General features: G+C 42.6%; 87 protein-coding genes, 1 tRNA gene, 1 pseudogene and 1 riboswitch. Of the genes and pseudogenes, 50 read left to right on the top strand and 39 right to left on the bottom strand.

Translation table 11 applies throughout. The features are described 5' to 3' along the window. Positions 1 to 132: 132 nt before the first annotated feature. Positions 133 to 456 carry a helix-turn-helix domain-containing protein gene (locus NE664_07690; protein ID MCQ4726537.1) on the bottom strand — a complete coding sequence of 108 codons (324 nt, stop codon included), beginning with the start codon at positions 454 to 456 and terminating at the stop codon, positions 133 to 135. 162 nt (positions 457 to 618) lie between these two features. Here NE664_07690 and NE664_07685 point away from each other — a divergent pair, with 162 nt between their 5' ends. Continuing rightward, on the top strand, positions 619 to 975 hold the full coding sequence (locus NE664_07685; GenBank protein ID MCQ4726536.1) for a helix-turn-helix domain-containing protein: 357 nt from the start codon (positions 619 to 621) through the stop codon (positions 973 to 975). Between the two features lie 771 nt (positions 976 to 1,746). Here the strand turns inward: NE664_07685 and NE664_07680 are convergent. Further along, a complete protein-coding gene (locus NE664_07680) occupies positions 1,747 to 2,988 on the bottom strand; it encodes an AAA family ATPase (protein MCQ4726535.1) in 1,242 nt (413 codons plus the stop codon). A gap of 173 nt (positions 2,989 to 3,161) precedes the next feature. On the opposite strand from NE664_07680, the gene NE664_07675 reads away from it, so the two are divergent. After that, positions 3,162 to 5,303: an RNA-binding transcriptional accessory protein gene (locus NE664_07675; GenBank protein MCQ4726534.1), complete on the top strand. Its 2,142-nt coding sequence runs from the start codon at positions 3,162 to 3,164 to the stop codon at positions 5,301 to 5,303. A 962-nt stretch (positions 5,304 to 6,265) separates the two neighbouring features. Here the strand turns inward: NE664_07675 and NE664_07670 are convergent. After that, positions 6,266 to 7,234, bottom strand: coding sequence for a phosphatidylglycerol lysyltransferase domain-containing protein (locus tag NE664_07670; protein MCQ4726533.1), 969 nt, complete (start codon positions 7,232 to 7,234; stop codon positions 6,266 to 6,268). Positions 7,235 to 7,607: 373 nt separating this feature from the next. After that, the gene (locus NE664_07665; protein MCQ4726532.1) at positions 7,608 to 8,717 is read right to left on the bottom strand and encodes a GNAT family N-acetyltransferase; all 1,110 of its coding nucleotides are present in this window, start codon (positions 8,715 to 8,717) and stop codon (positions 7,608 to 7,610) included. Positions 8,718 to 9,052: 335 nt separating this feature from the next. On the opposite strand from NE664_07665, the gene NE664_07660 reads away from it, so the two are divergent. From NE664_07660 to NE664_07630, 7 genes are all read left to right on the top strand, one after another. Continuing rightward, entirely contained in the window at positions 9,053 to 9,937 is an 885-nt protein-coding gene (locus NE664_07660; GenBank protein MCQ4726531.1) for a DMT family transporter, read from the top strand. A 66-nt stretch (positions 9,938 to 10,003) separates the two neighbouring features. Continuing rightward, positions 10,004 to 10,882 carry a MerR family transcriptional regulator gene (locus NE664_07655; GenBank protein MCQ4726530.1) on the top strand — a complete coding sequence of 293 codons (879 nt, stop codon included), beginning with the start codon at positions 10,004 to 10,006 and terminating at the stop codon, positions 10,880 to 10,882. A gap of 153 nt (positions 10,883 to 11,035) precedes the next feature. Then, positions 11,036 to 12,193 carry a signal peptide peptidase SppA gene (sppA, locus tag NE664_07650; protein MCQ4726529.1) on the top strand — a complete coding sequence of 386 codons (1,158 nt, stop codon included), beginning with the start codon at positions 11,036 to 11,038 and terminating at the stop codon, positions 12,191 to 12,193. 328 nt (positions 12,194 to 12,521) lie between these two features. After that, positions 12,522 to 12,953 carry a hypothetical protein gene (locus NE664_07645; GenBank protein ID MCQ4726528.1) on the top strand — a complete coding sequence of 144 codons (432 nt, stop codon included), beginning with the start codon at positions 12,522 to 12,524 and terminating at the stop codon, positions 12,951 to 12,953. A 427-nt stretch (positions 12,954 to 13,380) separates the two neighbouring features. Then, positions 13,381 to 13,611: a ferrous iron transport protein A gene (locus NE664_07640; GenBank protein ID MCQ4726527.1), complete on the top strand. Its 231-nt coding sequence runs from the start codon at positions 13,381 to 13,383 to the stop codon at positions 13,609 to 13,611. Beyond that, positions 13,608 to 15,608, top strand: coding sequence for a ferrous iron transport protein B (feoB, locus tag NE664_07635; GenBank protein ID MCQ4726526.1), 2,001 nt, complete (start codon positions 13,608 to 13,610; stop codon positions 15,606 to 15,608). The genes NE664_07640 and feoB overlap by 4 nt, the downstream gene beginning before the upstream one ends. A 189-nt stretch (positions 15,609 to 15,797) precedes the next feature. Next, complete coding sequence (locus tag NE664_07630) at positions 15,798 to 15,962, top strand: FeoB-associated Cys-rich membrane protein (protein ID MCQ4726525.1); 165 nt, start codon at positions 15,798 to 15,800, stop codon at positions 15,960 to 15,962. 410 nt (positions 15,963 to 16,372) lie between these two features. Here NE664_07630 and NE664_07625 read toward each other — a convergent pair whose 3' ends face one another. After that, the gene (locus NE664_07625) at positions 16,373 to 17,974 is read right to left on the bottom strand and encodes a hypothetical protein (protein ID MCQ4726524.1); all 1,602 of its coding nucleotides are present in this window, start codon (positions 17,972 to 17,974) and stop codon (positions 16,373 to 16,375) included. A gap of 1,204 nt (positions 17,975 to 19,178) precedes the next feature. On the opposite strand from NE664_07625, the gene NE664_07620 reads away from it, so the two are divergent. The 6 genes from NE664_07620 (at position 19,179) to NE664_07595 (ending at position 24,293) form a co-directional block, all read left to right on the top strand. Then, positions 19,179 to 19,952, top strand: a complete 774-nt coding sequence (locus NE664_07620; GenBank protein ID MCQ4726523.1) for an AAA family ATPase — start codon at positions 19,179 to 19,181, stop codon at positions 19,950 to 19,952. Position 19,953: 1 nt separating this feature from the next. Next, complete coding sequence (locus NE664_07615) at positions 19,954 to 20,841, top strand: ParB/RepB/Spo0J family partition protein (GenBank protein ID MCQ4726522.1); 888 nt, start codon at positions 19,954 to 19,956, stop codon at positions 20,839 to 20,841. Between the two features lie 27 nt (positions 20,842 to 20,868). Then, a complete protein-coding gene (locus NE664_07610) occupies positions 20,869 to 21,600 on the top strand; it encodes a DUF4446 family protein (protein ID MCQ4726521.1) in 732 nt (243 codons plus the stop codon). A gap of 223 nt (positions 21,601 to 21,823) precedes the next feature. Next, positions 21,824 to 23,098, top strand: a complete 1,275-nt coding sequence (gene serS, locus NE664_07605) for a serine--tRNA ligase (protein ID MCQ4726520.1) — start codon at positions 21,824 to 21,826, stop codon at positions 23,096 to 23,098. 329 nt (positions 23,099 to 23,427) lie between these two features. After that, positions 23,428 to 23,784, top strand: coding sequence for a NusG domain II-containing protein (locus tag NE664_07600; protein ID MCQ4726519.1), 357 nt, complete (start codon positions 23,428 to 23,430; stop codon positions 23,782 to 23,784). 20 nt (positions 23,785 to 23,804) lie between these two features. Continuing rightward, entirely contained in the window at positions 23,805 to 24,293 is a 489-nt protein-coding gene (locus NE664_07595) for a Gx transporter family protein (GenBank protein MCQ4726518.1), read from the top strand. Positions 24,294 to 25,044: 751 nt separating this feature from the next. Here NE664_07595 and hemL read toward each other — a convergent pair. The 5 genes from hemL to hemA form a co-directional block, all read right to left on the bottom strand. Then, the gene (gene hemL / locus NE664_07590) at positions 25,045 to 26,322 is read right to left on the bottom strand and encodes a glutamate-1-semialdehyde 2,1-aminomutase (GenBank protein ID MCQ4726517.1); all 1,278 of its coding nucleotides are present in this window, start codon (positions 26,320 to 26,322) and stop codon (positions 25,045 to 25,047) included. A 399-nt stretch (positions 26,323 to 26,721) separates the two neighbouring features. Next, positions 26,722 to 27,693, bottom strand: coding sequence for a porphobilinogen synthase (gene hemB / locus NE664_07585; GenBank protein MCQ4726516.1), 972 nt, complete (start codon positions 27,691 to 27,693; stop codon positions 26,722 to 26,724). Further along, positions 27,690 to 30,029, bottom strand: a complete 2,340-nt coding sequence (gene cobA, locus NE664_07580; GenBank protein MCQ4726515.1) for a uroporphyrinogen-III C-methyltransferase — start codon at positions 30,027 to 30,029, stop codon at positions 27,690 to 27,692. Before cobA ends, hemB begins: the two co-directional genes overlap by 4 nt. Continuing rightward, positions 30,026 to 30,640, bottom strand: a complete 615-nt coding sequence (locus NE664_07575) for a bifunctional precorrin-2 dehydrogenase/sirohydrochlorin ferrochelatase (GenBank protein ID MCQ4726514.1) — start codon at positions 30,638 to 30,640, stop codon at positions 30,026 to 30,028. Before NE664_07575 ends, cobA begins: the two co-directional genes overlap by 4 nt. Before the next feature lie 4 nt (positions 30,641 to 30,644). Next, positions 30,645 to 31,781, bottom strand: coding sequence for a glutamyl-tRNA reductase (hemA, locus tag NE664_07570; GenBank protein MCQ4726513.1), 1,137 nt, complete (start codon positions 31,779 to 31,781; stop codon positions 30,645 to 30,647). Between the two features lie 628 nt (positions 31,782 to 32,409). Here hemA and NE664_07565 point away from each other — a divergent pair. Further along, a complete protein-coding gene (locus tag NE664_07565; GenBank protein MCQ4726512.1) occupies positions 32,410 to 33,543 on the top strand; it encodes a glycerate kinase in 1,134 nt (377 codons plus the stop codon). A 494-nt stretch (positions 33,544 to 34,037) separates the two neighbouring features. Next, positions 34,038 to 34,796: a conjugal transfer protein TraX gene (locus tag NE664_07560; GenBank protein ID MCQ4726511.1), complete on the top strand. Its 759-nt coding sequence runs from the start codon at positions 34,038 to 34,040 to the stop codon at positions 34,794 to 34,796. Positions 34,797 to 34,854: 58 nt separating this feature from the next. On the opposite strand, the gene NE664_07555 is transcribed toward NE664_07560, so the two are convergent. From NE664_07555 to argS, 5 genes are all read right to left on the bottom strand, one after another. Next, positions 34,855 to 35,571, bottom strand: a complete 717-nt coding sequence (locus NE664_07555; GenBank protein MCQ4726510.1) for a hypothetical protein — start codon at positions 35,569 to 35,571, stop codon at positions 34,855 to 34,857. Between the two features lie 33 nt (positions 35,572 to 35,604). Next, positions 35,605 to 36,321, bottom strand: a complete 717-nt coding sequence (locus tag NE664_07550; GenBank protein MCQ4726509.1) for a hypothetical protein — start codon at positions 36,319 to 36,321, stop codon at positions 35,605 to 35,607. A 66-nt stretch (positions 36,322 to 36,387) separates the two neighbouring features. Continuing rightward, the gene (locus NE664_07545) at positions 36,388 to 36,942 is read right to left on the bottom strand and encodes a hypothetical protein (protein ID MCQ4726508.1); all 555 of its coding nucleotides are present in this window, start codon (positions 36,940 to 36,942) and stop codon (positions 36,388 to 36,390) included. Positions 36,943 to 37,100: 158 nt separating this feature from the next. After that, positions 37,101 to 38,636: a hypothetical protein gene (locus tag NE664_07540; GenBank protein MCQ4726507.1), complete on the bottom strand. Its 1,536-nt coding sequence runs from the start codon at positions 38,634 to 38,636 to the stop codon at positions 37,101 to 37,103. Between the two features lie 658 nt (positions 38,637 to 39,294). Further along, positions 39,295 to 40,992 (bottom strand): arginine--tRNA ligase, encoded by a 1,698-nt coding sequence (gene argS / locus NE664_07535; protein ID MCQ4726506.1) that lies wholly within the window; start codon positions 40,990 to 40,992, stop codon positions 39,295 to 39,297. Positions 40,993 to 41,488: 496 nt separating this feature from the next. Between argS and NE664_07530 the strand changes: the two genes are divergently transcribed. From NE664_07530 to NE664_07505, 6 genes are all read left to right on the top strand, one after another. Further along, positions 41,489 to 41,659, top strand: a complete 171-nt coding sequence (locus tag NE664_07530) for a hypothetical protein (GenBank protein ID MCQ4726505.1) — start codon at positions 41,489 to 41,491, stop codon at positions 41,657 to 41,659. A gap of 503 nt (positions 41,660 to 42,162) precedes the next feature. After that, on the top strand, positions 42,163 to 43,098 hold the full coding sequence (locus NE664_07525) for an alpha/beta fold hydrolase (GenBank protein MCQ4726504.1): 936 nt from the start codon (positions 42,163 to 42,165) through the stop codon (positions 43,096 to 43,098). A gap of 10 nt (positions 43,099 to 43,108) precedes the next feature. Further along, positions 43,109 to 43,588 (top strand): PaaI family thioesterase, encoded by a 480-nt coding sequence (locus NE664_07520; protein ID MCQ4726503.1) that lies wholly within the window; start codon positions 43,109 to 43,111, stop codon positions 43,586 to 43,588. A 61-nt stretch (positions 43,589 to 43,649) separates the two neighbouring features. After that, positions 43,650 to 43,913 carry a pro-sigmaK processing inhibitor BofA family protein gene (locus NE664_07515; protein ID MCQ4726502.1) on the top strand — a complete coding sequence of 88 codons (264 nt, stop codon included), beginning with the start codon at positions 43,650 to 43,652 and terminating at the stop codon, positions 43,911 to 43,913. A 239-nt stretch (positions 43,914 to 44,152) separates the two neighbouring features. Beyond that, positions 44,153 to 45,265: a rhomboid family intramembrane serine protease gene (locus NE664_07510; GenBank protein MCQ4726501.1), complete on the top strand. Its 1,113-nt coding sequence runs from the start codon at positions 44,153 to 44,155 to the stop codon at positions 45,263 to 45,265. 964 nt (positions 45,266 to 46,229) lie between these two features. Beyond that, complete coding sequence (locus NE664_07505; GenBank protein ID MCQ4726500.1) at positions 46,230 to 46,805, top strand: uracil-DNA glycosylase; 576 nt, start codon at positions 46,230 to 46,232, stop codon at positions 46,803 to 46,805. Positions 46,806 to 48,361: 1,556 nt separating this feature from the next. Here the strand turns inward: NE664_07505 and NE664_07500 are convergent. The 5 genes from NE664_07500 to NE664_07480 all read right to left on the bottom strand — a co-directional run bounded on the left by NE664_07500 (position 48,362) and on the right by NE664_07480 (position 56,708). After that, a complete protein-coding gene (locus NE664_07500; protein MCQ4726499.1) occupies positions 48,362 to 48,718 on the bottom strand; it encodes a VOC family protein in 357 nt (118 codons plus the stop codon). A 1,660-nt stretch (positions 48,719 to 50,378) separates the two neighbouring features. Continuing rightward, positions 50,379 to 51,419, bottom strand: coding sequence for a 4-hydroxythreonine-4-phosphate dehydrogenase PdxA (pdxA, locus tag NE664_07495; GenBank protein ID MCQ4726498.1), 1,041 nt, complete (start codon positions 51,417 to 51,419; stop codon positions 50,379 to 50,381). A gap of 16 nt (positions 51,420 to 51,435) precedes the next feature. After that, positions 51,436 to 52,662 (bottom strand): hypothetical protein, encoded by a 1,227-nt coding sequence (locus tag NE664_07490; GenBank protein ID MCQ4726497.1) that lies wholly within the window; start codon positions 52,660 to 52,662, stop codon positions 51,436 to 51,438. A gap of 487 nt (positions 52,663 to 53,149) precedes the next feature. Beyond that, positions 53,150 to 53,977, bottom strand: coding sequence for a glycosyltransferase family 8 protein (locus NE664_07485; GenBank protein ID MCQ4726496.1), 828 nt, complete (start codon positions 53,975 to 53,977; stop codon positions 53,150 to 53,152). A gap of 1,420 nt (positions 53,978 to 55,397) precedes the next feature. Beyond that, the gene (locus NE664_07480) at positions 55,398 to 56,708 is read right to left on the bottom strand and encodes a 4-hydroxybutyrate CoA-transferase (GenBank protein ID MCQ4726495.1); all 1,311 of its coding nucleotides are present in this window, start codon (positions 56,706 to 56,708) and stop codon (positions 55,398 to 55,400) included. Between the two features lie 870 nt (positions 56,709 to 57,578). Between NE664_07480 and NE664_07475 the strand changes: the two genes are divergently transcribed. Next, positions 57,579 to 57,929 carry a helix-turn-helix domain-containing protein gene (locus NE664_07475; protein MCQ4726494.1) on the top strand — a complete coding sequence of 117 codons (351 nt, stop codon included), beginning with the start codon at positions 57,579 to 57,581 and terminating at the stop codon, positions 57,927 to 57,929. Between the two features lie 1,956 nt (positions 57,930 to 59,885). Here NE664_07475 and recF read toward each other — a convergent pair. The 4 genes from recF to dnaA all read right to left on the bottom strand — a co-directional run bounded on the left by recF (position 59,886) and on the right by dnaA (position 64,187). Further along, complete coding sequence (gene recF / locus NE664_07470) at positions 59,886 to 60,992, bottom strand: DNA replication/repair protein RecF (protein MCQ4726493.1); 1,107 nt, start codon at positions 60,990 to 60,992, stop codon at positions 59,886 to 59,888. A 2-nt stretch (positions 60,993 to 60,994) separates the two neighbouring features. Continuing rightward, positions 60,995 to 61,216, bottom strand: a complete 222-nt coding sequence (locus NE664_07465) for an RNA-binding S4 domain-containing protein (protein ID MCQ4726492.1) — start codon at positions 61,214 to 61,216, stop codon at positions 60,995 to 60,997. A 10-nt stretch (positions 61,217 to 61,226) separates the two neighbouring features. Then, complete coding sequence (dnaN, locus tag NE664_07460) at positions 61,227 to 62,327, bottom strand: DNA polymerase III subunit beta (protein ID MCQ4726491.1); 1,101 nt, start codon at positions 62,325 to 62,327, stop codon at positions 61,227 to 61,229. Positions 62,328 to 62,858: 531 nt separating this feature from the next. Continuing rightward, complete coding sequence (gene dnaA, locus NE664_07455; protein MCQ4726490.1) at positions 62,859 to 64,187, bottom strand: chromosomal replication initiator protein DnaA; 1,329 nt, start codon at positions 64,185 to 64,187, stop codon at positions 62,859 to 62,861. A 1,055-nt stretch (positions 64,188 to 65,242) separates the two neighbouring features. Here dnaA and NE664_07450 point away from each other — a divergent pair. The 15 genes from NE664_07450 (at position 65,243) to ribE (ending at position 80,433) form a co-directional block, all read left to right on the top strand. After that, complete coding sequence (locus NE664_07450) at positions 65,243 to 66,205, top strand: DMT family transporter (GenBank protein MCQ4726489.1); 963 nt, start codon at positions 65,243 to 65,245, stop codon at positions 66,203 to 66,205. A gap of 202 nt (positions 66,206 to 66,407) precedes the next feature. Further along, entirely contained in the window at positions 66,408 to 66,542 is a 135-nt protein-coding gene (gene rpmH / locus NE664_07445; GenBank protein MCQ4726488.1) for a 50S ribosomal protein L34, read from the top strand. A gap of 275 nt (positions 66,543 to 66,817) precedes the next feature. Beyond that, entirely contained in the window at positions 66,818 to 67,207 is a 390-nt protein-coding gene (gene rnpA / locus NE664_07440) for a ribonuclease P protein component (GenBank protein ID MCQ4726487.1), read from the top strand. 15 nt (positions 67,208 to 67,222) lie between these two features. After that, entirely contained in the window at positions 67,223 to 67,435 is a 213-nt protein-coding gene (yidD, locus tag NE664_07435) for a membrane protein insertion efficiency factor YidD (GenBank protein ID MCQ4726486.1), read from the top strand. A 30-nt stretch (positions 67,436 to 67,465) separates the two neighbouring features. After that, entirely contained in the window at positions 67,466 to 68,485 is a 1,020-nt protein-coding gene (locus NE664_07430) for a YidC/Oxa1 family membrane protein insertase (GenBank protein ID MCQ4726485.1), read from the top strand. Then, positions 68,482 to 69,099 carry a protein jag gene (locus NE664_07425; GenBank protein MCQ4726484.1) on the top strand — a complete coding sequence of 206 codons (618 nt, stop codon included), beginning with the start codon at positions 68,482 to 68,484 and terminating at the stop codon, positions 69,097 to 69,099. Before NE664_07430 ends, NE664_07425 begins: the two co-directional genes overlap by 4 nt. A 169-nt stretch (positions 69,100 to 69,268) precedes the next feature. Further along, the gene (gene mnmE / locus NE664_07420; protein ID MCQ4726483.1) at positions 69,269 to 70,651 is read left to right on the top strand and encodes a tRNA uridine-5-carboxymethylaminomethyl(34) synthesis GTPase MnmE; all 1,383 of its coding nucleotides are present in this window, start codon (positions 69,269 to 69,271) and stop codon (positions 70,649 to 70,651) included. Between the two features lie 58 nt (positions 70,652 to 70,709). Then, the gene (mnmG, locus tag NE664_07415; protein MCQ4726482.1) at positions 70,710 to 72,605 is read left to right on the top strand and encodes a tRNA uridine-5-carboxymethylaminomethyl(34) synthesis enzyme MnmG; all 1,896 of its coding nucleotides are present in this window, start codon (positions 70,710 to 70,712) and stop codon (positions 72,603 to 72,605) included. Next, positions 72,598 to 72,804, top strand: a complete 207-nt coding sequence (locus NE664_07410; GenBank protein ID MCQ4726481.1) for a hypothetical protein — start codon at positions 72,598 to 72,600, stop codon at positions 72,802 to 72,804. Before mnmG ends, NE664_07410 begins: the two co-directional genes overlap by 8 nt. A gap of 722 nt (positions 72,805 to 73,526) precedes the next feature. Further along, positions 73,527 to 74,246, top strand: a complete 720-nt coding sequence (rsmG, locus tag NE664_07405) for a 16S rRNA (guanine(527)-N(7))-methyltransferase RsmG (protein ID MCQ4726480.1) — start codon at positions 73,527 to 73,529, stop codon at positions 74,244 to 74,246. A gap of 513 nt (positions 74,247 to 74,759) precedes the next feature. Next, entirely contained in the window at positions 74,760 to 75,677 is a 918-nt protein-coding gene (locus tag NE664_07400) for an AEC family transporter (GenBank protein MCQ4726479.1), read from the top strand. 702 nt (positions 75,678 to 76,379) lie between these two features. Next, positions 76,380 to 76,494: riboswitch (FMN riboswitch) on the top strand. 188 nt (positions 76,495 to 76,682) lie between these two features. Then, positions 76,683 to 77,783 carry a bifunctional diaminohydroxyphosphoribosylaminopyrimidine deaminase/5-amino-6-(5-phosphoribosylamino)uracil reductase RibD gene (ribD, locus tag NE664_07395; protein MCQ4726478.1) on the top strand — a complete coding sequence of 367 codons (1,101 nt, stop codon included), beginning with the start codon at positions 76,683 to 76,685 and terminating at the stop codon, positions 77,781 to 77,783. Next, complete coding sequence (locus NE664_07390) at positions 77,764 to 78,423, top strand: riboflavin synthase (GenBank protein MCQ4726477.1); 660 nt, start codon at positions 77,764 to 77,766, stop codon at positions 78,421 to 78,423. The genes ribD and NE664_07390 overlap by 20 nt, the downstream gene beginning before the upstream one ends. 335 nt (positions 78,424 to 78,758) lie before the next feature. Continuing rightward, positions 78,759 to 79,952 carry a bifunctional 3,4-dihydroxy-2-butanone-4-phosphate synthase/GTP cyclohydrolase II gene (locus NE664_07385; protein MCQ4726476.1) on the top strand — a complete coding sequence of 398 codons (1,194 nt, stop codon included), beginning with the start codon at positions 78,759 to 78,761 and terminating at the stop codon, positions 79,950 to 79,952. A 13-nt stretch (positions 79,953 to 79,965) separates the two neighbouring features. Beyond that, entirely contained in the window at positions 79,966 to 80,433 is a 468-nt protein-coding gene (ribE, locus tag NE664_07380) for a 6,7-dimethyl-8-ribityllumazine synthase (protein MCQ4726475.1), read from the top strand. Positions 80,434 to 81,152: 719 nt separating this feature from the next. Here the strand turns inward: ribE and NE664_07375 are convergent. Both NE664_07375 and NE664_07370 read right to left on the bottom strand, forming a co-directional pair. Beyond that, positions 81,153 to 82,103 (bottom strand): homocysteine S-methyltransferase family protein, encoded by a 951-nt coding sequence (locus tag NE664_07375; GenBank protein MCQ4726474.1) that lies wholly within the window; start codon positions 82,101 to 82,103, stop codon positions 81,153 to 81,155. 362 nt (positions 82,104 to 82,465) lie between these two features. Next, complete coding sequence (locus NE664_07370; protein ID MCQ4726473.1) at positions 82,466 to 83,953, bottom strand: aldehyde dehydrogenase family protein; 1,488 nt, start codon at positions 83,951 to 83,953, stop codon at positions 82,466 to 82,468. Positions 83,954 to 84,238: 285 nt separating this feature from the next. Between NE664_07370 and NE664_07365 the strand changes: the two genes are divergently transcribed. Next, the gene (locus NE664_07365) at positions 84,239 to 85,633 is read left to right on the top strand and encodes a copper amine oxidase N-terminal domain-containing protein (protein ID MCQ4726472.1); all 1,395 of its coding nucleotides are present in this window, start codon (positions 84,239 to 84,241) and stop codon (positions 85,631 to 85,633) included. A 905-nt stretch (positions 85,634 to 86,538) separates the two neighbouring features. Here the strand turns inward: NE664_07365 and NE664_07360 are convergent. The 6 genes from NE664_07360 to NE664_07335 all read right to left on the bottom strand — a co-directional run bounded on the left by NE664_07360 (position 86,539) and on the right by NE664_07335 (position 93,835). Then, positions 86,539 to 87,888, bottom strand: a complete 1,350-nt coding sequence (locus NE664_07360; protein ID MCQ4726471.1) for a CdaR family protein — start codon at positions 87,886 to 87,888, stop codon at positions 86,539 to 86,541. After that, on the bottom strand, positions 87,881 to 88,756 hold the full coding sequence (gene cdaA, locus NE664_07355) for a diadenylate cyclase CdaA (protein MCQ4726470.1): 876 nt from the start codon (positions 88,754 to 88,756) through the stop codon (positions 87,881 to 87,883). The genes NE664_07360 and cdaA overlap by 8 nt, the downstream gene beginning before the upstream one ends. 37 nt (positions 88,757 to 88,793) lie before the next feature. Further along, on the bottom strand, positions 88,794 to 89,732 hold the full coding sequence (locus NE664_07350) for a hypothetical protein (protein MCQ4726469.1): 939 nt from the start codon (positions 89,730 to 89,732) through the stop codon (positions 88,794 to 88,796). Positions 89,733 to 89,907: 175 nt separating this feature from the next. Then, positions 89,908 to 90,738 (bottom strand): hypothetical protein, encoded by an 831-nt coding sequence (locus tag NE664_07345; GenBank protein ID MCQ4726468.1) that lies wholly within the window; start codon positions 90,736 to 90,738, stop codon positions 89,908 to 89,910. A 247-nt stretch (positions 90,739 to 90,985) separates the two neighbouring features. Continuing rightward, a complete protein-coding gene (locus NE664_07340) occupies positions 90,986 to 91,618 on the bottom strand; it encodes an NAD(P)H-dependent oxidoreductase (GenBank protein ID MCQ4726467.1) in 633 nt (210 codons plus the stop codon). 264 nt (positions 91,619 to 91,882) lie between these two features. Further along, positions 91,883 to 93,835, bottom strand: coding sequence for a sigma 54-interacting transcriptional regulator (locus NE664_07335; GenBank protein ID MCQ4726466.1), 1,953 nt, complete (start codon positions 93,833 to 93,835; stop codon positions 91,883 to 91,885). A 281-nt stretch (positions 93,836 to 94,116) separates the two neighbouring features. Here NE664_07335 and NE664_07330 point away from each other — a divergent pair, with 281 nt between their 5' ends. Continuing rightward, positions 94,117 to 95,202 (top strand): iron-containing alcohol dehydrogenase family protein, encoded by a 1,086-nt coding sequence (locus NE664_07330; protein MCQ4726465.1) that lies wholly within the window; start codon positions 94,117 to 94,119, stop codon positions 95,200 to 95,202. 256 nt (positions 95,203 to 95,458) lie between these two features. Next, a complete protein-coding gene (locus NE664_07325) occupies positions 95,459 to 95,602 on the top strand; it encodes a hypothetical protein (GenBank protein MCQ4726464.1) in 144 nt (47 codons plus the stop codon). Between the two features lie 204 nt (positions 95,603 to 95,806). On the opposite strand, the gene NE664_07320 is transcribed toward NE664_07325, so the two are convergent. The 3 genes from NE664_07320 to ilvD all read right to left on the bottom strand — a co-directional run bounded on the left by NE664_07320 (position 95,807) and on the right by ilvD (position 100,749). Further along, a complete protein-coding gene (locus NE664_07320; protein MCQ4726463.1) occupies positions 95,807 to 96,688 on the bottom strand; it encodes a hypothetical protein in 882 nt (293 codons plus the stop codon). Between the two features lie 499 nt (positions 96,689 to 97,187). Further along, positions 97,188 to 98,417, bottom strand: a complete 1,230-nt coding sequence (locus NE664_07315) for a pyridoxal phosphate-dependent aminotransferase (protein ID MCQ4726462.1) — start codon at positions 98,415 to 98,417, stop codon at positions 97,188 to 97,190. A gap of 673 nt (positions 98,418 to 99,090) precedes the next feature. Then, a complete protein-coding gene (gene ilvD, locus NE664_07310; protein ID MCQ4726461.1) occupies positions 99,091 to 100,749 on the bottom strand; it encodes a dihydroxy-acid dehydratase in 1,659 nt (552 codons plus the stop codon). 282 nt (positions 100,750 to 101,031) lie between these two features. On the opposite strand from ilvD, the gene NE664_07305 reads away from it, so the two are divergent. The 3 genes from NE664_07305 to glpK all read left to right on the top strand — a co-directional run bounded on the left by NE664_07305 (position 101,032) and on the right by glpK (position 104,517). After that, on the top strand, positions 101,032 to 101,955 hold the full coding sequence (locus tag NE664_07305; GenBank protein MCQ4726460.1) for an AEC family transporter: 924 nt from the start codon (positions 101,032 to 101,034) through the stop codon (positions 101,953 to 101,955). A 90-nt stretch (positions 101,956 to 102,045) separates the two neighbouring features. After that, positions 102,046 to 102,822 (top strand): sugar phosphate isomerase/epimerase, encoded by a 777-nt coding sequence (locus tag NE664_07300; GenBank protein MCQ4726459.1) that lies wholly within the window; start codon positions 102,046 to 102,048, stop codon positions 102,820 to 102,822. Positions 102,823 to 103,029: 207 nt separating this feature from the next. Continuing rightward, positions 103,030 to 104,517: a glycerol kinase GlpK gene (gene glpK / locus NE664_07295; protein ID MCQ4726458.1), complete on the top strand. Its 1,488-nt coding sequence runs from the start codon at positions 103,030 to 103,032 to the stop codon at positions 104,515 to 104,517. 598 nt (positions 104,518 to 105,115) lie between these two features. On the opposite strand, the gene NE664_07290 is transcribed toward glpK, so the two are convergent. Further along, entirely contained in the window at positions 105,116 to 106,471 is a 1,356-nt protein-coding gene (locus tag NE664_07290; GenBank protein ID MCQ4726457.1) for an MATE family efflux transporter, read from the bottom strand. A 136-nt stretch (positions 106,472 to 106,607) separates the two neighbouring features. After that, positions 106,608 to 106,678, bottom strand: a tRNA-Gly gene (locus NE664_07285). Positions 106,679 to 107,005: 327 nt separating this feature from the next. Here NE664_07285 and NE664_07280 point away from each other — a divergent pair. Further along, positions 107,006 to 107,704 (top strand): MgtC/SapB family protein, encoded by a 699-nt coding sequence (locus NE664_07280; protein ID MCQ4726456.1) that lies wholly within the window; start codon positions 107,006 to 107,008, stop codon positions 107,702 to 107,704. Positions 107,705 to 108,574: 870 nt separating this feature from the next. Next, the gene (locus tag NE664_07275) at positions 108,575 to 109,660 is read left to right on the top strand and encodes a TRAP transporter substrate-binding protein (protein MCQ4726455.1); all 1,086 of its coding nucleotides are present in this window, start codon (positions 108,575 to 108,577) and stop codon (positions 109,658 to 109,660) included. Positions 109,661 to 109,908: 248 nt separating this feature from the next. Here the strand turns inward: NE664_07275 and NE664_07270 are convergent, their stop codons facing one another. Further along, the gene (locus NE664_07270) at positions 109,909 to 110,862 is read right to left on the bottom strand and encodes a phosphatase (protein ID MCQ4726454.1); all 954 of its coding nucleotides are present in this window, start codon (positions 110,860 to 110,862) and stop codon (positions 109,909 to 109,911) included. Between the two features lie 406 nt (positions 110,863 to 111,268). Next, positions 111,269 to 113,326: pseudogene (gene ppk1, locus NE664_07265) on the bottom strand (polyphosphate kinase 1). Between the two features lie 455 nt (positions 113,327 to 113,781). Between ppk1 and secG the strand changes: the two are divergent. The 3 genes from secG to NE664_07250 all read left to right on the top strand — a co-directional run bounded on the left by secG (position 113,782) and on the right by NE664_07250 (position 115,242). Beyond that, the gene (gene secG / locus NE664_07260) at positions 113,782 to 114,027 is read left to right on the top strand and encodes a preprotein translocase subunit SecG (GenBank protein ID MCQ4726453.1); all 246 of its coding nucleotides are present in this window, start codon (positions 113,782 to 113,784) and stop codon (positions 114,025 to 114,027) included. A gap of 180 nt (positions 114,028 to 114,207) precedes the next feature. Continuing rightward, positions 114,208 to 114,876: a copper amine oxidase N-terminal domain-containing protein gene (locus NE664_07255; GenBank protein MCQ4726452.1), complete on the top strand. Its 669-nt coding sequence runs from the start codon at positions 114,208 to 114,210 to the stop codon at positions 114,874 to 114,876. Between the two features lie 219 nt (positions 114,877 to 115,095). Continuing rightward, positions 115,096 to 115,242, top strand: a complete 147-nt coding sequence (locus NE664_07250) for a hypothetical protein (GenBank protein MCQ4726451.1) — start codon at positions 115,096 to 115,098, stop codon at positions 115,240 to 115,242. The last annotated feature ends 101 nt before the right edge of the window (positions 115,243 to 115,343 follow it).

Below are 115,343 nucleotides of genomic sequence, written 5' to 3'. Positions count from 1 at the left end.
GGCGCATATGCACAGGCAGAGCCTACGGCAAACGTGTGCAACGCCGAAATGCGGGATTTTGCCTTGTGGGGCGTGGGTTCCCTTGTAACCCGAAGCTGTAATACTTTAATATCTTACGATATTACGCTGTCTCTATTTTTCCAGCAAGTCCTCAATAACGGCGGCAATATGTTTTGTTTTTTCACCGTCGAGTTTTTTGATATTGGATATAAGCTTTGAAGTTTCAAAAGGATTTTCGATTGTATCGTCAAAAAACTCCTTTGGATGTATGCCAAAGTATTCGCAGATATAAAAAAATCCTGCCATAGACGGGAAGTTTTTCCTGTTTTCTATATTATTAATATAATTTTCGCTTTGGCCGAGGGATAGGCTCATATCTCTTGCCGATACGTTCTTTTGGTTCCTTAATTGGGTAAGCCTTTTATAAAATAAATCTTCTGAATCTTCTGATATCATATAACCACCCCTTTTTAGATGATTATAATTTGTATAATATATAATAATATTCGGTTTAAATATGTATTTAGATTGACATAGTATGTAAAACTGTGTACAATATGAAATAAACAGATAATAAATTAAAATAGCCGTAAATATCAGTAAGAGGTTTTATTTAATATGTCAATGTTTTTTGAAAGACTGAATTCATTAACAGAAGAAAAAGCTGTTTCCTCCGAACAACTTTCTTGTCTTACAGGAATCAGCCTTAATAGGATATGTAAATTAAAAAAAGGCACAGTATTACCAGATTTGGACGAGATTATTTTACTGTCGGATATTTTTGGAGTTACTGTTGATTATCTTGCCGGAAAAACGGAAATAAAAGGAAATAAACCGTCAAGCTATACTTTAGAATGTGAATTAACAGCATTAAGGAGCTTTTTGTTGTTGGCTGTGGAAATTATTGATAAATTTTTAGAACCTGAAAAAGAAAACGTCGGCGAATATAGGGGAAATTATTTCAGGTTAAAATAATTTATATAAGCTGATTAAATAATTTTTTAAAACAAATATATTATTGGAAAAAACAGATTGCAGGGGATCTTGTACAGTTAAATGTATAACCTGATTTCGCCCAACGCATTAATTAATCTCGTTCACACAATGCGGCGGAGACGAAACTGCTTCCAATATCTTGAAATAGATAAAAACGATAAAGAAATCTATATATCAAAAAGAGAGTAATTGTGCGGAAATTCCTATTTATCGAAAAGCCGCGAAACCGTTTGACGGCAGGATGAACGGCACATTTAATACGCCGCCGTTGACAGCCCATGCCGCCTTTGCCGGCAGATAATCAAGGCGGGAAAACCATAAAATAATTTGCCGCCGATTTTATTTTATGCGGCTGTCAGTTGGGGGCGTTTTGTCATGCGGTTTCGCATAGTATGAAGTATCGGTAACTTCATATACGCCTTATATAATAATATGCCGGGGTTTGCGCCTGCGGTTCCATGCCGTACAATGGCGGCCTGTTTTCACGACGCTTCAAAACCCTCGGCGGCAATGGCGTTTTGCAAAACAAATAACGCCGAAAGAGCGGATAACGCACTGCACTCCGCTTTGCAAGGTACAGGCCCCTTTGGAAATTCCAACGCAAAGCGGCGTTCGGCTATCGGAGGAGCCATAACGCCGCAATGCTGTCAACAGCCGGTTTCGACGGTCCTGCATCCTCGCAGCTCCGCTTAACAAACCGTCGGCATGCGGGACGCTTGCAGCCGGACATACGCCCTTGCAGGCTCAAATTCAGTATTTTTTACTTTTCCCGTATATTTCATTAACGGCGTTTTTAATATCTTCGCAGGACATAAGCGAAATACGGCGGCGTTTTTCACTTTCGCCGGCGTCGGGGCCGTATTCCCAGTCAATATATTTGTCGGCGCTGTATGTCATTGCGATCTCCAAAAGCCGCCGCGCTTCGCGGCCGTTTCCGAAATTGTCGGCCGGTATCCTTTCTTCGAAAAGCGGACGCAGTATATCCTGCCACCCTTTCTCAAGGCGGAAACTGTTCCTTTCCGCCAAAACTTCAAATATTGAGAGCATTTCGCTTATTGTGTAAGGCTCAAAATGCACTTTAAATGTTATCCTTGACGATATTCCGGGATTTTCTTCCATAAAGCGTTCCATTTTATTGTATTTTTCATTGGCGCTTGCGCCGTATCCGGCAAATATAATCATTTTGTCTTGGCTGTGTTCCTCAACTTCTATACACAGCTGTGCGAGAGCTTCCTGTGCAAAGCTGTCGGTCTTTTCCCCATAATTGTGGTTAACGAGGGAATATGCCTCGTCGATTATAATTATGTCGTTGTTTTCAAATATTTTGTGCACTTTATCGGCAGTTTGTCCGATATATCCCGCTTTAAGCTGGCTTCCAGTGACATAGGCCGTTTTTTCGCCGCAGAGTACGCCGCCTTCCTCCATCATTTTGGCAAAGTACCTTGCGGCCGTCGTTTTGCCTGTTCCAGGAGGGCCTATAAAGGCAAGAACTTTGTGTATCTGCTGGGTATACATTCCCAATTCATGGCGTTTTTTAACGTATTGGTAAACGCTGCCTAAACGGCATAAGGTGTTTTTCATTTTTTCCTGCCCTACCATTGTGCGGCATAAAAGCCCGTATGCCGCCGTACTTTTTGGGTGGACGCCAATAAAGCTTTTTTCCGCGGCCTTTTCTTTGGCCATAAGGAAACGGCCGAACCCGGCGTAATTTAACAGGAAAGAATATTCCGTTTCATTAAGGCGTTTCTTATATTTGCCGTTTTCGTTTTTGTATTCGTTTTCGCTTACAAGCCCCTCAAAAAGCAGGCGGTTTTCGTTGTATTTCTGATACGACGCGTCGTTTGCAAGGCGCACTTGGCTTAATCCCTGATTTTTAAACAAAGCGTAAATTTTGCTTATTATAATATTGCCCTCTTCTTCCGTTAAGCCGCTGTTGAACAGCGCGCTTTCAAAACATTTTTTTTCAAGGGCTTCAACTTTTTCTTCCGTCAATGGTTCCACCTCCGTATGTATTAAGTTTATACCTTTTTCATATAAATTACAATAATTATTAAAAGAAAACTATTATCTTTTTGTGCGCCGAAAAATTTAAGAAGTATATATTTGACTTACTTTATTTATAACCGTAAAATAAATATATAAAACAAATGAAAAGAGGAATTGCCATGGATATAACCAAAATTCTCTGCCGCGAACTCGGCATACGCGAAACGCAGGCCGAAAACGCCGTTAAGCTTATAGACGAAGGCAACACAATCCCGTTTATAGCAAGGTACAGGAAGGAACTTACAGGCTCCCTTGACGACCAAAAACTAAGGGAGCTTTACGACCGCCTTATGTATTTAAGGAACCTTGACGAAAAGCGTGAGCAGGTCAGGGAAAGCATAAACGAACAGGGGGCTTTGACCGATGAAATCGCGGCGGCTTTGGACGGCGCGCAGACTTTGACTGAAATTGACGATATATACCGTCCGTTCCGCCCGAAAAGGCGCACAAGGGCGACGATCGCACAGGAAAAGGGCCTTTCGCCCCTTGCGGATATAATATGGCTTCAGCTGGACAGAACTCCTGCAAACGAACTTGCCGAAAAATATATAAATGAAGAAAAAGGCGTTTTAACAGCCGAGGACGCGCTTCAGGGTGCGAAGGATATTATTGCCGAAAGGATAAGCGACGATCCTTCGATACGGAAGATCCTCAGGGAAGATATATATAAAACGGGAAAAATAACTTCAAAGGCCGTCGACGCCGGAGCCGAAAGCGTATATGAAACGTATTACGATTACAGCGAAAGCATAAAAACGACGGCAGGCCACAGGGTGCTTGCGTTAAACAGGGGGGAGAAAGAAAAATTTCTTTCGGTTAAAATCGAGGCCGATACGGAAAGACTGCTCCGCCGTATATGGCAGGAGATTATAATTGAAAAGAGCGCGTCAAGGGACATTATCGAAGAGGTTATAGAAGACAGCTACAAAAGGCTTATATTCCCTTCGGTGGAAAGGGAAATCCGAAACGCCCTGACGGAAAAGGCCGAGGAAAGCGCAATATCCGTTTTCGGGCGTAACCTCAAACAACTGCTTTTGCAGCCGCCTGTTAAAGATAAAAATGTGCTTGCAATAGATCCGGCTTTCAGGACGGGGTGTAAAATCGCCGTTTTGGATCAGACGGGAAAGCCGCTTGAAACAGGCGTTATATACCCCACGGCGCCGCACAATAAAACGGAAGAAGCGGAAAGAAAGCTTATACCACTGATCGAGAAATATTCTGTAGACATAATAGCCATAGGAAACGGCACGGCAAGCAGGGAAACGGAAAAATTTGTTTCGGACATGTTAAAAAAAGTGGAGCGGGAGGTTTACTATATAATCGTAAATGAAGCGGGGGCGTCGGTGTACAGCGCAAGCAAGCTGGCCGCCGAGGAGTTTCCGGAATACGACGTTTCTTTAAGAAGCGCCGTTTCCATAGGACGCCGCCTTCAGGACCCGTTGGCGGAGCTTGTGAAAATTGAACCCAAGGCTATAGGCGTCGGCCAATACCAGCACGATATGAACCAGAAAAACCTTTCCGAAACGCTTGGCGGCGTAGTGGAGGAATGTGTTAATAACGTAGGGGCGGATCTGAATACGGCTTCCCCGTCGCTTTTAAGTTATATTGCGGGCATAACCCCCGCCGTGAGCAGGAATATTGAAAAATACCGCCTTGAAAACGGAAAGTTCAAATCAAGGAAGGAGCTTTTAAAAGTTCCTAAGCTAGGCCCCAAAGCCTTTGAACAATGCGCGGGGTTTTTGCGGATACCCGAAAGCGGCAACCCGCTGGACGCTACAGGCGTGCATCCTGAAAGCTACGGAGCGGCGGAAAAACTGCTTGACGAAACAGGCTACGGCCTTGAGGATGTGCGCGGCGGCATAAACGGATTGGGGAATGTAATAAAAGATAAAAAAGAAATGGCGGAAAAAATAGGCGTCGGCCTTCCCACACTGAACGACATCATAAAGGAGCTTGAAAAGCCGGGAAGGGATATAAGGGAGGAAATGCCGAAGCCCGTTTTGAGGAGCGACGTTTTAAGCATTGAAGATTTAACGCCGGGAATGATACTGAAAGGCACCGTAAGGAACGTTATAGATTTCGGGGCCTTTGTCGATATAGGCGTACATCAGGACGGACTTGTCCATATTTCGCAGATAAGCGGAAAATATATAAAACATCCTTTAGAGGCCCTTTCCATAGGGGACATAGTTACGGTAAAAATAATTTCCGTAGACGCCGCAAAAAAAAGGATTTCGCTTACAATGAAGGATGTTAAATGAAAAGCGTATGTAAGGAGAAAAACAGCTTCGACAGCTTCGGAAAAAATAATTTTTTCGGAGAAAATACGCGCGTCTGCGGCATAGGTTTGCGAATAAAAAAGCCGATGCGGGATTATGCGTAAAACCGGGAAAGAGCCGTGAAAAATACACGACGGCGTTTATTCCCATAAAATGAATAATAACGTCGTTAAGGGGCTTTTTATAAATTTGCGCGTCTATTGCGCCGCCTGAAATTTTAAAATATTATATATGCACGGCGGAAAGATTAAGAGCATGAAGGCTGTTTTAACAAAAATGATTGTTCTGCCTGTCGGCTATAAAGAGGCAAAGCGGCATATTCCGTAAAATAAGGCTTCTCTTGCGGCAGCGCCGAAATTGCCGACTTTTATGGGAACGAATCCGTAGGAAGGCAAAGAGAGGAGTATATTCCTGAATAAAATTCGTAAACTTGGAGAATGAACAGGGAGAAAACCTCTGAAAGAAAGCGGATTTTGAAGTAAAATTGAATACCCGCCAAATAAACCGAGAGAGTCGCTGAGAGAAAGCGGATTTTAAAGTAAAATTGAATACCCGGCAAGTGAACCGAGAGAATCATTGAGGGAAAGCAAATTTTAAAGCAAAATTGAATACCCGGCAAGTGAACCGAGAGAATCGCTGAAGGAAAGCGTATTTTGAAGCAAAATTGAATACCAGGCAAGTGAACCGAGAGAGTCGCTGAGAGAAAAAGGATTTTAAAGCAAAATTTAATACTCGGCAAATAAGCCGAAAAAATCCGCTGTGCGCATGGTTTTTCCAAGAAAAATCAATTGGATTTACAGGGCGGGCATGCCATTGTACGGGAAAACGGGAATTTTTCAACCGATAGCTGAAAATTATCGTAAATGCGGCAACTTTCACATTTTTGAGAACTTACGTCTGCTAAAAAACCGGATGCTTTAAATCATCCGGTTTTATTTATACGTTTATTTTAAGCACCCGGCAGGTTCAAAAACCTCGAGATCCTGAGTTTTTATTTCTTCCAATTCCCTGCTGCACTTTAAAGCGGCGTCGTATTTTTCCGTCATTTTATATGGATTGTACGACTGTTTCGCTTTTCTGAGGCCTTCAAGGCCCATATCTTCTTCCCTGTTTATATACGTCGTATCGGCGCAGTTGGCCTCGGCATATTTCTGGTTTATGAGAGGATAAAGCCCGTCTATGTCCTTTGCCGCCTTTTCTATGTGTATTTGGCTCATATGCGGAAGCGTTTTTTCGCCTACAGTAAACGCCTTAATAACCCCGCCTATACGAATTGCTCCGCCCGTAAGGCCTAGATCCTCAAGGTTTAAAAGCGCGCGTTCCACCGACGACCTTTCGTCGTACTGCGTAATGGTTATTTCCTTGTGATCCATGCACCATTCGTCATACACCGCCATACATTCCTCATAGTGGCCTTTGGTAAGGTTTTCATATACAAAGTCGGGGTGTTCCCTGAGGAGCTTGTTTATATGGTTCCTTTTGCCGTGGAGCTTTTTGCCTTTAAGGGTTATAAGGCTTTCGCTCAGATATATATAGTCAAAATTTTTCCTGTTGGGCACAAGCTCAAGCTCGGGGCACGCCTTTCTCATCATTTCGTCAAAAGGCGCGGCAACCGAACGGAATACAGGCTTAATGCCGTTGTTTTTCATGTATTCGCAAGCGTCCAAAAGGGCTTTCCTGTAATCCGTTTTTTCATCTTTCGGAAACGGAGGCCAAAAAAATGTGTCCTCGCCCGCAAAGTCAAGCTTAATATAAAGACAGCCGTCGCCTTCGGCATACTGTATTTTGCCGTCGCAGCCCCATATATACATATGCGCGAAGCTGAATTCCGCATTTTCGCAGTTCCACTGTTTTATATAGCCGTTGATTAATTCCTCACTGCTTAACGTTATATCTTTAAAATCTAAATTCACTGAAATTTCCTCCTTGTTAATCTTTCCCGCCGTTTTCAGGCTCCATACGGCGCGCGGACAAAACGCCGCCAAATCGCGCCGGACTGTATAAAAGGAAAGCGCGCCCGCCCGTTTAAGAAAACGGCTTGAAAAAATACCGCTGAAAATCCGCGCATATGCCGTAACCGGATTGAAAACCGTCTTATGCCCCGACGCTTAAATTATACGCCGCAAGACAGCCCGAAAAAACGGACGATACCGTCGAAAATCCGTATTTAAAGCACAGAAGCCACGCGTATAACCGAAAACCGAATCCGAAAACTTCGGTTTAACGGCGCGTTTACTCCGCAAATTCACGGGATTTGCCGAAAACGGCTGAATTTTACCGCGGATTTTAATATTCGTCTACTATATGGCAGACCTGTTTCGGCAAAAGGACGTCAAGCGCCTGCGCTTCTTCCCTTATGTATACGCGGGCTTTGCCTTCTTCCTCAAGCTCCTTTATGCTCCTGTAGCCTGTAATCCATTGGGTAAGGTTGCCGGCGCTCATTGATACGGCCGGTTTCCTGTCGGTTCTTTCTCCTTTAAGATTAAATATGCCGTTGTTTCCGGCAACAATTTCATCTTTAATTTCAACGGCATACGGAAGGCCCATGCCAACGGCTTTTAAAAGTTTTTCGGCATTTGCAAGGCCCAGTACGTTGCGTGGGCCGACGGTAACCTTTCCCAGAGACGAAAAGCTTTTTGTGTCGGGCGGGAGTTTTATTTTAACGCTTTTCCCCGTTCCCAAATATATAAGGGAATCCACAAGGCGCTGTTCCGTTTCGGGTGTTAAAGCCATTATTTCCTCGCCGTAAAGCATGTCGGGCGTGTCGTAATAAACGGCATATCCGGCAACGGCGCCGTTTTCGCAAATGGAAATGCATTTGCCGCCGTCGCTTAAATAATCGTCGGCTTTAAGCCTGAAATCCATGTAGCTTCTGGAGATGATGCCGGAATACTTTTCGGCGGCTTTTGCGTAGCACGGCAAAAGCGGGGAAACGCTTCCTTTTAAATCAAATTCGTCAAATTCGGGCCTGTTTGCCGCTTCGGCCCTTTCAATCTCGACAAACGCCGTATCGCTTACCGGAAAATGGCCGACGTTGAAATATGTGCGCAGTACCGCCGGGCTGTGGGCGCATAAAACAATTCCCATATCCCTAACCATATTCATATATCCCGTGTATATTTCTTTCATATAACCGCGTTTTTTGTAATCCGGATGGGTGCATGCCCCAACCATTATGGAGCAGTTTAAAACAGCCCCTCGTATTTTAATATGGCACGGTATGCTTTGAGCTTCCGAAACAATACCTCCGTCCTCTTCAATGCAGATAGAGTAGTCCGGCACAAAACGGTTTGCAAAAAACCAATCCCTGAAATTTTGGGAATCAGTAAAACTTAAATCCCAAAGTTTTTTAAATCCTTCTTTATCGTCAATCGACGCGCGTCTTATCATTTTCATATTCCGCCACCTCTTAAAGCTTTATTTTACCACAATCCGAACCTTTTTTATACGGGCAAAGGTAATAATCAATTTATTGTAAAAACATTCCGTTGGTGCAGATTTACTATAATATATGCGTTAACTTATCGATAATCATTATCATTTAATACAAAATATAATAAACCCTTTTTACGGCATTGTAAAGGATATTTATGTAATTTTGTAAATATAATAAAAAGTTTAAGTTTTCCGTAATTTAAAAACGGCATAATTGGATTGCGGCACGTTTTTATATTGATTTTTTCGGCTTAATTGATATAATCATACCAACATGGTAAGAAAGGGCGGTATTTATGGGGGAAAACGGGAAACGGAAAAACGCACTGATCTGCATGGTTGCATGCGGCCTGTGCTGGAGCACTTCAAGTTTAATGATAAAGCTGTGCCCCTGGGGCAGTTTCCATGTGGCGGCGGCAAGAGGCCTGCTTGCGGGGCTGTTCCTTTTGGGATACATATATTTTGTGCGCCGCAAAAAGTTTGTGTTCACAAAAACGGCGGCTTTCGTTTCGGTTTTTGTATGTTTTAAATATATAGGATTTATTACGGCAAATAAGCTTGCCGCCGGAGCGAACTGCGCGGCGATACTTCAGGCAAGTTCCGTATTTGTGCTTTTGGCTGGATGTATAATCGACAAAAAGCTGCCGAGAGGGAGGGATGTGGCCGTTATAGCCGCCGTTGCGGCAGGCATTGTGCTTTTCTTTTACGGGCAGTTTGACATTTCGTCCGTAAAGGGGAACTTAGCGGCGCTTTTGTCGGCGTTCTGCACCGCCGTTATGTTTTACGGTTCGGGAAGATTCGACACGGTTGAAGAAAATTTAAGCGCGATAATTATGGGAAATTTTCTTTCCGCCGCCTTGTCGCTTGCTTTCCTTGGAGGAACGCCTTTCGAGATTACGCCGAGAGCCGTTTGTGCGATTTTGTTCCTTGCGTTTATACAACAGGGCGTTTCATTTATACTTTATACGAACGCCGTTAGGGTTATAAGCCCGTTTTCATGCGCCGTTATAGGCGCGATAGAACCTGTTTTAAGCCCGTTTTTATGTTTCTTTTTCCTTGGGGAAACGCCTTCAAGGTTTGCGGCGGCGGGAGCAGTCGTAATTATAGGGTCCGTCACGGCATGGAGCCTTTCAAATTTTGCGCCCGACGATAAAGCGGAAAACGAAAAAACAAGCTTTTAATATTCAACCTTAGCTGATATACTGTAAAAAATGCGTTTTATATATTTAAGGAAGAAGGGAAGCCCCTTGAAAAATTACGGCAAATATTACACCATAGGCGAAATAAGCGATATGTGTGAAGTGCCTATCAAAACTCTCAGATATTACGATGAAATAGGCCTCCTTGTGCCGTCAATGCGAAGCCGGGAAACAAATTACCGTTATTACGGCAGCGAACAGACGCTTACTTTATTTATAATAAAAAAATTAAAATCCTTTGGTTTTTCCCTTGACGAAATTAAGACTATGGTTTACAGCAGCGATGTAAAAACCGTTACGGGCCATTTAAGGGAAAGGACGGCGGTTATAAGGAATAAGATCGAAAGCCTTAACAACATACAGGGCGAGCTTAATTCTATGCTTGAAAGGCTTGAAAAAGGCAGTTCGTTTATACAGTGTTTCGACGGGGGCGGCGAGCCCGGTAAAAAAATCGAGTTTGACGACGGCGACGTTTCCGTGGAGGAAATACCGCGCTATAACTGCATATACACAAGAGAAATACAGAAAAATTACGACAACGCCGGCGTTACCATACCTCGGTGGTTTGAACTTTTTGATATTGTTAAAAAATTGAAGCTGAATTCCATAGGAGTTGTGCTCTGCACATATCATAACGAGCCGTTAGGGCAGTTTGTAAATAAGGAATGCGACCTTGAAATCAGTATACCGGTATACGGCGCTGTAAATTCGCCTTACTATAAAGTCGGCGGCGGATATAAGGCCGTCACGGCTTTCCATCGCGGCAGCCACGCGACGCTTATAACCACTCATATTAAAATGATTAAATGGATTAACAACCGTAAAATGGAAATAAACGGCCCTATTTCGGAGGAATATATCATTTCTCCCGTAGATGTGACGAATGAAAACGATTTTGTTACGAAAATCATAATTCCCGTCGCATAATGAAATTTTAAGAGAATTTTAAGTGAAACGCCGGCGTTTAAATGATATAATGCGTTTAAGTGAATGCCGCGGGCGGATTTTTAAATTATATACTGCGGCGCGCCGTTTTTAAAAAGGCGCGATTCGGCAGAAAAAATATGTGGAGATGAAAAAATGGACGAAAAAGAACTTTTTAACTCCGGCAGTGAAAACGGCAGACGTATACCTCCGCCGGCGGGAAAGCCGGACGGCGGCGGTATAAACGGGCGTACCGATAATTCCAACGATGTATTTACGGGGGCAACGCATACGGATCAACCGCCGAAAAATGTAAGCTATAACACAAATTATAATACAAATTATTATAAAAGCGGCCGAAAAGGCTGTCTTTTCTGGGGCCTTGCAATACTTGCGGCGTTTATAACGCTGAACAGTTTTTTCTTTTTCGGCATAGTTTCCGTGTTTTCTTCCGAAAATTCTTATGAATACGAGGAAACCTTATCAACGGATTATGTGGAAATACTCAGGATTGAAGGAACTATAGCCCGCGGCAATGTAAACGGTTACGGCGCCCCTGTGGGATACCAGCACGACTGGATGCTTAATAAGATAGATTATCTCATAAGCGACAGCTATAATAAGGGCATTATACTTTATATAGATTCGGGCGGCGGCGGCACATATGAAAGCGATGAGATGTACCTTGCCTTAAAACGTTATAAAGAAGAAACCGGACGGCCTATATATGCCTATTACGGGCCGACAGCCGCATCCGGGGCGGTTTATATTTCCATGGCGGCCGACGAGATATATGCAAACCGTATGTCGATGCTTGGTTCCATAGGAGTGAGGATGACATACTACAACACTAAAGAACTTATGGATAAGCTCGGCGTTAAGGAAATTTCCATAACAAGCGGCCGAAATAAAACGATGATGAGTTCCATGGAAGAACTGACCGACGAACAAAGGGCAATACTTCAGAAATCCGTTGACGAAAGCTTTGAATACTTTGTGCAGGTTGTTTCGGAAGGCCGCGGCATACCCGCCGACAGGGTGCGTGAATTTGCTGACGGAAGGATATACACGCCGAAGGAAGCAATTGAACTCGGCCTTATAGACGGAATTATGGATTACGATTCTTTTATTGAAGAAATGTACTATAAAGATGAGTTTTCAGGATGTATGCTTTATGAGGATACGTATACGGATACGTCCATATGGGGGCTTCTGTTTTCAAAGATACGGGATGCCGGTGCGGCAAATTCCGAAATAGGAGTTTTAAAAGAACTTTTAAACAAATCGGAGCTTCCCGAAACCGCATTTGAATAGGTATGATAAAAACAAAAGAACGCCGCTTTATGTTGGCGTTTATAAAACGGTATCAGAAACATTTTTGCCTGATTCCTAATATTTGTTCCTATTTATATTTATTAAATTCTGCCGATAAAATAAATATAATGGCAAGAAAAAAGAATCCAGAACAGATAGTAGACGGTGGAAATGGATATATTAAATAACGTTAATTTGGCAAAAGCGTCCGGCGGCGCTGTCGAAAGTTATACGAAATGCCATGAAAAAACCAGTGGAAATTAACGGTTCCATTAAAAGAGAAAATTGTTGAATCATCCAAGAAGGACGCGAAAAGCAATATATATATATGGGAAAAGAGTTTATGGCTTTGAGGCGGTCGGAAGTTAACAAGGCTGCGCCCGACAGAGCCTCTTTAATCGCAAAATTCAGCCAATCTGCGGGTTATAACAGCGTTGATAATATGAAAAGGATACAAGAGGCGGATGAAAAGCGGCTGTGTATTTTATTCGGAATACCATATAAAGCTGAATTTCAGGGAGAAGGCGGCGGCTCGGCAGTTCATGTTTACAATGATAAAGGCGAGGAAGCGCTTACATATACGCAAGGAGTTGGATGGCATGCTAAAGAAACAAAAGCGGAAACAAGGGTACATTCAGCTTTAAAATCCGTATATTATGAAGCGTTTACAGACGCAAGGAAATCATTGGACATGGAAGCAAATACGGAATCCGCAAATGAAAATATTGTAGGACAAAGGAAATTTGACACGAAAGCATAAATATAAAAAAGACGGGAAAAAGCAGTCGCTCTTTACCCGTCTTTTTTGTTCTGTGTATGCAGTTTGCCATAGTTCCGTTCGGCGGCCGATGACGTTTTATGAATATCCGCCTTTACGGCTTCCGTTCTTAACGCATGTCTGCCCGGCCGGCGGCAGAACGGAAGCCGTTTAACATATATTAAAAATATGTCTCGAGAATATGTGAAATTTGGGCGTATTTTTTATGACGTTTTCCGTTTTTTTACTGTTATACGCCCCCTTTTGGAATTTTCGGCCGGGCAACAGCGGCCTCTGATAATTGTCCATATTATTGTATGCTCCCGCAAATAAAAGGTATTCATGTGCAATTTATGTTGACACATGCAAAATGAATTATTACAATAAATTGAATGGAGAGAATATTTAAAGCATATGCGGGGAGAAAAAAATGACTCTTGATAAACTTAAAATAGGAAAAACTGCCGTAATAAAGGCTGTTAACGGAAGCGGCGCTTTAAGGAGGAGGCTCCTTGATATGGGGCTTACGCCGCATACGAAAATAATGGTGCGGAAAGTTGCCCCAATGGGGGACCCCATAGAACTGTATCTGCGGGGATATGAACTGACAATAAGGCTTGACGACGCCAAAAATATAGAATTGGAGGAGGAAGGCCTATGATTTTTGCTTTAGGAGGCAACCAGAACAGCGGGAAAACGACGCTTTTTAACCAGCTTACGGGCTCAAACCAGCATGTCGGCAATTTCCCGGGGGTAACGGTTGATAAAAAGGAAGGAGTAATCCGCGGCACAAACGCGTCTGTAGTGGATCTTCCCGGTATATATTCGCTTTCGCCTTACACAAGCGAGGAGATTGTTACAAGGGATTTCCTTTTGAACGAAAAACCGGATTGTATTATAAATATCGTGGACGCCACAAACATCGAAAGGAACCTTTACCTTTCCCTCCAGCTTATGGAACTTAACATACCTATGGTTATGGCTCTTAACATGATGGACGAAGTAAGGGCGAACGGCAATTCAATAGATATTATAAAGCTCCAAGCCCTGCTCGGCATACCGATTGTGCCTATATCTGCCGTGCGCAATGAAGGCGTTGGGGAGCTTATCGAAACTGTCATGTCAACGGCGGCTTTAAGGACAAAGCCCCAGAAAAAGGACTTCTGTTCCGGGGCTGTACATAGGACGATACACGGCATATCCCACTTAATAGAAGATCATGCCGAACGGGCGCATGTGCCGCCGCGTTTTGCCGCCACAAAGGTAATAGAGGGCGACGCGCCTATGACGGAACTTTTAAACCTTACCGAAAATGAAAAAGATATGATTGAGCACAACGTGCATGAAATGGAAGAGGAGCTTAATACCGACAGGGAAGCGGCTTTGGCCGATATGCGCTATACTTTTATAGAGGACGTATGCTCGAAAACGGTTGTTAAAAAAGGCGAGAGCAAGGCGCATTTAAGGAGCCTCAAAATAGACAGCGTGCTGACAAATAAGTATCTGGCCATACCTATATTTTTAGGCATAATGCTTCTTATGTTTTACCTTACGTTCGGCGTTATAGGGGCTTTTTTAAGCGATCTGCTTTCCGTGGGGATAGACGCGGCTACGGCGGCCGCCGACAGCGCCCTTACGGCTTACGGCATAAACCCCGTCGTACATTCCCTTATAATTGACGGCGTATTTGCAGGGGTTGGAAGCGTTTTAAGCTTCCTTCCCATAATAGTTACGCTCTTTTTCTTCCTGTCAATGCTGGAGGACAGCGGGTATATGGCAAGGGTTGCGTTTGTGATGGATAAGCTTTTAAGGAAAATAGGCCTTTCGGGAAGGAGCTTTGTGCCCATGATAATAGGTTTCGGCTGTTCCGTGCCCGCTATTATGGCTACGAGGACATTGGCAAGCGAGAGGGATCGTAAAATGACGATACTTTTAACGCCGTTTATGAGCTGCAGTGCAAAACTTCCGATATATGCAATGTTTACGGCCGCGTTTTTTCCGAATAATAAGCCTCTTATAATGATCTGCCTTTATGTGCTTGGCATATTTACGGGGATACTAAGCGGCCTGTTTCTGAAAACGGCCGTTTTCCGCGGGAATCCGGTGCCTTTTGTTATGGAGCTTCCAAACTACAGGCTTCCGGGGCTTAAAAGCGTTGTTATGCTTATGTGGGATAAGGCGAAGGATTTCTTAACCAGGGCTTTTACAATCATATTTATAGCTACAATATTAATATGGTTTTTGCAGACGTTTGATACCCGCTTTAATATCGTAACGGAAAGCGGGGACAGCATGCTTGCGCAAATCGGCGTTTTGCTTTCGCCGGTGTTCAAGCCGCTCGGTTTCAGCGACTGGCGCAGCGTTACGGCGCTTATAACCGGATTTTCGGCTAAAGAGGCCGTAGTAAGCACAATGGCGGTTCTTACAGGCAGCAGTATAAACAGTCTTCCGCAAGTTCTCGGGCAGATGTTTACGCCGTTGGAAGCAGTTTCGTTTTTAACGTTTACGCTTCTGTATACTCCGTGCGTTGCGGCTATAAGCGCCGTGCGGCGCGAGATGGGTAGCGGCTTGTCGGCGTTGGTTGTTGTTTTTTACCAGTTGGCCGTTGCATGGGTAATGGCTTTTATAGTATATAATGTCGGGCTTTTGATATTTTAGCCGTATAAGCCGGGACGTAAGATGTGCGCCGCATTCTCCTGCCGATAATCTGTTCCATACCGTTCTGCCGATAAGCGGCGGAAACTATGGCGGCGCGAAGGCGCATTTGGAAACTTTCGGCCGGCATATATCTTCGCGGCGTTTTTACAGAGTAACGGCAGGAATACGGCCTTTGACAGGAGGATTGTAATGGGCGGGCTTAATATATTGGACTTTATTTTGTTGGGAATAGTTTTAATCATAGTTTTGATTTCGATACGCAAAATGAAAAAAAATGCGGGCGGCGGCTGTTCGGGATGTTCCGGCTGCGGCATTTCAGACTGCCCCGGGCGAAAAAAAGACAAACGGGATTGACTGCATATTTGATCCGTGTGCCGCCGCTTGACGTGATGCGCGGTTATATAACGGCTATATGCGTAAGATGCAAATTATATGCCCTGTAAATGCGTGATCAGGAAATAAAATATTCAAAGACGGAAAAGGCCGTTTCCAAAAATTTTAATGGAAACGGCTTTTTTGGTTCGGGTTTCTTAAGCAACGCCAAAGCCCGGTTGTATGTCGGGCGGCGGCCGACTCCGGAAAATTTTGTTTTTGGACAGCCGGCTTAATCGTGCGGAGGATAAACGCCGTACCGCCGTACCGCATGCTCATATTTTATTTTTTATAAACGGAAAGTTACGCTATCCTCTTTTAGCTTAAAGCATAAACTTATTATCCTATTTTTCCGGCAAAAAGTTATACGCTTATATTTTATCCAACATTTCCTATTCCGTAACGCCCTTGTTAAGTTTAATATTGCCGCTGTTTTTTGCGGAGCCTTCCTCAAGGTCGATAACTTCTTCAACTTCCCCTTCGTTCCGCGCTTCTTCGTCAAGCTTGTCGAGCATCATTTTTCTCTTTTCCTGGCTCATCTTAAACATTCCTATTCCGGTAACGGCAAGTATTATGGCCGCTATTGGGTTAAGCCAGCAGTTAAGGGCATATTTGCAGTATCCGCCCACTCCGTAAGCCGCCACGCCGAAAAGGCCTATATAGTAAGCGCCGGAAGCCGACCATGGAACAAGCGGCGTCGTCATGGTTCCTACGTCCTCAAGGGTACGCGAAAGGACTTTAGGGTCAAGGCCCTGTTCAAAGTATTCCCTTTTGTAAATCTCGGATACTATAATGTGCGCGGGGTATGACGAACCGGCGCAGCTCATTATAACAAAATCCGTCGCCAATGTCGACGTAATAAGCCTTACCCTCCTGCCGCGGCAGAAATTGAGGACAGGCGAGAAAGCCGTTTGAAGGAACCCTGCCGCGCTCATGATAGCGGCAAGTACGAAACCGCAGCAAACCGTAATGTTAGTGCCCGCCATACTGGTCATGCCGCCCCTTTGTACAATAGAAAGGGTAGAGCTTGACAATACGGACGCATCTTCAAAACCGAGGTATGAAACCTTCATTCCGTTTGTAGCGGCGTTCAATACGTCGGCAATATCCGCCTTCTGGTAAAAAATTGCGACAAACACGGCGGCAAAAGTGGCTATGCAGAGAGACGGCATATTTCCCCACTTTAAAATCGAACCTAAAAATATAAGTATAAAAGGTATAAGCACAATAGGGCCAAACTTGAACATGCTTGACAATTCCCTGCTTACAGTAACGGCCACTTCGGGAAGCTCCGCGCCGCCCGGCATGCTCCTGCCGCATATAAAGAAGAATACGGCACAGATTACAGCTGTCGGCGCCGTTGTGTAAAGCATTGAGTAGATATGTTCATAAACGGTTGTCCCGGCGCATAAAGGCGCAAGTATCGTAGTTTCGCTGATAGGCGAAAGTTTATCTCCGAAAATAGCCCCGCTGACTATGGCCGCTACAAGCAGCGCCGGATCGGCTCCCATTCCAAGGCCGGCGCCGAACATTGCAAGGCCTATTGTTCCGGCCGTTGTCCAGCTTGTGCCGGTTACTAACGAAAAGATACAGCATGATATAAACGACCATAAATATATCTGGTTTGGATTTATAATTTTAAATATAAGGTAAATTAAATACGGTATCGTACCGCAGTATATACATGCGGCTATTGTCCCGCCGACAAGAAAATTCATAAGTATTATTACGGTAACGGACTTGAACTTCTCAACGATAGCGTTTTGCAGCTGTTCCCATTTCCATCCGCACCTGAAAGCCATAAAAACAAATATAAACGACGCCAGCATAAGTATCGGGTTGATTGGTAAGCCATAGCCTATAAAGCCGACGGCGATAAGCCCGATAAGTATAATAAGGGCCAGCAGCGATTCAGCAAAAGTGGGCGCCCTCTTAACTTTTTCGCGTTTGTTTTTGCTGTCGGAGACGGATTTGGAATTAAAAAATTTTGCCATATAATTATTACTCCTCTCATGGACGTTGTTAAAACAGGCTTAAATCGTTAAACTGTTTCCGGCCGATGAAACTGTTTAAATAATTTTTATGTACGCTTGCCTTAAAGATCTTTACATTACTTTAATACAGAACTAAAGTGAGTTCAATTGCAAGTTGCACAAGATTTGTTGTGCATTTGAAAAAAATATATGTTTTTTATCGCCATAAAGTATTTTAAAAAAATCCGTTAATATAATTTTTACTAATTTATTTACAATTAATTATTATTTTTAGGCTAATATACCATAACAGCCGACTCTGTTTGCATATGCGGAAGAATCCGGAAGCCATGTTACGGTATGTTCGGAAAAGTTTGCAAGATATGCGGACGGGGTTAGGATTGCGGCGGTTAAACGGGATTTTCCTTGAAAATAAAGAAAATTCCGATATTTTTTTGAAATAATTAAAAGAACGGCTGGATTTTGAAAGCGCGTTTATGTTTGTTTATTGATTTATTGCTTCAGTTTACAAGTCCACTCACGGTTTTAACGGGCTTTAGCGGCGCAATAGCCGTGTTAAATCCGCTTGCCGTAGGAATCTGCTGCGCCTGCTGGCCTTTTTATTGTGTGGCGTGTACACCATGGTAAACTGAAGCTAAATTCAATGGACGTACCACTTTGAGGGTCGGCCAAAATTCCGGATTAGCGCAGAACATGAAAATTGCGGCCTGTAAAAACAGTATCGCATATAGTTTTTTCATTTTATACCTTCAATAATAAATATACAATTATAGTTTACATGATATTTTGAAAAATATTTAAATAACATTTAATATAAAAATGGTATATTTATTATTCATAAATAATGTTTCAGTGAAACATTAAAATTTGTTAATTGTGATACTTTAATAAATTAAATACAACATTTATGACAGTTTTTATAAATATAATTTATTAATAGATAACAAAAAACTTTATAATTTATATAAATACACTATAGATACTTTCCAAATTATGATATATATTATACGTAATTTAAAATATATTTTAAATTGTATCTTTGCTTAGCAAATTGTTAATGTTTCACATGAAACATTTTAAACGCATGAAACAGGCGTATATATTAAATAATTCATAAAATACCCCAACGGCATTGATTTTTGGGGAATATGTGGTAAAATAAACCTATATGCGCAAAAGGCGGTTAGATAAAGGAGCGGTAAAATTGGGCAAAGTAAGGGTTATAGCAGTAACAAATCAAAAAGGCGGCGTAGGGAAAACCACAACCGCAATCAACCTTTCAGCCTGTCTGGCCGAAAACGGGAAAAAAGTCCTTATAATAGACGCCGATCCTCAGGGAAACAGTACAAGCGGCCTCGGCCTTGAAAAAAACAGCTTGGAAGCCACCGTATATAATATGTTTCTCGGCGAAATAGGAATAGAGGATATAATAACGCCGTCATGCGCTGAAAATCTTTGGGTGCTTCCTTCCAATATGGAACTTGCGGGTGCTGAAATAGAACTTATAGGCAACGAAAAAAGGGAATTTATACTAAGAAACGAACTTGAAAAAATTAAAAACAATTATGACTATATTATAATAGACTGCCCGCCCAGCCTTAACATAATAACCGTTAACGCGCTTTCGGCAGCGGATACGGTGCTTGTGCCGATACAGTGCGAATATTTCGCCCTTGAAGGTTTGGAACAGCTGCTTCATACGATAGGGCTTGTCAAACAGCGTCTTAATCCGCATTTGGAGCTCGAAGGCGTGGTTTTTACAATGTATGATTCCAGAACGAACCTTTCTCTTGAGGTTGTGGAAGAGGTTAAAAGAAGTTTGGGGCCGGAAGTATACAGGACCATTATACCGCGCAACATACGTTTGGGCGAAGCTCCAAGCCATGGGCTTCCCATAACAATGTATGCGGATAAATCAAAAGGAGCGGAAAGCTACAGGCTTTTGGCTGAAGAAGTTATGGAAAAGGAGTGGAAATGAATTGGCTGTTAAGAAAAGTGCGCTCGGCTCTAAAGGCCGCGGGCTTAACGCCCTTATTAATTCGGAAGTTGACAGCCTCGGCGCTGTAAGCGGCAATGTTGTGGATATAGATATAAATAAAATCGAACCTAACAGAAGCCAGCCGAGAAAACATTTCGATGAAGAGGCGCTTATTGCGCTTGCCGATTCCATAAAAGAATGTGGAGTGATACAGCCTGTAATCCTTAAAAGAAAGGACGACTATTACGAGCTTGTAGCGGGCGAACGGCGATGGAGAGCGTCGAAAATAGCCGGCATAACAAAAATACCGTCGGTTATAAAGGATTATGACGACCAAACCGTTTTTGAAATAGCTTTGATAGAAAACCTCCAGCGGGAGGATTTAAACGTAATAGAAGAGGCGAACGGCTATAAACGCCTGAGCGAAGAATTTAATTTAAGCCAGGAAGAAATTTCAAAAAAAGTCGGCAAGAGCCGTTCGGCGGTAGCCAACTCAATGAGGCTTTTAACCCTGTGCGAAAAGGTACGGGATCTCTTAATTGACGGAAAAATATCGGCGGGCCACGCAAGGGCCCTTATACCTGTGGAGGACAGCGAAGTTCAGCTGGAGCTTGCAGAACGGGTCGTTGAAGAAGAACTCAGCGTAAGGCGCATTGAGGAAATAGTTAAACTCTATCTTTCCCATACGGAAAAAAGCGAAGTCAAACAAGAAAGCCGTTCAAAATTTACAACAAGCTCATTTGGAAAAATAGAAAATGATTTGAAAACGATATTCGGTACTAACGTTAAGCTTAAAAACAAACAGAACAAAGGAAAGATAGAGATTGAGTTTTATTCTGACGAAGATTTGGACAGGCTTGTGACGCTTATAAACAGCATAAGCCGTTAATTAATATAGATTGGGTGTGTTTTAAACATGGGCGGAATTACAGACGCTTTTAACGGCAGCCTGCTCATTATTGTCGCGGCGCTCATAATCATGGTTATAGCGCTTATGATTATATGCATAGCCACTGTTATTGACATAAAAAGGCTAAAAAAGAGGTATGAAGTTTTCACCGGAAGCAGGAGAAGGCCGGAACATAATTTGGAATCACAGCTTTCGCAAATACATGAAACAAACGAGAAGCTTGAAGAAAAATACGGTTTGATGTGCGACATAATAAAGGATATGGATAAAAACATGGAAAAATGTATCCAAAAAGTCGGCGTTATACGATATAATCCGTTTGATGAAGTCGGCGGCAACCTTTGCTATGCCGTTGCTATACTTGACAATGAAAATAACGGCGTGGTTTTAAACGGCATACATAGCCGCACGGGAAGTTTTACATATGCCAAACCGATAGAATTCGGCGTAAGCGAGTATGTGCTTTCGGTGGAGGAAAAACAGGCGCTTGAAGCCGCATTGGTAAGCGGCCATTCGTCAAAGACGCGCCATGAAGAGATTGAAGAACTTCAAACATATAGGAAACATGTTTACAGCCGTGCAAACCGCAGCAGCGAAGAAAGCGACGAATCCGATGAAGTTATGGAAGGCCAGATGTCTGTCGACGATATACTTGCCGCCGCAATGGCTTCAATATGTAATCCGGAAATCGGGGGGAGTGATTTCCGGGATACAAAAACGGCAGGCACTTCGCTTTAACCGCCGCATTTGTATGAAATTATTATATCCTCAAAATAAATATGGTATACATACATTTAAAAAATTTGTTTAAATTTTCTTTCAGTGTAACTAAAAATTTTTCCGCCGTATATCGGCTGTGTAAAATCCGGATATAATTTATTAAAAATCCTGCCGTTATGAATTAAATATTTCCAAAAAGGAAAAATAATAGATAAGCTTTTAAAGCTCTAGGAGGAAAATCATGTTAGACGTTAAACTTTTAAGAACAGATTTTGATACTGTTAAGGCGGCCCTTGATAAAAGGAATAAAGATTACCATCTTGAAAAATTTATCGACCTTGATAAAAAAAGAAGGGAACTTATAGGCCGCGTTGAAGAACTTAAAATGAAACAGAACGCGGATTCAAAAGAAATACCGAAACTTAAAAAAGAAGGCGCGGACATAAGCGGTCTTATGGCTGAAATGAAAGAGCTTTCAGACAGGATAAAGGAACTTGATGCGGAAGTAAACGCTGTTGACGCGGAAGTTACTGATTTTATGTACACTATACCAAACACGCCGTATAAGCTTGTTCCGGCGGGAAAAGACGACAGCGAAAATGAAGAAATAAGAAAATTCGGCGAGCCTACAAAGTTTGATTTTGAACCTAAGCCGCATTGGGAGATAGGCGAGGACTATGGTTTCCTTGACCCGGCCACTGCCGCAAAAATAACGGGAACGCGTTTTACGGTGTATAAAGGCGCGGCGGCAAGGCTTGAACGCGCGTTGATGAACTTTATGCTTGATATGCACACCACAAAACACGGATATACGGAAGTTTTTCCGCCTTTTATGGTTAACAGGAAATCAATGACCGGCACAGGGCAGCTTCCGAAATTTGAAGAGGACGCTTTTAAAGTTGCGGGCACGGACTATTTCCTTGTGCCTACGGCGGAAGTTCCTGTAACGAATATGTATGCCGATATGATACTTGACGGAAGCGAACTGCCTATTAAACACACCGCATACACAGCATGTTTCAGGGCCGAAGCCGGAAGCGCCGGCCGCGACACAAGGGGCCTTATCCGTCAGCATCAGTTTAATAAGGTGGAAATGGTTAAATTTGCAAGGCCCGAAAATTCTTATGAAGAGCTTGAAACGCTTACAAACGACGCCGAGGATATATTAAAAGCCCTTAATATACCGTATAGGGTTGTAAGGCTTTGCGGCGGCGATCTCGGTTTCAGCTCTGCTATGACTTACGACATAGAAGTGTGGATGCCAAGCTACAACAGGTATGTCGAGATTTCAAGCTGCTCCAACTTTGAAGATTTCCAGGCAAGGCGCGCAAATATAAAATTTAAGGACAATATGAAGGACAAAGCGCGTTATGTACACACTCTTAACGGAAGCGGCCTTGCCGTAGGCAGGACGACTGCCGCCGTACTTGAAAATTTCCAGCAGGCCGACGGTTCCATTATTATACCGGAGGTTTTAAGGCCGTATATGGGCGGGCTTGAAAGGATAACAAAATAATTTGTTTCTTTAAAAATGCTAATAAAAATTTTTAAAGCGACGCGGCGGCTGTTTTTGTGCCGTATACTGACGGACTTTATATTGTAAACAGCCTGTGCACGCCGTATAGTTTTTGTTTGAACCGCGTCAAAAGGTTTCAGAGCTGTACGGAGACATGCCTTTATTTCAGCGTATTAAAATAATAAAAATAAGCCGCTGGAAAATATGGTTTTAATCTTATGTTGAAGCCGAATTGTGATTTTTAATATAATTAAGGTGATTGCCGTTATAATCCGCCGTGTTTTCCACGGCGGAAATATTATTTTTAAGGAATGGTTTTATTGAAAAAAATGGATATAGCGGCGGCGGTTATTGCCGTAGGGGCGGCGGCGGTATTATATTTCGGCGGCGTGCTCAAGCCCGGAGGGGAGGGCGGTTCAGCCGTTATATATGTCGACCGCGAGCCGATTGTGCGCCTTCCGCTTAAAGATGATATAACATATACCGTTGAAACGGAAAACGGCTATAATGTTGTGACAATAGAAAACGGCATGGTTGGAGTTTCGGATTCCGACTGCCGCGACAAAATATGCGTCAACCATAAAGATATAAACAGCGTTAACGAAAGCATTGTGTGCCTTCCGCATAAAATGGTAATCGAAATCGAGGGCGGGGAGCAGTCGAGCGTTGACGCCGTCGCACAGTAAAGAAGAGGAGCGGCTTAATTTTGAGTAGGAAAATAGCGTATTACGGAATATTTGCCGCCTTGGCGATACTTATGGGATATGTCGAAATGCTTGTTCCGATACCTATGGCTGTACCAGGTATAAAGCTCGGCCTTTCTAATGTAATCGTGCTTCTTGCCCTTTATGTAATGGGCGCAAAAGGCGCGTTCGGCATATCTATAGTCAGGGTATTTGTTTCAGCGCTCCTTTTCAGGGGGATGCTGGGCTTATGGTACAGTACGGCGGGGGCTATTTTGAGTTTTGCGGTTATGGCGGTTGCGAAAAAAACTGATAAATTTTCAATAGTCGGAGTCAGCGTTCTGGGCGGGGTATTCCACAATATAGGCCAGATTGGCGCGGCGTGGGTTATACTCGGCAGGGCTGTAGTCATATACCTTGCCCCCGTCCTTATAGTCAGCGGCGTTATAACGGGTTTCGGAATAGGCATTGTGTCCTCGTATTGCTTAAAACATTTGGACAGAAAGTTTTGAACGATTAAATTTTTAACGGAATATCTTTGCTTACACAGGCTCACGCTGCAAGTAGAAAAATTTCCTGTGACGAATACGCTTGCCGCAGGAACCGCTATGCCGTCGCGTAATGCCTTGGCAAAAATTTTTGCTTTATGATGTAGGATAGTTTTAAAGGGTGTCAGCGGCGTAAGGGCAAAGCAAAGGCGCGCCGTCACAGCGATTCATGCGGCAACCGGCTTTATCACAGCTATTGCCCGCTAAATCCGGTTAAAACAACATGTGTTCCTGTAAACTTAAACTATATACAGTTTAAAAAGTAAGAAGCGGCCCTATAAGGCGTTAAAATTATTTAACGTATTTATAGGGCCGTTTCCGTATGCTTTTTAACGCTTTTAAACCTGACATGATTTTTCAAGCTTTTTGTATCCGTGTTATAAACTTTTTATATTCAATGCGGAATGTCCTGCATTTAAGTCAGGAATGGCGCTAAATGTGATTCAACCCGTTCGCGGAACTTTTCCAAATGGAAATCAGATAGTTAAGCCGGTTATCCGGAACGCCCGACAGCAAAAAAATTCTGTTAAGAGCTTTTATGTTGTTTGACATTTAAGCGGACGGTTATAATTAAACTTTTGTTTTTTTCCCAAATGCTTGTCGTAAACTTATCCGTTAGAATTTTAATTCAGAATAACGGTTAAAATCAACTCAGTAAAACTTAAATTAAACATAATCCGGTTATATTCAGGCATTAAAATAACTTGTCCTATGATTATAATTTTAAATTCACGATACCCTTTATGACTTCTACGGTTCTTTCTATATCCTCGTCGCTGTGGGCGGCGGACAGGAACATGGCTTCAAACTGCGAAGGCGCGGCGTATATGCCGTTTTCAAGCATGTAGCCGAAATATTTTGAAAATTTTACAGTGTCGGAAGTCATGGCCGTTTTATAATCGGTTACTTTCTCATTTGTGAAAAATACGGATAAAAGCGATCCGACCCTGTTGACGCATATATCAAGGCCCGTTTCGATAAACGCTTTTTCGAGCTTTTCGGCCGCCGCGTTGATTTTTTCGTAAACGCCGCTGTTCTCGGCAAGTACGGAAAGGGTTTTTATGCCGGCCGCAACGGCGACGGGGTTGCCTGCAAGAGTTCCGGCCTGATAAACCTTTCCGACAGGCGAAACACATTCCATAATTTCGCGTTTTCCGCCGTAAGCCCCGATAGGCATGCCGCCGCCGACTATTTTACCCAATGTGGTAATATCGGGCTTAACGCCGTAAAGTTCCTGCGCCCCTCCCTTTGAAAGGCGGAACCCGGTTATAACTTCGTCGAATATCAAAATCGAACCGTGTTCGGCCGTAATTTCCCTTAGGAATTTAAGGAAGCCTTCCTTAGGAGGGATAACGCCCATGTTTGCCGCAACAGGCTCGACTATAACGCACGCTATGTTTTTGCCGTATGTTTTAAATATGCTTTCAACGGATTCAAAGCTGTTGTATTCGGCTATAAGCGTGGTTTTTGTATATCCTTCCGGAACTCCGGCGCTGTCCGGCACGGCGTTTGACATCAGCCCCGAACCGCTTTTTACAAGAAGGCCGTCGCTGTGACCATGATAGCAGCCGCGGAATTTAACCGCTATATCGCGTCCCGTATACCCCCTTGCCGCCCTTACGGCGCTCATAACGGCCTCGGTGCCGCTGTTTACAAGGCGCGTCATTTCCATTGAAGGCATAAGGGAATTTATTATTTCGGCTATTTCAAGCTCTTTTGAAGTAGGCGCGCCGAAAGTCAGGCCGTCGGCGCACGCCTTTGCAACCTCTTCTATGACGGGAGGGTACGCATGGCCGAGTATAAGCGGTCCCCAGCTTAGAACATAGTCTATAAACATATTGCCGTCCTCGTCGTATATATGGCTTCCTGATCCGCGTTTTATAAAAAGCGGGCTTCCGCCGACGGCGTTAAACGCCCGTACAGGGCTGTTGACGCCTCCGGGTATCAATCTTTTGCTTTTTTCAAATAAGTATGCGCTTTTAGTGCGTTCCATTTTTCCCCTCCGCAAAATATTAAAAAATTTATATATTATAATTTTCAGCATAACGAAACGGCAGTTTCGGTTAGCAGTTAACGGTTTATAGCTTCGGTTTAAAGGGAACATACGGTTTTAAGCGGCGGAAGCGGCTCAATAGCCGTGTTAAAGCCGATTGCCGCAGGGTTCGCGGCGTCCGCTTTGCCTTTGCCTTGCTCTTACGCCGCTGCCGCCGCTTAAAACTCTTTGGCCCCACAAGGAAAAAATTTTTTGAAGTTAAAGGCGCATGTGCGCCGACACAGCGGAATCATATGGCAAACGTATGCAACGCCGGAATTCGGAAAATTTTACATGTGGGACATGTGTGTCCCTGTAAAGCGAAGCTATAATAAAATTATATATTTTTTTGAAATATCCTTATAAATTCCCTTCTTTAAGCCACCTTGCCATGTCAAGGGCATGGTATGTTATTATAATTTTTGCCCCCGCACGTTTTATGGCCGTAAGGTTTTCAGTTACAATGCGTCTTTCGTCTATCCAGCCGTTTAAAGCCGCCGCTTTAACCATGGAATATTCCCCGCTTACGTTGTAGGCCGCAAGCGGCATATTAAATTCCTCATGGGCGCGCCGTATAATGTCAAGATACGCAAGGGCGGGCTTAACCATTATAATGTCGCACCCTTCCTCTATGTCGTCGGCTATTTCCCTTATGGCCTCGCCGCCGTTTCTGAAATCCATCTGATATGTTTTCCTGTCACCGAAGGAAGGCGCCGAGTCGGCCGCGTCGCGGAACGGCCCGTAATAAGCCGAGGCGTATTTTGCGCTGTAACTCATAATCGGTATGTTTTTAAATCCGTTTTCGTCAAGGGCGGCGCGTATTGCCGATACCCTGCCGTCCATCATATCCGACGGGGCTATAACGTCGGCTCCTGCCTGAGCAAGGCTTACCGCCATTTTTGAAAGGAGCGGCAAAGTCTCGTCGTTTAAAACTTCATGGCCGCACACCATTCCGCAATGGCCGTGGCTTGTATATTCGCATAAACATACGTCGGCTATTGTTATCAAATCCGGCAGGCTTTTTTTAATAAGCCTTACTGCCTCCTGAGCTATGCCTTTCGGGTTATACGCTTCGCTTGCGGCTTCGTCCTTGTGTTTCGGTATGCCGAAAACAAGCGCGCCGCTTATGCCGCTTTCTCCTATTTCCTCAAGAAGCGGCGGCAGCATATCCAAGGAATACCTGAATATTCCCGGCATGGATTGTACCGGCGTTTTTATGTTTTCGCCTTCTTCAATAAATATAGGATATATAAAATCCTTTGGGGAAAGGGTTGTTTCGCTTAAAAGGTCGCGCATTTGCCCGGTAGACCTTAAACGTCTGAATCTTTTCATTTTCTCACCTCTGAAATTATTTTTTCCGCAACGCCGTCCGCCGTGTATCTGTCGGCAGTCAAAAAGCCATGCACGCCCATATTTTCCAAAGCTTTTGCCGTAACGGGGCCTATAGCGACGGCCTTAACCCCTTTTTCTATGACGCCGCCGTTTTCAAAATATGATTTAACGCCGCTTTGGCTTGCAAATACCACAAAATCGGTTTTTCGGTTAAAGTCCGTTTTAACTGCTTTAAGGGAATATACTATTATTTCATCATAATTTTTAAGCGGTTTTATCAGGCTGCGGCTTCCGCCTTCCGCCCTCGGTATAAGTATTTTTTCGTTTTCTCCGAATTTTTCGGCAAGTAGGACGCCGAGGCTTTCCGAAGTATATTCCGCGGGGATCAAATCCGCGTTTATGCCGTATTCCCTTAAACGTTCGGCCGTTCCGCTTCCTATAGCCGCAAATTTAACGCCGCCGAGGGCGCGTATGTCAAAACCAAGCTCAAAAAAACGGTTAAAAAACACATTTACGCCGTTCGGCGATGTAAATGCAATGCAGGAATAGGAACATATATTGTTAAGGGCGTTGTCAAAGGGAGCGTTGTTTTTAAACGCTTCAATTTCTATGCGGCATGCGTTGAATACATACGCCCCGGATTTTTTTAGCTTTTCGGAAAGCTTTGAAGCAAAAGACGGCGTTCCCGTAACGGCTACCGTAACTCCGCTTAAAGGGGGATAGCGGCGCTGTGAAAAATCGAAACGGCAGACTTCTCCCACAACTATTACGGCGGGCGGCTTTAATGCGGCTTTATCCGCTTTTTCGGCTATGGAGCAAAGCTCGCCGCGTATAACCGATGCATGAGGGGTGTACGCCCCGCTTATTACGGCGGCGGGAGTCCGCGGGTTTTTGCCGTTTTCAATCAGCTTTTCGGATATACGGCTTAAATTTTTAAGCCCCATCAGGAATATGAGCGTGCCGTTAAGCTCCGCAAGGGTTTTGAAATCTTCGCCGTCGGAATTGTCAAGGGTATGCCCTGTCACAACGGTAAAGCTTCTGCTTATACCCCTGTGGGTAACGGGTATCCCCGCAAAAAGCGCCGCGGCCGACGAGCTTGAAACGCCCGGCACAACTTCAAAAGGTATGCCAGCTTTCAAAAGCGCTTCGGCTTCTTCGCCGCCACGGCCGAATATAAACGGATCGCCGCCTTTAAGGCGCACTACGGAGCCGCCCTTTTCGGCTTCGCTTATTATAAGGGAGTTTATTTCTTCCTGTTTCATGTGGCGACTGCCGGCGCGTTTGCCGGCGAATATAATGCGACAGCCTTCCTTTGTCATGTTAAGGAGGTTTTCGTCGAGAAGGCTGTCGTATATTAAAGCGTCGCATTCCCCGATAAGCTCTAAAGCGCGGGCTGTTATAAGCGAGCTGTCGCCGCATCCCGCCCCGGTTATATATACTTTTTTCGTAACGCCTGTTTTTTCAACGCTTTTTCCTCCAAGTGCGTTTTTGATGCGCAAAACGGTTTTTTCCGCCAGGCCGCGGATATTTTCGGCCTTGCCGCTTACGGTGATTACGCCGCTTTCGCCGTAAAAGGCGTTTACGGTTATGTTTTCCCCTTCGGTAACGGCATGCACGCCTGCCGCCGCATGGCAGTCCGCCCCAAGAAGCCTTAAAATTTCCCTTTCCGTATTAAAGCATACGTTTGTTTCATAGTGGCTTATGGCGGAAACGGTTTCATAAACAACGCCTTCGGTCCTGCCTTCTACGGCGATTATCCCCTGCGCCGCCGCCGGTACAAAACGCGAAACGTCAAGTTTTTCGATACTGTATTTTCCGCCGTCTATGCCCATGCGGGAAATGCCCGCGCATGCCAGTATAACGGCGTCAACCTCTCCCGTTTCGAGTTTTTTAAGCCGCGTCTGTATATTTCCGCGTATTGGTATAAACTCCGCATTCGGAAACATTCGGCGTCCGAGGGAGATCCGCCTTAGGCTTCCCGTGCCTATTTTCGAAATGTTTTTTGTACCTTTAAGAGCGATAAGCGCGTCGCCCGGTTCGCCCCTTTGCGGCGTAGCGATAATACCGAGGCCTTCCCCGATTTCCGCCGGCAGATCTTTTCCGCTGTGTACGGCTATATCTATTTCGCCGCTTTTGAGCGCGTTTTCTATTTCTTCCACAAAAACGCCTTTGCCGCCGAATTCAAGCACGGGTTTGTCAAGTATCTTATCGCCTTTTGTCGATATGCCCACAATTTCACATTCGGCCGACGGGAATCTTTTTTTAATTTCATCTATTACTATTTCGGTTTGTTTTAAAGCCAGTGCGCTTGTCCTTGTGCCAATGCGTATCTTCATTTTCCAACCTGCCTTATTATATTTTTAATTTCTTCGCCGCTTATCTTGCCGCCGTTTTTGTCCATTGCGTCGAAAAGGGCGGCAAAAACTTTTTCACGTGTTTTTTGGCACGGTATGCCGCTTTTTATTTCTTCGCGTAGGCCGCCGAGGGTTTCGGCGATATCTCCCATATAGGCGGGTACGCTTTTTTCGATTATCCGGCGCACCGCCTTAGCCGTCTGGGGGCTTTCTCCAGATGTTGAAATACCCGCCGTAATGGGGCCGTCGTTAAAAAGGGCCGGGAAGAGGAAGGAACATTCCTCCTTTACGTCGACAACATTTACAAGTATGCCCTTTTTACGGCAAAAATGCGACACGGCCGTATTTACGGCGGGATCGTCCGTGGCCGCTATAACCATAAAAGCCCCTTCGGCATATTCGGTTTTAAATTCGTCGGTTATAATATTTACGCCTTCGGCAGAGCGTATGCCGCCGCACACATCGGGGGCCACCACCGTTATACGGCAGCCGAAACCGATAAGTTTCAAAACCTTGCGCATCGCCACGTTACCGCCGCCGAATATAACGCACGGTTTATCGGCTATATCTATAAAAAACGGGAAATATGCCATAATATCACCCTTTCGTAATTTTTTCAAAGGCGCGTATAACGGCGCGCATTTCCTCGGCAGTCAATTCCTTCCTCATTTTATAGAATATATTTTCGATTTTTGTTTTGTTTATATATTCTTTGATTTTGGGAATCTGCGGCAGAAATTCGTGAAACGCCAGTTCTTTTATGGTTTCGTCGGCAAGCGTTTCAAGCATTTCTTCCGCCGTTTCGGCTTCCCGCCGCTTTAATATATTGTTCCCTTTTGAAAGGGTTTCAAAATAGTCTATATTGTAAAGCGTGACTCCTTCAGCTTCGGCAAGCGAGGGATCTATGTCGTTGGGCACGGCAAGATCGATTAAAAGACGCGTCTTTCCCGCCGACGTATTTTTTAAATATTCGTCGGCCGTTACGGTATAGTGCGGGCTTGACGTCGCGCTTATTATCACGTCTGAATTGTCCATATACAAAAAACGGCTGTCGTAATCGACGTATTTGAGCCTTTTGAAATAAGTTTCGGGAAGGCTTGCGTTATGTCGGCGTATTGTGCCCACAATATTTATATTTTCCTTTGAAAGCAGGTTTTTGGCGGCTATTGTGCCCATTTTTCCGCTTATGCCTATTATAAGTACGTTTTTCACAGGCTTATTAATGCCGAAAACGGCGTTTGCCGTCAGGGTGCCTATCGAAACGGGCGTTTTTGATATGCCTGTGCATGTTTTGATTTTTTTTGCCGCCGCAACGGCGTTTCTGAATACAGTGTTTAAAGCGTAGGAAGTTGCGGATATTTCAAGAGAAGCCGCAAAAGCGTCTTTAACCTGTCCGAGTATTTCATCTTCGCCCATAACCATACTGTCTATGCCGCAGGCAACTTTGAAAAGGTGGCGCACCGCCTGATCCCCGCTGAAAATATTGAAATATTTTATTGCGCCGTTTATATCAGCGTTTTTGAAACGGCACAGAAGCTCTTCCATGCCGCGAACCGAAACGCCGCCTGTAAAATATATTTCTAAACGGTTGCATGTGCTTAAAAGCACGCACCCGTCGGCATATCCGCCGTCCAATGCGGATTTTATAAAGTTTTCCCTTTCCAGCGCCGTAAAAGCAAAGGCGCGGCGTATTTCAAGGGGCGACGTTTTATGGCTTATGCTTATTGTATACATATTTTTTACTCTCCTTATATTTATATAGTAGATTGGCATGTTTTCTTTGTCAAGGGAATTGAACATCGCGGCGCAAAGTGGTATTATAACGGGTATAATACGTAAAAGTTTAAGGACGGTTCGCGTCGGCGTATATTCGGTAAATCATGGCGTTTTTTGCCGTCAGGCGGCATATATGGACATAACAGCGGGATTTTCGGCGGATCGTGCCCGCACAAGTTCGCAGGGAATACGTCGGTTAAAATGGTACTGATTTGGCGGCCTAAGACTATGTTAATTTATGCGGGTTATGCAATCAACAAAGGCATGCGCGGTTTTAAGCGGCTGAAAGAGGTTCGAAAGCCGCATTAAAGCAGTATGGATAAGAGTCCGCCGAGCCTGTTCGTATTTGCTTTGCTATTACGCCGTTATTGCCGGTTAAAAACCATCCGTCATAGCAAGGAAAGAATTTTTTGCCGTTTAAGATGCATACGCGCAGGCACAGAGGGACCCCTCGGCAGGCATTGAACCGCCGAAGTGCAAAAAATTTTCCTTATGAGAGACGCGCGCGCCTTTTTAAATCTAAGCGATTTTGGCGTTTAAAATAAAAAACCGCTTTTTATGTAAGTAAATATAAAGGGGGAAAAACATGAAATTTGTATGTGCGATAGATTCATATAAGGGGAGCCTCACTTCAATGCAGGCTGGGAACGCCGCGAAAAGGGGGATATTAAGGGCGTTTCCCGATGCGGAAGTAACGGTAATGCCCATTGCCGACGGCGGAGAAGGCACTGTGGAAACGCTTGCCGAAGGCATGGACGGCGAAATTTGCACAACATCCGTAACGGGACCTCTGGGCGGCGCTGTGGAAAGCCGTTTCCTTGTTGTTGACGGCGGCGCGACATGCGTTATGGAAATGGCGTCCGCCGCGGGAATTACCCTTGTTAAAGAAGATGAACTTGATCCGCTGAGGGCTACTTCCTACGGAGTGGGCGAAACGATACTTGCCGCCGCCGAAAAGGGATGCCGCAGTTTTATAATAGGCATAGGCGGGAGCGCGACAAACGACGGCGGGTGCGGAATGCTTCAGGCCCTCGGAGCCAGATTTGCCGATAAAAACGGGAAAGAAATACCCTTCGGCGGCGGCGCTTTGGGCGATATTGAAAGTATAGACGTATCGGGGATTAATCCTGTTGTTAAGGAATGTACTTTCAATATAGCGTGCGACGTTACAAATCCTCTGTGCGGCCCGGAAGGCGCGTCGGCCGTTTACGGCCCGCAAAAGGGCGCGGACTCGCGGACTGTTGAGCTTCTTGACAGTAATTTGGCGCATTTTGCCGATTTAACAAAAAAAGCCTTAGGAAAGGATTTTTCTTATCTTCCCGGTTCGGGAGCGGCGGGCGGCCTGGGTTTTGCGTTCGCGTCGTATCTAAACGGCAGGCTTTCAAAAGGCATAGAGCTTATACTGGATCTTATAAATATAGACCGTGAGCTCGACGGAGCCGACTGCCTGATAACAGGGGAAGGACGGATAGATTTTCAAACCGCTATGGGAAAGGCTCCCATAGGAGCGGCAAAGCGGGCTAAAAAATACGGGTTGAAAACCATAGCCGTTGCGGGAAGCGCGTCCATTGACAGCGCCGAATGTAACGGATTCGGAATAGACGCTGTTTTCAGCATTTCAAACGGCCCTATGACGCTTGAAGAAGCTATGGAAAAGGAAAGGGCGGAAGATAACCTTTCGTTTACTGTGGATCAGCTTGTAAGGCTGTTTGGACGCTGATATTTTCTGTTTGTATGGCGGCTTATGCTTTTAACAGTATAGTGTTAAACCGGGGAATTTGTATGTTCTGCAAAGCCGCTCTCCGAAATTTTCTGTGGAAACGCTGGGTGGCTGTGAATTTAAAACGGTTTGCGCCTGAAATTTTATCATAATACTTTTCATCATGTATATTTAGGGGGCTTGGAACACCGGAACTTGAAATTTCAAGGTAAATATACGGGAGATCCTAAATCGGCATGCCGCATTGTATGCTCCTGAATTTTCTATGAATGATAAAATATAATGTGACATTTGTACGGAACGCATAACTTAACTTATATCAAGACGTATGCAAACAGTCCGTGATAAATCGACCGCACGGTTATGATATTGATTTTTGGTATGCTTAAAAATAATGCGGAGCGTCGTATATTTGCGGCAAGGCAGGATGCTTTATATTAATGCGGCGCGGTGGGTTCTTAAACTGAACGCCGCGTTTGGGGGGACAAACAGGAATGGACAGGAACAAAATAAAAATAATTGCGCTTATATCCATGCTTTTGGATCATATAGGGGCGTTTATAATATATCCGCTTTATATGGACGCATGCATTGTCGACGGCGTTAACATAATGGGGGATTTAATTCCTGCTAAAGCAAAGGCTTTGTATTTTGTATATTTGGTTCTTCGGATTATAGGGCGGTTGGCGTTTCCGATTTTTGCATTTATGACGGTTGAAGGTTTCAGAAAAACAAAAAACCTGAAAATGTATTTGAAGAGGCTCTTTATATTTGCGGTTATATCCGAAATACCATACGACCTTGTAAGGGGAGCCGGGATATTCGATCCGTCCAGCCAGAATGTAATTTGGACTTTTATTATTGCCGTTATAATGATGTGGGCTTTAGAAAAAATAAGTCAAAAAAATGAAAATAAAACATGTCGGATTGTTTTAACTGCCTTAACAGTAAGCGCGGCGGCGGCGGTTTCCACATTTTCGGACGGAGGTTTTGGCGGAATTCTTCTTATAGCGTCTATGTATCTTTTTGGCCGAAATAAAACATATTATTGGTTAAGCTCGTTAATATCTTTATGTATAATGTCCATACAGTTTATGCCGATACAAATGTTTGCGGCCGCTTCTCTTATTCTGCTTGAAAAATATAACGGTGAAAAGGGGAAAGGATTTAAATACCTGTTCTATATTTTTTACCCCGCGCATCTTTTTATAATATGGCTCATTTCACCGCTGGCGATAAGTTTGGTAGGATGATTGCCGTTTGCTGTTTTATATGTAGTATTTACTCCCCGTTTGCAATTAAAGAAACATATCATCGTGGCGGCCTGTTGGGAAGGACGCCGTAGCCCCATGTTTTGTCATTATAGTTAGGAAGATCATCGTCATAAAATTCTTCCCAAGTCCAGTAACCTCCGTTTTGAGTTTCATAGTCGGAATTGACGAAGTCCCAAATATAAGCAGACATTGGCCGTTCTTTATTTGAATAATCTATGGTATACAGGTAGCCTTTGTTTTTAATAAGTCCTTTTTTGTCAAAGAAAATCTTTATGGAATTATCGTCCCTCATAAAATATGCGTAATTTGGGAATAAATCGCTGCCGGGGAGCCGGAAAATTACATCATATTGAGAAGGTAGTTTAATCAACTGGTAATCCCAACCGTAGTCTTTTTCGAGCATATAGGAAACGGCGCTTTCATAAGTTTTAATAAAGTGTTTTAGATACATGACCCTGCTGAACTGGTTAACGGGGATAATAAAAGAAAGTATAAGTAAGGTTAAAAATATCTTCCTTCCCGCAAACTGCCCGAAATATTTCCAAAGCTTAGGAGTTAAGAAATAAAGTATGAAGAAAAACGGCAGAAATAAATAAACGAGCATGTCAAAAATTTTACCGTTGACTCCCATTTTTTCAAGTAAATCCATAGTATCATAATATCTGAAGAATAGGAAAAACGGAAGATACCATATGACGTAAAATAAAAGCAAAGAATATTTTTTTATAATATACAATATTTTTTCTTTATTCATACAGTACCTCCCTTTTGTAATTAAAGAAACATATTATCGCGGCGGCCTGTTGGGAAGAACGCCGTATCCCCATGTTTTGTCGTTATAGTTTGGAAGATCATCGTCATAAAATTCTTCCCAAGTCCAGTAACCTCCGTTTTGAGTTTCATAGTCGGAATTGACAAAGTCCCAAATATTAGCCGACATTGGCCGTTCTTTATTTGAATAATCTATAGTATACAGATAACCTTTATTTTTAATAATTCCTTTTTTGTCAAAGAAAATCTTTATGGAATTATCATCCCTCATAAAATATGCGTAATTTGGGAATAAATCGCTGCCGGGGAGCCGGAAAATTACATCATATTGAGAAGGTAGTTTAATCAACTGGTAATCCCAACCGTAGTCTTTTTCAAGCATATAGGAAACGGCGCTTTCATAAGTTTTAATAAAGTGTTTTAGATACATGATCCTGCTGAACTGGTTAACAGGGATAATAAAAGAAAGTATAAGTAAGGTTAAAAATATCTTCCTTCCCGCAAACTGCCCGAAATATTTCCAAAGCTTAGGAGTTAGGAAATAAAGTATGAAGAAAAACGGCAGAAATAAATAAATGAGCATGTCAAAAATTTTACCGTTGACTCCCATTTCTTGAAGTAAATAAACTGTTTCATAATATCTGAAGAATAGGAAAAACGGAAGATACCATATGACGTAGAACAAAAGTAAAGAGTATTTTTTTATAATAAACAATATTTTTTCTTTATTCATATAGTACCTCCCGTTTGCAATTAAAGAAACATATTATCGCGGCGGCCTGTTGGGAAGAACGCCGTATTACCATGTTTTATCATTATAGTCAGGAAGAGCATAGTCAGAAAATACTCCCCAAGTCCAGTAACCTCCGTTTTGAGTTTCGTAGTCGGAATTGACAAAGTCCCAAATATAAGCAGACATTGGCCGTTCTTTATTTGAATAATCTATAGTATATAGGTAGCCTTTGTTTTTAATAAGTCCTTTTCTGTCAAAGAAAATCTTTATGGAATTATCGTCCCTCATAAAATATGCGTAATTCTGAAATAATTGGCTGCCCGGAAGGTGGGAAATTGCATCATATTGAGAAGGCAATTTAAACAACTGGCGGTCCCAACCGTAGTCTTTTTCAAGCATGTATGAAACGGCGCTTTCATAAGTTTTAATAAAGTGTTTTAAGTACATGACCCTGCTGAACTGGTTAACGGGGATAATAAAAGAAAGTATAAGCAAAGTGAAAAATATTTTTCTTCCTGCAAATTTTCCGAAATATTTCCGAAGCTTGGGCGTCAGGAAATAAATTATGAAGAAAAACGGCAAAAGCAAATCAAACATTATATCAAAAATTTTATCGTTCACTCCAATTTTCCGAAGTAAATAAGGTGTTTCACAATATCTGAAGAGCAGGAAAAACGGAATATATAATATTACATAAAATAAAAGCAAAGAATATTTTTTTATAATAAACAATATTTTTTCTTTATTCATATAGTATCCCCCTGTAATTTTAATATCTTTTAATGGTACCTTTTATTATCATAGTAGTCATAGCCTAATTCAATAGCTTCATAATCTCTGGGATCGTCAAATAAAGTTTTCCAATTACTTATTAATGTAGCTAAACTTTTGTATATTTCAAAGACGTCTTTACCAAATTCTATAACAAGTTTTTCTGCAACCTTCTTATCATATAAATCATCTATAATGTAAGAAGTGTATTTAATTTCTCTAAAAAATAAAAATTTTCCCAAATTATCTAGTACAGGTTTAAAATAATTATCAAGCCATTGTGCTCCTCCGGCGCCGAGATGTCCAAATGTTTCCAGAAATATATTTTCATACCATGGTATTTCGGATTTTTCAGGAGAGCCTTTAAATGTTTCTTTTAGTATTATACCATATGCTATATTACCGGGATCATCAAATCTGAGCACATATCCGTCAAAGTAATACCATGAAGAATTCCAATCTTCTTTCGCTTTCAGGTCATAATCATTTCCGGCTCCTACAGAGCTCATAAAAGCTAATAACTTATCTATGTAATTTTTAATACCAGGGTTTTCTAATGCTATTTCTCTTCCGTCTGCTTCTGCTTTTCTCATTATTTCAAAAAGTTTCTCCGTAACGTCAGGCATTATAAAATCCTTTGCGGCTTTTTTGTAATCAGGCGGAGTTATACGGCAGTCGATAAGGTTCGGTATAACTTCATTATCTAAAAATTTGATGTTATCTTCTTTTATATAACTCTTCCCAACTGTCCCATTCCCCGCGTCGATATAAATATCTTTAGCAATGCCCTTAAGCCGGTTTATAAAAAACGTCCTGTAATCATACTGTTTTTTCATATATTTTTTAAATCCCGTTCCGCTGAAAATTGTATTTTCAAAATAGCTTATATATTCTTTTGAACAAAGCTCGCGGCCGTATTTACCTTTATACGACGTTTTTTTATAAATGCTGTTGTAAGCGTTTAAAACGTCGCCGTAATATTCTTTGCAGTCTTTATTTTCACCGAGTACGGCTGAAAGAAACGACAGCTTTTCCCTGTCGCCTCCAGCGGTGCGTTTTGACCCGTACTTTGCGGCTTTACCGAGAATGGAAAGGGACGCGCTCAATCCGAATTTTGAGAGCGAACCGCTTTTGACGGCTTTTGCGGCGTTAAGTATGCTTTTTTCTTTAGCGTTGCTTTGATACCCTGTTTTGCCGTCGGAAAGCTTCAGTATTTTGACAGCTTTGTTTACATTTAAATGCATACTGTCTGTAATAAGTATTAAACCGTTCAGGACGATTAAAAATTTTTCCGTTTCTTTTCTGTCATTGTCGCTTAAAAGATGGATAATGTCAATATTATTTTCAAGATCCATGTAAATTTCATCTATAGCCTTTTTCGCGCTTTCGCGGCAGTTTTTAAACGCGGCATAATAGCATGTGTCATCGGCCTTATTTGTAACGCTGCCGTAAATATAATGCTTTATGTTCAGATCCTCCATATACTTTGAAGTTCCGAATATTTTCCCGTTTTTACCCTTTAGTTCTTCCGCTCTTTCAATCATAAAAATCCCCCCGTTTAAATAATGGCGTATTCTTAATTTCCTTTCAACGCATTGCGTCGCCTGCATGTCAATCATAACAGACGCATACATTCCGGCGGTTACCCTTTTCCGATTTCAGGCGCAAAAAAAAGGGCTTTAAGCCCTTATATGAATCCGGCGAAACTGACGCCGTGCGTAATTATTGAATTTTGCGGTTTTCGGATACCCCCCGGATGAAACATGATTTGTATACGCAATGGTTTTGCACAACGAAGCGGGATTAAATTATACCTTTGCGGTTTGTTTTGGGGGCAAAGCGTTTAGCGGTCGCTGGCTCCGTTTTACAAGAGAGACACGCCCCACAAATTAAATTTTTCTATTACTCTTCACTGAGAAAATACTTAACCTGATTTTTAAATTCCCATTTGCGGAACGCTGCTCACTGCGTATAATTACGCGGTTCTCCGGCTTGCCTACAGGCAAGTATACTAACCGTATAAGAATCACGGAGCTGTGCGTTCCCAAATGTGGAATCCAAAAGTTCAGTCAAATATACGCATAATATCGGAAAAATTTGTCATATGGAACATTTATGGCCTTGTAAACTGAATATATTCAAAATCGAAATTATTTTAAATCATTATACATATGACGCAAAAAATGTTTCATGTGAAACAATTTACATCTGTTCCGGAGCTCCTATGCCGAGAAGTCCGAGGCCCGTTTTAAGCACATTAGATACAGCCATAACGACGGCAAGCCTGGCTTTTCTCGTTTCTTCGTCATCCGTTAATATCACATTATCATGGTAAAACTTATTAAATGCCTGAGCCAAGTCAACAAGATATCTTGAAATTACAGAAGGCTCGTATTTTGCCGCGCTGTCAACTACTTTCGAAGGGAATATATCAAGCAGTTTGCATACCTCCGCACTGCTTTCGTCGGAAACTTTTGAAAAATCTATTTCTCCGGAAATTTCACAAATTCCCGCCTTCTTGATTACGCTGCACGCCCTTGCATTAGTATACTGCACATAAGGCCCGGTTTCACCTTCAAAGCTGAGCATTCTTTCCCAGCTGAAAACAACGTCCTTAATCCTGCCGTTATAAAGGTCGTTAAATATAACGGCGCCAATGCCGACTTTCTTCGCAACATTTTCCTTATCCGGAAGATCAGGATTTTTTTCTTCTATTATTTTTAATGTTTCTTCTATTGATTTATTAAGAAGCTCCTCCATAAGCACCACGTTTCCGCGCCTTGTGGAAAGCGTTCCGCTTTCAAGGCTTACAAGGCCGAAAGGCACATGCGCAAGATCTCCGCTCCATTCGTATCCCATTTTTTCAATAACTTTAAACCACTGCGCAAAATGAAGGTTCTGATCCAGCGCCGTTAAATAAATACATTTATCAAAATTATAAGTTTTCTTCCTGTAAATGGCGGCGGTTATATCCCTAGTGGCGTAAAGCGTTCCGCCGTCCTTCCTTATTATAAGGCAAGGCGGCATGGAAAATTCATCGAGATCCACAATCAACGCGCCTTCGCTTTCCTTAAGAAGGCCTTTATCTTTAAGTTCCTGAACTACGGGAGCCATTTTATCGTTGTAAAAACTTTCGCCTGTATACGCGTCGAACTTAACTCCGAGCATATCATATACCCGTTCAAATTCCTTAATGCTTATGTCGTAAAACCATTTCCAAAGCGTAAGCGCTTCTTCGTCGCCTTCCTGCATTTTGACAAACCATCCGCGGGCCTCGTCATCCATGGCCGGATTTTTTTCGGCTTCATCGTGATACTTAACATAAATACGCATAAGTTCTTCTATGCCTTTTTCTTCAACGTCTTTTTCAGAACCCCAATGCTTGTATGCGTATATAAGCTTTCCAAACTGTGTTCCCCAATCGCCGAGATGATTTATTCCCACACAGTTATATCCTAAAAATTCGTGTATTTTATAAATCGCATTTCCTATAACTGTAGAACGGAGATGTCCTACATGAAACGGTTTCGCTATGTTCGGAGACGAGTAATCTATAACAATCGTTTTTCCTCTGCCTTTTTCGGATCTGCCGTATTCCGTTCCTTCGGCAAGGACTTTTGTTATAACTTCCTTTGCAAAAAACGATTTGTCGGTGAAAAAATTTATATATGCGCCTATTATTTTAATTTCGGAAACAAAAGGGGGTTTTTCTATTTTGCCGCATATTTCAGCCGCTATTGCCGGAGGAGCTTTCCTAAAGGTTTTTGCAAGCTTAAAGCAGGGAAACGCATAATCTCCCATATCGCTGTTTGGCGGTATTTCAATAGCTTTTAAAATTTCGTTTTCATCAATCCCGGCCGCATTTGATATGGCCTTTGATATTTCATATTTAAAATCCATGAGGATACATCCTTTCATCATTTGCATATATATGGTAAAAAGTATTGATAAAAGTATATTATACAATATAAACATATTTAATTCAAGGATACAATATTCGACTTCATTTTTACGTTCGGACTGATAGGTTCCGGCTCCGTCAAATTAACCGGCGTTGAAAAAATCATAAAAATATGATAGTTTAGGTTTACAATGGCACACACGGTTTTAAGCGGCGGCATCGCCGCAATAGCAATGTTAAAGCCGCTTGCCGCAGGGTTTGCGGCGTCTGCCCGTCCTTGCCTTGCTCTTACGCCGCTTAAAACTCTTTGACCTTACAATGGAAAAATTTTTTTGCAGTTCAAGGCTCATATGTGCCGACATAGCGGATCCTATGTTAAACATATGCAACGCCTAAATGCGGAAATTTTTCCTTGTGAAACGTGCTTGTCCTTGTAAACCGAAGATAAGGTAAACTGAAAATAAAAAACTGAATTTGACAAGGTCGTGTGATTATATGGATATGATTAGAATTCTTCAATTTGCAGTATTAGTTTTCGGTGTAAAAGAATTGTATAATGCGTTGGCATACCACAAACAGAAGAAAAAGAAATGGGCAATCGCCTCTCTATGTATAGGCGTCTTTGCCTGTGCCTGCGCCGTTGTTTCAATGACGGGCATTCTGTAAATTCAAAACCCCGGTTTGCTGAACTAAACAGCATATGCCGACCGATAAGAGTAAGGTTTAAATACGCTTTGTTCCTTTCGGTATCCAAAAAAAGATAAATGAGGTTCCACGCGATTTCAAAGTCCTGCGCCGCCTTTCCTTATGCTTATATTTTCGTCATTTCGACGAATAAATTGTTATGTAAGCCTAAATCAGTCCAAAGAGTAAAAGGGGGATATTCGGCTTCCTTTTTACATTCATATTGACGGACTCCGTATTTAAATACGCCTTCTTTCATCCGCTCGTCTGGATGAGGTTATTATATTATAAATTATTCAAAAAGACGCTACCTTCAGTTTACAAGGAGGCAACCAGACATATAAAATAACGTATTTATACGGCGCATATCCTGCCGCCGGCCTGTTTTGTACATTCAAAATATATCTTTATTTTTTGCCGCTTTTGTATCATAATATAATGAAAGGAATAAAACGCAAAAGATTATGAAAAGGCAGGCGTTATATATGAAAATAAAAAAAATTCTTAAATCGGCAGGAGCGGCGGCGGCAGTATTTGCTGTACCGGCCGCCATAAACAAATGCATTTTTATGCTTTCAAAAAATAAGAGCGATTGTAACGGCCAATACTATACTTGGCAGTATGGAAACGTGTTTTACAAAAAAACAGGAAGGGGACGCCCTCTTCTCCTTATACACAGCCTTGCAGTCGGCGCAAGCAGTTTGGAATTTATGTACAACATAGATGAACTTTCAAAAAAATATACCGTGTATGCCGTCGATCTCCCGGGGTTCGGACTCTCGGACAAGCCCAAAATAACATATACCGCATTTATATACTCGTCGTTTATAAACAGTTTTATAAAAGACGTTATAAAAAAACCTTCGGCAGTAGCCGCCTCCAACGGCTCCGGCATGTTTGCGGTTATAGCGGCAAAACTTTATCCGAAAAACATATCGAAACTTATACTTGTTTCCCCCGCCGGAATAGCAAGCAAAATGGCAAAAAACGACGATATAACAAAAAGGACTTTCCTGGAACTTCCAGTATACGGCACCTTTGCTTATAATATAGCCGCCTCTAAAAAGAATATAAAAACATTCCTTATAAAAGAAGGCTTTTACGCGCCGCACAAAGTTTCAAAGGAAATATGCGACGCCTTCTACCATGCGGCCCACGCTACGGGCGGCGACGTAAGGTACGCTTATGCGTCGCTTGCCACAAATTATATGAATATGGACATAAAACAGTATTTTAAAGCAATAGTCCAGCCGGTTTTCGTAATATGGGGCGAGGAAAATTCAGTAAACCCAATTAACAACATGGATTTGCTTGAGGAAATGAAGCCTGAAAGCGAATATTTCATATTTGAAGAAACAAAACTTTTCCCCCATATGGAAAATCCCGAAGAATTTAACAAAATAATAAAAGAAAAAATATAGGAGCATGATTATGACGCCACAGGAAAGAATGGAAAAAATAATTGACAACGTAATTAACTACACAAAAAGCGACAACGGCAGCGGAATAATAAAAATGATGAACCCGTCGTTTCTAAGATGCAGCCACGAAAACTTACAGCTTGAAATTAAATACCGCATCGAAAGCTGGGAGCTTAACCCGCAGAAATCAATGCACGGCGGCCTTTTATGCGCGGCCTTTGACAATACTTTCGGCATGCTTACCCATTATGTTGCCGACAACAATTTTATAACGACGGTGGATATTGCGACGCGTTTTCTAAAACCGATTACGGAAGGCGACGATTTGATTATACGCGCAAAAATAAATTCCCACGGACGCACTCTTGTAAGCATGACCGGAGAAGCAGTTATAGAAAACAAAAACCTTGTGGCCGCAACCTCCAGCGCAACATTTATGATTTTAAGAGGAAAAGAAACTCAGATAAACAGCCTTCATAATATAAAATAAGTCATATTCCCGCCCCAATAAGTGTAAATTAGTACAAAGTATATTTTACGGGGTGGGGAATATGGATTCTGTTTCCGTTATAGGCACAATGATAGCCGCATGCACATTTTTTGTAGTCCTTGTAGTTTTTGCAAAGCCGATTGGGATTTTGTTAAAAATATTCGTAAACGCCTGCATCGGCGTTATCGGCCTTATGGCCGCGAATTTTCTGCTTGCGCCTTTAAATTTTTCCGTTGGAATCAACCTGCTTACAGCCGGATTTATAGGGGCGTTGGGTTTTCCCGGATTTATATCGCTTTATATAATTAAAATTATTCTGGGATGATACGGTATGCGATCGTAACGGCAATTTATGCGGTTACAATATTAGTTTCATTTTACAACAGCCGCACTGTTTTAACGGGTGCAGCGGTTCAACAGTTGCGTTAAATCCGCGTATGCTCTTGTAAATTAAGCTATATCTTATAAAAGTATCGTTTAAAAAATGAACCGTTTCCGTTTTAAAATCCGGTACGCCGCAAAACGGGGACGTTTTTTAAAAAACAAAAGAAAGGGGCGGCCGCCATGTTTAAAGACTTTGCAGAAAACCTCTGCCGAAGCCTGATAGAAAACGGCTATTACACAGTTTCCCCGAAAGGCGGAGCTGAAATAACCGACAACACGCCTTTTATAATGCTTGCAAGGAACTTAAGCCCTGTTTTATATACGGTTACAATTATAAACGCAGGGGCAGTCGGCGAAAATATGATAACGTCGGTTGCGGAACCCGTTAATATGTCCATGGAACGCTCGCTTGCGGAGCTCAGATGCAGTTACGCCATTTGCCTAAACCTTTTGGCCGCGCCGAAAGATCCCATTATATTTAAAAGCTATGTGGATAAAAAAGATAATATCCCCGGCGGAAAAATAAACCAGTGCTGGTGGCTTGCCGATCTTGAGAACAAAAAACTTTTATTCGGCAAAAACCAGCCCACGAAAATAATGGAACTTGACGAAATAATAAAAAACGTCCTGGTCCGCCGCGGAGGAAAAACCGAATCTAATTCAGGCAGTTCCTTTCATATTGAAAAAATCGAGAAAGAAAGCCTCATAAAAGGGGCTGTTCCGGTGAAAAGCCGAAGCTGCACCGTAACATATTCCCTTATATTAATAAATCTGCTTGTATGGGCATATGTGACGTTTACCGGAAGCCAAGACTATTTTTTCGGACTTTTCGCAAATAACAGTGATAAAGTGTTAAATTACGGCGAATATTACCGCCTTATAACATGCATGTTTTTCCACACAACCATAATGCATGTGGGATATAACTGTCTTACAATTTATATTTTCGGACGTATATGTGAAAAATACATGGGAAAATCAAGGTATGTTTTAATATATTTCCTTTCGGGTATATGCGGAAGCGCCGCAAGCGTAATATTTACAAAAGGTATTTCCGTGGGAGCGTCGGGGGCTATATTCGGAATACTGGGCGCTATTACGGCATTTAATATGAATTCAAAAAAAGATTTGGAAGGCATGGGTTATTTTACAATACTTATGTTTACAATAGCCGGTATTTTAATGGGATTCGGAGATACCGGTGTTGACAACTTTGCACATTTAGGCGGTATTATATCGGGATTTCTGATTTCAATGGTATTTACAAAGTTTTTTGACGGCAAAAAACAATAAATCCGTAAGTTATCCACAGGACAAATGTGGACAACGTGAATAACTTATGTAACCCTGTTTATTTTTTAAGGAGCCTTTTGTAATAAAAAATACTCTAAAATGCGCAAATATATGTCAATAAATCGGCATAAAATATCATATTTAACAAGTTACAGCGGCATAAAAATGCTGTATTTCCTATAAATCAGGTTTACCATAATATGCCGCACTTATTCACATTTTATTTGTTTATACTGTAAAATAATCAACAATTTTGTGTTAACAAATTATATACTACATTATTTAGTTGTTTTTTAGAATTTTAACACTAAATACTGTGTATAGATTATGTCATAATTTTAAAAAAACAATGTTATTAACATTTTTTGGTGGATAAGCCGCTTTTTTTGTGGATAACTATACTTAACTACTATTTACGGCGGCATATATTCCGCAGATTAAATTATTATATTTGTCAGCTCCATTTGCCTATAATATATGCAAAGCCTAAAACAGTTATCAAGATAACCTGCCTTACCCGCCTATATAGGCAAATTCAGATAACTGTCATGACGATTATAAAAATAAAAAACGCAAATAACGTAAATATACGGCTTCATTATAATCACGAAAATAACGTACAATACTACCGATCCGCATTATTTATGTTTAAAATAAAGCAGGATAATTGGAGAATGATTACAAAAACGTCATATTCAGTAGTATACAATATTATTTAATGCTATAATATGCTGTATGATGATATTTAATAATATTCGGTTTATAAAAAATTAACGTCCGCATAAACAAAGAAAGTAAATTTTCAGCCGGCATACATATTTCGGATGAGTTTCATGAAACATACGCAATGCCGCTTATTTACACGGCTCATATAAATATAAACGGGCAAGTCCGTTCCTTACGGCATTAACAGCGGATGTTATATGGCTGGATAACAAAATACAAAAAGAAAGGGGCTCGCGCAATGGAAAGCCTTGAAAATTTAAAAAAAGAATACATTAAAAAATACAGCGGCATAAAACTTGTTTTCGGCGAAGGAAATATTAACAGCAAAATATTTCTTATAGGCGAAGCTCCCGGAGGCGACGAGGAAAAAAAAGGACGTCCTTTTGTTGGGAAAGCAGGAAAAAACCTTGACGAATTTATGGAAATAGCAGGCCTTAACAGGAATGAAATTTACATAACAAACGTAGTTAAGCTGAGGCCATACAAAGAAAACCCGTCTACAATGCGCAAATCAAACAGGACGCCCACAGAAAAAGAAATAGCCGATTTCCTTCCGCTTTTGAAAAAGGAGCTTTCAGTTATAAATCCCGGCCTCGTCGTAACGCTGGGAAACGTGCCGCTGAAAGCCGTAACAGAGGACAAATCTGCCTCCATAGGCAAAATGCACGGAAACGTTATAAACCTCGAAAACGGGATTAAGCTTTTTCCGCTTTATCATCCCGCCGCGGTAATATATAATTCGTCGCTTAAAGAAACATATATAAACGACCTTCATAAGCTTAGGGCGCTTATTGATTGCATTGAGAATATTTAGCATGGAATTGGTTCAGTCACCGGAATAATTCCGGCCTGTATTGACTTTTAAAATCGTCGGTAATATAATTTAATCATCAAAAGGAAATAACAATAAGGAAAAAGAAAAAAGTAAATAAAAAATAAGTAAATAAAAAATTTTAAAAATTAAAAAATTAAAAAGTTTCGGTCAGGTTTTTAGAACCATAAAAATTAAAAATGGTGCGTTAGGTTAAAAAAGTTTTTAAAACTTTTTAATCGGCTTTTAACCTTATTGTTAATAAAAATTTTCCTTTTTTGATATAAAATAAAAACCATGGCTATTGCGAAGGGGGTTACCGCTAAAAAAACTATATAAAACGAAATTGGCCGATAAGTAAAAAAATAAGTAAAATTATTAAATTCAGCTGATAGGATGTAAAATGTACGATTAAAAAACAAATATTAACGTACATACAAAAACGGCTTTAAAAGGCCGCAAGCAGTTAAGATCCTATAATTAAAGTTTCCGCATTAATAATTTAAAAATAAAAATCAAATATCGACGGCATGAATATAATAGTTCCACCATTTGGCGGCTGTATGTTATATCAATAAATCGTCGTACGATATATGCGGAAGATTGTTTTTGGTTTTCTAAGCTTGAACTTTAGGCAGGCGTTTATAAAATAAAAACTGTATTTTAAAAAAAAATTAAAGGATATTAATAAGCTTACTTTCCATACAAAACATATAGTTTGTATAGATTATATAGAATCCGTAAGCTAAATAAGCTAAATTTATGAAATTTACAAGACAAGAATTTTACGAAAGGCTGATACCGATGCAGATTAAAAAGATTGGAATTTAATTTCGGAACCGAGCAATAAAATCAAAGGGCGGCTGTCGCTTTAGCCGCGGATCAGTAAGGCGGAAAGATTTTAGAAAATTATAAGTTCCGAAAAAATAAAAAAATTTAATAGTGGTAATGATAAAAAAGCTGAACCACAATAAAATCCCGTAGTATCAATAAAATCCAAAAATCTAATTTGAATGTGATAGTATTCAAGTTAAGGAGAAAATGTTGTGACTGAACCAGATATATTTTGATAACCTGTCTGTTTTAAATGATAAAGCAGGCAGGTTATCTTTTTATTTTACTTTTCTTTGTAATCGCCATGCCATAACGTTATAGCCCAAGTATTAAAAATATGCATCCGTCGGCTTATTAAAGCCATTCTGCAAACATATGCCGGCTTTAAACGGAATATATTTTCATAATTTAAAACAATACAAATACTTAAATAATTTAAAATTCCCTATATTTCCAAAATATACATGCATTCGACGATTTTAAAACGGCTGCATATAAAAAACAGAAAAATATCCGTAATTTCAAAAATCTTATTTCACATATCAAAAAATCCGCCATTCAAAAAGTAATAAGACGGCTCGGAGCGTTTACTAATGCGCGCTTCAAAAGTCCAGTCAAGTATTTGCAGCGCAGAATATCGAAAAATTTACCATATGGAGCATATATGACATCATAAAATTAAAATATTAATATATCATAAAACCTTTATTCCGTATAAACGGCAATTATACCGAAAATTCAACAATTATGCCGTCCGGATCCGTTACGGTAAAATGTTTCGGCTTAGGTTTCTTATCAATAATTTGCGAAGGCTCAAAACCTAAGCCAACAGCTTTTTTATGCACGGCATTTAAATCCTCCGACGTTTGGAAACTTATTACCATTCCCCTTGAAGAAACTTTTTCCGCTCCTTCAAGCCGTACAAGTTCTATCATTGTCCCTTCAAGGGAATTCGACAAAAATACTATTTCGCCGTTTTGTATATTAAAACGCCGCAACACTTCAAGCTCCGCAACGTCCCTATAAAATGAAACCGACTTTTCCATATCCCTTACCATTAATGTTATATAACTTAATTTCATAATAATCACCCCATAACTACTTATAACGGATTAAATTTTTATAAATTTATTATATCATATCAATACTCTCCTTCATATACGTGAAAAATACAAAAAAATAACTCTTTACGTTTGTGAAATGAATATAAACAAAACTTTGACTGTTTTCAGAGAGCGATAAAATATAATCAATACAAAGGCTTAATCGGATCGGGCAAAAATTACCTTTTTCTTAAAAACTTTACATATAACCGCATTTCATTTTAAATTGAAAAAATACAGGCCGCTTTTGCATTTTCCAAATATAGCTTATGTTTACAATGGCGTGCACGGCTCACAATGAAAATTTTACGCATTCATAAATCCGCCACGCCTGCGCATATACGTATTGAATATCAAAAAATTTTTTCCTTGTGACGTCGGAGAGTTTTTCGGCGGCAACGCAAGAGCAAGGCAAAAAAAGCGGAAGCGCCGCGAACACGGCGTCAATCGGCTTTAACGCGGCTATCGCGCCTATGCCGCTTAAACTCGGCGCGCCATTATAAACCGAAGATATTATAACGTAAACTTTAATTATATAATAATAAATTTTATATATCCCGCAAATACTATATTTTTTATATTAAAACAAAATTTTGCCGCCTCAAAGTATTCAATATAGGAATATTTAATATTTTTATGACGGTAAGACAATATTTTTATAATACAAATCCGCATCGCCGTTTTTTTCCGTTTAAATATTAATGAAATAATATATTTCTTGAAATTTAAGGCAAAAATTTATATCATTTGTCCACATATACGCATACAAAATATACTTTTATACACGGGATAACATTTATAACTCAGCCTTTCATTATGTTTACGTTTATAAAAGCCACATACGGTTGAGGGCCATTGGCGGCTTAACGGCAATCTCAAACGCATATGATGCGGATTCCGGCCGAGGCATGCCTGTTTTTTTCTTGCCCTTAAACCGATGATGACGTCCCCAACTCTTTGACTGTTAATGGCTGAATTATTTTGTCAGCTTCAGATTACAAGGACATTCACGCCCAGAAAACAAAAATTTTCCGTATTTTAGTGTCCCATACGCTGCATATTTAAGCGCAAAATTTTTTCCCTTGCTATGTCGGAGAATTTTAACGGGCATCAGCGGTGTAAAAGCAGAGCAAAGGCGTACAAGACGCGGCGGATCGGCGAGCGGCTAGCAATTGCGGCGATAACGCCCAAAACTGTGTGCGATCTTATAGACTGAGGCTATTAAAAGGCAGAATACCAATTCTTGCCCACATGCAAGTTATACGGACAATACGAAAATCAAGGCGAGCGACATTCCTAAAAGCAGAATTTGAGCGCCATATCAAATATTTGCGTCACAGAATTACATAAAAATTTTTCATTCAGATCGCGTGTTTCCTTGATAATTAAAGTAAAAATCAATATATAAATCAATAACCGATTGTTTCAACATATTTCCAAGCATAAAGCCTCATATTTTCCACAAAAAAAAGCCCGAAATATCGGGCTTTCTGATATTATGACATTTTATATATACAAAAATATATCATAACTTTTTTCAGGCGGAAAACATCTTAACAAATAGCTTTTTAATCTCCGCGTCTGAAAGTATATCGTATGCAGTCCAAATTCCAAAATCTTGCGTCAAAAATTCTTAAGGTTATTTAGCGCGGTTTTTAGCAAGCGTAATACCATACTGTATAGCGTTTACAAGGCTTACTTCATTTTGCACGCCTTGTCCCGCATGGCCGAAGGCCGTGCCGTGATCTACGGAACTTCTTATAATAGGAAGCCCAAGCGTAATGTTGACTCCGCTGACAGCTCCCCATTTTTTAGCCTCCTTGTCATATACAAATCCGAGCACTTTAAGCGGTATATGCCCCTGGTCGTGGTACATTGCGACAACTATATCATACCAGCCGCCGCATGCCTTAGAAAAAACAGTGTCCGGAGGTACCGGGCCGTCGGCGTTTATCCCTTCCGCTTTGGCCATTTCTATTGCAGGCGTTATTTCCTCAATCTCTTCACGGCCGAAAAGCCCGCCTTCGCCGCAGTGGGGGTTAAGCCCCGCAACGCCTATTTTAGGTTCATTTATGCCAAGGCTTTTACATGCCTCGTACGCAATTTTAATAACGTCGTAAACGCGCTGTTTCTTAACCCTGTCGCATGCTTCCCTAAGCGAAACATGGGTTGACACATGCACAACCCTGAGATCTTCATGCGCAAGCATCATAGTGTATTTGTCCGTGCCGGTCATATCGGCGTAAATTTCAGTGTGGCCCGAATAATGGTGGCCCGCAAGGTTAATGGCCTCTTTATTAAGCGCGTTTGTAATTGTGGCGTCTATTTCCCCGGCCAGCGCAAGCTCTATTACCTTTTTAACGCATTGGAAGGCCGCTTCGCCGCACATTGCGCTCACTTTTCCATATTGAAATTTATCCATATCCACAAGATCGAGATGATAAACGTCAATTATTCCGTACTTAAATTCAGCGTCCTTAACATTTTCTATCTTATTGATTTTAAACTTTTCTCCGACGCCAAGTATCCTGATCGAATCCTCGAACATTTTGGCGTCGCCTATAACAACAGGACGACATTCGTCGTAAATTTCCTTTTTCATTAAAGCTTTTACAGTTATTTCTGGCCCGCAGCCCGCAGGGTCGCCCATAGTAATGCCAAGTATAGGTTTTTCAGCCATTTATTGCCCCTCCTTATTATTTCCTGTTCACCATTAAATAATTTATAACCTTAACCAAAGTGTCCTCATCGCCAAAACCGCCGCTTTTTGTAACCATACTGCTGCCGTCGGCCATGCCTTCCCTAAGTATTCCGATAGGAACTCCGGGAACAATTTCGTCTACAAGTTCCATTCCGTCGGAACCGAGAAAATTGCATATCTGAAACGCCGTATCCCCGCCTGTTGCGACAAACGTCACAGGCTTAATATGTTCGTAAAGCCTTTTAACTATATCGCCGAGGCTTTCCGCAACTTTAAGCGATTTTGCATTTTCCGTCGCAGTCGCCCTCAGTACGACGGTATACTCTTCAAAAAGGCTGTCTATAGCTATAATAACCACTTTATTGCCGTTTAAATAATACTCTTTCGCTTTTTCAACGGATTCTGAAACAGCTTTTTCATACCTGCCGTCTATAATCTCCTCTGAGTTTACAAGCACCACGGGAAGTTTGAACGTTTCGGTTGCCATACGCACTTGATGCGCCGTTGCGGCGTTTCTTGATCCAACTACAATAAACACTGTGCCGTCGTATTTCTGTTCGGCTTTCTTTTTGCGTCCAAGCTGTTTTGCAAGGCCCGCGCTGCCGCAAAAAATTTTCTTTTTGCCGATAAGCATTGCCGCGTCGCTTATAGTTGCAAGATCCTCGTTGCTTACCGTATCGAAAACAAATATATCGGCGCCGTTTTCCATCTGGCCTTCCATATATTGCTTCAGGCTTTCGGCGCCTTCCCTGACATTTATAAGGCGAACGTTAACCGCCTTGCGTTTTGTTTCCGTATTAAATATGTTTGTTATGTCAACATGCTTGTTGTCGGGCATAAGCAAAGTGCCGTCCGTAACAATCCTCCCGTTGTCGGGAAATGCCGAAGCCACTATTGCAATTTCGGCGTCGGTGGAATCTAATATTGCTTCAAGTTCCGGAGCCGGGTTTCCGCGCATAAGGGAATCGACTTTCTTATATATGTATTCAAGATTGTTAACAGAATTAAGCTTTTCGGCAAGCTTAAAAACACAGTCGTATGCGTCTTTTTTTGAAAGCGGCCTTGTGTCTGTGTTTATAACCACAACGTCAGACGTCTTAAACATACTGCTTGACACATCGTTATCGTTCATTATTTTAACAGTCGTCGAATATCCGTTTTTTTTGTACTGCACACCGGTATCGTTAGCCCCGGTTAAATCGTCGGCTATAATAGCAATCATTCTAACTCCCCCTCTTCGGATGCCTGAAAATAAGCATAAAATGCATAAAAATACTTCCGGCTTAATAATTACGCATCAAGCAAAGCGGCTTATCCGGCATTTTTACTGCATACAGTACGGCTGAATCATTAAAACCGCGCCGTAATTTAATATAAAATTACATTATTTATACTTACCGCATAGCTTCACAGCATAAAAACTACTTTATTAATTATAATATAAAACGTACCAATATACAATACTTTGAAAATACAGATACAAATTTATTGAAAAATAAAATTGCTTTACCGGGCCGAATCCAAGGCGGCACGGATAAAAAATCAGGGATTGAAAATACAAAAAAGTTCAATATCACTGTGCTTCGGAACTAATACAGTAAAAAAAACGCATATCAAATTGCAGAAGCAATAAAATATACGCTTTTTTTATTTAAGCCGCGCGGCAATCTATCGGCGGAAAAGATTTTTTAATACGTATAAAACCGTATCTATTTCAGTTTTTGCGCTAAGTTCATATAATGTTTATAAAGCGCGGTAAAACGTCCGGAATGGGACGAATTCCAAGGCTTCCTTTTACCGCAGAAATGCAGGAAAACAGTATTTTGCATTATCCAATCCATATTGTGACGCCCATTGCTTCTGATAAGATAAAGCGAATAATATCGTGAATCATAATTCCATATGTCGTCGTCAATCTTAAAAGTATACTGCCCGTAAAGATAATTGAAAACATCTTGATCCGGCAGTATCAGTTCCGACGAATGTTCCCTTACGCAGCCGAAAACATCATCTGCTTTTACAATTTCCCTCGCTTTTTCCAAATCGATAATCATAACCCCCGTGTTAAAATAATCGTGCTCAGTCCCAAGACGCACTTTATTTATACCCTTTGCCATGTCAAATATGCCCGTGTGCGACGCCGCAGCAAAGACGCGTCCGTCCAATTCAATATCCCAAACAGGCCTTACCTTATTTACAACAAGTATATCGGGATCTATATAAAGCGCCTTTTTTAACCCATGAGGAAGTATAACGGGCGCAAGAAGGCGGTAATACATTTCCTGAGGGTATTGTTTAGACACCGGGGCGTTTTCAAAAAGCGACCTTTCAACTTTCACGGGATTAAAACCGGCGCCGTTCAACGAGCAATATTCAATAAGGCCGTTCAAATCCTCCTCGGAAACGGAACTGTGAATAAGCCATATTACAAAAGATTCGCCCGGATTATTAATAACAAGCGACTTCAACATCGTTTTAAAAGGACCTATATAATTTTTATCAAATGTTACAAGTATATTTATTTTGTCTCTTTCCATGCAGCACCCCACAACATATTTAATTTATAAAATTTACGTCAAAACAAATATTTTTGTCTTTCATGCGCTTATTTTTAAAATTTATGCCTTCGTTTCAGAAGTACGCGCGCCGAATAATTATAATTACTTATCATACTTTGCGCAAATAAAGCCGTATACCTGTTCTATAATATAATTTTACCTTATATTGCCCGCGCATATACGCCGTATGCGTTTCTGTTCCGTCGGTTTTCAAGAGTTTCCTAGTATTAACCGCATGAATACCATGCATGGCATAAAAATAAAAAATTAAAGCATTATAATAATTATACATGAAATATCTTTAAAAATCCATTTAAAACGCACATAACATTATTAACTTAATCTAATAATACTCCCTGAACGCAAAAGCTAAGCGTAAGTTATAAATCTGTTTTCCGTTCTTCATATAAAATATTTCAATCACTTTAAAGACATAATATTTTTTAATGTGTTTTAACTTATCCGTCTAAAAATATGTACTCGCTGTTTTTTGACAAAAAATATTCCTAATTTATACCGCAATTTTTTCTTTATCACAACAAGTTTGTTAAAATTTTATTTATGTTAAAACTTAAATTCCATATTTTATAAAATATATATGCACAGTATTTTAATAGACGACGCAGCGCGATTACAAATAATACATGCGTCCATATTTAAAAACAGTATCTTTATTAAGGCATGACAATATCTTAGCTTTACAATGGCATACGCAGATTAAAAGGAAAATTTTACGCATTTCTTCGCTTAACGCGGACGCGGCGCATATTCGTATGCGCATTAAACGGCAAAAATTTTTTCCTTGTAATGTCCGGGAGTTTTAACTGGCAGCAGAGCCGTAAAAGCGGAACAAATATGCGGCGTCACAGATAACCTTGCGGCAATCGGATTTACCGCGTCTATTGCGTTTCCGCTTACCGTTAAAAATACGCGCGCCCTTGTAAACCGAATCTGACGTTAAAAAAAATTCCAATTAATTTGTTTCTTATTGACATATCTATAATTTAATCGTAAAAATCTATCGTGCGGCGCATTTAAATCCCTCCTTTGCAAAGCCTTACTGAATTATTTATTGCGTCTTACAGTTGCTTTAAACGTATCTCTCCGCTGTTAAATACGCCTGATTACGGCAAATTACCAGCCGCGCCAATCAACCGTCCGCTAAATGAATTTTAAACAAAAAGCCGTAATTAAGGACCCGACGTCCCAAATTACGGCTTTGCAAAAATAAATCGGTTTATTAAAAAATATTTTTAATACATATTAAGTTTAAAATTAAACAACGCATATTAATTCAAAACATAGCTTATAAAAATAAACGGCCTGTTTAACATGCGTATAAGAAAAAATATTTTAGGCCGGTAAACTTAAAAACATTACGTTTTTTAACTGCCGCCGCTTAATACTTTTCCGAAAATCTTCTTTCATATTCTTCTTTAAGTCCGTCCCTGAAATCAGGATGCGCAATTTCTATAAGCGCGCGGGCCCTGTCGCGAAGCGTTTTTCCTTTGAGCTTGGCAATTCCGTATTCGGTTACGACATAATCAACGTCGTTTCTGGAAGTCGTAACAGCCGCGCCTTCGTCAATGAAAGGCACTATCCTTGAAATTTTTCCGCCGGCGGCAGTCGAAACCATCGCAATAATCGCCCTTCCGCCTTTGCTCATGGCCGCGCCGCGTATAAAGTCCACTTGGCCGCCAACGCCGCTGAACTGCCTTAAACCGATACATTCGCTTACAACCTGCCCCATTAAGTCAACCTGTATACAGCTGTTTATTGAAACCATATTGTCGTTTTGGGAAATAACGCGGGGATCGTTAATATAATCTACCGGGAAAAACTGGAACTGGGGATTGTCGTCAATAAAGTCATATATTTTTTCCGTTCCCATAGCGAAAGTCGTAACGCTTACGCCTTTATTTATATTCTTGCGCGTATTGTTGATAACGCCGGCTTCTATCAGGTCCACAATGCCGTCGGAAGCCATTTCAGTATGAAGCCCGAGATCTTTTCTGTCCCAAAGGAAAGTAAGCACGCTCTCCGGTATGGAGCCTATGCCAAGCTGGAGTGTGTCCCCGTCTTTGATAAGGGAAGCGCAGTACTCGCCGATTTTCTTTTCAACGTCGCCGATTTTCCCCGGAAGCGAAACCGGAAGTTTCTCGTCGCATTCAACAAAAAAGTCTATATCCCTTACATGTATGTTGCAGTCGCCGAACGTTCTCGGAAGGTTTGAATTAACCTGCGCGATTACGATTTTTGCATTTTCCACGATCCCCTTCGTATAATCGCATGAAGGGCCGAGGCTTACAAAACCGTGCTTATCGGGCTTTGAAACCGAAACAAGCGCCACATCCACGGGAAGGTACTCCCTAAAAAGCATAGGCATTTCATGGAAAAACGACGTTGTGTAATCAGCGCGGCCTTCTTCGACCGCTTTCCTTGTAGAAGCTCCGAGGAACAGCCCGTTAAAATGAAAATGGCCTTTCATTTCAGGTTTAACATACCTGCCTTCACCGAGCGAAACTACATGGTTAATCTCAATATTTTGATAATTTTCATAATTATCGGCCATAGCGTTTATAAGGCATGACGGTTCTGCGGCGGCATGTCCCGTAACGACCCTGTCGCCGCTTTTAATATGGCTTACCGCTTCGGCGGCAGTCACAAGCTTTGATTTATAAATTTCATCCCATTTCTTAAATTCAGACATAATGCACCTCTCAACAATATAAAACTAAGTAGTATATAGTTCTTTATATTACAATGTTTAAGATAATTTTGCAACATTTTTTTGTTCCATAGCTTATACCAAAGCCGCATTATAAGCGGTTTTTCACTGTTTCAGGCAAAACGCCGCATATATAATCTCATCCCGAACGGACAACAAACCATAGTTTCGGTTTACAATGCCACGCAAGTATAATTTTCAGCGTTTCGGCGCCGCATACGCTTGCCGTAGAATCCGCCGCTCATACGCATATGCGTCTTGAAAAGCAAAAACTTTTTTCCTGCTTAGCCGGAGAGTTTTCGGCAATATCGGCGTAAGAGAAAAAAAGGCCCGCAGGCTCTTCCAACCCATACGGCAAACCGCTTTAACGCGGCCGTCGCGCCGTCCGTTAAAACATAGCGCGCCATTGTAAACCGAAGCCTGCCGAAACAAAACGTTATTTAAATTCCAAGCGTAATATTTCTTATGTTAAATAAATTTTCAACCCATTTTAAAGTTAACTTATCCCGTAATACGTCGTAATCACAGAAACTTGTATATATTATGGATCGGAAACAAAATACTGAAATTATAAAATTGACGATTTATGCATATAAAAATCGAATATTCATCTGAAACAAACACAAAATATGAAATTTAATAAACCAAAATATTAATATTATTCATAATATTATACAAATTATATAATATATATTTTTTATTAATATTTATTATCGTTAATTAGCTTAAATTATAAATATGTTTTTTGGTAAATTTTTTTATATTATTTTGTTGTAAATTTATTAATCTGCAATTATAATTAAATAATACGGAACGTTTGTTTAGTTAAAAAGAATGATAATTGGTGGTATTATGGAATTTAAAGACAGGTTAAGATTTTTAAGGAAAAACTGCGTTAAAAACGGAAAACATGTAACACAAGAGGATCTTGGCAAAATACTTGGATACAAATACACCTCTATTTCAAACTATGAATCTGGACGCAACGAACCATGCATAAGGGATATTATTAAAATAGCGAATTTTTTTGAAGTAAGCACGGACTATCTTTTATGCGTTAATGAGGACGGCGACGACGAAAGCAGGAAAAACAGGCTTTTTGAGCTTTGCGCCTCATTTTCCGAAGAAGAAAAGGAAAAAATAATATCCATACTTCTCAGTATCAGAAGCATGATGGATAAATCAAAAAACAGGGGTAAATAAATCGCAGCCGCTTAGAAACAAGCGGCTTTTTATATTCTAAATTTTTGCTCAAAACGTTATTTGAAATTGAGTTTAAACATATAAATCCTCGGGTTCCATAATAATTTAAGCCTCGGAAACGATATAAAACTCAAAATATTACCTGAATATAATATTTTTTATACGCCGGTTAAATAAACCGTCCGTTGTTTATAATTATTTTATTGCCGGGGGTATTTGAACATATTGTTTTAAGCGCTTAATATCTTTGTCATATTTTCCGGACGAAACAAGATGCGGATAACGTCTTTTTCCTGGATACTTCAAACTTTAAATCTGATAATCTATTTATTCCAAAACCTTTATCATATATATTAAATCAGCAATCAAAAATTGCGGCTTAAAAATTTTATATTCTTTCATGTTACTAAAAGTGTAGTTTTTAATTCAACTTCCGGAACGACGGCGTTATTTTTGCTATTATTAAGAACATATATTTCATTTGCCCTCTTCATTTATAAAATTAATTATATAAAATTTCAGAGTAAAAATAATGACAATTTAAAATATTTTATGCACATTAATTTTATGCAGTTTAAATGAATAATATCCATTTATATAAACGGTAAACTCTATGTTTTGTCTTATATATATTTCACAATATCTTAAATTAATATAATATGCATATAAAATAACTTTTATTTATAAATGCAGCGCCGCACTGATTTTACCGCATAGGTTATATATTTTCCGTAAACTTTAACATATATAACCGAATATCTTTCTGTATTAAAAACTTTGCATAAAACAACATTAATGTTAAATTTGTCGAATAACGATTAAGTTATACTGATTACTTATTTTATTATTATTTAAGTATTATTTTATTTTTTAAAATTAAGCTTACAATGCCTTGCCGTCATAACCCAAAAAATATTAAGTTAAAATAATGAAAATTCCTTTCCTTATATCCATATAATTAAACCGCCATATTATTATAAAATATATTTCAGCAAATGTATTATTTCAAATCCGCTATTGACTTTATAAAATATATATGGTAAATATAATTTAGCGGCTAATTTATTTATCCGTTATCTACCCCTGTTTTCTGTAAGAAATATTGATACTAATCCCCTAAATATTGTATCTTTTTTTCTTAATGAAAACTTGCCCTTTTGACCGCAATAAAAAGGGCTGCCCCGTTAGCAAAGGCGTTGACGGGGTATTTTTTATACTCAAAACCGTGAGGATTCAATATATATTAAGTTTAAGATTGGGCGTCATGCATTAATTATTAAATCCGTATTGGGCAGATCGCAATTAATATATTTTGAGTTTAAGACTGAACAACACTTAATTAATATTTTGAGTTTATACTTAAACTACTCATAGTAAATATAAATATATATTTAGCTTCATTTTACAAGATCACGCGCGGTTTTAACGGACGTTAGCGGCGCCATAGCTGTGTTAAAGCCATTTCCTCGGCAACCTCAGCGCATGCCCGTCTTTTCCTTGCTCTTACGCCTCTAAAGTCCGTTAAAACTCCCCGACCCAACAATGAAAAAATTTCTTGCAGTTTAAGGAGCATCCGAGCCGTCATAGCGGATACTACGGCAAGCGTATGCAGAGCGGAAATTCGGAAAATTTTCCCTTGCGCGGCATACGTATCCCTGTAATCCGAAGCTACTGGCAGTACAAATAAATTTTTATTTATTAATCCTTTATTATCCTTTGACATCCTTGATCAACCAATAAAAACTATCCCTGTCATACAGCTTTACTTACAATAAAAAAGCGCATGCCTTAAACGGGAGATTTTAAAAAATCCGCCGATAAAGGCATGCGGCTCGCAGCGTAAAAACATTGTCAACCGTTACCGCCGCTTGTAACCGAACACATTTCCGCACCCGACTCATACTTTATTTTAAACCGTATAAGTCCGGATACCGGAAACAAAATTTTAAAGTTCAGTCACGCCTTATTTTTTATAGCAGGCGTTACATTTCCATTTTCAACAAAGAAAACTCCGCCCTTGCCCGAATAATTTTTTGCTATGTCCTCAATTCCGGTGCATGTCACAACAGACTGTACCCCGTTAATACTTTCAAACAAAAACCTTTGGCGCGCCGAATCAAGCTCGCTTAAAACGTCGTCAAGCAAAAGCACGGGGCTTGTCCCGGTTTCTTCTTTTATTATATCTATTTCGGCAAGCTTGGCCGAAAGCGCCGCCGTCCTCTGCTGCCCCTGCGAACCGTATACTTTCACATCGCTGCCGTTAACCGTAAAAATTATATCGTCTTTATGCGGTCCCGCCGAAGTGCTCCCGAAAATTATATCGCGCTCTAAATTCTGCGCTGTTTTCGTTAATAGCTCTTCGGCATGGCAGTTCGGCCTGTAACATATTTCAAGCTTCTCAGCCCCGCCGGTTATCTTGCTGTGTTTTTCCCCGGCGATACGGCTTATTTTTTTTATAAATTTTTCCCTGTTTTCTATGACCCTCATACCGTACGCCGCAAGTTGTTCATCCCACACGGACACAGTATCACGAAAAGAATAGTTTTTTTGTATTTTTTTTAACAAACTATTTCTTTGCTTGAGCACTTTATAATACTGGCCCAAATCATAATAATAAACATTTTTAAGCTGGCAAAGCTCCATATCTATAAAGCGCCTTCTTTCCCCGGGAGAATTTTTAATAAGCTGAAGATCCTCCGGAGAAAATATGACGCAGTAAAGCGTGCCGAAAAGGTCGCCGCTTTTTTTAATCGGAATACCGTTTACGGCTATGCCTTTGACGCCGTTTTTTTCGTCTTTTTTCAAATGGACGTCAATCCTGTTCTGCCGTCCCATATTTTCAATTTCAACTTTAATATGCGCTTCATGGCCGTTGAAATCTATAAGGCGGCTGTCAAAGCGGGTCCTGTGGCTGCGTCCTGTGGCGCATATGTAAATGCTTTCAAGTATATTTGTTTTTCCCTGGGCATTTTTGCCGTAAAGTATGTTAATACCGCCGCTAAAGCCGAGACTTGCATTTTTTATGTTCCTGAACCCAGCTAAAGACAGCTTTTTTACTATCATTTTTAACGCTCCTCAAACAACACTTTAACAGAACCAACGCCTATAACTTCAACAACGTCGCCCGGGCGGACTTTCTTTCCCCTTTGTACTTCGGTTTGCCCGTTTAAAAGCACGCGCCCCTCTGAAATGAGCGTTTTAGCCTCCGAACCCTGCTCTGCCATGTCCGCCAGCTTCAAAAGCTGGCCCAATTTTATAAATTCAGTGTTAATTGAAACAGTTTCCATATTATCCCCCTTACATCCTTAACGGAAGGACAAGGTATTTATATTCTTCCCCTTCCTCCTGCTTGATTATGCATGGGCTTAAAGGCGAATTGAACTGTACCGCAACTTTCTCGTCTTCAATAGCCCTCAGCGCGTCGATAAGGTAGCGCGGGTTAAAAGCTATTTTAAGTTCGTCGCCTTCGGTTTGAGTATTAAGCTCCTCATATGCGGAACCCATTTCCGTTTGCGAAGTAATTATAATATTATCCGGATGTATATCAAGTTTCACCGGCACTTTCCTTGCGTCGCGGCTTACGAGGGATGCGCGTTCAAGAGCCGATATAAGTTCGCTCCTGTTAATTACTGCCCTTGTTTTGTATTCGTTTGTGAACGCCTGGTCGTATTTTATAAATTCACCGTTGATAACGCGGCTGACAAGTATATTGCCTTCCATGTCGAAAAGTATATGGTTTTCGGTTATGTATATTTCAACGTCCTCTTCCCCGTCAAGGAGTATCCTGCTTATTTCTTTCAGCGTTTTTGCCGGAACTATCACCTTTGCCGGTTCGGGAGAGCTTACTGCCGCCGCTTTTTTGTAGGAAATCCTGTACCCGTCAACCGCTACGATATTAACATATTCTTCCGATATTTCTATGAGTTCTCCCGTAAGGGTAGGTTTTGATTCGTCGGAAGCGACGGAAAAAATAGTGCTTATAATTAAATTTTTGAGATCTTTTTGTTTGATTTTATAAGGTTCCTGTTTAGTTATGGACGGTATTTCCGGGAAATCGTCTCCGGGCTGTCCCATTATTTTATATTCGGAAAAGCCGCAGTTAATAACGGCGCTGTTGTTTTCTCCCGTGCTTACGGATACCTTTTCTCCGTTTACGCGCCTTATAATTTCGCTGAACATACGGGCTTCAAGGGCAATCGTCCCTTCTTCTTTTACTTCGGCTTCTATTTTGGCTGTTTCTATTGCCATTTCCATATCGTTTGCTGTTAATTTGACGCCTCCGTCCTCCGCTTTGACAAGTATACATTCAAGTATAGGCATTGACGTTTTGGAGCTTACGGCTTTCGAAACTATATTGATTGCATTTTGCAGGGCGTCCTTTTGGCATGTGAATTTCATATTGTGAGTAACTCCTTTCGGGATAAGTTGTGTTTTATATTAGTTTTTTTTAGTAGTCATAGTAGTAGAACATGTGAAATTGTGGAAAAGTATCCACATCCCATAGGATACGGGATTTTTCAGTTGGATAAGTATGTACATATTTCTTCATTGTTTTGATAGGTTGTCCACATTGTTAACTTTTGGGGAAGTATTAAAAGTTTTTCCACATATAATCTACACTGAATTAACATGTTGATGTGGACAATATTTTCATCTTTTTAAGTTAAATTAAAAAGCGCTGCCGTAATTTTGCGGCTGCCGCTTTTTTGCCGTTTTGATTTACGGCGGCAATCGGAAACATAAAAAATGTTATGCTTCCGGCGTTTTTCGGTTTAAAAGAATATTTTGCCTGTGGGGCCGGCGTTAAGCCGAAACGGCTCCGGCTCGTTTTGTTTTTGTCATTAACGATTTAAAAATAACGGCCGTACTTATATCCAATACATAAACGTCTGCATGCGCCCTATGGGATTTTGAGGTTTTAACTGCTTTTTAATTCCCCTGTATGCGCTTTTTAAGTTCTTCGATATCTTTTCTGAGTTCTTTGTCCTTTTCGAGATCGGCTTCGATTTTCTTTTCGGCGTGGAGTACGGTGGTGTGGTCGCGCCCGCCGAATTCGTCGCCTATTTCTTTAAGCGATATGTCTAAAAGCCGGCGGCAGAGGTACATGGCTATCTGGCGCGGGTAAGCTATTGTTTTCGGCTTTTTGCTCCCGCGCACGTCTGCGGCCGATATGTTATAGTAAGCGCTTATTATATCTATTATGAAATCCGGCGTTATCTGTTTTTGTTTCTTATCGCCGTATACTTCAAGGCTTTTTTCGGCAAGTTCAATGGTTACGTCGCTGTTTGTCAGGGAGGCGTACATCATTATCCTTGTAAGCGCGCCTTCGAGTTCCCTGATGTTGCTTTCGATATATTTTGCGATAAACGCAAGCACGTTGTCGCTTACAACATACCCTTCGTGGTTGGCTTTGTTGCGCAATATGGCTATGCGGGTTTCAATGTCGGGCGTTTGTATATCGGCTATAAGCCCTCCGGCAAAACGGCTGCGGAGCCTTTCTTCAAGGGGATTTATGTCCTTTGGGGAGCGGTCGGATGATAATATTATCTGTTTGTTTGCGCTGTGAAGCGCGTTGAAAGTGTGGAAAAATTCTTCCTGAGTGCTTACTTTTTCCGCAATGAACTGTATATCGTCTATAAGAAGGACGTCTATATTCCTGTATTTATTGCGGAATTCCTCATTTTTGTTGTTCCTGATGGCGTTGATTAGTTCGTTTGTAAAAGTTTCGCTTGTAACGTAAAGCACTTTTGTAGACGGATCCTTGTCCAGTATATAGTGCGCGATTGAATGCATAAGGTGGGTTTTTCCAAGGCCTACGTTGCCGTACAGGAAAAGAGGGTTGTACGCTTTTGCCGGGGCTTCCGCAACGGCGAGGCTTGCGGCGTGGGCCATGCGGTTGCTGTTTCCTACGACGAAACTTTCAAAAACGTACCGCGGGTTAAGGTTTGCCGCAAGCCCGGCGTCCACCGCAAGGGGGTTTCTTTCCTTAACGGCCGGCTCGGGCTGCGGGCTTTCAGCCGAAAGTATTATTATGTTGCAGTTTGTGTTTGAAACCTGTTTAACGGCGTTTTTTATAAGCGTCAGGTATCTGCTTTCCACAAGGCCTTTCATAAAATCGTTTTCCGCTTTCAGGTATACGTCCTGCCCGTCGACGCGCACAGGCACAAGCGGGTTTATCCATGTATTCATGCTCAGCGTATCCAAGGCGCCCTCAAGTATTTCAAGGGTTTTTGCCCATAAACTTGTTAAATCTTCCATTTCTTCCTCCCAAATGTAATAAAGTGTTTAAATCCAGAATCCATAATACCGATTTTTTCAGCGCCTGAAATCTGCATTGTTAACATGACGAATATAATGGTTAATAAATATTATAAGTTATCCACAAATTGTTAACAATGTGTGGATAACTTATTTGGTAAATTTTTAAAATCCAGAAATTACACAGGTTATAACTTATTTTTATGTATACGTCAAACGTCAAAAATGTGGATTTCTTTTGTGGAATAATGTGGATATTTTTGTTTATCCGCATTTTAAATTGCTTTAAGGCCGTATTTTGACGTAAAAAACGGCCGGTACTGCAAAAAAACGGTTAATAAATATTTTAAGTTATCAACATTTTGTTAATAGCATGTGGATAATTCTAATAATACGGCGCTTAAATCCAGCGTTTAAGCATTTTATAATGTTAATCTTAAAACCGTTTTTTGTGGATTTTATTGTTAAGTTGTGTGGATAAGCCCTTTTTATGCAATATAATATACCAAAAAAAACGCCGTTTTTCAATAAGCTAAAACACGGTAATTATTATTGCGCCGACGTACAATATAATTAAATTTGTACATATTAAATTTAAAGGCCGTAATTTTTCGGCGTTTTCAATGTTGCCGCAATACTGTTTTTGGTATTATTTACTTTCCTCATGTGAAAAACGGATACGAAAAGTTTTTTGATATTATTTGAGGTTAGCTTCAGTTTATAAGGTTATAAGGGCACACACGGTTTTAACGGACGTTAGCGGCGCAATAACTGTGTTAAATCCGCTTGCCGTAGTAACCGCTGCGCCTGCCCGTCTTTGCCTTGCTCTTACGCCGCTGACATCCGTTAAAACTCTCCGACCTCACAAGGAAAAAATTTTTTTGCAGTTCAAGGCGCATATGCGCCGACATAGAGGTTCCTATGGCAAGCATATGCAACACAGAAATGCGGGAAATTTTTCCTTGCGGGGCGTGTGTGCCCTTGTAAACTGAATCTATACTTTAATAAAAATTTCGTCTGTGGTAAAATTGCCTTGGCAATAGGGGAGGGTACACATGAAAAAAACGTATATTAAATATATAGCGGCGCTTATTATATTCGGCTCAAACGGCGCTGTTGCAAGCATGGCCGATACTGAAAGTTATGAAACGGTATTTATAAGGACTCTTATAGGGAGTTTGTTTTTGGCCGCCGTATTGTTTATTTCTTCATTAAGTAAATCATTGAAATATTCGGAAACAGATATGGGAAACGGAAACAATAAAAATATGCTCCCATGCGGTAAACTGCGTTTTTTTGTTTTAAAAATACATGCCGCGTTGAGGAAGGAACAAAAAGCTGTTTTATACACATCTCTTTCGGGGGCCGCTATGGGAATGAGCTGGATTTTGCTTTTTGAAGCGTATGATATAATAGGTGTCGGCGTTTCTTCTGTTTTATATTACTGCGGGCCCGTTATAGTTATGGCCCTTTCGCCTTTGATTTTCGGCGAAAGGCTTTTTTTGAAAAAGGTATTCGGTTTTGCCGCCGTTATAGCGGGTGCGTTTTCAGTAAATTTCGGTTTGGGGGAAACGCTTGGCGCATGGGCTGTTTTCTGTGGTCTGGCGTCGGCTCTTATGTATGCCGTAATGGTGATATTTAATAAGAAAGCCGGAAGCGATCTTGGCATGGCGGGACAGGTAATTCAGCTTTTTTCCGCATTTTTAACCGTTTTTATATTTTTGGCAATAAAAGGCGGGCTTATATTTGAAATACCAAAAGGCAGTTTTATTCCTCTTGCCATACTCGGTATTTTTAACACCGGAATAGGATGCCTGCTGTATTTTTCCTCCATAAGCCGCCTACCTGTGCAGACTGTGGCCATATGCGGATATTTAGAGCCTTTGTCGGCGCTTCTGTTTTCCGTTTTGCTGCTTGGCGAAAGTATTTCGCATTTTCAGTTTTTGGGAGCCGTTTTGGTGTTGGGCAGCGCATTTTATACGGAATTTTCAAAAAATCGGGAGCCGGTCCGGCAATAGATTGCAGGGGGATTTTTAACGGCAAATGTCCGTATGGCTCCGCCTCATATAAAAATCTGTAATATATAAAGCCGTATAATAATTATGCTATGCTTTTTTTAAATAAATCTCCTTGACTGGGCAGACGTTTTCTAATATAATGAGAAAAGCGCAAAATTGCAGGATATGCAGATGTAAGAATATTCAAGGAGGTGCGGTACTGATGAAAATGACATTCCAGCCTAAAAAGAGGCAGAGGAGCAAAGTTCACGGCTTCAGGAAAAGAATGGCCACAGCTAATGGTAGAAAAGTTTTGGCAGCAAGAAGAAGAAAAGGTAGAAAATCATTGACTGCATAATTTATAAGGCCGCTTACAGTGGCCTTTTTATCTTTTTTAAAAATAACCGGTTTTAATGGAAAACGCGGACGATTTGAGGCCGCGGGGCGGCGGCGTAAATGCGCCCGTCTTACGTAATACTGGTTTTTAAAGGCGGCCCTTAAAGCGGCATACCGGAAATCAGGAAAAAATTACGCCGCAAAACCAGTATACACTTGTAAACCGAATATGATATATGGTATAATTTTTCTCAGGGTTTTAACCCTGTAATTTAAAGGGATAAATGAGGGATATGCTTGCGTTTTACACAGTCGCTTAAAAAAAATTATCAGTTCGGCTTTGTTTATAATAAGGGCAAGTCCGTTGCCGACAAATATCTTGTCTTATATGCCGTCAGGAACAAAAGAAACCCCGATATAAACCGTCTGGGCATAACCGTAAGCAAGAAAGTCGGCAAAAGCGTGGTAAGAAGCCGTGTAACACGACTTATAAAAGAAAGTTACAGGCTTAGCGAACGTTATGTTGCGACAGGTTTCGATATAGTCGTTTTGGCGCGCGTCGGTTCTTCCGCGGCTTCATACGGCGAAATAAATAAATCCCTTTTGAACCTTTTAAAACGGCAGAACCTTATAAAACAGCCGAAACCGGCGGTTTTAAAGGAAGGCGCGGATTCGTGTAAGGAATAATAAAGGATTGGTGTTATGGCTAAAAAATTGTTTCTTTTCCTTATAACTTTTTACCGTCAGGCTATTTCGCCTTATAAACCGCCGTGCTGCAGGTTTATACCAACCTGTTCCCAGTACGCTTACGAGGCGGTTATGAAATACGGCGCCGTTAAAGGCGGTTGCCTTGCCGTTCGGAGGCTTCTTAAATGCCACCCTTTCCATAAGGGCGGATACGACCCTGTCCCATGAAAAGGACAATAATTTATTTGAGGAGGAAATATGTTGGAACCTTTTATCAGCGGCCTTGCGCTTTTATCTTCAACTACGAGGACGCCGGGCATAATCGTAGGGCCCGTGGCTAATTTTCTTGGCGTTATTTACAATGCCGTTTTTAATTTTATATACGGGTTTGTGCAGGCGAATTCACTCGGAATTGCAATTATACTTTTTACACTGCTTGTAAAAACGGTGCTGATACCTTTATCTTACAAACAGCAGAAATCTACTTTCGCAATGCAGAAGCTTCAGCCGGAAATGAATAAAATCAAGGAGAAATACTCCGGCAAAAAAGACGCCGAAAGCCAGCAGAAAATGGCCCTTGAAATGCAGAAGCTTCAAAAAGACAATAATATAAGCATGTTTGGCGGCTGCCTTCCTCTTCTTGTGCAGCTTCCGATACTTTACGCGCTTTTTTATATATTCCAGCAGGCGTATTTATATATCGACGTTGTGGGCATGAACTATCAGGCTATTACGGATCTTCTTTTATCAATGCCCGTGGATTTAAGGCTCGACGTTTTTACGGATATCATAAACGAACATAAGCTTTATATAGACGTGGCAAGCTCCGCCGACATGATAAGGCTTGTCAACGATATGACCATTGCGGACTGGAACGCCGTTACCGCTTCCATAGGAGATTACGCCGCTCAGCTTACTCCGCTTCTTGCGCAAAAAACACAGATGGAAACTTTCTTCGGCATAAGCCTTGTGCACAATGCGGGCCTTGGGTTCCCGGGAATACTCGTGCCTCTGCTTTCGGCGGCTACGACGTATTTTTCTTCAAAAATAATTACGAAACAGTCGGGCGCGCAGCAAAACGGCGCGCAGGATCCTATGATGCAGTCTATGAAAATGATGAATATAATGATGCCTATTATGATGGGCGTTATGTGTATAACTCTTCCTGCCGGCATCGGTATTTACTGGACTGTAAGCAACCTTATACAAGTATGCCAGACGTTGCTTTTAAATAAATACTTCAGATCGAAAGACGCTAAGGAGGCCGTTAAGCAATGAATGAGATTCAAAAATCCGCAAAAACCGTCGAACTTGCCCTGAACGAACTTATGAGCGAACTGAAGGTAAGTTCGCTTGACGAAATAGATTATGTAGTCGTTGAGGAGCCTGTTAAGGGATTTTTGGGATTTGGCAGTAAAAACGCCGTTGTAAAGGGCAGCGTTAAATACAACCCGGAAAAAATCGCAAAGGACTTTTTGCGCGAAATGTTCCTTTCAATGGGAATAATAGTTAATATCGAAACAAGCTTGAAAGACAGGCAGGTTTTTATCAACCTTTCCGGCCCCGAAATGGGAGTGCTTATAGGAAAGCGCGGCCAGACGCTCGATTCCATACAGTACCTTACAAACCTTGTCGTAAATAAGGGCAGCGCCCCGTATTACGGCGTTATGGTTGATACGGAGAATTACCGCCAAAGGCGCAAGGAAACTTTGGAATCTTTGGCTTTTAATCTTGCAAAAAGGGTTAAACAGTCCAAGCAGAAGGTTGTGCTAGAGCCTATGAACCCTTATGAAAGGCGTATAATACACTCCGTTTTGCAAAACGACAGGTTTGTTACTACATATTCCGAAGGCGAAGAGCCTTACAGGAACGTTGTTATAGATTTAAAATAATTTTTTCCTGCCATTTATCCGCTTGCCTTTGATTTTTATAAGGGATCGCACGGTTTGAAAGATATGCCGCCTTTGATTTAGGCGCAGCCTTGCAGGAATATACCGAGAAGAAATATAAGCCGTGGGGAGCGAATCTTTCCCACGGTTTTTTTGGAGAGGATGAATTGTTATGCCGTCTGAAAATAAAATAATAGCCGCCGTAAGCACGCCTTTGGGAAACGGAGGCATAAGCATAGTAAGAATCAGCGGAAACGGTTCGATTCGGCTTGCGGCAAAGGCTTTTAAGGGAGCGGACATTTTAAAAAAAGAAAGCCATACCATTACTTTCGGCCATATCGTAAGCCCTTTTACGGGAGAGGTTTTGGACGAGGTCCTTCTCACCGTTATGAAGGCTCCGAAAACTTACACCACCGAGGACGTTGTCGAAATTAACTGCCACGGCGGCATTATGTCGTGCGGCAGGGTTTTGGAGCTTATTTTGAAATTGGGAGCGTCGCTTGCGGAACCGGGGGAATTTACGAAACGCGCTTTCCTCGGCGGCAGGATAGACCTCACTCAGGCGGAAGCCGTTATCGACATTATAAACAGCAAAACGGAACTTGGTAGGAAAGCCGCGCTAAAACAGCTTGGCGGAAGCGTCGGCAATACGGTTAGGGATATGCGCGGCGCGCTTTTAGATTCGATAGCCGCCATTGAAGTTTCAATCGACTATCCAGAACACGATATGGAAGAAGAAACTTACGCTATGCTTAAAGCAAAGACGCAAAACCTGATTGAAGAAACCGACAGGCTTTTGGATTCCTCAAGGAAAGGGCGCATTATAAGGGAAGGCGTAAGCATGGTTATACTCGGCAAGCCCAACGTGGGCAAAAGCTCTCTTTTAAACTGCCTTTTGGAGGAAGAAAGAGCCATTGTAACCGATATACCGGGAACTACAAGGGATACCGTTGAAGAATATCTGAGCATAGGCGGCATAGCCGTTAAAATAATAGATACTGCCGGCATACGGGAAACCGACGATACCGTTGAAAAAATCGGCGTTGAAAAAAGCAGGAATACGGCGCGGGAAGCCGACGTTATACTTATGCTTTTGGACGCGTCGTCGCCCCTTGCAAAGGAAGACTTTGAAATACTTGATTTTATAAAAGGCAGGAATGCGGTTATACTCCTTAATAAATGCGATCTGAAGGCGGCTTTTGATATAAGCGCCGTAAAGGAATATACCGGAACGGACAATATAATACCTATTTCCGCCAAACGCGGGGAAGGTATAGGGGAATTGGAAAAATGGTTCCGCGATATGATTTTTGAAGGCGCGGTTGACTCGGGCGGCGGCGAAGCTCATATAACCAACATACGCCATAGGGACGCTCTTTCAAGGGCGCGGGAAAGCCTAAAAAAAACCCTTGGAGCCATAACGGACGGCATGCCCGTCGATTTTATATCCATGGATTTGACGGACGCACTCAATATACTTGGCGAAATAACGGGCGACAGCTATGACGGGGAGCTTTTGGACAGGATATTTTCACAGTTCTGTTTAGGAAAATAACAATGGATTTAAAAGCGCGCTGCCGCGTTTAATTTATGGGAATACAGGGGGAATTGAAATGGCTGAAAAATACGAAGCCGGAAATTTCGGCGTTATCGTCATAGGCGGTGGACACGCCGGATGCGAAGCGGCTTTGGCGTCTGCAAGGAGCGGAGTGGAAACAATCATGTTCGCCATAAATCTCGACAGCATAGCGATGATGCCGTGCAACCCGTCCATAGGCGGCAGCAGCAAGGGACATCTCGTGCGTGAGATTGACGCTTTAGGCGGGGAGATGGGCAAAAACATAGATAAAACTTTTATACAGACAAAAATGCTGAACACGGCGAAAGGCCCGGCGGTTTATTCCCTTAGGGCGCAGGCGGACAAAACGGCATATAAAAACGAAATGAAAAAGACCCTTGAAAACACCGAAAACCTCACTGTGCGCGAGGGAGAAATAGTTTCGCTTATTGTCGACGGCGGTGAGGTTAAAGGGGTTGAGACCCTTTCGGGGGCCGTGTACAGGGCGCAGGCCGTTATAATCGCCGCCGGCACTTACCTTAAAGCGAGATGCCTTTACGGAGAAACGATTATACAATGCGGCCCTAATGGGCTTAAAGCCGCGTCGGGGCTGAGCCAAAGCCTTATTGATAACGGAATAAAGCTTTACCGCTTTAAAACGGGAACGCCCGCAAGGATAGACGGCAAAAGCGTGGATTTTTCAAAAATGACTCCACAATACGGCGACGGCGACATAGTTCCTTTTTCATTTACAAACAGGGCGGAGGATATTGCGCGGGAGCAGATTCCTTGCTATCTCACTTATACAAATGAACGGACCCATGAAATTATCAGGGATAACCTTCACCGTTCGCCGCTTTATGCAGGCGTTATAGAAGGCACCGGGCCGAGGTACTGCCCTTCAATAGAAGATAAGGTAGTGCGTTTTTCGGATAAGGCGCGGCACCAGATATTTGTCGAACCGGAGGGTGAAAACACAAACGAACTTTATATACAGGGCATGAGTTCCTCGCTTCCGGAGGACGTTCAGATTGCCCTTTACAGGACTGTGCCCGGCCTTGAAAACTGCCGCTTTACGCGGACGGCATACGCTATCGAATACGACTGTATAGACGCGACGCAGCTTAAACTTTCGCTGGAATTTAAAAATATAAAAGGGCTTTTCGGCGCGGGGCAGTTCAACGGTACGAGCGGGTACGAGGAAGCGGCGGCGCAGGGGCTTATTGCGGGCATAAACGCCGTCAGGCATATAAGGGGCGAAAAACCGCTTATACTTGACAGGAGCCAGGCGTATATCGGCGTTCTTATAGACGACATTGTAACCAAAGGAAGCCGCGAGCCATACAGGATGATGACTTCAAGGGCGGAATACAGACTGCTTTTAAGGCAGGACAACGCCGACGAAAGGCTTACTCCTATAGGATATGAAGCGGGCCTTATCGGCGAGGAAAGGTACGGCGCTTTTTTGGAAAAGGAAAAAGCAATTTCAAAAGAAAAGGAACGTATATATAAAACCGTTATCACGCCGGGCGCGGAAGTTCAGGCGTTTCTTGAAAGGAATAACAGCGCGCCCCTTAAAAGCGGCATAAAGCTTTACGAACTTCTGCGACGTCCCGAGCTTACATATGAAGCGTTGGGCGAAATAGACGCGGACAGGCCGTCTTTAAGCCGTGAAGTGTGGGAACAGGCGGCCCTTCAAATTAAGTATGAAGGTTATATAAATCAGCAGGCGCAGAGGGTGGAGCAGTTTAAAAAACTTGAAAAACGGCTTCTGCCCGACAGTTTGGACTATTCCTCGATTAAAGGCCTCAGGATAGAGGCGGCGCAGAAACTTAACGAAATAAAGCCTAATTCAATAGGACATGCGTCAAGGATTGCGGGCGTTTCGCCGGCTGATATATCGGTGCTTTTGATATATATGGAGCAGATGAAAGGGAGAAATGATGAGTAAAAGCCATTTTACTGTTAAATTAAAGCCTCTCAGGAAGAAAGTTTTTTTCGGATACGGCATTTCGGCAAGGCGGAAAAACCTTTTTGCCGTAAAGAAAATCAAGCTCGGCAGGAAACCGTATATTGTTCTTAACGGCGGGGAACAGAAAAAAGTTTCGGACTGTATTTTGGCGGAGCTGAAAAAACAGAAGAATATTTAACGGCTCAATATATTGTATTACTACGCTTTAAAAAAAGGCGCGTTTTCGTTCGGCTTAATACGTATGAGTATTTTAGATTGTCAACGCGGTATTGCCGAAATCAATACGTTAAGCTGTAATAAAAGAGAATGTACGTCAGCGGTAAAGGTTTTTTGTTTTTAAAGGATATGTAAAAGTTACCATGGAGATGCGAAGGGCGCGGCAATGCCGAACAGTTGCGGAACGTAGCGTTAAGCCGCAATAAAAGGGAATATTGTCGGCGGTAAACGTTTTTTGTTTTAAAAAGATATGTAAAAGTTACCATGGAGATGCGGAAGGCGCGGCAATGCCGAACAGTAGCAGAACAGCGCGTTAAGCCGCAATAAAAGGGAATGTATGTCCGCCGTAAACAGTTTTTGTTTTTTATAAAATATGTTGAAGTTACCATGACGCCATGAACGGCGCGGAAGCGGCTGACGGGCGAATGAAGATACGCTCGGATCGTTAACGGCGAATATATGAATAACATTGAGTTAATGTGGTTATAAAATGGAAAGCGTTCCGCGAAAGTTTTATATTTTAAAAGATATGTTAAATTAACATGAAGATACGATTGGATTGGCAAAGGCGGATAAATTGATAATATCACATTAAATCTGCCGAAATAAATGTAGTTTATATGCGGCGGATCGTATTTTGAAGGTTTTGGATACTTTGAATACTTTTTAATTTTAGGGGGATATATGGACGCAAGGGAACTTTTCAGGGATACGGCCGCCCGCATGGGCATTGAGCTGAGCGGCGAACAGGAGGATTCATTTTTTAAATACAAAGATCTGCTTTTGGAATGGAATAAAAAAATGAACCTTACGGCAATTACCGACGATAAAGATATTGTTATAAAACATTTTGCCGACTGCCTTTCCATCCTGTCGTGTTTCAGCGTGCCTGCCGGCGCGTCAGTTATAGACGTGGGGACGGGCGCGGGCTTTCCGGGGATACCCGTTAAAATTGCAAGGGGCGATTTGGATATGACGCTTCTTGACAGCCTGAATAAGCGTATTACTTTTCTTGAGGAAGTGAAAAAAAGCCTTGGCCTTGAAAAGATTGAAAATATACATATGCGGGCGGAAGAGGGCGGACAGGATCGCCGGTATAGGGAAAAATTTGATTTCTGCATTTCGCGCGCCGTTGCAAACCTTGCGGTTTTGAGCGAATACTGCCTTCCGTTTGTTAGGGAAGGCGGCGTGTTTATATCTTTGAAAGGGCCGGACGTTTCGGATGAAATAAGCGGGAGCCTTAAGGCGATAAAAATATTCGGCGGGGAAGTTAAGGATATTATAAACGTATCAATTCCAAACAGCGATATTTCACACAGCCTTGTGATAATCGAAAAAATCGGAAAAACCCCGGCGCAGTACCCGCGTAAGGCGGGAACCGCCGTCAAAAAGCCCATTAAGTAACAGTATCGGCGCGCCGCTCCGTTTTGTGAGGAATATAGAATTTCGTTATAGTATATAAGCCGAAGCGTTTATTTTAGAAATATTTTGAATAAAACTGCGTTGGGTGTGGATAAAGCGGCAATATGATAAAAATACGTTTTTTGTGAATTGTTACTTTTTTATATTGCCGGATATTGCTGCCGTTATTAAGCCGTATACGGACGCGGCATGCGCGGTGGAACAGCCGGGACGGCGTTTTACAATACGTTTTTATGTCTGACGGCAAACTTCGGTATTATACAAATGAAATTATGTGATATTTAATATTCGAGTAAAATAATAAAATATTTTATGTTATTAAGCCGAAAGCCGCCGAAAATTTCATTTGCAGATTTTTACGGCGGTTGTTTATACTGCCGCTTTGATATGGGGAAGGGGCGTTTTTCAGGGTATAGGCAATCAAAACTTTTAATTTTTATATGCGGGTACGTTTGGATTATTTTTTAATATTTTAATCGAAAGCAGGCTGGTTTAATGTCGGGAGTTTTGCTTAAAGCGTTTTCATTTATATTGGTTATTATAATTGGATATTTACTGAAGAAAAAAGGTTTTTTCAAAAAGGAGGATGTTTCGGTTATAACGAAAATAACCCTTAATATAACGCTTCCGGCGGCTGTTGTCACGAGTTTTTCGAATTTTGAAAAGGACAGCTCCCTTTTTATGATTATTGCAATAGGGTTCGCAACAGATTTTGTTTTGGTGATGTTGGGATATTTAATTTCGATGAAGAAAGAACGTGATATCCGCATACATTATATGTTCAATATAACGGGATATAATATAGGCTCATTTACAATGCCTTTTGTGCAAGGTTTCCTAGGCGGGGGCGGCGTTGTAACGGCGTGCCTTTTTGATATGGGCAACGCCATGATGTGCAGCGGCGGCACTTACATAACGGTTATTTCTCTTTTGGGCGGCGGCGAAGGAAAGCTGAGGATACGCGATATATTCAAAAAGCTTTTGAAGTCGGTGCCTTTCGACATATACTTGATTATGATGATATTTGCTTTTTTGAATATCAGGATACCGGACGGGGTTGTAACGGCCGTTTCCGCCGTGGCGGGAGCAAACGGCTTTATGGCTATGCTTATGCTCGGCCTTATGCTGGAGCTTGATATCGACCTCGGTTCCATAAAGGTAATTGCGAAGGCGCTTGCAGTACGTTACGCCTTTTCGGCGGTTCTTGCATATTTGCTGTATTCGTTTGCACCTTTTACGCTTGAAGTCAGGCAGGTTTTGGCTCTGACGGTGTTCAGCCCGTGTTCGGCGCTTGTGCCCGCGTTTACGGGAATGAGCGGCGGGAATACCGATATGGCGGGATTTGCAAATTCTCTTTCGATTATTATAAGCGTCGTTATAATGACGTGCCTTATTGCCGCGCTTCATATTTGAAACGGAATGGAATATTCAGCGATTTAACCCGGCAGCGCGATATATTAAACGGCAGATAATCTGTTTAATCTGATTTTAAAAAATAAAGTACGGCGGCAAACGTATTATAACTATTTTCGCTAAGGGCGATTGCCATTTTAAATTCCGTATGCCGCCGTTTTTGTCTGTCAGGGGAAGATGTTTAGACGAAAGAAGAAAAATTTCGGAATAAACGCTGAGATTTTATTAAAAAATACGAAACGGTTTCGGCAGAATTTAAAATTTTTATGCTTCCTGTAATTAAACGGTTAAAAATTGAGATTTTAATTTTCGGCAGACGAAATGGCGCTGTATGAACGTTGGATATGTTAATTCGGGATTTGAAGGATATGGGGAGATTATGAGCGGAGGTTTAATAAATTTGCCGCTCTCATTTTAAAAGATTTGCCGTTTTGTTTTTTATGGATTTTACTTGTTTTTTTAAAGGATTTGCAGTTATGATTTCAATGGATTTACCGGGCTGTTTCCGTCGGATTTGATGTTCTGATTTTAAAGGATTTGCCGGGCTGCTTCCGTCGGATTTTACCCGCTTGTTTTTAATTGATTTACCGTGCGTTTGCCGCATGCCGTATTGTTGCCGAATCCGTTTTTAGGAACCCGGTTTAAAAAAATATGCTTGACATATATAATTTTGAGTAGTATACTTCAAATCAATTTAATACGGTAAATCTTCGGGGCAGGGTGAAATTCCCTACCGGTGGTACAGCCCACGAGCCGCAAGGCATGATTCGGTGAAATTCCGAAGCCGACAGTACAGTCTGGATGAAAGAAGGTTAAAGCGCGGATGTTTTTTTTACGCGGAGAATTATTGCCCTGGAATATTTTTATTCCGGGGTTTTTTTATCGGCGTGCGGCTTCGCTTGCGGTTTCGGCATGAACGGACTGCCGCGTCGCGTATTTATGAAACGTATATCCGTTTTGTTTCGCCCCGGAGGATTTTCCGGGGCTATTTTTTTTGAGGTGATAATTATGGATGAAAAATATATGGAACTTGCCGTTTCCCTCGCTTTAAAGGGGCTGGGCAGAGTTTCGCCTAATCCTGCCGTAGGGGCAGTTATAGTTAAAAACGGGCGTGTAATCGGCGGCGGATATCATGAAAAATACGGGGGCAGGCATGCGGAAATAAACGCGCTTGAAAGCTGTATTGAAAGCCCCGATGGCTCCGATATGTACGTTACGTTGGAACCATGCGGCCACTTCGGCAAACAGCCTCCATGCGCCGAATCCATTATCAAAGCCGGAATAAAGCGCGTTTTTGTTGGGTGCGCCGATCCAAACCCTCTTGTTGCGGGCCGAGGGATAACGGAGCTTAAAAAAAACGGCGTAAAAGTCGAAACAGGCGTGCTTGAAAACAAATGCCGCATGGCAAACGAATGGTTTTTCCATTACATAAAAACAAAAACGCCTTTTACGGTAATGAAATACGCCATGACCATGGATGGAAAAATATGTTCATATATCGGTGAATCAAAGTGGATAACCGGCGAAGAAGCGAGAAAACATGTGCACAGCCAGCGCGGAATTTTCGATGCGGTTATGGTGGGCGTAGGGACGGTTATTTCCGACAACCCGCTTTTGACATGCCGTACCGGGGGAAGGAACCCGATACGCATTATATGCGATACAAACTTAAGGATGCCTCTTGACTGCAGTATTTCCGAAACTGCCCGCGACATTCCGTCTATCATCGCCACATGCCGCGGCGATTTGAAAAAAACGGAACCTTATGTGAAAAAAGGTTTTGAAATTATAACCGTTCCGGAGGAAAAAGGCAGGGTGGGCCTTAAAAGTCTTATGCGGATATTAGGAGAAAGAGGGATAGGCAGCGTGATAATAGAAGGCGGGGCGGAACTTAACTGGTCGGCTTTGGAAAGCGGCGTCGTACAGAAAATCCAAGCGTATATTTCGCCTAAAATTTTAGGCGGCAAAACTGCCAAAACCCCGATAGGCGGCGTTGGTTTTCCTCATTTGGACTGCTCAGTCAGGCTGAGCGGAAGCACGGTAACAAAATTTGGCGGGGATTTTTTGATAGAAAGCGGTGTTTCATATGTTCACGGGGATTGTTGAAGAAACGGGAAACGTATTGGATATAAAAAACGGAAAGGATTCGGCGGTTATAAAAATAAAGGCCAAAACCGTACTTGAAGGCGTTAAGATCGGCGACAGCATAGCGGTTGACGGCGTATGCCTGACGGTTGTAAGTTTCGACGGGTCAAGTTTTTCGGCTGACGTTATGCATGAAACGCTTAACCGTTCGGCCCTGCCGCTTTTAAAGGCGGGAAGCCCCGTAAATTTAGAACGCGCCATGGCGGCGGACGGAAGGTTCGGCGGCCATATTGTGGCGGGCCATATAGACGGACGCGGCGTTATATCCGCCGTAAAGAAAGACGGTTTTGCTTTGGTATATAAAATAAAAGCCGATGAAAGCATAACTAGGTATATTGTGGAAAAAGGTTCCGTCGCCATAGACGGCATAAGCCTGACGGTTACGGAAACAGGCTCCGGTTATTTTTCGGTTTCGGTTATACCTCATACTGCCGCATGTACATCGCTTGGTCTTAAAACAGCCGGAAATTTTGTCAATATTGAAACCGATATAATAGGCAAATATGCAGAAAAACTTTTGTCTTTAAACTTTCGGGGAAAAAGCGGAAAAGAACGGCCCTGCGGGATTACTTTGGAATTTCTTGCAAAAGCGGGTTTTTAAGGCGGTATGAAACTTGGATTTACATTTATTTTTAAGGCATAAATCGGGGAATACGCCGTTTAGCCGTACGGGATAACGCGTAGTGCGCTTTTACGGGAACTCAAAAAGGCCGGGCCGCTGAAAAAGACTTCGGACGTTTGCGAACGGCAGTTGTTTTAAAAATTCGGCTTTTCCGCCGTTTATGACGACATATTGCGGAAAATTTTTTGTCCGGGGAAGTATATTTTCCCGTAAGCCGAAAGGAGAAAGAAATTGTTTTTTGGAGATTTAAAAATACGCCGCGGCTTATTTGAAGCGGTTTATATATTATTCACGGTATCTGGGAGGGACGGAAAATGTTTAATACGGTTGAAGAAGCTTTGGAAGATTTGAAAAAAGGCAGGATAATACTTGTTACGGACGATCCTCAAAGGGAAAACGAGGGGGATTTTATATGCGCGGCGGAATTTGCCACAACGGAAAACATCAATTTTATGGCCGTGCATGGCAGAGGGCTTATATGTATGCCGGCGTCGAAAGAATATGCTGAAAAACTCGGCTTGGCGCAGATGGCTCCGAAAAACACCGACAACCATGAAACGGCTTTTACCGTATCCATAGACTATGTCGGCACTTCAACGGGCATTTCGGCGCAGGAACGCTCCGCAACCGTGCAAAGATGTGTCGCCGAAGGGGCGAAAGCCGAGGATTTCAGGAGGCCGGGACATATGTTCCCGCTGATTGCCAAAGACAACGGAGTTCTGGAACGCGAGGGGCACACCGAAGCCACGGTTGATTTAATGCGCCTTGCGGGGCTTAAGGAATGCGGCGTATGCTGTGAAATAATGCGCGGCGACGGCTCGATGATGCGTACTTCCGAATTAATGGAGCTTGCGGGAAAATGGGGAATCAAGTTTATAACGATACGGGATATAAAGGAATACAGGCTAAGGAACGAAAGACTTATAGACCGTGCCGCTGCCGCAAAACTGCCTACAAGGCACGGGGAATTTAAAGCATACGGATATGTTGATAAAATAAGCGGCGAGCATCATGTAGCCCTCGTTAAGGGCGACGTTTCCAATACGGCGGGCGTACTTTGCCGCCTTCATTCCGAATGTCTTACGGGCGACGTTTTCGGTTCCCTTAAATGCGACTGCGGACAGCAGCTTGAAAAAGCTATGGAAGAAATTGAAAAAGAAGGGCGCGGCATACTCCTTTACATGCGCCAGGAAGGGCGCGGCATAGGCCTTATAAATAAACTTAAAGCTTACGGGCTTCAGGAAAAGGGAATGGACACCATTGAAGCGAATTTGGCTTTGGGTTTTGAAGCGGACGCAAGGAAATATTACATAGGGGCGCAGATAATTAAGGATTTGGGAGTCAAATCCATACGCCTTATGACAAACAATCCGGACAAGGAACGGCAGCTGAAACAGTACGGCGTAAAAATTGACGGCAGGGAGCCGATTCAAATGGAACCGACCGTTTACGATATGTTTTATTTAAAAACCAAAGGTGAAAAAATGGGACACATATTGAATTATTAAGGGGGAATTTTAAATGGCGGAATTTGAAGGTATGCTGACGGCGGAAGGCATGAAAATCGGTATCGTTGCCTCGCGTTTTAACGAATTTATTACGTCAAAGCTTTTAAGCGGGGCTATGGACTGCCTGCGGCGTCATGGGGCCGACGAAGAAAAAATCGACGTGGCTTGGGTTCCGGGCGCTTTTGAAATGCCGCTTATAGCGTCGAAAATGGCAAAAAGCGGCGCATATGATGCGGTAATATGTCTTGGAGCCGTTATAAGGGGGAGCACAAGTCATTACGATTATGTGTGCAGCGAAGTATCAAAGGGAATTGCTTCGGTTTCCCTTTCAAGCGGCGTTCCCGTGATGTTCGGCGTTTTGACCACTGAAAACATAGAGCAGGCCGTTGAGCGCGCCGGAACAAAGGCCGGCAATAAAGGGTATGACTGCGCTCTCGGCGCCGTGGAAATGGTGGGCCTTATACGCAGTATGGGCATGTAACTATGCGTATTTAAAGCGGCGCGCTTTACGGCGGGAACAAAAGATTTATCACGGGAACGGCATCGGTTTAAAGAGGTATATACATACCGTAAATATGAGAAGTTTTTTATATATTCCTCTTTGCAAATGGTTGGCTGAACTACCAAATTTATATTTGGAGAATTCTGCACGCTGTTATTTTTATACGGATCATGTTGTTTCCGGCGGTCAGGCCGTATATTTGCGTTTTAAACAAAAAATTTATTTATTCGGAGTTTGGGTGATTAAGACGGGTCTTATCGGTTTAAGAACAATTAAAAACCGTGCGGGCGAAGGCAAAACTACGTAGAATGTTTTTGACACAAACGTCATGTTTCCGACGCCCGTTTCAACTGCGTATGCTGTTTTAACCGGACCGAATTTTTAATGAAAAAGCCGTATTTTTAAAATAATACGGCTTTTTAAGCGGCTTTGAAAGTTTATAATGGGAATATTTTGTATCAGATTTATAATTGGCGCGCACTTATAAATTTAAGCAGGTGCAACGGCATAAACGTATTGTATGCCAAGCCGTTTTCCGAAGGATACGGTTTCGGATAATTTACGGCAAAATAACGCGGGGGCCGGCCCATGGAATTTTAACGCGTTTCGTGCGGCGTTTACCGTTATGAAGATGCGTAATACGTATAAAAGAATAAGCGGAAACGACGCCCGCTTTATGTCCTCCCGCCGTACGCCGTTTATAGATGATCGCCTTTTTTCTTTGCTCCGGCAAGAAACGCGGCTGTCATTTCAATGTGTCTTTCATCGGTTCCGCAGCATCCGCCGAATATTTTAAAGCCGTTGTTTTTATAAAGTTTTTCCATTGCGGCGGCAAGCTCTTCGGGAGGTGAAGTCTTTAAATCTTCGGAATTGTCAAGCTCGCTGTAGGAAAGCGCCGAAGTATTTGCCTGTATGCCTTTAAACCTTTCAGAAACGCGGGCCGTTTTATTGAAGCTTTGTTCAAGCGCCTGTGAAACGATAGACGGGTGTACGCAGTTTGCAAAATAACAGAGCGGGTTTCGGACTGTGGCGTCGTCTATTTCCTTAATTGCCGTATCTATCGGCGTTCCGTCTGCAAGACGGCCGTTTTTTTCTATTGTAAAACTTATTATATACGGCAAAGAAACGCTTTCCATTGCCCTTGCCATGCCGATTGCTTCCGTAAGCGAAGGCATTATGCCGGCAAAAAGAAATTCCGCGCCTGCCGATTTAAAAAGGTCCGCCTGCCATTTATGAAATTTCTCGCTTTCCGCCGCGCCGAGAGAGTCTTTTCCCGTATAGGCGTCGCCTTTGCAGCCCATAAGGCCGCCTACATACATATTTTCGGCGCATGTTTCAATACGGACGTTTTTAAGGAAACGGACGTTGTCGGCAATAATGCTTTCGCCGTACCCGTCTTTAAAAACCCTTTCTCTGTTTGCCCGTCTGGTCGGCGTTGTGGCCATAAAGGGCAGGCCGTATTTTTTCGATATGTATATGTATCCTTCCCATATTTCTTTTAAAGCCCTCCGGCCTTCGGGAAGATAAACGAGGCCGGCCATTGCCGTTATGCCGTCCGTTTTAAGTCCGTATTCCCGTTTGAGCCTTTCGCCCAAAGCGCCTTCCATCAATATTGATGCGCTTGAATTATAGCATTGTGTGAAATCCATACGTATATCCTTCCTATTTATTTTGATAACGCCGTTTTTAAACGCGTATGTCCGTCGGTTAAGTTAAAGCGGCGCGTCATTTAAAACGATACGATGTTAAATTCGAACTGGGCCGCGGATAAAGAAAAATTGTTTACCGAAACCGAATCCGCTCCCGGCGCCCGATAATTTGAGGCCGCCGCTTTGAATATCCGGATATATTATGTTAAGTACGGATACGTTAAGCATAGGCCTGTTAAGTAAAGAAGGCGGCGGCCTCCGAATATAAAGAGCCCTTCGGGGAAGGGCATGAAATAAAGGCCGTTTCCGTTATAAACAGCGGGCGGAAAACCGAGGGGACGGATGTTGAAAAAAGATGTGCGTCAGCGTTTTTCATACCATCCGAGTTCTCCGGGACTGAGGTTTATATTTATCTGTTTTGTTTCGGCGTATTCGTCAAGGCCGTCCGCGCCGAGTTCGCGGCCTATGCCGCTTTTCCGGTATCCGCCCCACGGGGCTTCGATGAAAGCGGGGTTATAGCAGTTTACCCACATAATGCCGGCGCGTATTTCCTTAACGACGCGGAGCGCTTTTGCGCCGTCGGAAGTAAATACTGCCCCCGCAAGGCCGAATTCAGTATCGTTTGCCATTTTAACGGCTTCTTCTTCCGTTTTGAATGTTTGTATCGTTACAACGAGGCCGAAAACCTCTTCGCGTACTATGCGGCAGTCCGGCGGGCAGTTGTCGAAAACAGTCGGCGTAATAAAATATCCGTTTCCGCACCCGTTTTCAGTGTAGCGTCTGCCGCCGCATACAAGACGGCAGCCCTCTTTTTTCGCCGTTTCTATATAGTCAAGCACCTTTTCCATATGGCTTTTTGATATAAGAGGGCCCATATCGGGATTATCCAGTCCGTTTCCTATAGTCATGGCGTTCGCTCTTGCGGCAAGCTTAGAAGTAAATTCATCCTTTATGCTTTCTTCAATTAAAATTCGGCTGCCGGCGCTGCATACCTCTCCCTGGTTGAAGAAAACGCCTACCATCGCCCATTCTACCGCGCCGTCTATATCGGCGTCTGCAAATATTATGTTCGGAGATTTGCCGCCAAGCTCCAAGCCGATTTTTTTGACGTTTGCGGCGGCGTTTTTATATATCCCCTGACCTACGGGAGTGCTTCCCGTAAACGAAACCATATCCACGTCGGGGCTTGAAGAAAGTTCCTCGCCGACGGTTGAGCCGCCGCCCATTACAAGGTTGGCAGTACCTTTGGGAAAACCGATTTTATCTATAAGTTCAAAAAATTTAACGCTTGTAACGGGAGTTTCGCTGCTTGGCTTAAATACGATTGTATTCCCTGCCGCAAGCGCCGGGGCTATTTTCTGTACGCCCATTAAAAGCGGGTAGTTCCATGGAGTTATCAGGGCGCATACGCCTATCGGCTCTTTAACCGTAAAGCACTGCATGGGGCCGAACCCGTCGTTTACTTCATATGACGCGCCGCCCGGCATGCGTGACGCGCCGGCATAATAACGTATGTAGCTTACGGCGTCTTCAACGTCGCCTATGGCTTCGCGCAGAGGTTTGCCGTTATCCATGGTTTCGGCGCGGGCAAAAGAGTCCTTTTCTTTTTCAAGCGCGTCGGCCAGACGGTAAAGCATATCGCACCTTGTTTGGACGCCAAGCCTTCTCCAGCCGTTTTTGTCGTTATAAAAAGCGTTTTTTGCCGCCTGCACCGCCATTTTGGCATCGTCCCTTCCGCCTTTGGCGCACCGGGCAATTATTTTGCCGTCGGCGGGGTTTAAAACGTCGAAAGTTTCTCCGGAAACGGCGTCAACCCATTCGCCGTTTATGTAATTTTTAAAACTGTGCATTTAAAAACCTCCTTTTAAATATCGCTCTATTCCGTATATGATTTAAGGATACCACATATTTAACAAAATCCAATATATTTTCTTAAAAATAAATAACAATACTGACGCGATTATTGCAATATGTGGGAAATAAATATATTATTATGTTAACCGTTCCGATAATCGGAAACATTTTGCGGATTTTATACGTAGTATATTATATTAAGAGGGAACAGGACGGAAACGCTTGCGGGAATTATCCGCGGCGCGCCGCAGGGTATGCGGTTTTTTAAAGGGGTGAAACACATGAAAAATTTTAAGGGGATACTTGCCGGGATCGCGTTTTTGCTGTGCGTGTCCGCCGTCGCATATGCAGACGATGTAAGCCTAAGCGTTAAAGGGATTTTAAAGGAAACGGATACGCCCGTATTTATTAATGACGGCGGCAATAATTTGAGTCTGGCAATAAAAGGCGTTTTGAAGGAAACGGACGCGCCCATATTTATAAAAGACGAAAGCGTTATGGTTTCTGCTGAAGATCTGGCGGTTTCAATCGGAGCCTGCTTTTATTCCGACGCTAAAAGTTATACCATTGATTACGGAGAAAACTTTGTTAAATTTTACGACGGCGGCATTATTTTTGGCTGCGGTGAAGAAAGCCGGGAGGTTCGGTTTGAAACGGCTCCGGTTTTTGAAGGCGGAGTACTTTATGTGCCGCTGAGGGAAACTGTCGAATGTCTTTCCGAAGATATAGGAGTAGTATGGAAGAATGATACAAAAACGGTTGAAATTGAGCCTGTATATAATTTTAACGTAATTTCGAAGGACGATATTTCAAAGGTTAAGGACATACCCGTTTCAAAGGTAGTCTTATCATATAATACGACGGTTTCAGTGAACACAATAACGCTCAGCGAAAAGGAAAATGTCGAAAATGCGATGCGCATAGCGGAAATGCTTAAATACTATAACGCCGAACCATGCGAATGTATGCCGGTTACAGTGAATTATCAAATCTATTATGAAAACGGGGAAAAAGCCGACGTTACTTTTAACGATGTATACGGCTTTGATACAATATTTGAAAAAGTGATTTTAAGCAGTGAAGCGAGGGTACAGACTAACCCTGTTTTCGACGACGGCTGGAGGGGATATAAATACTGTGTGCTTTCAAACGATATAACGGGCGACGTGATACTTAATACGGAAACAAGCGGGCATATAATCGAAGCCCTGATTGATATCTGCCGAAAGGAAGAACTGAGCCGCGATTATATCTCCGGCGGCGGGGAATATACGGCGGGCAATTATTACAACAGGGTTTATATTTCGTTTTCAAACGACGGAAAAGAGCTTTTTGAAACTTACTGCCTGAATATAAATTCCAACAAGGCCGCAAAAAAGCTTTTGCAGGAAAATAATATTTATGACAAGCTTATAACTCCTTTGAGCAATGTAATCGATATTGCGGTTACGACAGACGAAGGGGAAAAAGGCGTTATTACGGACAACGGGCTTAAAGGGCGCGTTTTAGATGCGTTTTACGACGGTTCGGATTGCGGAAGTAAGATTTATATACAAATTAACCTTGCGGAAACGGCGGGAAAACATAAAGATCTTTACGGATGCATTAAAGACGGGGAACTTTCGGAAGAACTGCTAAGATTTTTAAAATTTAACGGACGGACGGCTGAAACCTGAAAAACTTCCTGAAACAAAGATATTTTCAGCGTCATACGCACGGGAGTTATTAAGGTTTTTCGGAAAGTCAGCCGGTAATCCACATGATTGGACAAATTTGTGGGAAAATAGGCGCGATGCCGGGGAAAATGTTGATTATTAACCGTCTTTTGTTTTTAGGCGTATAAGGTTGAGAGGGGCGCGGGATGAAAGCGGCGTCAAAGTTATTTGGCGATGCTTTAGCCGTGCTCTTATTTTTTTGTACTGTAAAGGCGGCCTGGGATCGTTTAAAACGTCCCGCGCGGAAATAAATTATTTGCCGATTAAAAATGCAGGATTACGCCGGACATATGGAAATTGCGGCGGAAGAAATTTACCGGTTTCATAAAGAAACTACGGCAGTTAGTTTTGCATGCAGATAGCTTTATTTTATAAGGGAACAACACGGTTTTAACGGACGCCGGCGTAACGGTATTTATGTGTTAAAGACGTTTGACGTAAGATCCGCCGCGCCTGTCTTTGCATTGCCATTAAGCCGCTAACGTCAGTTAAAGCCCGCTTGATATCACAAGAAAAATTTTTTGCAGTTCATGGCGGGCGGACCATACGGCAAGTGTACGCGGCACTGAAATGCGGAAAGTTTTTCCCTGTGCGGATTATGCGCCATTGTAAACTGAAGCTAAGAACAGCATAGAATTTCCGTATTCGGGGATATATGCCGCATACTTTAGAACGTTATCCGCATAAAAAACCGGATCGTATGCCATTAAAACGATAACCGCATAAAAAACCGGGCCGCATGCCGTTAAGCATTCCCAGCCCGGTTTTAATTTGGCGCGCGATTAATTTCAGAGTATGCGGCGTTTAAAATATATGCGTTTAAGGCGCGGAACCGCTCGATAAATTAAAGATATAAATTATCGGTTTTAGGCCGGTTCTTCCGTTTCGGCAGGAGGTTCTTCACCGACGGGTTCTTCCGGAGTTTCTTCGGCAGGCTCATCGTCGCCGCTTTTAACTACTGTTACCGAAACGATTACTTCATTTTTGTCAACTATTTCCACGCCTTCGGGAAGTTCGACATTCAGGGGTATTCTATATGTGCCTTCGCTTAGATCCGTAATCGATACGCTGCCTGTAAGTTCCATGCCGTCAAGCTGGGAAACGGCGCTTTCCGTTCCCGTTACGGCAAAGGAAATGTCGCCAGGGGCAACCTCGGCTATAAGCCCGTCTTCAAGCTCTACGTAAAACGATATGTTGTCAGATTTGACTACGGCAGTCCTTTCTATATTTTCGCTGAAATTAGCATTTATTGTAACGTCCATATTCTGCTGGCTTGTCATCAGCTTAACTCCTTCGGGAAGAAAATATCTCATGGCGTAAGTCATTGAGAAATCCGAGCTGCGGCCGTCTATATTAACGTCCGGAAGTTCTATATAATCGATGCCGTTTAATACTTCCTCGTCGCCGAGTATATATATATGATCCGGAACTATTTCAATATTTTCAAGGCTGTATCCGGAAATAGGGGTTCCCGAAACGTCAGCGCGCAGTTCAACGCGTTTGCTCATTTTAACGGGAATATAAACTTCAACCGACGGCGGCGAAATCTCAACGCCTTCAACAATATTTCCTGCCGAGTCGTATGCGGCAAGGGATGATACAATTGTGGTGTCCTCTTTTATATTTTCAACATTTACGGATGCCGTTACCTTTGATACGGAATCAACTTTTGACTGAGTGCCTCTTACGGAGGCAGTCTGAGTTCCAAGCTCCGGCTGAGCCATTGTGCGGCCGCTGTCGGCGCTCCCCACAATATCGAGGCTTATGTTTTTTTCGCTTGAAATAACGTTTTCTATTGAAACATTGACAGAGCTCGGCGTGCGCGATTCTATCTGATATACGTCGCTTAAATTTGACGGAAGTTTAACCGTTACGGCGCACGGAACCGGTTCGCCCATGCCGTCCTGCTCGTCAAGCAGGCTGAGGTCGATGTACGCCTGTATGTCGGCCCTGTTTTTATACAGCCTGTCAAGGGAGAGCCTTTGCCCGCGGATTTTAATTGTGATTTTACGGCCGGCTATTTCGTTGTAATTTGATATTGTCTGGCCGCGTTCTGTTATTACAGATTCGTTTTTTATTTGCAGCAACGCCGTAAAATTCCTTGTTTCCACAGGATTTTCAAGGTTTATAACCACAAACCACAGTATTACCGCTATCGCCAGCGAAAGGAGCTTCCACAAAAAATCTTTCATAAGCATTTCTTTGAATTTATTCATTGGAACGGCCCCCTTTCCATTTTGAAATCTTACGTTTTATGGACGGACGGGCCTTTGATTTACTTCCCTGAAGAAGCATGTTTTTAAGCGTTTCAGAGCTTAAATTGCGGTAAAGCGTCCCGCCTTTTGCAAGGGAAATCGCGCCTGTTTCTTCCGAGACGATTATTATAAACGCATCCGAAACTTCGCTTGCGCCTATTGCCGCCCTGTGGCGCGTGCCGAGATCCATGCTTATTTCATTGCTGTCCGTAAGCGGGAGGAAACATGTTGCGGCGGCTACCCTGTTGTTTTTTATTATAACGGCCCCGTCGTGGAGAGGCGTATTTTTTTCAAATATGTTTATAATAAGCTGGCTTGATACAATAGCGTCGATTGGTATGCCCGTGCGTTCAAAATCCCCCAAAGGCACCTGACGTTCCACAAGCATAAGGGCGCCTGTTTTGTCGCGGCTCATTTTAACGCATGCTTTTATTATTTCGTCTATGGTTTTTTCGGTAAAATTATTTTGGTTGTCATCGGTTTCGAATTTAAAGAGGTTCAAAAACGGCCCGGCTTTGCCGAGCTGCTCAAGGGCGCGGCGAAGTTCCGGCTGAAACACAATTATAACGGCTATTATGCCGACGGAAATGGTCTTTGAAATAAGCCATAGTATCGTGTTGAGATTTAAAAGGAGCGCAATAAGCGAAAACACGCAAATTACAAGTATCCCTTTAAAAAGTATCCACGCCCTCGTTTCTTTTATCCAAAAAATTATTTTATACGTCAAGAAAGCGACTATAAGTATATCAAGTATATCCGTTATTCCAACCGTGGGTCGTATAAAATCGGAGAGCCTTAGGCTGTCGAAAAAAGGTTTAAAATATTCCATTTGCGTGTTCACCCCCCTTTTGGTTTAAAATCCCGTATCAGTTTGACGTTTCGTTTTTGTTCCTGTCGGAAAAATCTATTTTAGGCACTGCCTTTACATAATAGTAGTAATTGTCGTCCTGAAATTTGACTCGTTCGGCCCTGCTGTAATCCAGCACAAAGTCCACGTTTACGGCTATATAGGCAATCAGCGCACTTACAACGGGGCTTATTATAACGCCGGCGGCGGAAAGATCCGCCCCTCCGAGGAACTTGGCGGCGAGCAGGCCGATTAAGATTACAGCAGACGATACGGCTATTGAAAATTGCCTTTCATTGTCTATAAACGCCGAATTTATAAGCCTGCCGGCGAGTACGGCCAATATAAGTACGGCGGCCGTATAAAGCCACCCTTTGTCGCCCAAAAGGGCTGTGGAAACATATTCGTATATTTTTACGCCTGTGTCAAGCGCGCCCATTGGCGTGAAAGTTTCACGAGGGGCAAGTTTAACCATTTCTTCAAGCATATAGGCGTTGTAGTGGAGAAAAACGGCCGTACCGACGGGAACGACGGCGCGGGCCCCGACATATATGCCCGCCAATATCGGCACCGCATACGGCACGCGCAGGAAATACGCGCAAAGCATTATGGGGATTATAAGGCTTTCTTTCGGAAAAACCCGCACATAAAAAACAAATATAAGGAAAAATACCAAAAAAACAACCGCCGCCGTTTCAACGGATATAAACATTAAATAAAAACAGCATGCCGCGCCGCAAAGTATTATGAACGCCGAAGGCGGGGTTACGGTGGTTAACGCCGCGCACAGCAGTATAAACAAAACGCTTTTGACGCCGCCTAAACCGCCTTTGCCCAGAGTCGATATAAGGGAAAAAACGAACAGTCCGCCTATAAATTTGAAAAACAATTCAAGCGGCATTTGATTTTTCCTGAAAATTTTCGTAAACTCCTGGCCGAGGGCTATTATTGATTCCATATGCAAATTCCTCTCTTTTGTATCGCGCCGCGGCGGGAGAAATACGGTTTTCCCCGAGGCGGCGGTATTTTCCGCACGTCTGGGCGTGCGGTAGCGTCTTTATTATATCCATGCCCGTTTAAGCGTGCGGGCTATTTTTTTCGTCTGTGCGGCTGAAAAAGCCGCCCGCCGCGTATCAGCCGCTTTTTGGTCCACGCCCTGTATCGGCTGCGCCGGCGGTCGTTCCGCCGGAAGTTTTAGGAGGATGGGTATTTGTATGAGAATTATTTTTTAACGGCTCAAAACGTCCTGATGCCGCGCTGTCCGAGTTTTTTATGTTTTTTAAGTCGGGGGAGGACGCTTTTTGAAGTCCGCGATTATTTAACGGCGCATTTCCTCCTTGCGCATGAAAATCGTTTCGGCGCGCGGGCACGGCTTCTTTATGGCTTTCCGTGCGGCGGAGTTTGGATCCGGCGTCGACGCGGCCGCTAGTTTCTTTCGGAACGTTTTCGTGTTTGGAATGTGTTTCGCCGTGAGATTTATTCCGCCCGCCGTCTGTTTCCCGAAGGCTTTCGCGCTCTTTGCCGTGTTTTTTGTCCATGTCGTCATGGATGCGGCGCATCCCCTGGGAACGGGCGTTTTTGGCTATATCGAGACGGCTGTCGTCCGCGTTCGTTTCAATGCCGTTTAGTTTTGAAATCATTTTTTCGTATATTTCCATGCGGGTTTCCGCTTCCATGTACCTTTTTTTGTGTATGAAAATTCCTATAACGGAATAAACCGCAAGAAGAACCAAAAGTATAATACCCATTTTAATAAGTTCGGACTTTGTAAAAAGGGAAAACAAATCGGCGTTTTTGATAAACAGCTTGTAGGAATAATAAAGCCCTATAACCACCAGATAGCCGAATATTATACCTATGCGCATGCTCAGATTTTTCCTGTAGATGTAATCCCAAAGATAAAGGGAGGTGATTTTGCGGTCTTCGTCGCCGAAATTTTTGTCGTAAATGGCAAGATTTGCCATTAACCTTATTTTTTTGAGATTTTCCGTTGCAATACGCCTCCTTTTATTTTTATACGCTCCTTCAATTATATCATAAACGGACCGGAAAATTTATAAAATTTTATTATTTTTTTTACGAAATATTGAACAATTTATTTCATAAAACTTTAGAAACGGATTTTTTTCCGCATATAAAGACCAAATCCGCATATTTCGGTTATAAAAACGGGCCGCCGTTTTAAAAGGCGGCCCGTACGGCGATTATTTTTTAACGCTTGGAAACGGACGGTTCCGGCTCCGCGCAGAAAGATTTTGCTTCTTTCTCAGCTTCTTCAAATGCTTTTTCAAGTATTTTTTCGGGATCGTTTCCCTGTATGTCAAGGCCTTCGGCGGCTATGCACTTAAAGTTTTTAATTCCGTAAAGGCCGCAGATTGTTTCTATATACCTTGCTCCCATTTCAAGATGTGAAAATTCTCCCGTCATGTATCCGCCTCTTGTGGTTATATACGCAAGCTTTTCGGCCCTGCACAGCCCGACGCTTCCGTTTTCGCCGTATTTAAAAGTTATGCCGACTACGGCGGTATGCTCTATATATGCCTTTAAAATTGACGGGAAACTGTTTTCCCATAGCGGAGCCGCTATTATAATACGGTCGGCCGCGGCAAACTGTTTTGCAAGGTCAAAAACAGGGCTTGAAAAATCCTTTGAAGCGGCAAGGCTTTCCCTTTGAGAAAGCGTATCCGCGTTTATAGGCTGAGGCCTGAGTTTATTTAAATCTATTTCGGTAATTTCCGCCTCTTTAAATTCCGCTTTTACGGCGGAAATAAATTTTGACGCCAGCTTATATGAACGGGATTTTTCTTTCCCGCGCAGGCAGGCGTTTACAAAAAGAATGTCCATTTATAAATTCCTCCTTCTTGCCCGGATAATTCTGCACCGGGCATTGCCAATAAATAAACGCTGTGGGCATACACGGCAAATACGCCGGGTTTTGGCTTTTATGAACGCTTTTATGGAGAGATTAGATGTTCTAATACAGCAAGGTATTATATGTTAAAAGTAAAAGCGGCATATATGGCCGGCATATGCCCGACAGGTATTGCCACTTATTGGCAATGCCCGAAGCAGGAAATCCGATGACGGGATAAGACGGGATATTATCCCCTATATTTCTATTTTATGATATTTCATCTTACTCCACAAGGTGGATCTGCTTATTCCCAGATCCGCCGCGGCCTTTGTGCGGGAAAAACCGTTGTTTTTAAGAGCCTGGAGTATTTTATTTTTTTCCCACAGATCTGCTTCTTCACGGCCGAAAGGTTCGGAATCGTCGTATAAATGGGACGGACGCCGCCTTTTTTGGCCGTCGTAAGGCGTTTGAAAATCTATACCCTTACTTATTTCGGCAAAAAGTGCGTTTGTGTTAATGTACTTATTATCCAACATTACGCTTAAACGTTCAAGTAAATTTTGTAACTCTCGTACATTTCCTCTCAATTCGTATTTCTCAAGTTCATCTATTATCTCGTGCCAAAGGGCCTGGTTGTTTTTGTAGCTTTTATAATTGAACGTCCTTAGGTACGAAACGGCTATTTCAAATATATCTTCTTTTCTTTCCCTGAGAGGCGGGATTATAAGCTCCAGAACGTTAAGGCGGTAAAAAAGGTCTTCCCTGAAACTGCCTTTTTTCACTTCGCCGCGCAGATTCCTGTTTGTAGCGGATATTACCCTTACGTCGACGGGGATAACCTTGCCGCTGCCTATGCGGCGTATTTCTTTTTCCTGTATGGCGCGCAGAAGCTGGGCCTGCATGTCAAGGGGCATTTCGCCTATTTCGTCAAGAAATATTGTGCCCTTATGCGCCATTTCGAATACGCCCATTTTTCCGCCTTTGCTGGCTCCGGTGAAGGAGCCTTCCTCATAGCCGAAAAACTCCGCTTCAAGCAGGCTTTTTGGTATGGCGGCGCAGTTTACGGCCACAAAGGGACCGTCGTGGCGGCCGCTGGCATTGTGTATGCTCTGGGCGAAAAGTTCCTTGCCCGTTCCTGTTTCGCCAAGTATAAGCACGGCGGCGGAAGAGGGGGCGTAGCTTTTGGCGATGTTTTTTGCTTCCTCGATTTTTTTGCTTCCGCCTTTTATGTCCGCGAAACTGTATTTTGCGGAAAAGCCCTTTTTATTTCTGTAAAAGCTTACGCGGGCGTTCTTTTCATGCTCCTGAAGTGTGGCAAGATCCTGGAAGGTGGAAACCACGCCCTTTTTTTTGCCGTTTATTTCTATGGGAATCCTGTGCGTAAGCACCGTGCAGTAAGGCAGTTCGAAAACGTCGCCTATGTCGCCGCCTTCTTTATCCATTGCTTTTATCATTTTTGTGCCTTTTACGACGCTGTCGATACGTTTGCCTTCAAGCCTGTCGCGCTTATCCCATTTGAGGAATTTGTAAACCATGTCGTTGGCGGCTATAATAATGCCGTTTTCGTCGGTTGCGAGGATTGCGTCGTTGGTAAAGTTGAAAACGACTTTATACTGTTCCATGCGGATAAGGTTTTCTTTGTTTTTTTCTTCCTCGTCTTTTTTTACCCTGAGTATTTCCGAGGCGGAATTTAAAAGGAACGATATTGTTTCGCGGCAGAAGCATAAAGGTTTAAAATTAATTCCGGCGGCTTTTGCGCTTTCATAGCTTTCCGGGGCGCAAAGATACAGCCCGTTTGGATCTTTATGTTCAAAGCGTTCGTTTTCGCGGCTGGCGCAGGGGTCATAATGAACCGCAGGCGCGTTAAAAAGGGACGAGAGCAGGCCGAAATCAATGCCGTCGGCTTTTTCGGCCGCTATATAAACTGTTTTCCCTTTTATATTTTCACCTTTTAAAGAAGATATGCAGTCCATTGTTGAAAAACCGTATTTTAAAATTTGGCCTTCGGAATTATCCGGAAAGGATATGGTGTCGTCGTCGGCCGTTATATAAAGCCGGAAGCCTTTTTTTGAATAATATTTTTCATCAAAATTTTTGCCGACGGCAAAAACAGGTATATTTTTATCCGACAACATAACCGACGCCGAAATATTTTCGGCATATTCCCTGTATCTGGTTATAATGCATATTTCCCTGTTTTCCGTCAAAAACGCCGCCTCCCATAATTACCGGACTGTTTCAATATCTAACATGAAATACAGTATACCATAAAAAAACAGATTTGAATATGTAAAATTTATTAATAAATATTTGTTAAATATTTTTCAATTATTTCATTGAAATTGATTAGAGGCGGCTGTATAATAAAAATTGGAAATATACCCTTATTTAAAAGGGTATACGGGCCTTTTGTCCCTGTCATCCCCCAGATGCAAACGCAGGGAGGGCTTAATCCGTTTAAAATCAAAAAAAGGAGCGTTGGAATTTTATGAATACCACTAATGTTTTATTCCCGGGATATACAATCGGTTCCGGTTTGGAAACTTATGAAAAACTTGGCGAACTTTGTTCAAGGTACGGCAAAAAGGCCGTCGTTATCGGCGGAGAAAGGGCTTTGGCAGCTATTAAGCCCGTGCTTACGGAAGCCGTTAAGGGTACGGATATTGAACTTGTAGGCTTTGAATGGTTTGGCGGCGTCGCTTCATATGAAAACGGCGACAGGCTCCTTGCTCTTGATACGGTTAAGGAAGCGGATATGATTTTTGCAGCCGGCGGCGGCAAAGCAATCGACACATGCAAATATGTGGCTATGCAGGCTAAAAAGCCGTATTTCACATTCCCTACTATTGCGGCTACATGCGCTTCTACAACGGCTATTGCGGTTATGTATTATCCTAACGGCGTGCAGAAAGACGTTTTTGTTGCTCCGCGTCCCGCTATACATAACTTTATCAATATCGACATTATCGCAAAAGCTCCGGAGGTTTATCTTTGGGCCGGCATCGGCGATACGCTTGCTAAATATACGGAAGTTCCTTTCTCATGCAGGGGCCTTGAGCTTGCGCATAAGGACGCCCTTCCATGCGTTATGAGCTCTATGACGGGAGATCCCCTCCTTAAATACGGTACAAAGGCTATGGACGACGTTAAAAACAACAGGTCTTCATTCGAGCTTGAGCAGACTGTTCTTGCCATTGTGCTTACAAGCGGGCTTGTTTCCTACCTTATTGACATAAACCTTAACAGCGGTATGGCGCACGCTATTTTCTACGGAATGACTGTACTGCCTCAAATCGAGGAAAGGCATCTCCACGGCGAAGTTGTAAGCTACGGCGTGCTTTGCATGCTTATGATGGACAAGCAGATGGAAAAACTTGAACAGATCTATAAATTCATGAAATCTATCGGCCTTCCTACAAAGCTTGCCGACATGGAGGTTTCTGTTGATGAAATAGAGCCTGCCCTTGACAGCGCTGTAACAAAATATGATATAGAGGTTGCTCCTTATAAGATTACTAAGGATTTAATGCGTCAGGCTATCCTTGATCTTGAAGAATACAACAAAACACATTGATTTAATCAAATCGGCAAGCGTCTTTAAGGCGCTTGCCGATTGCCGTTATTATAAGGAAGTTAAAATTTTTTTAGACGGCAAAGGCGTTGCGGAGTCCCTTAGCCGGCTTAGGTTTACAACAGCGCGCGCCCTTGTAAACTGAAGGGCGCTAATGCTTTACGCTTTATATAATAAAATGGGTGTAAAAAATTGATAATCAGTTTATGCGCGGCAAAATATCGGCCTTTGCATTAAAAAGAAATTTTGCGAACGTAAAATGGGCCTTGCCTTCGGCAGAGCCCATAATTATATACGCGGCATAACAAACGTCAAAATGCTTCCTACGGTTGAAAGACGCCTTGAAATATGCGGATATTTTAACGTTGCGGCTTCTGAATTTTTCGGCAGAGGTCTTAAATAGCCTCCGCCGCACATGAAATTATGTGTGAAATAAACCGCTATGAATGTGGCTATATGGAAATTTACCCCAATATACTGAAAACAGATTCGCCTTTTGAATTTATGGAAAAATATAAATGCTCAAGGCGGATATAATTTGTCTGCATCGTATATTATCATATGGGCAAAGCCTATTTTAATAATGCCGTCGGCATTTTCCGCGCTTTCAGCTTGCCGGCTTTTCGCCGAAACTGTCGTTTGCAACATCCAGCATTACGCCGCGGTTTATATTTATTATATCATAGAAATTACTGCTGTCGTCCAGCGGCCTGTAATAAAACACTACGTCGTCCCCTTTGAAGTAAAACCTGAGACTTTCATATTCCAAAGGTTTAACCGCATTGTTTTCTAAAATAATTTTAAACCCTTCGCTGTCTTTTATATAGTTTTCAGCGGAAATTCTGTTGCCGGTATCCAAATCAAAAGTTATCGAGTCCATTATATTCATCTTGTTATTAAAGCCTTCGATTTCGGCGGTTCCCGAAAAAAGTATGCTTATATATTTATCGTCGCTTTTTTCGATGCTGTAATCCATTGAAATTGATTTATACATATTGTTTTCGGCATAGCCGTTAACCAACCCCAGAATATCCTGATTCATATACTGCTGTAAAAGCTTGCCTTTGTAATTTTCAATCTTTGGGTAATTTATAACTTTGCTTTTATCGCCGTTTTCATAAACCTGCTGTGTCAAAGAATAACCGTTTTCCTCGGGGAAGTCTTTAGTTGGAAAAAGAAGGCCGTTAATAAAATCAATCGTTTCCTTTTCCAAATATGCCTTCCCGTTTTCTTCTCCGACACGGTAATCCAAATGTACGCGCAAATTTCCCAAATCAATACTGCCACTGCCTAAACGAACCAAATACATAAAATCATTCCCGCTGTATACGGATATTTTTTTATTGTCCTCGTCCCAGTAAACAGTATTGCCGCGGCTTTCTTCATATTCCCGCAGTCCTAAAAATCCGCCTGTTTCTTCCGCAGACGCAAAAATACAGTTGAACACAGTAAAAATAAAAGTTAATGCAAAAAGAAATTTTCTGTTCATAAACAAGCCCTCCCTCTCACATCTAGTAAATCGATTACATTGGCAAAGACATATAATTCATTAAAAAAGTTTTAAAAATACGAAATTTTTTTAAATTTATTATTTAAAATGAAACCGGCTTCAGTTTACAGAAGCGCAAGCGGTTTTAACGGACGTTGGAGGGGAAATAGCCGTGTTAAAGCCCAGAGATCTGCGTGGCGCCCGAACGTCTTTGTATTGCTCTTACGCCGCTGGCGTCCGTTAAAACTATCCGACCTTATAAGGGAAAATTTTTTTGCGATTAAAGGCGTATACGCGCCGGCACAGCGAATTATACGGCAAGCGTATGAAATGAAGAAATGCTGAAAAATTTTCCTTGCGGGGCGTGTGCGGCATTGTAAACCTAAGCTAATTCCCAGCCAAAGCTTTCGGACATGAAAAAAAGGGCGCTGGCAACGCAATTGTACGCCGCCGCGCCCTTTTGAAAGTTAAAATCCAATACATTTGCCGTCCTGCATTTTCAGCAGGCTACGCATGTTTTTTTTTCGGCCCTTAATTCCTCGACAAGGCCTATAATTTCATTCATGCCTTTAACAACGTTTTCTTCATCGGTAACAAATGAAAGCCTTATATAATTTTTAAACTGTTCGCCGCCCAAGCCGCTTCCAGGTATAGCCGCAACATTATGTTCCTCCCTCAGCCTTTCGGTAAATTTATCGCCGTCGACGCCGGTTGCCGAAACGTCCACAAACACATAAAACGCGCCCATAGGCTCCGCATATTTAAACTCCGGCACCATATCGAGATATTTGCATACAATGTCGCGCCTTTTCGCATATGTGTCAACCATAACCTGGCCGTCTGCTTTAACTTCGGGGAGGTTCATGGAATCCGCAAGGCCTTTTTGTATAAACGTAGGCGTGCATGTTACGCAGTAGTGGTGAACTTTAAGGAGGCTCGGCATCATCCTCTTGTCGAAAAGGAGGTAGCCAACACGCCACCCAGTCATTGAATACAGCTTTGAAAATCCGTTTCCGATAATCGTCCTTTCCCTCATACCCGGGAAAGAAGCCATTGAACGGAATTTTTTGCCGCCGTATATAATTTTGCTGTAAATTTCATCGCTGAAAACAATCAAATCGTGCTCGCATGCAATCTTTGCCACTTCTCCCAATACTTCGTCTGTGAAAACGACGCCCGTAGGATTGCACGGGTTATTTATTATAATCATTTTTGTCTTGTCGGTTATATTCCTTCTGAGTTCGTCGGGATCAATCTGGAAGCCGTTTTCGCCTTTTAAAGGAATATTGACAACTTTGCCGCCGGCCATATATATGAGGTTTTCATAATTAAAGAAGGCAGGTGTAAATATGATTGCTTCGTCGCCCGGATTTAAAAACGCCATTATTGCGTCGTTTATTGTTTCAGCGCCGGCTGAAGTTACGATGATTTCATTTTCCGGATCATATTCAAGGCCTGTAATATCTTCTGTGAGTTTGCCGATTTCGCGCCTTAATTCGATAAGTCCCCTGTTGTTGGCATAATGCGTATGTTTATCGTTAAGAGCCTTAATAGTAGCGTCTACAATACCCTTAGGCGTATCAAAATCAGGCTCGCCTTCGCCGAAATTTACTATTTTGCGGCCCATGGCCTCAAGTTCAAAAACCCTTTCGCTTACCACCCTCACAGGTGAGAAATAACAATCTTTAAGCCTGTCGGCCCCTTCATATATATTCCTGTCAATACCCATAACGGCATGCCTCCCAATATCTATATCAAAATATTTTCCTTCCCAAGTGAACTGTTTAGAAGTATAGCACACTATCCGCAATATGGCAACATATTTCCTTGAGAAAAATACATTATTCACAAAATCTAAAATAATATTCGATATATAGTGGTTTATATAACTTTTAAGAATGTAAATTGTATTTAAAAGGGAACATAACGCCCCTATACGGCGGCATGCGTTTCTGTACGGCAGGTCAATTTTTACCCCTAAAGCCGGACGTTTGCGCCGCCGCTTGAAATATGCCGAAATGGCGCTTTATTTTAAAAACATATAAAAAATATTACAAAAAATCCGTTCAAATTGCAAAACGGTTTAAATATTAATAAAAAAATCCGGATACGGCTTTTAACGGCGCGGCGTAAGCCGAAATATATCGTATGTTTTAGCCGGCTTTCATAAGGAAGGCTTTAAAAATACTGACGTTCAAAACATATTGCGGCTTGAGATAAAACGGCTGCAACAAACAAAAACTATAACTTATATTGTTTTTTAAAAGGAACAAGTTAATGGCCGATAGCAGTCCGCTTGTTATTGCGGTTACGGATATTAAATTATATTTTGCCAAATAAAAATAAGGCATGCGCGTTTAAAGCACATGCCTTTTTTGTTTAAGCCGCTTTATGAGGTGGGATTACCTTTTGAATACTGCTCCGGCCATTGCGCTTGATACAAGCCTTGAATACCTGTCAAGATAGCTGCCCGGTTTTACAGGAGGCTGATGAGGCGTCCAGCCTTCTTTCCTCTTTTCGATTTCTTCTTCGGGAACGTCGAGGTTTAAAACGCCCGCTTCAATATCTATATCAATCATGTCGCCGTCTTTAATAAACGCGATCAAACCGCCTTCTGCCGCTTCAGGAGAAACGTGGCCGATTGCCGCGCCCCTTGTGGCGCCGGAGAAACGCCCGTCTGTAACAAGCGCTACGCTTTCGCCGAGACCCATGCCGATAATTGCAGATGTAGGCGTAAGCATTTCCCTCATGCCGGGGCCGCCCTTAGGCCCTTCATAACGTATAACAACTACGTCGCCCGGTTTGATTTCGCCGCCGTAAATTGCTTTAACAGCAGGTTCTTCCTGATCGAATACCCTTGCAGGGCCCCTGTGCTTGAGCATTGCGGCGTCTACGCCGGCTTTTTTGCATACCGCGCCGTCTTTAGCAAGGTTGCCGTATATAATTTTAAGGCCGCCCGTAAGCGAATATGCGGTTTCTTTTGTTTTGATAACTTCATCGTCAAGTATTTTTGCGCCTTCGATATTTTCAAAGAGCGTTTTGCCCGTAACGGTAAGGTTGTCCTTGATTAAGCCGTATTCTTTAAGCCTTGACATGAGGCCCGAAAGACCGCCGGCCGCGTCGAAATCTGCCGGGTAGTGGATGCCGGCAGGTTTAAGCTTAACGAGATGCGGAACCTGAGCGGCAATTTTTTCAACTTCGTCAAAGCTGAAAGGTATGCCTGCTTCATGGCAGATTGCGGCAAGATGAAGCATTGTGTTTGAACTTCCGCCGATTGCCATGTCTACAACAAGAGCGTTGTGAACGGCCGTTTCGTTAAGGATCTGTTTTGCGGTGATGCCTTTTTCAAGGAGTTCCACAATTTTCATACCTGTCCTTTTTGCAACGGCAAGTTTACGGCCGCTCATTGCAGGAAGCGTTGCGCCAGGAAGGCATAATCCGAGGGCTTCCGTAAGGAAATTCATTGAGTTTGCGGTTCCGAGGAGGTTGCATGCGCCGCATCCCGGAAGCGCGCACTGTTCAAGCTCGCTTAATTCTTCGTTTGTCATAAGCCCGCGCTGTACAAGGCCCGAAGATTCCATAAGATCGGTATATCCGGCTTTCTGGCCTTTAAAGCTGCCCGTAGCCATAACGCCGCCGCTTATGATTATTGTGGGAAGATCAAGCCTCGCCGCCGATATAATCATACCGGGCGTTATTTTATCGCAGTCGGTTACAAGGACCATAGCGTCGTAGCTGTGGCCGTTCATCATACATTCTATGCTGTCGGCTATAAGTTCGCGGCTTGCAAGAGGATAATGCATGCCGTAGTTGCCCTGTGCGATACCGTCGCATATGCCGATTGTAGGGAACTCGATTGGGGTTGCCCCGGCGGCGATTATACCTTCTTTAACAGCCCTTGCTATATTATCAAGGTGCCTGTGTCCAGGCATTGATTCGTTTTGTGAGTTAACAACCGCTATAAGCGGTTTGTCAAGGTCTTCAGGAAGAAGGCCCATCGAGTAGTAAAGCGCCCTGTGGGTAGCCCTCTCGAGGCCTTTTGTCGTAATATGGCTTCTCATTAATATTTCCCCCTTAAAATAATAAATAAAAATGATTGTTGTATTTTTAACACGCACAATAAATATAGCATACAAGCATGAGTTTTTCAATAAGCATAAATGCAATAATTCTGATATTTTATATATGTTTTTTTAGGGAATGTTAGATAAAACATATAAATGGGCCTTTTTTTTATGCAAAACATATGAATATTTTGGACGTATAAACGGCGGGCGTTGTTGATTTTTTATTTTTTGTCTAGTATAATTATCTGCATACAAAATCTTAGGGGGAATGGCGTTATGGCGTTTTCACAGCTTGTAAATTCAATGGCTATGCTGCTTTTGATGATACTGCCGGGGTTTATATTCAAGAAACTTAAAATGATTAACGAGGATCAGACAAAAAGCGTTTCAAACATAATAGTTAACCTTATAGTTCCGGCTATTATCATAAACGCTTTGCAGGTTGAAAAAACCGGCGAGCTTATGGGGCGTATGGCAAGCCTTGCGGTGTTTTGGGCGGTTATGATTATTATCGGCCTTATTATATGGGTTGTTTGGAGCAAAGCGCGGCATATGGACAGGGTTGAAAGCAGCGTGCTTGCGGGAGCGCTCCTTGTGCCGAATACCGGGTTTATAGGAATACCGCTTATAAATCAGTTTTACGGGGCGGAGGGCCTTTTGTATGTGTCGATTTGTGAAATAATAAGCGATATATGTGTTTTTACTATTATATATACCATAATAAGCAGGAGCGCCGGCGTTAAGGAAAAAATGAAAATAAAAGAGCTTTTAAGCCCGCCTATTGTCGCCGTCATAATCGGGTACGCATTATTTGCTTTTGAAATCAAACTGCCGGATTTTATTTCGGGGGCGGTGCAGAATATAAGCGGCGCGTCGGCGGCGCTTGCAATGTTTGTTTTGGGAAGCCAGCTTGCAGATATTAAAGGGAAGGAATTTTTCGGCGATTTGAGCGTTTATCCAAAAGTTGCGGGAAGGCTTATACTTATGCCTGTTATAGCTTTTATAATATTGAGGGTTATAGTTGGGGATACTTCCCTTATGAGCACCGTTTTTATATTAAGCTGGGGACTGCCGGCAGGAGTATTTTGCGTTGTGCTTGCCGAAAAGTTCGGCGCAAACCCGTCAATGGCCACGAAAAGCGTTATGTTAAGCAATATATTTTGCCTTATAACCACATCTGTTTGGGCTATGGCGCTTTAAAGGGCGTTCCATGCGTTTGGAAAAAAACGGCTGACGGGAAAAACATCATTACGGCTGAATTTTATAATTTACGGACAGGAGTGATTTTTAATGGATATAGGCGTATGCCTTCCCGTAAAATACTATACGGACGCCGCAAGGTTGGGGTACGGGTATTTTGAGGCGGCCGGCACGGAGATAGCGCAGATGGACGAAGGGACGTTTTCGGATTTTGTTTCACTTGTGAAAAGGACGGGGCTTAAAGTAATCGGATATAATTCCTACTGCGGGGCCGGCGTTCCCATAGTGGGCGGCGGATTTTCCCGCGAAAAAGCGGCCGCATACGCCGCCAAAATGGCCGAACGCGGAAACAGGCTGGGCATAAAATCCATCGGCGTGGGAAGCCCCGCGGCAAGAAGGCTTCCTAAAGGATATCCCATTGAAAAGGCCGACAATGAAGCCGTGGAGTTCTTAAAGGCGACTCAGGCGGAAGCGGGGAAATACGGACAGGAAGTGCTTTTTGAAGCCGTGCACAGCCATATGACGGATTACTGCAATTTTACGGCCCATGCCCTTGAAATTATGAAAAGATGCGGCGACGAAAGGATCGGCCTTGTGCTGGATTTTTACCATATGGAGGCCATGGGAGAGGATATAAAAGATATAGGATATGTTATGCCTTATGTAAGGCGGCTTCATGTATGCCGTCTGCTTAAAGATTACGGGCGAATGTTTGTTACGGACGACGACAGGGAATTTCTTACGGAGATTAGAAATTCGGTTTCGGCGCGCGGGTATAACGGCACGTTAAGCCTTGAAGCGGACTGGCCTTATTTTGAGGAATACGGCGCGGAAAGCATAAGGGTTTTAAAGGATATTTTCGGATAGGCGTACGGCGCGCGGGCAGCCTGTTTATAACTTTATACGGGATGTAAGCCGAATATATTGATTTGTAAAAAATACTTAAATTAAAATTAAGGGGCTTCAAAAATTATGCGGCGGCCGCACAGGGAAACGGGCTAGGTGCAGTACGGCGGAAGGAGCCTTAAAAGCGGCCGTAAACGTATCCATATTAACGCAGAAAGGGGCGGGGTCATGAAAAAATATATACTTGCGGCGGATCAGGGCACTACAAGCTGCCGCGCGATACTTTTTAATGAAAGCGGCGGCATTGAAGGCATTTCCCAAAAGGAATTTACGCAGATATTTCCCAAAGCCGGCTGGGTGGAGCATGACGCTGAGGAAATTTGGCGTACGCAGTTAAGCGTTATAAGGGACTGCCTTTATAAAAACAATGTAATACCGCAGCAGATTGAAGCCATAGGCATTACAAACCAGCGGGAAACAACAGTGGTTTGGGACAGGGAAACGGGAAAGCCCGTCTATAACGCCATAGTTTGGCAGTCGCGCCAAAGCGAGGGCATATGCGGGGAGCTTAAAAACCGCGGGCTTGAAGGATACATAAAGGAAAACACGGGGCTTTTGATTGACCCGTATTTTTCGGCTACAAAAATTAAATGGATACTCGACAACGTGCCCGGAGCAAGGGAAAAGGCCGAAAGCGGCCGCCTGATATTCGGAACTATGGATACATGGCTTATCTGGAACCTGACGGGAGGGAAACTCCACATAACCGACTATTCAAACGCGTCAAGGACAATGCTTTATAATATAAGAAAGCTTGAGTGGGATAAATATATACTTGACGAGCTGGGGATATTCCCGTCTATGCTTCCGGCCGTCGTGGACAGCAGCGGCATATGCGGCTATACCGACAAAAATATTTTAAACGGGGCGGAAATTCCCATAAGCGGCATCGCGGGGGATCAGCAGGCGTCCCTTTTCGGCCAGTGCTGCTTTGAAGAGGGAACGGTTAAAAATACATACGGCACGGGATGTTTTATGCTTATGAACACGGGAAACAACATTATAAAATCGGAAAACGGCCTTGTAACAACTATTGCATGGAGGATAGGAGGCAAAGTTGAATATGCCCTTGAAGGCAGTATATTTATAGCGGGGGCCGTTATACAGTGGCTGCGGGACGAGCTGGGCATGATAAAATCGTCGAGGGAAAGCGAATACTGCGCTCAGCAGGTGAAGGATTCCGAGGGGGTCTATGTGGTGCCCGCTTTTACGGGGCTTGGCACTCCGTATTGGGACAGCGGCGCAAGGGGTGTTATAACGGGGCTTACGCGGGGCGCCGGAAGGAACCATATTGTGCGCGCCGCCCTTGAAGGCATAGCGTTTCAAGTATACGATGTGGTACGCGCTATGGAAAAAGACTGCGGTTTCGGCATCAAAAAAATGCATGCGGACGGAGGGGCAAGCGCAAATAATTTCCTTATGCAGTTTCAGGCCGATATATTAAACTGCCGTGTGGAGAGATGTTCAGTTACGGAAACAACGGCGCTTGGGGTGGCGTTCCTTGCGGGAATAGCGACGGGATTTTGGAAAGGCCGCCGCGAGGTTGAAACGCTTAACAAAATGGAACGCGTATTTACGCCTGAAATGGACAGGAGTTTTGCGGCTGAAAAAATCGACGGCTGGAAAAGGGCCGTCGATAAGGCGAAAAGCTTTTAGGCAGGATATTGTAATCGTTGAAAACATATTATGATAATTGAGCGGTATGTAACGGCAGTGTAAAAGCGGCGAAAACAAAACCGGTAAAAGCCGGCGCAGGCAAAAACGGGGAGTTGGAACGTAAAAGCGCGTTTACATGGGAATGAACGGATATTGATAATAAAATACCGTAGGAAAAAAGAGTTTTAGCGGCGGACGGCTCGAAAAAGGCGATACGGGCGTGACAACATGATTTATCGGAAATGAAAACGGCGGGATTGCCGCATAATTTATGCGGCGCTAAATGATTTGCCTTGTTTTTGTTTTGGTAATAATGCTTTTAACATAACGGGGAATCTTAATATATTAGGACTATGTGCAGGGGCCGGAGGTTTAGGCGATATTGTATGGGAAAGTTCCGCCGATAGAACGGACAGTCAAATTTATGCGGGCGTATGCGCTTTTGCAAACGGGAGGCAAAGCTGTTTTATTAAAATCAGTATTTTGATAATAAAAGCCGCCGTGTTTTAACGGCGGCTTTTATATATGCTTTTTTACGGTTTGGGTTTGCAGCGGATTAAAACCGAAGGTATGATTTAAATATTTATATTGCCGCAGTTTATTGCGGCGCGCTGTTTTTAGGGGCGTATTTATACCCTTTTGAAATTTTGTGCTTAATTAAAAAGAAAGCCGAAATAAAGGACGTTAATCCCTCCGCAACGGGAACGGAAATCCAAATCCCCGGCACGCCGATTATTTCGGGCAGTATCAGTATGCTTGCAACGAGGAACCCGCATGTCCTTAAAAATGAAATTACCGCCGAAACTACGCCGTTTGAATACGCCGTAAAAAGGGCCGATGAAAATGTGTTGAACCCGGCAAAAAGGTAGTTGAAAGCAAAAAGCACAAGGCCGTAAGCGCCTATCTCATAAGTGTTCGTGCCTTTAGGCGAAAATACTTCTACTATAAAAGGGCTGCCCCAAATGGCCAAAATACTGATTGCCACGGAAGATATGCACACAAAACGTATGCATATTTTAAAAAGCCGAGTCATCATGTTTACGTTTTTAAGGCCGTAGTTGTAGCTGAAAACGGGAGCGACGCCCATTGAAAAACCTAAGTACATGGCGTTGAAAAGAAATTGGCCGTACATGGCTATCGTTATGGCCGCAACGCCGTCCTCACCTAAAAACCTGAGCATCATTACATTAAAAAGGTATGTTACAACGGCTGTGGAAAGGTTGCCTATCATTTCCGATGATCCGTTGCCGCAGCTTTTTATAAGCACGCCTTTATCAAACTTAGGCCTGACAAAGTAGAGCTCCTTTTTTACCGTAAAAAAGTATACGACGCCGAAAACGGCGGGTATCAGCTGGCTTGCGCCCGAACCGAGCGCCGCGCCTTCTATCCCCATATTGAGCGGTCCGAGGAAAAGGTAATCAAGGAATATGTTTGACACGCCGCCCGCTATTGCAAGCACAAGGCCTATGGACGGCTTGCCGGCCGTTACGAAAAACGTCTGGAACTGCACTTGGAGCATGCAGGCCGGGGCGAAATACATCATTATTTCCAGGTATGTCACGCAGTCATCCATCAATATGGGCGTTGCGCCGAGAAGCATTACTATTTCTTCGACAAATAAAAGGCCGAGTATAAGTACAAAAACGCCGAAAAGCACGGCTGTTAAAATTATAAGGCTGAAATTTTCCCTTGCTTCCCGCGGTTTATTTTCGCCGAACTTTTTTGCTATGATAGCGTTGCCGCCCGTGGAAAGCATAATGCCTACGGCAAGCAGGACGTTTATAATGGGAAATACAATGTTGGTTGCGGAAAGCGCGTTGCTGCCGAGGTAATGGGATATAAATATGCCGTCCACTATTGTATAAAGCGATACAAGGACCATCATAGCCATTGTAGGAAGCGCAAAGGCAAACAATGAGAAGAAATTGAAATTTTTACTTATTGAGTGCGACATTATAATCCCCTTTCGTGTAAAATAAAGTATCGGTTAAAACTTACGGTTCAGGCCGGGGCATGGCTGAAAGCAAGGCCTGCCTGCAATTATACAAAAAAATAAGGCACAAGAAGGCTAAGCCTTTTGTGCTTTATCAAGCAGGTGAAGGGAATCGAACCCTCGTTTTCAGCTTGGGAAGCTGACGTTCTGCCATTGAACCACACCTGCATGTGAGAGGTATTATACAACGTATATTTCCAAATGTCAAAGGGTTTTGGAAAAAAGTATAAATTTTTTTATACGGCGTTCAAATCGGCCGGAACGGGGATTTTTATTTAATAAATTATATGCAGACTGAAGCTGCCGCCCGATATAAAATACGGCGCGGATAGTTTTGCTAAACGTGTGGAAAAAATGCAAAAGGCGCGCAATGCGGACTTAAAGCGGAAGTTAAAAGCCGTACGGCGCCGTATTTTTGTATGTCTGCCATATGGCTTTACATTGAAGCGTATTATAATTTATATTATAGTGCGGCTGTTTATTTGGAGGGGAACAATGAAAGAATTGAATGAATTTGTTTTTTATCTCCGCCAGCTTAATATGGCGTCGCTGCTTTTAAGGTTTGTATTCGCCATTATATGCGGAGGGATTGTAGGTTTTGACAGGGGGAAAAAGCACAGGCCTGCCGGGCTTAGGACGCATTTGCTTGTCTGTATAGGCGCGGCGAGCGTTATGATTGTTAATCAGTATATTTCGGTATACCTTTCGCCCGGCTCCGATATGTCCAGGATGGGCGCGCAGGTTATAAGCGGGGTCGGCTTCCTTTCGGCCGGAACTATCATAGTTTCCGGGCACAGGCATGTGAAGGGGCTTACTACGGCGGCGGGGCTGTGGGCTTCTGCATGCATGGGGCTTGTTATCGGCATAGGATACTATGAATGTGCCGTTATTATGTGCGCCGCAATCATCGCCGTGCTTCATACGGCAAACAAGCTTGACCATAAATATATAAAATCTACCCAGATGGGCGCGTTTTATATTGAACATGACGGACGTTTCAAAATGAGCGATATAATAAAAATCGTTAAGGAATACGGTTACGCCGTAAGCGGGATTGAATATATAACTAACGGGAGAAGCGATTTCGGGGCCGTCCAGATGACCGTTGAAGGGGAATTCGGCGGCGGCGGGGAATATTCGCTTATAAGCCGCATGCAGGCCGTTGAAGGAGTGTTGTTTATAGAAGTTTTTTAATTCGGCGGGGGCGGTATTTATTTAGATTTTCGTCCGCGGCGGTTTTGGGCGGCAAATCACAGTAAGCGTCCATGCGAACACGGATATATGCGGTGCGGCTAAAAATGCGTCGGAGGATCGGGGTTAACGGCAAAGAAACGGCATTGAGGAATAAAAAAGACATATGCGGCGGTAAAAGAATTCGGAACGTCAGTTAAAGTGTAAGGTATGCGGCAAAAGGGGACGTTTTGATTCAGGCAAAACGAAGTATTATAATATATGCCGGAAACAGTGTGAATACGATGCCGCCGTTAAGTCATTTTGGAAATGTTTTTTCGGAGGACGCCTTGTGTTTTGAGTAAGTGTGTAAAAAATATATGTCCGACAACGGCATATTATCCAACATATTTAACAAAAGGCTCCTTCGCCGCATTTGACGGCGGAGGCTTTTTTGTACACAAAGCACATTTTAGCCGCATGCAAAAGCAAATTAAATTGGTTTATTTTTTGGCTTTATATATTATAGACAATTTCAGGAGTTTTTTTTTGTAACACGGGGCGCGCGGCAGCGGTGTATAATAAAAAATGTAATTAGCTTCAGTTTACAAGAGCGCGCACGGTTTTAACAGGCGGCGGAGGATCAATAGCGGCGTTAAAGCGTCTTGCCGAGGATCGCGTTTCGCTTTGCCCTTACGACGTTAACGTTCGTTAAAACTCTCCCGCCTCAGAAGAAAAAATTTTGAGGTTAAAGACGCATACGCGATTTCGAGGGGGAACCCGGGGCAGGCATATAAGGGGGGATGCGGAAAAATTTTCCTTATGGGCAGTGGGCGCCCTTGCAAACTGAAGCTAATGGGTTTTATTATTTTTATTATTTTAGGAGGGGATTTTATGAAGAAAAGGATTTTAGGGATCGCGGCGGCGTTTATGCTTGCAATAGTACCGCTTACGGGATGCGGCGGAACGGATACGGCCGCACAGCCGGAAAGCCAGACACAGCAGGACGGCGCTGAAAGCGGCGATGAAGGCGGAAGCGAAGGCGCGGCGGCAGACGCCGAATACGGCATAAAAGTGGGCCATGTGCTTGCCAATACACATCCTTACCAGCTTGGGCTTGAAAAATTTGGCGAGCTTGCGGCGGAAAAGAGCGGAGGAAAAATAAAAGTAGACGTTTTCCACAGCTCGACTTTAGGAAACGAAAGGGATATGGTTGAGGCCCTTCAGCTCGGCACGCAGGAAATGGTGCTTGTTTCAACGGCAGTGCTTTCAAGTTTTACGGATTCGTTCCTTGTTTTCGACCTTCCGTTCCTTTTTGATACAACGGAAGAGGCGAGAATGGTATGCGACAGCGATCTGGGAGAGGAAATACTCGGAAGTATTGAAGGCGACGGACTTAAGGGGCTCGTTTTCTTTGAAAACGGTTTCAGGAACGTAACGAACAGCAAACATGAAGTGCTTGCGCCGGCTGATCTCGAGGGGCTTAAAATAAGGACGATGGAAAGCCCGATACATATGGCGACGTTCTCCGTAATGGGCGCCGACCCTACGCCTATGGCAATGGGAGAGCTTTTTACGGCTTTACAGCAGAAAACGATTGACGGGCAGGAAAACCCGCTTGCAATAATTGATTCTTCAAAGCTTTATGAAGTGCAGGAATATTTGTCAATGACGGGACATTTCTATGCGCCGGCTCCGCTGTTCATTTCGACAAGTTACTTTGACGGCATGCCTGAAGATCTTCAGACGGCGGTTTTGGAAGCGGCTGCGGAAGCGCAGGTTTATGAAAGGCAGGTTCTCGACGATATGAACGCGGAACTTGAAACTACTTTAGCCGAAAAAGGCGTTAAAATAACGGAAGTTGACAAAGCGCCGTTTATTGAAGCGGTTGCGCCCGTATATGACGAATATGTAGGCGAAGGGGCGGGCCTTGTAGATCCTGAGATGCTTGCAAAAGTTCAGGAAATGCTTGGAAAATAACACGGATAAGGCATAGTATGCCCGGAACAAAAAGAAACGTTGCTTACAAGGCAGGATTTAACAGGATTGACGCTGTGAAAATCCTGCCTTTTTTATTATAAGCGTATGATGCCGGCTTATGGAAGGCTTAAAAGGCCGGACGGCGGCAATCATATGCGTGCCTGCCGTACGCGTATGGAGGGGCGGTTTTAACTGCACGGCGTGTATACGGAGCAATATGCGTGCCGAACGGAGCCAACGGAGGTTTATTATAAATTCGGCGGCGGCAGGAAAGCGTCGGGCTGAGTTTCCGATCGGGACGCGGCGTTTTCCGGATAAAGTTTTTGATAGAGGTATCCTTCCCGCACCCCGTAAGGGCTTGAATATATGTTTGCGGCGTTTACGCTTTTGCATACGGTTTCCAGTATCAGCATGCCGGGTATCAGCGTATGCACACGTTCGGGCGACGTGCGGAGAACTTTTTTCAAGACGTGCTTTTCATCTCCAGACAGTATTTCCAGAAGCTTTTTTATATTTTCCGCCTTTATGGCTTTGTTCTCCGATGGAAAACCGAACGTTTCATTGTTCATATTTTTTGCGGCGCGCACTGTGCCGCCTATGCCTATTACCGTACTGAACTCCTTATATTCAAGGAATTTGACTGATTTAATGAATTCTTCCGTGCGGCTTATAATTTCCTTTTTTTCCTTCTTTTTAGGAAAAAGCCCCGATACGCAGCTTGAATACATTGAAAGGGAACCGAAAGGAAAACTTACGGAATTTTGTATCTTACCTTTTTCGTATACGAGAAGTTCCGTACTGCCGCCGCCTATATCTATAAGTATTCCGCGTTCAAGGGACATTGAACGCGCCGCCCCTATGAAATCATATACTGCCTCCTGGCCGCCGGTGAGAACTTCCACTTCCAGGCCGGTTTCGTTATAAACGGTTTGAAGGGCTTCGTCTGTATTTGTTATATTCCTGAGCGATGCCGTGGCGAAAACAAAAAGTTTTTCGACAGGCAGATTTTTTACCGTAGCCTTATACTGTTTAAGCACGGAACACGCTTTTTTAATCCCTTTTTGCGTAAGCGCGCCGTTTTTAACATATCCGGCAAGCCCGGCTGTGTTTTTATTGTTGAAAAGCAGATTTATATCGCCGCCCGCCGCTTCATATATGCAAAGGCGGATTGTATTGCTTCCTATATCGATTACTCCGTACATTTGTTTACACCTCTTGTTTTTATTTGGATTCCCGCAAACCTTAAAAGGAAAGGGGCGGAAGGCCGCCGCTTTTGCGGCGTATGCTTTCGTTTACGGCGGGAACGGGGAAACTGCCGTTATTGTTTGTTTTTTCCTTTTCGATATGCCCGCTGTACAAAGAGTCTTTTTTACCGTTTTTTTCACAGGAATCGGATTCGGGAACCGTTTCGTTTATAATAATTTCTTCCTGCATAATATTTTCAGTATTGCCGCCGCCTGTAAAGCGGGGATTATTTTCCGAAGGGCGCGTGTTGTTGTCCTGCGGGGGGCATTGGCCGGCAGAGGCTTCTGTGAAGGGGCCGGAATCGGCGTATGGGGACGTCAGATTATAAAGCGCCGTTTCCATAAGGGACGAATACGGCGACGGCCTGTTTTCGGCCGCCGCATAAGCCAATTCATAAAATATCTCCTGCGAATTAACGGGTTCAGTGAGGGCCGGTATTCGTCTATAGCTTCCGTCGGCTTCCTGTTCCCTTGCTTTCACATTATCCGCAAGCATAAGCGCAAATGCGGAACATATCCTTTTTTTGATTTTTTTATCGTATATGGGCGCGGCGGCTTCAACGCGGCGGAGCGTGTTTCTTGTCATAAAATCGGCTGATGATATGTATATTTCGCTTTCGCCGCCAAGACCGAATATGTATATGCGCGAATGTTCGAGATACCGCCCGACAATGCTTATAACCCTTATATTATCGGTTAGCGCCGGAATCTTTGACTGAAGGCAGCAAATTCCCCTGACTGCCATATCGATTTTGACGCCCGCCATAGAAGCGCGGATTAAAGCGTCTATTATGGTTTTATCCGTCAGCGAGTTTATTTTTATGCCTATATATGCAGGCCTGCCTTCCAATGCAAGCCGACGCTGGCGTTCGATTTTTTCTATTATTCGGTTTTGAAGGCAGTTGGGGGCTACAAGCAGGCAGCGGCTGTCAGTTACCGTCTGCCCGAGAGACAGGCTTTGGAAAACCAGGGCCGCATCTTTTCCTATAAGCGGGTTTGCGGTTATCAGGGAAAGATCTGTATACAGTTTTGCTGTATTTTCATTATAGTTGCCTGTGCCCACATGGGTTATATATTCTATTTTTTCGGATGTTTTCCGTGTTATAAGGCACAGTTTGGAGTGAACCTTTAAATCGTCCAGGCCGTATATGACATGGCATCCCGCTTCCTCAAGCCTCCTTGACCATTCGATATTGTTCTCCTCGTCAAAGCGCGCTTTAAGTTCCACAAGCACGTCTACCTGTTTGCCGTTTTCAGCGGCGTCTATTAAGGCGTTTACTATTTTGCTTTCCCTTGCCAGACGGTAAAGCGTCATTTTTATGGAAACTACGCTTGTATCATGCGCGGCTTCATGCAGAAGGCGTATGACGGGATGCATGCTTTCGTACGGATGCATAAGAAGTATATCTTTTTCGGCCGCCTGGGATAATATGCTGCGGCTTTCGTCCGCTCCGGCGGGTTTCTGCGGCGAGCGCCTTTTAAAAAACAAGCTTTCCCGGTTTCTGAGAATGTCCCTTATATCCGAAAAGAATGAGAGGTCAAGAGGGGATTCCGAGTAAAACGTGCCGTTCTGCCTAAGATTCATATAGCCGCAAAGTTTTTCCGTAACGTCCCCGTCAAGGCGGCGCGTATATTCCATTCGTACCGGAGCCAGCTTACGGCGGCGTTTTATAACCTTTTCCATTTGTTCCAGATAGTCAAGGTCTTCGTCATATATTTGTTCGTTGTCTATGTCGGCGTTGCGGGTGATACGGATAAGGGATTTTGAATATATCTTATAGTTTTTAAAAACCTTGGGAAGGAAATGAAGTATAATTTCTTCGGCAAGCATAAAAGCGCCAGGCTTTGATCCGACGGGTACAAGGCGGCTGAAAAGTCCCGGCGCACATGGTATTATGCCTATTTTTTCCTTTACGTTTTTGGATTCCATTACGGCCACGGCGTATATTTCTTTATTTTTTAGAAAAGGGAACGGCTGTTTTTTGCCTACTACTATACTTGAAAGCAGCGGGCTTATTTCCGTATCGAAATAACGCTCTATTGCCTTGCCCTCCTCATGAGAAAGCGAGGAAAAGTTTACAAGGCGCACCCCTTCCGCTTCCAGGGACGTCATAAGGCTTGCGTAAACCCGATCCTTTTCCCCGCCCATTAGGCGCGCCTGCTTTAAAACCGCCGATATTTGTTCGCCTGCCGTCATATGAGTCTTATTGTCGCGGCTTTCTGCGCTTAAATGCATTTGGTCTGTCAAAGCGCCTACCCGAACCATAAAAAATTCGTCCAGATTAGTTTGATATATGGAGAGGAAAGACAGCCTTTCGCAAAGGGGAACGGATATGTCGTCGGCTTCTTCGAGCACACGCCCGTTAAACTGGAGCCATGACATTTCCCTGTTTTTGTAACATCTGTTTTTTATTTTTTTCATCTGAATTACCTCCTGAAAATTTTGAAACATAACGACCGTTATCGAAAATACTATCACAGCAATATTTAGTTTCTGTATTTATTATGTAAAATTATTATAAAGAGCGGAGGACCCTTATATGTTCCGGCACAAATAACAAGGTTTCCGTTTCATGCCGCCCGGCGTTTTTCAAAGGGAAATCGGAGCGTTCGGTCAAGTATTTGCAGCGCGAAAGAGCGGAAAAATTTATCATGCGGTACGCGCAGGCCATTGTAAAGCTAATATACTATAACTTTAAGAAACGGGTATTATATATGTATGTAATTTCGGAAAATTTAAGCCGGCCGGCAGGGCGTACAAGAAAATACTGCCGTTATTTTGAAAAAACTGTTGATACTGTATAAATGGTATGGTATAATACAGGCGCTGTATAAAAAAGCTGATTTTTATGCGTAAGTAAACGGAGGGTTTATATAATGAGCACAGTTGGTATGGTTTTAACAGGGGTGTTAATGGTTATAGCCGTTTGCCTTGTAGTTATTATCCTTTTGCAGAATAAGCGTGCGGCCGGCCTCGGCGCAATGGGCGGCAGCAACAACGGCGGTGATTCCTACTGGAGCAAAAACAAAGGCAATTCCATCGAAGGGGCGCTTTCAAGGTATACTAAGATTGGCGGAGCGCTGTTTATGATTATTGCCGCTCTTATTATGTTTATAAGATAATTTTTCGGCGGGGCTTTTGTCCCGCTTTTTTGCGCGCGGATTTAGCGGCAAAACGGACGGGTATTTGAATAATCGGCAAATTTGTTTGTGTATTTTGTTGAAAGTTGTTGTTTGTATGATATAATACAAATAGCAACTTTTATTTTTTTTTGCGGCGTATCAGGTGGGGAGGATTTGGTTATGAAAAAATTTTTTTTAGCGGCTGCCTGCGTACTTACTTTAACCCATTGCGGCTGTTTTTCGGTTTTGGCAAAAGATAATGATGGCATTGAAACGCTTGAATACGGCGGGATTAATATTGTTGCCGACGGCAGAAAGACAGCCGCGGCGGAAGAGCCGTTTATATTCAACGGCGTTTTATACCTTCCTCTGGAAGATATTGCCAAAGCGGTGGGGAAAGAGGTCCGATGGGATAAAGAAACGGCGACCGTATATATCGGGGAGACGCCTGTGCAGGAAGAAATCGGCGAAATTAAAAAGTCCGAAAACGGAAATGTAATTTACGATTCCGGTGACATTAAAGTTACATATACGGGGGTAAGCATAGATGATTTTGACGATTTAAGCATAGATCTGCTTATCGAAAATAATTCCGATAAAAATTATTTGGTTGACGTTATTGATTTTTCCGTTAACGGTTATATGGCGTCGCAATATGGATCCTGTGAAGTAGTTGGAGGCAAAAAGGCCTTAAGCGCAATTACGTTGGACAGAAGCGAGACGGCAAAGTTTGGGATTAGCAGTCCGGCTGATTTAAAAGAAGCGGAATTTGTGATTGAATATTATGAAACAGATGATTATTTGTACGGTGAGCCCGTTAAGTCGGAAATAATAAAGCTTAATTTCTGATTTAAAAAAGGCGCGGAATATAAAACCGTGCCTTTTATTTTTTACAAGAGGTATTTTATGTATAAATTTTGTATGTACGGGAATAATTTAAGCAGTCCTAAAGCCCGATTTTAGGCGGGAAAAGGATTGATTTAAAATTTTCAAAAAAAATGTTGACATTTGTCAAAATACGTGTATAATAAATACTCGTGTCACCTGAAACGGCGGATTGGAACGCGCTTGAATGACAGCTTCCACTGCGTTAAGGATGAAACAAAAGTCGAAAAAGTTTTAAAAAAAGGGCTTGACAAAAGCCGAAAAGAGAGTATAATAAATACTCGTGTCACCCAAAGGAGGCCGACGGGAGAAAGCATGGGACTTAAATAAAAGCCTATATAAAAGGAAAGAAAACATGCGGGATTCCAAAGGGATAAAAAACTTCAAAAAGGGTATTGACAAAATGTGAAAAGAGAGTATAATAAATACTC

Source organism: Anaerotignum faecicola (genome assembly GCA_024460105.1).
Lineage (GTDB): Bacteria > Bacillota > Clostridia > Lachnospirales > Anaerotignaceae > JANFXS01.
The sequence above is the reverse complement of the archived record's forward strand: the minus strand, read 5'-3'. Positions and strand labels throughout refer to the sequence as shown.

Bases quoted from the DNA above. Each gene is read 5' to 3' on its own strand.
- dnaN (MCQ4726491.1), bottom strand. From the start codon at position 62,327: ATGAAATTCACATGCCAAAAGGACGCCCTGCAAAATGCAATCAATATA.
- NE664_07345 (MCQ4726468.1), bottom strand. From the start codon at position 90,738: ATGGCAAATCTTGCCATTTACGACAAAAATTTCGGCGACGAAGACCGC.
- hemL (MCQ4726517.1), bottom strand. From the start codon at position 26,322: ATGGAACGCACTAAAAGCGCATACTTATTTGAAAAAAGCAAAAGATTG.
- NE664_07630 (MCQ4726525.1), top strand. From the start codon at position 15,798: ATGGGCGGGCTTAATATATTGGACTTTATTTTGTTGGGAATAGTTTTA.
- NE664_07290 (MCQ4726457.1), bottom strand. From the start codon at position 106,471: ATGTCGCACTCAATAAGTAAAAATTTCAATTTCTTCTCATTGTTTGCC.
- mnmG (MCQ4726482.1), top strand. From the start codon at position 70,710: ATGGCTGAAAAATACGAAGCCGGAAATTTCGGCGTTATCGTCATAGGC.
- cdaA (MCQ4726470.1), bottom strand. From the start codon at position 88,756: ATGGAATATTTTAAACCTTTTTTCGACAGCCTAAGGCTCTCCGATTTT.
- NE664_07300 (MCQ4726459.1), top strand. From the start codon at position 102,046: ATGGATATAGGCGTATGCCTTCCCGTAAAATACTATACGGACGCCGCA.
- NE664_07385 (MCQ4726476.1), top strand. From the start codon at position 78,759: ATGTTTAATACGGTTGAAGAAGCTTTGGAAGATTTGAAAAAAGGCAGG.
- NE664_07540 (MCQ4726507.1), bottom strand. From the start codon at position 38,636: ATGATTGAAAGAGCGGAAGAACTAAAGGGTAAAAACGGGAAAATATTC.
- dnaA (MCQ4726490.1), bottom strand. From the start codon at position 64,187: ATGGAAGATTTAACAAGTTTATGGGCAAAAACCCTTGAAATACTTGAG.
- NE664_07645 (MCQ4726528.1), top strand. From the start codon at position 12,522: ATGGGAAAAGAGTTTATGGCTTTGAGGCGGTCGGAAGTTAACAAGGCT.
- rsmG (MCQ4726480.1), top strand. From the start codon at position 73,527: ATGGACGCAAGGGAACTTTTCAGGGATACGGCCGCCCGCATGGGCATT.
- NE664_07565 (MCQ4726512.1), top strand. From the start codon at position 32,410: ATGAAATTTGTATGTGCGATAGATTCATATAAGGGGAGCCTCACTTCA.
- NE664_07520 (MCQ4726503.1), top strand. From the start codon at position 43,109: ATGACGCCACAGGAAAGAATGGAAAAAATAATTGACAACGTAATTAAC.
- NE664_07555 (MCQ4726510.1), bottom strand. From the start codon at position 35,571: ATGAATAAAGAAAAAATATTGTATATTATAAAAAAATATTCTTTGCTT.
- NE664_07510 (MCQ4726501.1), top strand. From the start codon at position 44,153: ATGTTTAAAGACTTTGCAGAAAACCTCTGCCGAAGCCTGATAGAAAAC.
- NE664_07505 (MCQ4726500.1), top strand. From the start codon at position 46,230: ATGGAAAGCCTTGAAAATTTAAAAAAAGAATACATTAAAAAATACAGC.
- yidD (MCQ4726486.1), top strand. From the start codon at position 67,223: ATGGCTAAAAAATTGTTTCTTTTCCTTATAACTTTTTACCGTCAGGCT.
- NE664_07315 (MCQ4726462.1), bottom strand. From the start codon at position 98,417: ATGGGTATTGACAGGAATATATATGAAGGGGCCGACAGGCTTAAAGAT.
- NE664_07690 (MCQ4726537.1), bottom strand. From the start codon at position 456: ATGATATCAGAAGATTCAGAAGATTTATTTTATAAAAGGCTTACCCAA.
- NE664_07600 (MCQ4726519.1), top strand. From the start codon at position 23,428: ATGGATATAGCGGCGGCGGTTATTGCCGTAGGGGCGGCGGCGGTATTA.
- mnmE (MCQ4726483.1), top strand. From the start codon at position 69,269: ATGCCGTCTGAAAATAAAATAATAGCCGCCGTAAGCACGCCTTTGGGA.
- NE664_07450 (MCQ4726489.1), top strand. From the start codon at position 65,243: ATGAAAAAAACGTATATTAAATATATAGCGGCGCTTATTATATTCGGC.
- NE664_07375 (MCQ4726474.1), bottom strand. From the start codon at position 82,103: ATGGATTTCACACAATGCTATAATTCAAGCGCATCAATATTGATGGAA.
- NE664_07410 (MCQ4726481.1), top strand. From the start codon at position 72,598: ATGAGTAAAAGCCATTTTACTGTTAAATTAAAGCCTCTCAGGAAGAAA.
- NE664_07525 (MCQ4726504.1), top strand. From the start codon at position 42,163: ATGAAAATAAAAAAAATTCTTAAATCGGCAGGAGCGGCGGCGGCAGTA.
- rpmH (MCQ4726488.1), top strand. From the start codon at position 66,408: ATGAAAATGACATTCCAGCCTAAAAAGAGGCAGAGGAGCAAAGTTCAC.
- NE664_07550 (MCQ4726509.1), bottom strand. From the start codon at position 36,321: ATGAATAAAGAAAAAATATTGTTTATTATAAAAAAATACTCTTTACTT.
- NE664_07500 (MCQ4726499.1), bottom strand. From the start codon at position 48,718: ATGAAATTAAGTTATATAACATTAATGGTAAGGGATATGGAAAAGTCG.
- secG (MCQ4726453.1), top strand. From the start codon at position 113,782: ATGAGCACAGTTGGTATGGTTTTAACAGGGGTGTTAATGGTTATAGCC.
- NE664_07685 (MCQ4726536.1), top strand. From the start codon at position 619: ATGTCAATGTTTTTTGAAAGACTGAATTCATTAACAGAAGAAAAAGCT.
- NE664_07430 (MCQ4726485.1), top strand. From the start codon at position 67,466: ATGTTGGAACCTTTTATCAGCGGCCTTGCGCTTTTATCTTCAACTACG.
- NE664_07255 (MCQ4726452.1), top strand. From the start codon at position 114,208: ATGAAAAAATTTTTTTTAGCGGCTGCCTGCGTACTTACTTTAACCCAT.
- NE664_07640 (MCQ4726527.1), top strand. From the start codon at position 13,381: ATGACTCTTGATAAACTTAAAATAGGAAAAACTGCCGTAATAAAGGCT.
- NE664_07475 (MCQ4726494.1), top strand. From the start codon at position 57,579: ATGGAATTTAAAGACAGGTTAAGATTTTTAAGGAAAAACTGCGTTAAA.
- argS (MCQ4726506.1), bottom strand. From the start codon at position 40,992: ATGGATTTTAAATATGAAATATCAAAGGCCATATCAAATGCGGCCGGG.
- ilvD (MCQ4726461.1), bottom strand. From the start codon at position 100,749: ATGAGAAGCCATATTACGACAAAAGGCCTCGAGAGGGCTACCCACAGG.
- NE664_07340 (MCQ4726467.1), bottom strand. From the start codon at position 91,618: ATGGACATTCTTTTTGTAAACGCCTGCCTGCGCGGGAAAGAAAAATCC.
- NE664_07575 (MCQ4726514.1), bottom strand. From the start codon at position 30,640: ATGGCATATTTCCCGTTTTTTATAGATATAGCCGATAAACCGTGCGTT.
- NE664_07515 (MCQ4726502.1), top strand. From the start codon at position 43,650: ATGGATTCTGTTTCCGTTATAGGCACAATGATAGCCGCATGCACATTT.
- NE664_07365 (MCQ4726472.1), top strand. From the start codon at position 84,239: ATGAAAAATTTTAAGGGGATACTTGCCGGGATCGCGTTTTTGCTGTGC.
- NE664_07275 (MCQ4726455.1), top strand. From the start codon at position 108,575: ATGAAGAAAAGGATTTTAGGGATCGCGGCGGCGTTTATGCTTGCAATA.
- NE664_07270 (MCQ4726454.1), bottom strand. From the start codon at position 110,862: ATGTACGGAGTAATCGATATAGGAAGCAATACAATCCGCCTTTGCATA.
- feoB (MCQ4726526.1), top strand. From the start codon at position 13,608: ATGATTTTTGCTTTAGGAGGCAACCAGAACAGCGGGAAAACGACGCTT.
- hemA (MCQ4726513.1), bottom strand. From the start codon at position 31,781: ATGTATACAATAAGCATAAGCCATAAAACGTCGCCCCTTGAAATACGC.
- sppA (MCQ4726529.1), top strand. From the start codon at position 11,036: ATGGACGAAAAAGAACTTTTTAACTCCGGCAGTGAAAACGGCAGACGT.
- NE664_07370 (MCQ4726473.1), bottom strand. From the start codon at position 83,953: ATGCACAGTTTTAAAAATTACATAAACGGCGAATGGGTTGACGCCGTT.
- NE664_07485 (MCQ4726496.1), bottom strand. From the start codon at position 53,977: ATGGAAAGAGACAAAATAAATATACTTGTAACATTTGATAAAAATTAT.
- NE664_07490 (MCQ4726497.1), bottom strand. From the start codon at position 52,662: ATGATTGCTATTATAGCCGACGATTTAACCGGGGCTAACGATACCGGT.
- NE664_07350 (MCQ4726469.1), bottom strand. From the start codon at position 89,732: ATGGAATCAATAATAGCCCTCGGCCAGGAGTTTACGAAAATTTTCAGG.
- NE664_07480 (MCQ4726495.1), bottom strand. From the start codon at position 56,708: ATGTCTGAATTTAAGAAATGGGATGAAATTTATAAATCAAAGCTTGTG.
- cobA (MCQ4726515.1), bottom strand. From the start codon at position 30,029: ATGAAGATACGCATTGGCACAAGGACAAGCGCACTGGCTTTAAAACAA.
- NE664_07425 (MCQ4726484.1), top strand. From the start codon at position 68,482: ATGAATGAGATTCAAAAATCCGCAAAAACCGTCGAACTTGCCCTGAAC.
- ribE (MCQ4726475.1), top strand. From the start codon at position 79,966: ATGGCGGAATTTGAAGGTATGCTGACGGCGGAAGGCATGAAAATCGGT.
- NE664_07325 (MCQ4726464.1), top strand. From the start codon at position 95,459: ATGGGCCTTGCCTTCGGCAGAGCCCATAATTATATACGCGGCATAACA.
- NE664_07530 (MCQ4726505.1), top strand. From the start codon at position 41,489: ATGGATATGATTAGAATTCTTCAATTTGCAGTATTAGTTTTCGGTGTA.
- recF (MCQ4726493.1), bottom strand. From the start codon at position 60,992: ATGATAGTAAAAAAGCTGTCTTTAGCTGGGTTCAGGAACATAAAAAAT.
- NE664_07625 (MCQ4726524.1), bottom strand. From the start codon at position 17,974: ATGGCAAAATTTTTTAATTCCAAATCCGTCTCCGACAGCAAAAACAAA.
- NE664_07305 (MCQ4726460.1), top strand. From the start codon at position 101,032: ATGGCGTTTTCACAGCTTGTAAATTCAATGGCTATGCTGCTTTTGATG.
- NE664_07360 (MCQ4726471.1), bottom strand. From the start codon at position 87,888: ATGAATAAATTCAAAGAAATGCTTATGAAAGATTTTTTGTGGAAGCTC.
- NE664_07330 (MCQ4726465.1), top strand. From the start codon at position 94,117: ATGAATACCACTAATGTTTTATTCCCGGGATATACAATCGGTTCCGGT.
- NE664_07610 (MCQ4726521.1), top strand. From the start codon at position 20,869: ATGGGCGGAATTACAGACGCTTTTAACGGCAGCCTGCTCATTATTGTC.
- NE664_07400 (MCQ4726479.1), top strand. From the start codon at position 74,760: ATGTCGGGAGTTTTGCTTAAAGCGTTTTCATTTATATTGGTTATTATA.
- NE664_07560 (MCQ4726511.1), top strand. From the start codon at position 34,038: ATGGACAGGAACAAAATAAAAATAATTGCGCTTATATCCATGCTTTTG.
- glpK (MCQ4726458.1), top strand. From the start codon at position 103,030: ATGAAAAAATATATACTTGCGGCGGATCAGGGCACTACAAGCTGCCGC.
- NE664_07675 (MCQ4726534.1), top strand. From the start codon at position 3,162: ATGGATATAACCAAAATTCTCTGCCGCGAACTCGGCATACGCGAAACG.
- hemB (MCQ4726516.1), bottom strand. From the start codon at position 27,693: ATGAAAAGATTCAGACGTTTAAGGTCTACCGGGCAAATGCGCGACCTT.
- NE664_07280 (MCQ4726456.1), top strand. From the start codon at position 107,006: ATGAAAGAATTGAATGAATTTGTTTTTTATCTCCGCCAGCTTAATATG.
- NE664_07665 (MCQ4726532.1), bottom strand. From the start codon at position 8,717: ATGAAAATGATAAGACGCGCGTCGATTGACGATAAAGAAGGATTTAAA.
- NE664_07660 (MCQ4726531.1), top strand. From the start codon at position 9,053: ATGGGGGAAAACGGGAAACGGAAAAACGCACTGATCTGCATGGTTGCA.
- NE664_07320 (MCQ4726463.1), bottom strand. From the start codon at position 96,688: ATGAACAGAAAATTTCTTTTTGCATTAACTTTTATTTTTACTGTGTTC.
- NE664_07465 (MCQ4726492.1), bottom strand. From the start codon at position 61,216: ATGGAAACTGTTTCAATTAACACTGAATTTATAAAATTGGGCCAGCTT.
- pdxA (MCQ4726498.1), bottom strand. From the start codon at position 51,419: ATGGCTGAAAAACCTATACTTGGCATTACTATGGGCGACCCTGCGGGC.
- NE664_07390 (MCQ4726477.1), top strand. From the start codon at position 77,764: ATGTTCACGGGGATTGTTGAAGAAACGGGAAACGTATTGGATATAAAA.
- serS (MCQ4726520.1), top strand. From the start codon at position 21,824: ATGTTAGACGTTAAACTTTTAAGAACAGATTTTGATACTGTTAAGGCG.